Source organism: Streptomyces sp. NPDC001315, from assembly GCF_042896175.1.
Taxonomy (GTDB): Bacteria; Actinomycetota; Actinomycetes; order Streptomycetales; family Streptomycetaceae; genus Streptomyces.
The window spans coordinates 1-91,189 of sequence record NZ_JBIAWZ010000030.1; the positions used below are offsets into that span (position 1 = coordinate 1).

The following is a 91,189-nucleotide window of genomic DNA, read 5'->3' on the forward strand; positions in this document are numbered from 1 at the left end:
TGCACCCACCCCATACGACAACGTCGGCCTTCAAGACCACAACCGGGTCTTGAAGGCCGACGTCACGCGAGGCCCCGGATTAACCAACAGCATCCGCACCGGAACGGGGCCCCACGCACGTACCGTTACTCCGACTTGATCGCCGCCAGCATGTTCAGGCGGCCCGCCCGCCGGGCCGGCCACAGCGCCGCCAGCACGCCGACCGTCGCGGCCAGCAGCAGGAACACCGCCATCCTCGCCCACGGCAGGACCAGCTCGTACGTCGACATCTTCGTGCCGAGCAGCTCGCCGGCCGCCCAGCCGAAGAACACACCCAGACCGATGCCGAGCACGCCGCCGAAGAGGGAGATGACCAGGGACTCCAGACGGACCATCCGCTTGACGTTCTTGCGGTCGAGGCCGATCGCACGGAGCATCCCGATCTCCTGCGAGCGCTCGAAGACCGACATGGCCAGGGTGTTGATGACGCCGAGGACCGCGACGATCACCGCCATGGCGAGCAGGCCGTAGAGCATGTTCAGCATCAGTGTGAACATCTGCGCGATGTCGTTGGAGATGTCCTTCTTGCTCTGCACCTTGACGGCCGGGTTGGAGCCGAGGGCCTTCTCCAGCCTGTCCTTGGTGGCGCCGGACGTGCCGTCGGACGTCTTCACCATGACCTGCATGTCGGTCGCGTCCGACTGGTGCGGGGAGAGCGTGGCGTTGTCGAGCATGATGCCGCGCATCATCTCGTTGCCCTGGTAGACACCGGCGACGGTCAGCTGCTGCTTCTTGCCGTCCTCGTAGTTGACGGTGAAGTCCGAACCGGCCTTCCAACCGTGCGACGTGGCGGTGTCGTCGTCGACGACGACCCGCGTGCCGCCGACCTCGAACGCGCCGCTGTCCATCGTCAGCTCGGTCAGCCTGCCGATGGCGGAGCCGTCGACGCCGGTCAGGTACTCCGTCTGGCCGTCGACGCGCGAGGGCGCGTTGCGCAGCGGGCTGGTGGCGGTCACCCCGGCGGTGGCCTTCAGCTTCTTGTCGACGTCCGGGGAGAGGGAGTTGCCGTTCGCCATCGACACCACGTAGTCGGCCTTGATCGCGGACGACGCCATCTTGTCGATCGAGTGCTGGAGGCTGCCCGCCATCACCGTCATCCCGGTGATGAGGGTCAGCCCGATCATCAGCGCGGAGGCCGTGGCGGCCGTACGGCGCGGGTTGCGCACCGAGTTCTGGCGGGCCAGCTTGCCGGCCACACCGAACACGCGCAGCACCGGGGCCGCGGCCGCGATCAGCGGTCGGGACAGCAGCGGGGTCAGGATGAACACGCCGATGATGAGCAGCACCGCGCCGAGACCCATGGGGGCTTGGCCGTCCGAGCCGTCCATCGTCGTGGCCGCGAGGACCACCGCGACGCCCGCGGCCGAGAACAGGGCACCGATCGTGTTGCGCAGCACCAGCGACTTGGTGGTCGCCTTCGCGTGCACGCTGCTCATCGCGGCGACCGGCGGGATCTTCGCGGCCCGGCGGCCCGGCAGCCAGGCGGCGAGCATGGTGATGACGATGCCGACCACGAGGGCCGTGGCGACCGTGCCGGGGGAGACGACCAGCGGTCCGTCGGGGACGGTCGCGCCGAGCGTGCTCATCAGCGACCGCAGCCCGGCCCCGATGCCGATGCCCGCGACCAGACCGGTCACCCCGGCCACCGCGCCGACCACGAACGCCTCGATCAGCACGGACCGGGTCACCTGACGACGGGAGGCGCCGACCGCGCGCAGCAGGGCCAGCTCCTTGGTGCGCTGGGCGACCAGCATGGTGAAGGTGTTGGCGATGATGAACGTGCCGACGAACAGCGCGATGCCCGCGAAGACCAGCAGCCCCTGCTTCAGCCCGCTCATCGACGTGGAGATCATCTCGGCCTGGTCGTCGGCGAGCCGCTTACCGGTGGTGGTCTCCGTGATGTCCGCCGGCAGCGCCTTGTCCAGCTCGGCCTTCAGCGCCGACTGGCTGATGCCCGTCTTCGCCGTCACGTCGATCTCGTCGTACGTGCCGGACTTGCCGAACAACTGCTGGGCGGTCGCCGTGTCGAAGAGGGCGAGGCTGCCGCCGGCGGCGACGTTGCCGTCGTCGGTGGTGAAGATGCCGGTGACGGTCGGGGTCAGCACCGGGCCGTCGACCGAGAGGCGTACGGTGTCGCCGACCTCGTAGCCGGCGCGCCTCGCGGTCTCGGAGTCGATGAGGACCTCGCCCTCTCCCTTCGGGGCGTGGCCGCTGACGAGGGGGTACCGGGGATCCTTCGTCCCCCAGTAGTTCCCGCCCTGCGACTGGAAGCCGCCGCCGATGAGCTTGCCGTCCTTGTCGGCCAGGGCCGTGAAGCCGCCCACGACGCCGACGGCGGACGCGGCGCCCGGCACCCGCGCGCTCCGTTCGAGCAGCGCCTGCGTCAGCTCGGGCGTCCTGCCGACCGTGTCGCCCTTGTCCTCCTGGCTCTCGGGCTGCACGGCCACGTCGACCCGGTCGAAGCCCTTGGCGGAGCTCTTCTGGTACGCGTCCGAAATGGTGTTGGTGAAGACCAGGGTCCCCGACACGAACGCCACGCCGAGCATCACGGCGAGCACGGTCATCAGGAGCCGGGCCTTGTGCGCGAGTACGTTGCGCAAGGCGGTACGGAACATGGGTTGTCTCAGTCCAGGGGTACGAGGGTGAGGGGGCGTCAGGAGACGTCGCCCGACGTCAGCTGGTGCGGCCCTTGGCGTCGAATTGCTTCATGCGGTCCAGCACCGAGTCCGCCGTGGGCCCGTACACCTCGTCGACGATCCGTCCGTCCGCCAGGAACACCACCCGGTCCGCGTACGCCGCCGCCACCGGGTCGTGGGTCACCATCACCACCGTCTGCCCCAGCTCCCGCACCGAGTTGCGCAGGAAACCCAGCACCTCGGCGCCGGAACGCGAGTCGAGGTTTCCGGTCGGCTCGTCGCCGAAGACGATGTCCGGCCGGGAGGCCAGCGCGCGGGCGACGGCGACACGCTGCTGCTGGCCGCCGGAGAGCTGGGCGGGCCGGTGGCCGAGCCGGTCGGAGAGCCCCACCATCCGGATCACGGTGTCCAGCCACTGCTTCTCCGGCTTGCGGCCCGCGATGTCCATCGGGAGGGTGATGTTCTCCAGGGCCGTCAGCGTCGGCAGCAGGTTGAACGCCTGGAAGATGAAGCCGATCTTGTCCCGGCGCAGCTTGGTGAGCTGCTTGTCCTTCAAGGAGCCCAGTTCGGTCTCGCCGATGCGCACGGAGCCGCTGCTGAACGTGTCCAGTCCGGCCACGCAGTGCATCAGCGTGGACTTGCCGGAGCCGGAGGGGCCCATGATCGCGGTGAACTCGGCCTGCTGGAAGTCGACGGAGACCCGGTCGAGGGCGACCACCTGGGTTTCGCCCTGGCCGTAGATCTTCGACAGCTCCGTGGCGCGCGCGGCCACGGCGGTGGTCCGGCCGGCGACGGGTGTGGTGGTCACGGGAAGGTGCTCCTCGCGGGACGACGATGTTTCTCGGGGACGTGAACCATCGTCCCGTCCACCGGGCGCCGTGGAGTCAGCCGCTGTTCCGGTTCCGAAGGCAGACTTCGGGCGGACCACGCAGCGCCGTGTCATACCTGGGGATGACGGCCGCCCCTGACGACGCGTCCGTCGAGAACGGGTGGAGCACCCTCGTTCGGGCGGTGAAATTCCGTCATTCCGCATACGTGGTCACGCAGCTCACGCAAGGCTATTGGCAAGTGCGGATGGCTCGTTCCGTGGGCTGATGCTCCCTCAGACGTCAATAAAATAAGACAACATCGGTTCGCCCGTCCGCTGTTCGAGGGACGTGTCCCGATAGGCTCGGGAACTCGACGCGGAGCCCATGGCCTGCCCGGATGGTGGAATGCAGACACGGCGAGCTTAAACCTCGCTGCCCCTCGCGGGCGTACCGGTTCGAGTCCGGTTCCGGGCACCTCCGACGTCGGTCGGTTCCCTGCATCGTTCATTGAAGACTTCACCGCGCGACCGTTGACACCGGGTGGACGTGGGCGCAAACTCTCAGCAGCAAAGTGAAGAAAATTTCACCATGCGAACATCACAGTGCAGTGAAGCCCCACCCGAAGGGAACGCCCGATGCGCACCACCGTCGGCATCATCGGCGCCGGTCCGGCCGGCCTCCTCCTCGCCCGGCTGCTCCGCAACGCCGGCATCGACTCGGTCGTCCTGGAGAGCCGGGACCGGGCCTACGTCGAACAACGGCAGCGGGCCGGGATCCTGGAGCAGGGGACGGTGGACGTGCTGCGCGCGGCCGGCGCCGGGGAGCGCATGGACCGCGAGGGGCTGCGTCACGACGGCATCGAGCTGCGGTTCGCCAAGCGGCGCCACCGCGTCGACTTCCCCGCCCTCACCGGCGGCCGGTCGGTGATGGTCTACGCGCAGACCGAGGTCTGCAAGGACCTCATCGCCCTCCAGCTCAAGGAGGGCGGCCCGCTGCTGTTCGAGGCGGAGGCCCTGGCCGTCGAGGGGGCCGACACCGGCAGCCCGCGCGTGCGCTTCCGGCACGAGGGGAGCGAGGACGTCCTGGAGTGCGAGTACGTCGTCGGCTGCGACGGCTTCTGGGGGGTCGCCAGGAAGGCGATCCCGTCCGAACTGAGCCGGGTCTTCGAACGGACGTACCCCTTCGGCTGGCTCGGCATCCTCGCCGACGTCGCCCCCTCGCACGACGAACTCGTCTACGCCCGCCACGACCGCGGCTTCGCCCTGCTGTCCATGCGCTCCCCGTCCGTCTCCCGTCTCTACCTCCAGGTGCCCGAGGGCACGGACGCCGAGGCATGGAGCGACGACGAGATCTGGGCCGAGCTGGAGCGGCGCTTCGAGACCGACGACGACTGGACGCTCGAACGCGGGCCCATCACGCAGAAGTCGGTCACCCCCATGCGCTCCTACGTGCACGAGCCCATGCGGCACGGCCGCCTCTTCCTCGCCGGGGACGCCGCCCACATCGTGCCGCCGACCGGCGCCAAGGGGCTGAACCTCGCGGTCGGCGACGTGGTCACCTTCGCGCGGGCACTGACGCATGCGAAGGAGACCGGCTCCCCGGAACTCCTCGACGCCTACTCCGCCACCTGCCTGCGCCGCGTCTGGCAAGCCGAGCGGTTCTCCTACGACATGACCACGCTCCTGCACCGCGTCCCCGGCGCCACCCCCTTCGAGGAGCGCCTCCAGCTCGCCCGCCTGGAGCGGATCGCGGGGGCGCGCGCGGCGGAGACCGATCTGGCCGAGGCGTACACCGGGTTCCCGTTCGAGTGAGGCCCGTTCGGGTGAGATGAGCGGCCGATCTCCGACCGGTTCCGGACGTGTCGCAGGTTGGTCATGAATGAGCCCCTCCGCCGCAGGGAATCAGAGATCCACGTAGCGTGTTGCGCAGCACGACGAGGGAAAGATCCTCCCCAAGCAGTAGGGTCATTCCTTTGCCTACCTATTACTCTTGAGCCAAGGCCCACGCAGAGTGGCCATGGAGGAGTGAAATGAGGAGCAGAAACCCGGTCTTCTCGCGACGGGGGTTCAGCCGCGACAACGGCTACGCGGGCTTCAACACCGCGCCGCAGGCCGGGGGACCCGCTGTCGGCACGCAGGGCAACCCGTACGCGCAGGGCAATCCGTACGCCCAGCCGTCCGGCAACCCCTACGCGCAGAACCCTTACGCCCAGCAGGACCTTCAGTACGGCGCGCCGCAGGCCCCGGTCACCACCGCCGGCCGTATGACGATGGACGACGTCGTCCTGCGCACCGCGAGCACGCTCGGTCTGCTGATCGTCACGGCCGCGCTCTCCTGGGCGCTGCTCCCGGTCGACGACGCGAACATCAGCCGTTCGTACGGCATCGGGATCGGCGCCGCACTGGTGGCGATGGTGCTGGCGTTCGTGCAGTCCTTCAAGCGCAAGGCCTCGCCCGCCCTCATCCTGACCTACGCGGGTCTCGAGGGTGTCTTCCTCGGCGTCGTCTCCAGCATCGTCGACAACCGCATCGCCAGCGGTGCGGCCATGCAGGCCGTGCTCGGCACGATGGCGGTGTTCGCCGGTGTGCTGGTGGCGTACAAGGCGGGCTGGATCCGTGTCAACCGCCGCTTCGTCGGCTTCGTGATGGCGGCCGCGCTCGGCTTCATCCTGCTGATGACGGTGAACCTGCTGTTCGCGGTCTTCGGCGGCGGTGACGGCCTCGGCTTCCGCAGCGGCGGCCTCGGCATCGCCTTCGGTGTCATTGGCATCATCCTCGGCGCATGCTTCCTCGCCATCGACTTCAAGCAGGTCGAGGACGGCATCGCCTACGGCGCCCCGCGCGAGGAGGCCTGGCTGGCCGCCTTCGGTATGACGGTGACGCTGGTGTGGATCTACATGGAGTTCCTGCGGATCATCGCGATCCTCAACAGCAACGACTAGTCGTAGACCGACAGCGGAAGGGCCCCGGGTTCAACCCGGGGCCCTTCGTCGTGTCTCGTGTCCTACGAGTACTGCCTACGTGCGCGCCTAGAGCAGTTTGCGCGCGGCCCTCCTCAGGTCGTACTCGTGAACGATCGCCTTGGCGTGGCCGTACGCCAGGTCGTACTCGTGACGCAGCCAGCTGACCTTCTCCTCGAAGCGGAAGAGGGATGGGCCTTCGTCGACGGTGCGGAGCCAGTCGGAGACTTCACGACCGGTGCAGTGGGGGATGCGGGCGAGCATGTTGCGGTGGGTCTCCTCGGAGAGGACGTGGGACATCGGCGCCTCCGGACGCATCGGGTGTAAGCCGGTCCTTCACGTCACGGTGCCTGAGCGTTGGCGTGTTGGCAACAGTCCCGGTGCGGCGCGTAGGGCCTTTCCGTGGCGGATGTGCGTGCCGGACCCCGCATCGCTGGCATGATCGGCCGGAGAGGCCCTACTCTCGCGGCGTGGTTGATACGACGCCTCTGACCCGTGCGGTGGATCACTTCGCCGATCGTTTGCGGGCTGCGCCCCAGAGTCGGCTGCAGCGCAGTGCTGCGGCGGAGGCGTTGAGGCTGGCCAGAGAGATGGCACGGCGGGCCCAGCTCGTGGAGGAACCCGGCGCCGAGCCTCGTGAGATGCCGGACGCCGGGATGTTCGCCGCCGCTGACCAGATCACCGTCGCGGGGCACGATCTGGCGATCGTGCTGCGCAGCGAGGCCGAGGTGGCCGAAGCGGTGGAGCTGGTGGAGGAGGCGCAGAAGCGAGCGGGGGTGTGACGCGGTTCCCCGCGCCCCTGCCCGGGCCTCCCCCCGCCCCCTACAGCGACGCTATGACCCTGTCCGCCAGGATGTACACCGTCTCCTCACCGCAGGTGAACGTGAGCGTGTACGCGCCCGAGATGCCCGAGCCGCCGAGCAGGACCGGGGTCTCGCCCGCGCGCAGCGCGGTGGCCAGGCGTTCCGCGGTCTCCCGGTGGCCCGGGGTCATGCAGAGGGTCGTACCGTCGGCGAAGACGTAGACGTCGAGAGTGCCCAGCGGGCCCGGGCGGACGTCCGTCAGTTCGACGCCGGAGGAGGCCAGGTCCTCAAGGGTGGCGACCGTGCGCTCGTGGTCGTTCACGACCGGCGACTGGACCGGTACGAAGTCGGGGTGCGAGGGGTGGCGGCGGCGGGCCGCGGCCAGCTCGGGGGAGTCCCCGGCGAACTCGTCGGCGTCGGCGCCCGGCTCGGCCACCGGCTCGAGGGACTCCAGGCCCAGGAAATCGGCCTGGCGCGGCATGAACAGGTCGCTGTCCGTCAGGCCCAGCAGCGAGGGAGCGTCGGAGGCGTCACGCGCCTCCTGGGCGGCCCAGAACGCCCGCGCCTCGGCCAGCTCCCGCTCCCGTTCCTCGGCGAGCGCCTCGGCGACGGCCGCGCGTATCTCATCGGCGTCGGCGGAGTGGCGGGCGGCGGGGACGAGCCCCCGTGCCGCGGACGCGTTGTTCCGCGCGAGCTCAGCGTGCAGGGCCGCGACCTGTCGGCGCAGCACCATGAGGGTGCGCAGGACGGCGACGCCCACGGCGCCTGTGGCGGCCGTGGTGAGCAGCAAGGCGATCGGCATGGCGCTCACTGACGTACTCCCGGTTCAAAGTCGACCCCCGACTTCCTACATCAGCTTGAAGGGCGAACCATCCAGCTGTCAGTGCGTAACGTCACGAAACGGGCAGGACTTTGGTCTCGGGGTTTAGTGGTGGAACGGCGCTGACCTGCATCGATCCCTCCTTCGAAGGAGATAGGTCACATCCTGGGGGAGATTGGATCACAAAACGGCCCAGAACCGTGGTGGTTTCCGGGTTCTGGGCCGTCGGGTGACGCTGGGTCCATCGGTGGCTACTGACAGCTTTTCAGCAGCGGCGCACCGGGTTCAGCGGGCGCACCGGGTTCAGCTGAGGCGCTCGATGACCATGGCCATGCCCTGGCCGCCGCCGACGCACATCGTCTCCAGGCCGAACTGCTTGTCGTGGAACTGGAGGGAGTTGATGAGCGTGCCGGTGATGCGGGCGCCGGTCATGCCGAAGGGGTGGCCCACGGCGATGGCGCCGCCGTTGACGTTCAGCTTCTCGGGGTCGATGCCGAGGTCGCGGTAGGAGGGGATCACCTGGGCGGCGAACGCCTCGTTGATCTCGACCAGGTCGATGTCGTCGATGGTCAGGCCGGCGCGGCGCAGGGCCTGCCGGGAGGCCTCGACCGGGCCGAGGCCCATGATCTCGGGGGACAGGCCCGAGACGCCCGTGGACACGATGCGGGCGAGCGGGGTGAGGCCGAGCTCGCGGGCCTTGGTGTCGGACATGATGACGAGCGCGGCGGCGCCGTCGTTCAGGGGGCAGCAGTTGGCGGCGGTGACCATGCCGTCGGGGCGGAAGACCGGCTTGAGGCCCTGGACGCCTTCGAGGGTGACGCCGGCGCGCGGGCCGTCGTCCTTGCTGACGACCGTGCCGTCGGGGAGGGTCACCGGGGTGATCTCGCGCTCCCAGAAGCCGTTCTTGATGGCTTCCTCGGCGAGGTTCTGCGAGCGGACGCCGAACTCGTCCATGTCCTGGCGGGTGACGCCCTTCCAGCGGGCGAGGTTCTCCGCGGTCTGGCCCATCGCGATGTACGCGTCCGGGACGAGGCCGTCCTCACGCGGGTCGTGCCAGGTCGTGCCCTCCTGCTGGGCGACGGCCTCGGTGCGGGCCTCGGCCTCCGCGAAGAAGGGGTTGTGCGTGTCCGGGAGGCTGTCGGAGTTGCCCTTCACGAACCGGGAGACCATCTCGACGCCGGCCGAGATGAAGACGTCGCCCTCGCCGGCCTTGATGGCGTGCAGGGCCATGCGGCTCGTCTGGAGCGACGAGGAACAGTAACGGGTGATGGTGCAGCCGGGGAGGTGGTCCATGCCCATCTGTACGGCGACGATCCGGCCGAGGTTGTTGCCCTGCTCGCCGCCGGGGAGGCCACAGCCGAGCATCAGGTCGTCGATGTCCTTGGGATCCAGCTCCGGGACCTTGGCGAGGGCCGCCTGGATGATGGTGGCGGTGAGGTCGTCCGGGCGCAGGTCCTTCAGGGAGCCCTTGAAAGCGCGGCCGATGGGGGAGCGGGCGGTCGAGACGATGACGGCTTCGGGCATCACGGCTCCAGACAGGAAGGGGCGGCGCACAGCGCCTCGTTGAGGGGCGGTGGTCGGGCGGGAGTACGGGGATGAGGGTTTCTTCCAGCAAGACTGCTTGGGAAGTTACCCGCACGTATGGCCTGGGTCACGGGAACGGCGGTGTGACCCTGACCGCACTTTCTAAGCGCTTGCTTTTTCAGGGGCGGATCTTCGCGGACCGGGGTCTCAGCCCGGTGTCCGCACGGGCGCCGGGGCCGTCTCCCGGACGCGGCGGCGCCTGCGGCGCTTGAGCAGGGCCCATGGACCCCGCGGGCCCGTCGGCATCGCGGCCGTGACCTCCGTGCCCGCCTCGGCCGCCGCCTCGGCCGCGGCCCGGGCCACCGGCAGGAAGCCCTCGCGACGGAACACGTCCGGACGCTCCTCCTCCGCCGGCCACAGCCCCAGAGCGGCACAGACCGTCGGCAGGACGGCCATCGCGGCCGTGGCGTACCCCTCCGCGGAGGGGTGGTAGTGGTCGGGACCGAAGAGCTCGCGTGGGTTCGCCGCGAACTCGGGGCCCAGCAGATCGCCCAGCGACACCGTCCGGCCCCCCTGCTCGACCGCCCCGATCGTCTGCGCGGCCGCCAGCTGACGGGAGGCCCGCCGGGCCAGCCAGCGCAACGGCTGCTGCACCGGTTCGATCGTGCCCAGGTCGGGGCACGTGCCGACGACCACCTCCGCGCCGGCCGTGCGCAGGCGTCGTACCGCCGAGGACAGGTGGCGTACCGAGCGGGTCGGTGGCATCCGGTGGGTCACGTCGTTCGCGCCGATCATGATCACGCAGATGTCGGGGACATGGGACGGGTCGGAGAGGGCCAGGGTCACCTGGCGGTCCAGGTCGTCCGACTGCGCTCCGGTCACGGCCACGTTCCGCAGGACCACCGGGCGTTCCGCCACCGCCGACAGGCCGGACGCCAGCAGTGCGCCCGGCGTCTGGCCGGCCCGGTGGACGCCCTGGCCCGCGGCCGTGGAGTCACCCAGCATCGTCAGATGCAGGGGCGGGTCGCCGGGGATGTCATAGGCGTGGCCGTAGCGGCCCTCCGCGCTCGGCACGTGGTTCTGCGCGCCGTTGCCCACGTGGCGCCGAGCCAGCTCTGCCTCGGCCAGCAGCAGACCGACGGCCGCAGCACCGACCAGGCCGATGCCGCCACCGCCGTACGCGGCGCCCGCCGCGATACGCCGGGCCACCCGCGCCCTCGACATGCTCGTCATGCGTCACCGCCACCTCCTCGTAGCCGTACATCCACTCCTTGCCCCGTACGGACCGTCGCCCAATCTCAACCGGGAGTGAACGCCACCGCCGGGCCGTAGGCTGGCGGCGGAACCACTACGACCACATCTTTTGCAAGCAACCGGAGACAACGGTGCAATTCCACGACTCGATGATCAGTCTCGTCGGCAACACCCCGCTGGTGAGGCTCAACACCGTGACCGAGGGGATCCAGGCGACCGTCCTGGCCAAGGTGGAGTACTTCAACCCGGGCGGATCCGTGAAGGACCGCATCGCCCTGCGCATGATCGAGGCGGCCGAGCAGAGCGGCGAGCTGCGGCCCGGCGGCACCATCGTGGAGCCGACCAGCGGGAACACCGGTGTCGGGCTGGCGATCGTGGCGCAGCAGAAGGGGTACAAGTGCATCTTCGTGTGCCCCGACAAGGTGTCCACGGACAAGATCAACGTGCTGCGGGCGTACGGCGCCGAAGTGGTCGTGTGCCCGACGGCCGTGGACCCCGAGCACCCGGACTCCTACTACAACGTCTCCGACCGGCTCGTGCGTGAGACCCCCGGTGCCTGGAAGCCCGACCAGTACTCCAACCCCAACAACCCGCTCTCCCACTATCACTCGACCGGCCCCGAGCTGTGGGAGCAGACGGAGGGGAAGATCACCCACTTCGTGGCGGGTGTCGGCACCGGCGGCACCATCTCCGGCACCGGGCGCTACCTGAAGGACGCCAGCGACGGCAAGGTCCAGGTCATCGGCGCCGACCCCGAGGGGTCCGTCTACTCCGGCGGTTCCGGACGGCCGTACCTCGTCGAGGGCGTCGGCGAGGACTTCTGGCCGACCGCCTACGACCGGACCGTCGCCGACGAGATCGTCGCCGTGTCCGACAAGGACTCCTTCCAGATGACCCGCCGCCTCGCCAAGGAGGAGGGCCTGCTGGTGGGCGGCTCCTGCGGCATGGCCGTCGTCGCCGCGCTGCGGGTCGCCGAGCGGCTCGGGCCGGACGACGTCGTGGTCGTCCTCCTCCCGGACAGCGGGCGCGGCTACCTCAGCAAGATCTTCAACGACGAGTGGATGGCCGACTACGGCTTCCTCGAGGACGCCGGACCGAGCGCCCGCGTCGCCGACGTGCTCAGCTACAAGGCCGGCGGCACCATCCCCTCCCTCGTCCACATGCACCCCGACGAGAACGTCGGCCAGGCCATCGAGGTACTGCGCGAGTACGGCGTCTCGCAGATGCCGATCGTGAAGCCGGGCGCCGGTCACCCGGACGTCATGGCCGCCGAGGTCGTGGGGTCCGTGGTGGAGCGGGAGCTGCTCGACGCCCTGTTCACCCAGCGTGCCTCGCTCGACGACCCGCTGGAGAAGCACATGTCCGCCCCGCTGCCGCAGGTCGGCTCCGGCGAGCCGGTCGGGGACCTGATGTCCGTCCTGGGCGGCGCGGACGCGGCGATCGTGCTCGTCGAGGGCAAGCCGACCGGCGTGGTCAGCCGGCAGGACCTGCTGGCCTTCCTCGCCAAGGGCGGGAAGTAGCGGGAAACCTCCCGGTGAACCGCCCGTGTCCACGGCGAACTTCCGGTCACCCACCGAAATGGTGGACTTCGCAGAAGTGGTACGAGCGTGTCACGTCCACGCAGCACACGCTTAACACGGGTCCGGCACATTAGTGGATGTCGGCAGGGCGGGAGCGGCTCCCCGCCCCGGCCGGCACCAAAACGGCGTCACGGACCTCCGGAGCGGCTCCCGGACCTCCACCGACGCCCAGGACGCGTGAGCCCGGCCCTGACCCGGCCCGCGTCCCTCGCGGGGACCGCCGTCGTCCCGCCCCTCGGCAACGGGGGTGCGGCGGTCCCCGCGCACAGCTTTTTCCGGCCGGTTCCCGGTCCGGGTTCTCGGTCTGTTCTCCGGTTGCGCCCGCTGTCGGCGCCGGGTGAGAAACATGGACTTCGCCGACCGCGTGCCCGCTCGTCGTGCCGCGGGCCCGGCAGGCGTGACCCACACCGGGGCGGTCGGCCCGTCAGCCCTCCCAGTCGCTCTTCCGGGAGGACTTGCGGCTGCGGCCGAACAGGCCGGGGTTGGTGCGCGCGGCCTGGACCGCGTTGACGCCGACGATGCCGATCCAGGACGCGATCAGGCCGGGCGTGTGCGCGATGCCCCCGCCGATCGCCGACAGCGGGATCGCCAGCACCAGCGAGACGATGCCGAAGCCGAAGCGCTCGCCCCAGGAGTCGGTGGCCTTCGACGACCGGGAGTCCCGCGCCACCGTCATCTGCTGCTCGGCCAGCTGCCTTCGCACCCGGCGCTCGACCGCGCCGTCGATGCGCTGGTCGACCTTCTCCAGGAACGAGTCGACCAGCGCGGACTCGTACTCCTCGCCCAGTTCCCTGCGGGCGTGCAGAGTGGCGTCGAGTTCCTTCTTCAGGTCGGCGTCCCGCGCGTCCATCATGGTCTCCATTCCCGTCATGGGATCCCACGTTAGGGACCGGGCGCGCCCGCCGCACTGGGGATAGCCCCCGAGTTCCGCCTGGGGGCTGCCGGGAGGACGGGATCAGGGCAGCGGTTTCGTCGGAGCATCGCCCCGCGGCACCGCCTCTTGACCTCACGACACCTACTTCTTCGTCAGCCCGTGCTGCTTGGCGTACGCGTTCGCCACGTCCTCGGGGTCCTTCTTGTCCTTGTCCACCTGGCGGTTGAGCTCGGTGAGCTGGGCGGTGGTGAGGATGTTGCCGAGCTTGGCGAGGGCCTTGCGGACGGTGGAGTCGGCCTTGCGGTCGGCGATGAGGGGGACGATGTGCTGGCTGGGGACGAGGTTCTCGGGGTCGGCCAGGACCACCCAGTCGTTGGCCTCGATGTCGGTGTCGGTGGTGAAGAGGTTCGCCACGTCCACATCGCCCTTCTTCAGGGCGCCCTTGACCAGAGGGCCGTCGGAGTCCAAGGACTTGAACTCCTTGAACTCCACCCCGTAGACGTCCTTCAGGCCGACCGCGCCGACCTGACGCTTCTTCACCTCGGGCGCGGCGCCGATGACCAGCTTGCCGTTCTGCTTCTTCAGGTCGGCGAGGGAGGTCAGGCCGTACTTCCGCGCGGTCTCGCGGGTGACGACGAAGGCGTCGGAGTCCTCCGCCACGCCGTAGGGCAGGATCTGGAGGCCGGACGGGAGGGCGAGGGTGAGGGCGTTCTGCATCGCGCCCTCCTCCGCGGTCGTGGCCTTCGGGTCGAGGTAGTTGAGAAGGGCGCCCTGGTACTCGGGCAGGAGGTCGATGTCGCCGCTCTTGAGGGCGGGGATCACGATCTCCCGGGTGCCGAGGTTCGGACGGACCCTCGTCTTGACGCCGGCCGCCTCCAGAGCGGCCGCGTAGAGGTAGCCGAGCACCTGGTTCTCGGTGAAGTTGGCGGTGCCGATGGTGACTCCGCCCTTGCTGGAGCCGCCTCCACCGGAGGTGGAACCCCCGCCGTCGAGCGAGGTGACGCCGCTGCCGCAAGCGCTGAGGACGGGGACGGAGACGGCCGCTCCTGCGAGCGCGCCGAGGAGAGTACGACGGTTCATTTCGGTGGGTTCCCTAGGCGTTGCGGGTGGGGGTCTCCCCGCTCGAGCGGAGCCGAGAGCGGGGGAGGAAGAGGAAGCGCTGCAGGGCGGAGAGCACGAGGTCCAGGGCGATGGCGACCACGGCGACCAGGACCGCGCCGCCGAGCACCTGCACCAGGTCGCGCTGGGCCAGGCCGTCGAAGACGTAGCGGCCCAGGCCGCCGAAGGAGACGTACGCGGCGATCGTGGCCGTCGCGACCACCTGGATCAGCGCCAGGCGCAGGCCCGTCATGATCAGCGGGAGGGCGAGGGGGAGTTCCACCTGGAACAGGACCTGGTGGCCGCGCATGCCCTGACCGCGTGCCGCGTCCTTCACGTCCGGGTCGACGGCGGTCATGCCCGCGTAGGTGTTGGTGACGATCGCCGGGACCGCGAGGGCGACCAGGGCGATGTACACCGGCGTCATGGACAGGCCGCTGGCCAGGAAGACCAGGACGACCAGGCCGACGGTCGGGAGGGCGCGGCCGAAGGACGCGAGGTTGATCGCGAGGAACGCGCCCTTGCCGGTGTGGCCGATCAGCAGGCCCAGCGGGAGGCCGATCACGGCCGCGATGAGCGTGGCCAGCAGCGAGTACTGGAGGTGTTCGGCGAGGCGGTGGGCGATTCCGTCGGAGCCGGCCCACTGGTCGCCGCTGACCAGCCACTTGCCCAGGTTCTTGAAGAGTTCGTACATCTCAGGCTCGCCGCCTCTTCCACGGGGTGAGGACGTACTGGAGGGCGACCAGCAGTGCGTCCGCCACCACGGCCAGGAGCAGGGTCAGGACCACGCCGACGATCACCGGGGTCGGATAGTTGCGCTGGAAGCCGTCCGTGAACAGCTGGCCCAGGCCGCCGTCGCCGATGTAGGTCGCCACGGAGACCAGCGAGATCGACATGACCGTCGCGATCCGGACGCCCGCCATGATCACGGGGAGGGCGAGGGGGAGTTCGACGGTGAGCAGGATGCGCAGGGGGCGCGTGCCCATCGCCTTCGCGGCCTCCTTCGTCCTCGCGGGGACGGAGTCGAGGCCCTCGACGGTGTTCCGCAGCAGGACGACCAGCGTGTAGACCGTCAGCCCGATCACGGTCGTGGTGCGGGTCAGGCCGGAGACCGGCAGCAGGAGTACGAAGATCGCGATCGACGGGATCGTGAACAGGACGTTGGACAGGCCCAGGAGGAAGCCGCGCAGGGGGCGGATCCGGTGGGCGACCACGGCCAGCGGGAGGGAGATGAGCAGGCCGAGGAAGACGGCGGTCAGGGCCGCCTGGAGGTGGGAGACCGTGAGGGTGGTCAGGTCGTCGGTGTGGCCGGATATCCACGACCAGTCGATGGTCATGCGGCGACCCCTGCGGCTGCGTGCGCCCGGCCCGCGTGCTCGTGGATGTCGTCGCGGGACGAGACGCCGGTGAGGGTTCCGGCCGCGTCGACGCGGGCGATCAGGCCGGTGGGGGAGGCGATCGACTCGTTCAGCGCCGACAGGAGGGAGTCGGAGTCCTTCAGCGGGCGCACGGGGAGCTCTGTGCCCTTCGATCCCTTCGACGCGTTCGATGCCCAGTGCAGGGGCTTGTTCGCCGCGTCGAGTACGAGGGTCCAGGTGCCGCCCTCGGGGGCGGGGGCCTGCGGGACGTCCGCGAGGGTCTTCAGCGAGAGCAGCTTCAGGCCGCGCTCGGCGCCGAGGAAGTCGGCCACGAAGTCGTCGGCGGGGCGGGCCAGCAGCTCGGCCGGCGAGGCGCACTGCACCAGATGGCCGCCCGTGCGGAAGACCGCGATCTGGTCGCCCAGCCGGACCGCCTCGTCGATGTCGTGGGTGACGAAGACGATGGTCTTGCTCAACTCCTTCTGCAGGCGGAGCAGCTCGTCCTGGAGCTGGGTGCGCACCACCGGGTCGACCGCGCCGAACGGCTCGTCCATGAGCAGGACGGGCGGGTCGGCGGCGAGCGCGCGGGCGACGCCGACGCGTTGCTGCTGGCCGCCGGAGAGCTGGTGGGGGTAGCGCTTCCCGGCGTCGGCGGAGAGGCCGACGGTCTCGAGGAGCTCGGCCGCCCTCGCCCTCGCCTTCCGGCGACCCCAGCCCAGCAGCAGCGGCACGGTGGCGATGTTGTCGAGCACCGTACGGTGCGGGAAGAGGCCCGCTTGCTGGATGACGTACCCGATGGAGCGGCGCAGCTCGGCGGAGTCCTGCGCGGTGACGTCCTTGCCGCCGACCCGGATGGTGCCGGAGGTCGGTTCGACCATCCGGTTGATCATCCGCAGGGTGGTCGTCTTGCCGCAACCGGAGGATCCGACCAGAACGGTCACGCCGCCTTCCGGCATCTCCAGGGAGAGATCATGGACTGCTGTCGTGCCGTTCGGGAAACGCTTGTGGACCGCATCGAACTGGATCATGAGATGTCCCTTGCCCGGCTGTATAACGTCATGCAGAGTTCTTGGTGTCTGAATAGGTTGTCAATGCTCGGGCGTTAATCCGAGGTAACCGAATACCGACAGTCAAGATCGAGTGTCCGGATTGAGGGGAGTTTGGGGCTTTATGTCGTCTCGGATCGTGGACGCGCCGGATGCTGTGCGCACCGGGCCTGCCGGCCTCGTGGTCCTCGACGGGGTCGGTCTCGGCGTCGAGGACGTCGTACGCCTCGCCGACGGGACCGCCCGGCCGGTCCCCGGAAGCGAGGCGATGCGGCGGGCCGAGGCGTCCTGGGATGCCGCCCGGCAGATCGCGGCGACCGGCCGCGTCTACGGCCGCTCGACCGGCGTGGGCGCGAACCGGAACGTGGCCGTGCCCACCGAGGCGGCCGCCGAACACGGCCTGCGCCTGCTGCGCAGCCACGCCGGCGCCATAGGCGAGGAGCTGCCGGCCCGGCAGGTACGGGCGATGCTCGCCGTACGGGCCAACCAGCTGCTGGCGGGCGGCGCCGGGCTGCGGCCCAGCGTGATCACGGCCCTGTGCGAGGCGCTGGAGAGCGGCGCCTACCCGGTCGTCAACGAGTTCGGCTCGGTCGGCACCGGCGACATCGCGCCGCTGGCCCAGCTCGGGCTGGCCCTCGCGGGGGAGCACCCGTGGCGGGGAGCGGGCGCGCCGAAGGCCCAGGCCCTCGACAACAACGATGCGCTGGCCCTCATCAGCAGCAACGCCCTCACCCTCGGCCAGTCGGCGCTCGCCCTGCACGAGCTGCGCGGGCTGATCGAGGCCACCCAGGTCGTCGCCGGTCTCTCGCTGCTCGCGGTCGACGGCTCACACGAGGCGTACGCCGCCCCCGTACACGCGGCCCGCTCGCACCGCGGGTCCGGCGAGGTCGCGCGGCGGATGCGGGAGCTGATCGGCGCCGAGGACCGGCCGACGCCTCCGCTCGGCCGGATCCAGGACCCGTACGGCTTCCGCTGCCTGCCCCAGATCCACGGACCCGCGCAGGACGCGGCCGACGCGCTGGAGGAGGTGCTCGCCCTCGAGCTCAACGTGGCCGCCGAGAACCCCCTCATCTCCCCCGAGGGCATGTCCGCCTACCACCACGGCGGCTTCTACATGGCGCAACTTGCCCTCGCCCTGGACCACTTCCGGCTGGCGGTGACCCAGGTGGCCCGGCTGTCGACGTCACGGCTGTCCACGCTCAACGAGCCCGCCTTCACCCGCCTCCAGCCCTTCCTCGCCGACCACGAGCCCGCCTCGTCCGGCGTGATGATCCTGGAGTACTCCGCCGCGGCCGCCCTCGGTGAGCTGCGTGCCTGCTCGGCTCCCGCCTCGCTCGGCCACGCTGTACTCTCCCGAGGCGTCGAGGAACAGGCCAGCTTCGCCTCGCTCGCCGCCCGGCAGACGCTCCGTGCCTGCGGTGCGTACCGTCTCGTCGTCGGTTGCGAACTCGTCTCCGCCGTAAGGGCGTTGCGGCTGCGCGACCTCCGGCCCGATCCGGAGCTTCCGGTGGGCCGGGCGCTGGCGTTCGCCGAGTCGGTGCTCGACGAGGACATGGCCGACCGGCCGCTCACGAACGACGTGGCGGCGGCGGCCCGTCTGCTCGACCGGTTCACGGAGATCTGGAGGGGGAACGAGTGATGACCGCGGACACGGGCACGGACACGAGCGCCGAGACGAGCGCGGGCACGGGCACGGGCGCTGAGACGAGCGCGGACAGGGTTGCGGACGCGAGCGCCGACACGGGCGCGGTCAGGGGTGTGGACACGGGCGCGGACAAGGGTGCGGGTGTGCCGGACAGTCCTGCCGCACGGCTGCAGGCGCTCTTCGAGGGGCACCGGCTGACGCCGACCCAGCGGCGCATCGCGCACAGCATGGTGCGGCGGGCCGCCGATGTGCCGTTCCTGTCCAGCGTGGAGCTGGCCGAATTGGCCGGGGTCAGCCAGCCGTCCGTCACCCGCTTCGCCGTCGCCCTCGGCTTCGACGGCTACCCCGCCCTCCGCCGCTACCTGCGCGAGGTCGCGCCCGTCGAACAGACGGCGGACTCCCGGGCGTACAACGAGTACCAGCAGGCCGTCGAGGCCGAGATCGAGAACCTGAAACACCTCGCCGAGGTGCTCGCGGACCCGCGGCCCGTGCAGAAGGCCGGCCGGATCCTCGCCGCCTCGCGTCCGCTGCTCGTCCTCGGGCTGCGCGCCGCCGCCTCGCAGGCGTACGGCTTCGCGTACTTCGCCGCCAAGGTCCACCCGGACGTACGGCTGCTGCACGAGGGCGGCACGATGATCCACGACCGGATCGACGCCGCCGTACGGGCGGGCGCCTCGGCGCTGCTGTGCTTCGCGCTGCCGCGGCACCCGCGCGAGGTGGTGGACACCCTCGCCTACGCGAAGGAGGCCGGCCTGACCGTGGTGAGCGTCGCCGACTCCGCGTTCGCGCCCGTCGCCAAGGTGTCCGACCTGCTGCTGCCCGCCGCCGTCGGCACCGGGCTCGCGTTCGACACCGCGTGCGCGCCGATGCTGCTCGGGCGGGTGCTCCTGGAGGCGATGTGCGACGACCTGCCCGACGCGCAGGCCCGGCTGGAGGAGTTCGACGCGCGGGCGGCGGCACGGGGGCTGTTCGTGGAATGAGCCCGCCTGTTGAGCCGCCCGTCGGGTGCGGGCTGCTCTCAGATTCGTCTCACGTTCGCTCGTTAACGTGTCCGCACTACGGGACTGTGCCGGGTGACGAGGAGGCGGGACGTGGCGCGCGGAGGTCAGGGGCTGGCTCGGGTGGCCGTCGTCGTACGGGCCGGAGCGGCGCCGCTGTGGTGGGCCGGGGTGTTCGCGGCAGGTGTCGGTGTCCTGGTGCCGGGCTTCACCGGTCGCCGGATCGGGGTCATGGCGGGGGCGGCGCTGTTCATCGTCGCCGCCGCCGTCGTGTCGTACCGCCGCCGTAGGCGCTTCGCCGCCCTCGCCCACGGTGCCGCCCGGGCCGGCAAGCACGATGTGCTCCAGGACCGCGCGGTGACCGTGCGGAACTGGCGCCGCGCCCACCGCTGGTGGCTGCTGCTGGCCTGCGCGGTCGCGCTGGGCAGCTCCCTCGCGGTGCCCGCGGCCGGCGGGATGCTGCTGGCCGGCGCCGGTACCGGGCTGCGGCTGAAGGCCGCCTGGCTCGGTCGGCGCGAGCGGGCCGAGGACGCGCTGCTGTGGGTGCGGGTCGACTGGCTCGACGCACGCGGCGGGCGGCCGACGGGCAAGGCGGTCAAGGGCTACCGCGGCACCGGCATCGCGGCGGGCGACGCGGCCCCGGGCGGGGCCCGCCGCCGCACCGCGGCGCTGGTGTAACGGATACAGCGGATAGAGCGGGTGTAGCGGGTCTTTCAGGCGAGCCCGGGCACCCGGGCTCAGACTTCGAGGTCCTCCTCGATCTTCTTCAGCTGGTGGCGGGCCATCGCCAGGTTGGCCCGCTTGGCGTCGAGCACCAGGTAGAGGAACAGGCCGTTGCCGCCGCGCCCGCTGATCAGCCGGAGCAGGTGGTACTGGTCGGACAGGGTGATCAGGATGTCCTCGATCTGCCCCTTGAGCCCCAGGTGCTCCATCGTGCGCATCTTGGCGCGCACGACGTCGGTGTTGCCGGCGGCCGCGACATTCAGGTCGAAGCCTTTGCTGCCGCCCATCGTGCCCAGCGCCATCCCGCTGGTGTAGTCGACGAGCGCGACCCCGGTCGCACCCTCGATGGCGGCGAGCGCTTCTTTCAGTGCGGTCTCGGTGTTGGCCATGGCTGAGTCTCCTCGTTCTCTCAACTTTCGGTGGTGGTGCGCGCGTTGGTGGCAGTGGTGCGTGGCGCGCGAGGGGTCCTGGTACGTGCGGCCGTGGACTTGGTGGCCGGTGATTTGGGCTGCGGCTCGGGTTGCGGTTCGGTGGACTGCGGTTCGGAGGCCTGCGGTTCAGTCGGTGGTTCGGCGGGTGCGCCGGTAGGGGAAGCGGCCGTGGACGCGGCCGCCGCCTCCGCGTCGACGAGCTCGCCGATACGGGCACCGGCGCGGCGGCCCTCCAGGTGCAGCCGGCCGATGTTGACGCGGTCCTGGGCCAGCAGCGTCAGTACGGCGGTGCGGCCCGCCGCGTACGTGGCGACGTAGCCGTACACCCCGCGCACGAGCAGCTCGCGCAGGTCGCCCTGACCGGTCGCGTCCGTCAGTCGCGCCGCGACGCCGAGTGCCGTGGCGGTGAGCGCGGCCACGGTCTCCGGCGCGACGCCCGGGGTGTCCTGGGCGAGGACGACGCCGTCCACGCTCGCCGCGAGCGCGCCGGTCAGCTGGGGTACACGGGCCCTCAGCCGACCCAGCTCCTCGCGTATGTGGGGCTCGGCCGCCATCAGCTCTCTCCTCTCGGCGCGGGTTCGCTGCCGCGGGCTCTGCCGCTCAAAGGGCCTCCAGCGCATCCCTGAGCCTCTTCAGCAGCGTGATGTCGGGATCGGGGACGGAGGCGACGGAGGGAACTGCCGACGGCGACACCCGGGCGGGCGGCGGGTGCGGGGCCACGAGCCCGGCCGCCGCCAGCCGCCGTACGTCCACCAGCGTGTGGAACGCCTGCCTGCCCAGCTCCCGCGCGATGTCGGTCGCGTTGCGCACGCCGTCCACCCGGGCCAGTACGGCCGCCTGCCGAGCGGTGACCGCGGGCGCCGCGGCCGGGTCGGCCCGGACCAGCGGCGCGCTGTCGGTCAGCGGATCCGGCCAGACGCGCCGCAGCAGCTCGCGGCGGCGAAGCGTCTCGCGCTCCACGGCGGCCACGGCGACCGGGCGGACAGGGCTCGGCGGGTGCCCGCTCCCGTAGCGGAAGCGGCCCGGCGCGCTGCTCGGCGCCAGAGCGAAGTACGCGGCGTCGTACAGCGCCCCCAGCCGGCACAGCTCCAGCGCGCCCGCGCCGAGCCGGCCGCCGTCGACCACCGGTCGGCTCGCGCCGGGCCGGCTGTCGGTCCGGTTCAGTGGCCGACTGTCGGCCCGGTTCAGTGCTTCCTGCCGGGCGGCGGCGTCGAGGGTGCCGTGCGCCGTCAGGAGCACGTCGAGGCCGGGCGCGTACGGGCTCTCGGCGTGCACGACCTCGCCCTCGGCGAGGTGGAGCGTGCCGTGCTCGCGGACGAGGACGCCGGTGGCCCGCTCGGCGGCCAGCCGGGTCAGCATCGGGGAGAGGCCGCCCGTCCCCTCGCCGCTAGCCCTCTCGCGGGCCGCAGCCTTGTCCCGCACCGGCAGCCGGGGTGGCTCAGTGGTGCCGACCACGGTCATCCCAGCACCAGCCGTCCGGCCATCTCGCCCAGCCGGATGCGGGCCAGTGCGAGGTTGCCCTCCGCCCGGGCCAGCCACACGTGCAGGAAGACGCTGCTGTCGAAGGACGTGGGCACGAACCGCAACAGGTGGTAGCTGTCCCGGTTGCTGAGGATCAGATCCTCGACCGGCGGGGCCGTACCGTCGTCCGGCCCTCCACCCGTGCCGGCAGCGAGCGCGAACGTGCCGTGCTCGGCGGCCAGCCGGGCCAGCTCCGCGGCCTCGACGGCCGCCGCCTCGTGGTCACCGCCCGGTGACTCGCCGACCACCCCCAGGGCCAGTCCGCTCGTCCAGTCGACCAACGCGGCGCCCCGGGCACCGGGCAGCCGCATCGCTTCCAGTAAGCACTCGTCGATTCCGGGCACCGTCGCTCCCCTCCCGCCTCGGGTCCGGCTGAGTGACGCCGAAACTACGCACCGTGTGGGTGACGGGTGAGGGTTCTGGCATTTTCCGGTGGAACATGCGGCGGATGGCTAAGGTGGGTCGGCTGTGCTGGTTTTCATATCGGATGACCTGTGTGTCCGCCGGTGTGCGTCAACGGCGGTCGGGCGTGCGCAGGGCGGTGAGCGCCGACGCGTGCGCCCCTCCCGACTCGGCCACGATCTCCTCGACCGTCTGCGGCTCGCGCACCGTCGCGAAGACGGTACGGCCACCACCGCTCGAGGCGAAGACGGTACGGCCACCGCCGCCCGAGGCGAAGCCGTCCGGACCGTCGTCGCCCGGGACGAAGCCGTAAATCCCCGGCCGCGCCAGCGAGTTGTACGCGTAGTGGTGCGCGAAGTAGTACGCGCCCGTGTCCAGCGCCGCCGCGTAGTCCCCCTGCTCCAGCAGCGGCAGGGCGCGGCCCTCGGCCAGCAGGTCGCCCGCGAAGCAGGCGGGCCCGGCCACGTCCTGCACGACCGCCGGCCCCTCCTTGGGCCGCCCCTTCGCGTCGTACGCGGCGATCCGCAGCGGCCAGGACCCCGGCGCGTACACCGTCCGCGTAGCCACCTGCACGCCCGCGTGCGTGACCGCGACCGGCCGCCCGCCGGCGCTCTTGGTGTACTCCACCCGGGCCACCACCGTCCCGTGCTTGGCCAGCAGCGACCGCCCGAACTCGGTCACCAGTCCGTACCGCCCGTCGAACAGCCCCGGCACCGCCTCGCTCAGCAGCCGCGCGTACTGCGCGTACGTCGGAGCCGTCACGTCCGAGCCGAAGTTCACCGGCAGCCCGCCGCCGATGTCGATCGTGTCGACCTGCGACCGCCCGACCCGCCGGTTGATCTCCTCGGCGAGCGCGTACGTCTCCGCCACGCCCCGCACCATCAGCGACAGCGGGATGCCCTGCGACCCGGTGTGCGCGTGCAGCCGGCTCAGCCACGGACGGTCCAGATACGCCCGTACGACCCACTCGCGCGCCCCCTCGTCGCGCAGCGCCACCCCGAACTTCGAGGTCGCCGTGGCCGTGGACAGCGCCTCGATGGAGCCCGCCCCGACCTGCGGGTTCACCCGGATCCCGAGCGGGGATCGGCTGGTGGCCGACCGCACGAGACCGTCGATGCGGTCCAGTTCCTGCGGGTTGTCGGCGTTGACGGCGATGCCGAGTGCCAGCGCCTCGCGCAGCTCGGCCGGGGTCTTCGCCGGCGAGTCGAGCACGGTCCGGGCCGGCGGCAGACCGGCCGCCCGCGCCAGCGCCAGCTCGCCGGGGCTCGCCACCTCCGCGCCGATACCCTCCTCGCGCAGCAGCCGCAGCACCGGCACCAGTGGGGTCGCCTTCACCGCGAAGGCGTGCAGCACCGGCGTGCCGGGTGCCGTGACCGCGTCGAACGCCGCCCGCAGCTCCGCCGCCGACTCCCGGATGCCGATGACGTCGAGCAGCCCGACCATGGGAGCGCCGGGGCTGAGCAGCCCCTGCTCCACGGCGGCCCGGACCGCCTCGTCACGACGCGCGGCCCGCCCGGTGGTGCCGGAGTCGCTCCCGGACTCGCTGCCGTGGCTGTCGCCGCTGTCGATGCCGAAGGTCCGTTCCTCACCGTCGTTGCCGTTGTCCACAACATCCCCCGTCCTGTCGAGGTCCGCGCCCATACATCCAGCCAAACACCCACGACCTGCCCGTGCCGACGGACTCATGTATTGACTAGTTCTATTCAGATGGTCAGGATGTGAATAACGGCAGCAACAATCCGCTAGGAGGCAGACCATGTCAGGACCCCGCCCCGTACGAGCCCCGCGTGGTACGGAACTGAGCGCCCTGGGATGGCAGCAGGAAGCCGCCCTCCGGATGCTGCAGAACAACCTCGACCCCGAGGTCGCCGAGCACCCCGACAAGCTCGTCGTCTACGGCGGCACCGGCAAGGCAGCCCGTGACTGGCGCTCCTTCGACGCGATGGTGCGGACGCTGCGGACGCTGAAGCAGGACGAGACCATGCTCGTCCAGTCCGGCCGCCCGGTCGGCGTCATGCAGACCCACGAGTGGGCCCCGCGCGTCCTCATCGCCAACTCCAACCTCGTCGGCGACTGGGCCAACTGGGAGGAGTTCCGGCGGCTGGAGCAGCTCGGGCTGACCATGTACGGGCAGATGACCGCCGGGTCCTGGATCTACATCGGCACCCAGGGCATCCTCCAGGGCACCTACGAGACCTTCGCCGCCGTCGCCGCGAAGAAGTTCAACGGCACCCTCGCGGGGACGATCACCCTCACCGCCGGCCTCGGCGGCATGGGCGGCGCCCAGCCGCTCGCCGTCACCATGAACGACGGCGTCGCGATCTGCGTCGACTGCGACCCGCGCGCCATCGAACGCCGCATCGAGCACCGCTACCTCGACGTGAAGGCCGACTCCCTGGAGCACGCCCTCCAGCTCGCCGTCGAGGCCCGCGACCAGCGCAAGCCGCTCTCCATCGGCCTCCTGGGCAACGCCGCCGAGCTGCTGCCCCGCATGCTCGCCGAGGGCGCTCCCATCGACATCGTCACCGACCAGACCTCGGCGCACGACCCGCTGTCGTACCTGCCGGTGGGTGTGGACTTCGACGACATGGCGTCGTACGCAGCGAAGGACCCGGCCGGTTTCACGACCCGCGCGCGTGAGTCCATGGCCAGGCACGTCGAGGCCATGGTCGGCTTCATGGACGCCGGTGCCGAGGTCTTCGACTACGGCAACTCCATCCGCGGCGAGGCCCAGCTCGCCGGGTACGACCGGGCGTTCGCCTTCCCGGGCTTCGTCCCCGCCTACATCCGCCCGCTGTTCTGCGAGGGCAAGGGCCCCTTCCGCTGGGCGGCCCTGTCGGGTGAGGCCTCGGACATCGCGAAGACCGACAAGGCGATGCTGGAGCTCTTCCCGGAGAACGAGTCCCTCCACCGCTGGATCAAGATGGCCGGCGAGCGCGTCCACTTCCAGGGCCTGCCCGCCCGCATCTGCTGGCTCGGCTACGGCGAGCGCGACAAGGCCGGTGAGCGCTTCAACGACATGGTCGCGAGCGGCGAACTGGCGGCCCCCCTCGCCATCGGCCGCGACCACCTCGACTGCGGCTCCGTCGCCTCCCCCTACCGGGAGACCGAGGCCATGCTCGACGGCTCCGACGCGATCGCCGACTGGCCGCTGCTGAACGCCATGGTGAACGTCGCCTCCGGCGCGTCCTGGGTCTCCATCCACCACGGCGGCGGCGTCGGCATGGGCCGCTCCATCCACGCGGGCCAGGTCTCCGTCGCCGACGGCACCAAGCTCGCCGGCGAGAAGATCCGCCGCGTGCTCACCAACGACCCCGGCATGGGCGTCATCCGGCACGTCGACGCCGGGTACGACATCGCGGAGTCGGTGGCGGACGAGCGGGGCGTGCGGGTCCCCATGCGCGAGGGTGACGACGCGTGACGCAGCGAGCGGAGGCGGCGTCGGGCGGCGACTCCCTGATGGGGACCGGTGCTTCGGCGCCGACCGCGGGTCCGACCGCGGGTCCGACCGTGGTTCCGGACGCGGGTCCGACCGGGACCTCCTTCCACGACATGTGGCGCGAGCTGCTGCCCATCGGCCGGCACCCCGACTCCGGCGGCTACCGCCGCTTCGCCTGGACCGCCGCCGACGCCGAGTGCCGGGCCTGGTTCGAGGAGCAGGCCCGCTCCCGCGGGCTGGCCTACGAGGTCGACCGGAACGGCAACCAGTGGGCCTGGCTGGGGGACCCGGCCCAGGGGGACGCCGTGGTCAGCGGGTCGCATCTCGACTCCGTGCCCGACGGCGGGGCCTTCGACGGTCCCCTGGGTGTCGTGTCCTCCTTCGCCGCCCTCGACGTACTGCGGAGCAGGAACGCGCAGCTCAGCAGGCCCATCGCCATCGTCAACTTCGGTGACGAGGAGGGCGCCCGGTTCGGGCTCGCCTGCGTCGGCTCCCGGCTCACCGCCGGGCAGCTCACCGTGGAGCAGGCGCACCGTCTCACCGACGGCGACGGGATCACCCTGCCGCAGGCCATGGAGTCCGCCGGCTACGACCCCGACATCATCGGACCCGACCCGGAGCGGCTCGCCCGCATCGGTGCCTTCGTCGAGCTGCACGTCGAACAGGGGCGGGCGCTGGACCTGTCCGGCGACCGTGTCGGCATCGCCAGCGCCATCTGGCCGCACGGACGCTGGCGGTTCGACTTCCGCGGCGAGGCCAACCACGCGGGCACCACCCGCCTGGTGGACCGGCGCGACCCCATGCTGTCGTACGCCGAGACCGTTCTCGCCGCCCGCCGCGAGGCCGAACTCGCCGGAGCCGTGGCCACCTTCGGCAAGATCTCCGTCGAGCCGAACGGCGTCAACGCCATCCCCTCCCTGGTGCGCGGATGGCTCGACTCCCGCGCCGCCGGCCAGGAGACCCTCGACACCGTGGTCACCGGCATCGAGAAGGCGGCCCGCGAGTACGCGGCGGCCCACGGCGTCGACCTGGACGTGGTCCGCGAGTCGTTCACGCCGGTCGTCGAGTTCGACCACGCCCTGCGCGACGAACTCGCCCGCATCCTGGGCAACGACACCGACCTCAAGGTGCCCGTCCTCGGCACCGGGGCGGGACACGACGCCGGGATCCTCTCCGGGAGCATCCCGACCGCCATGCTGTTCGTGCGCAACCCCACGGGCGTCTCGCACTCCCCGGCCGAGTCCGCGGCCGAGGACGACTGCGTGGCCGGGGTGAGCGCACTCGCCGACGTACTGGAAGGGCTGGCCCGCAGGTGACACAGACCCACGCGCAGACCCACGCGCGGACGTACTGGCTGGAGCACGCCTGGCTCGACACCCATGTCGAGCCGGGCGTGGCCCTGGAGGTGTCCGAGGGCCGTATCGGCGCCGTCCGTACGGGCGTCGACTCCCCGCCCGCCGGCGCCGAGATCCTGCGCGGTCTCACCCTCCCCGGCCTCGCCAACGCCCACAGCCATGCCTTCCACCGCGCCCTGCGCGGCACGGTCCAGGTCGGCTCCGGCACCTTCTGGACCTGGCGCGAGGTCATGTACGCCTTCGCCGACCAACTGACCCCGGACACCTACCACGCACTCGCCCGCGCGGTGTACGCCGAGATGGCGCTGGCGGGCATCACCGCGGTCGGCGAGTTCCACTACGTGCACCACGCCCCGGGCGGCACCCCCTACGCCGACCCGAACGCGATGGGCGAGGCCCTGGTCGCGGCCGCCGCCGAAGCCGGTATCCGCATCACCCTCCTCGACACCGCCTACCTCTCCTCCGGCTTCGGACAGCCGCCCAACACCCACCAGCTCCGCTTCTCCGACGGCAGCGCGGACGCCTGGGCCGAACGCTGTTCAGTTCTCGAGGAACGGGATCACGCACGGATCGGGGCCGCGATCCACTCCGTACGGGCCGTGCCCGCGGACCAGTTGGCGACGGTGGCGCGGTGGGCGGAGGAGCGGCGGGCCCCGCTGCATGTGCACCTGTCCGAGCAGACCGCCGAGAACGACGCCTGCCAGGCCGCCCACGGACGCACCCCGGCCCAGCTCCTCGCCGACCACGGCGTGCTGGGTCCGCGCACCACCGGCGTGCACAACACGCACCTCACCGACACCGACATCACGCTGATCGGCGGCTCCGGCACCGGCACCTGCATGTGCCCGACGACGGAACGCGACCTGGCCGACGGCATCGGCCCCGCGGTCGCCCTCCAGCGCGCCGGCTCCCCGCTCTCCCTCGGCTCCGACAGCCACGCCGTCATCGACCTGCTCGAAGAGGCACGCGCGATGGAGCTGAACGAGCGCCTGCGCACCCGCACCCGCGGCCACTGGACGGCCGCGGCGCTGCTGCGGGCCGCCTCCGCGGACGGTCACGCGGCGCTCGGCTGGACCGACGCGGGTGCCCTCGAACCCGGCGCCCTCGCCGACTTCACGACGGTCGCGCTCGACTCGGTCAGGACAGCGGGACCCGTGCCGCGACTCGGCGCCGAGACGGCCGTATTCGCCGCGACGGCAGCGGACGTACGTCACACGATCGTCGGAGGGCGGCACGTCGTACGGGACGGGGCGCACACGCTCGTCCCCGATGTCCCGCAGGCGCTGGCGGCAGCGGTCGAAGCCCTGCGCACCTGACGGCCACCACCCCGGCCACCGCCCCCCACTCGGCCACCCACGAGGACACCATGAGCAGCAGCACCGTCATCACCAACATCGCCACGCTGGTCACCAACGACCCCTCCCTCGGTGACGAGTCTCCCCTCGGTCTGGTCCAGGACGCGGCCGTCGTCATCGACGGCGACCACGTCGTGTGGACCGGTGAATCAAGCAAAGCACCCGCCACTGACAACCGGGTCGACGCGGGCGGCCGCGCGGTCCTGCCCGGCTTCGTCGACTCCCACTCCCACCTGGTCTTCGCGGGCGACCGCACGCAGGAGTTCAACGCCCGCATGTCCGGCCGGGCCTACAGCGCGGGCGGCATCCGCACGACGGTCGCGGCGACGCGGGCGGCGAGCGACGAGGACCTCGAACGCAACCTCACCCACTACCTCGACGAGGCCCTCCGCCAGGGCACGACCACCTTCGAGACGAAGTCCGGCTACGGCCTCACGGTCGAGGACGAGGCCCGCGCGCTGCGCATCGCGTCCCGGCACACGGACGAGGTGACGTACCTGGGCGCGCACATCGTGTCGCCCGACCACGCCGACGACCCGGCCGCCTACGTCGCCCTCGTCACCGGCGAGATGCTCGACGCCTGCGCCCCGTACGCCCGGTGGATCGACGTCTTCTGCGAGAAGGGCGCCTTCGACGGCGACCAGGCCCGCGCGATCCTCACGGCGGGCAAGGCGAAGGGCCTGCACCCGCGCATCCACGCCAATCAGCTCTCCTACGGCCCCGGCGTGCAGCTCGCGGTCGAACTGGACGCGGCGAGCGCCGACCACTGCACCCACCTCACCGACGCCGACGTGGACGCCCTCGCGCACAGCAGCACGGTCGCCACCCTCCTCCCCGGCGCCGAGTTCTCCACCCGCGCCGAGTGGCCGAACGCCCGCCGCCTCCTCGACGCGGGCGTCACGGTCGCCCTGTCGACGGACTGCAACCCGGGCTCGTCCTTCACCTCATCGGTCCCGTTCTGCGTCGCGCTCGCCGTACGCGACATGGGGATGACGCCGGACGAGGCGGTCTGGTCGGCCACGGCGGGCGGCGCGGCGGCCCTCCGCCGCGACGACATCGGCCGCCTCTCGCCGGGTGCCCGCGCCGACCTGATCCTGCTCGACGCCCCGAGCCACGTCCACCTGGCGTACCGTCCGGGCGTACCGCTGGTGAGCGGGGTGTGGCGACGGGGCGTGCGCGTCCGCTGAGGGGCGGTCTCCGACGCGATCGCCGGGCGGGCGGATCACCCCGTCGTCGTCCACCGGCCCGGCCGGTGCCGGGCTTCCGTCACTCCTCGACCGTCAGCCCCTTCCGCAGCCGCACCAGCGTCCGTGACAGCAGCCGCGACACATGCATCTGCGAGATCCCGAGTTCCTCGCCGATCTCCGACTGGGTCATGTTGGCGACGAAGCGCAGGGAGAGGATCTGCCGGTCCCGGGACGGCAGATCGGCGATCAGCGGCTTCAACGACTCCACGTACTCGACGCCTTCGAGCTCGTGGTCCTCGTACCCGATGCGGTCCGCGAGCGCGCCCTCGGTGTCGTCCTCCTCGGGCTGCGCGTCCAGCGACGAGGCGGTGTACGCGTTCGACGCCGCCATGCCCTCCACGACCTCGTCGTTGGTGATGCCGAGGCGCTCGGCCAGTTCCGCCACCGTCGGGGCGCGGTCGAGCCGCTGGGCCAGTTCGTCGCCGGCCTTCGCCAGGTCGAGCCGGAGCTCCTGCAGCCGGCGCGGGACGCGCACGGACCACGAGGTGTCGCGGAAGAAGCGCTTGATCTCGCCGATGATGGTCGGCATCGCGAAGGTGGGGAACTCGACACCGCGGGTGAGTTCGAAGCGGTCGATCGCCTTGATCAGGCCGATGGTGCCGACCTGGATGATGTCCTCCATCGGCTCGCTGCGGGAGCGGAAGCGGGAGGCGGCGAACTTGACCAGGGCGAGGTTGAGTTCGACGAGGGTGTTGCGGACGTACGAGTATTCGTGCGTGCCTTCCTCGAGCGACTCCAGACGCTCGAAGAGGGTCTTGGACAGGGCCCGCGCGTCGACGGGGCCGACCTCTTCGTACGGAGGTATCTCCGGAAGCCCGGCGAGTACGTCCTCCTGTGGAGCGCGTACGTCGTTGTTCTGCTCGATGGGATCCAGATGTTCCGGAAGGGGTGTCGACGTCGCCTGCTGGGTATGCGAGGCGTCGAGCCGGGGTGACATGATGTCCTCCATCGTTCTCGGCATATGGCTGCCGAAGCCAGTTGCTGCACAACGGTGTGCGGCGCCTCCAAAGCCGGCCGTGTCGAGTACGTGTCCCTACTAGCCCTACCCGCTTTACGGAGCCCACCGCAAGTCCGTTTCAGTGGCAAATGTCCGTTTGTGGGTGGTTGTTCGGGTGTCAGAGTGTGTAGGGACGGCGTAGTGTTCGAGAGCATCTGTCAGCAGTCACGATCTCGGGAGTGAGAGACGCATGGACCGCGGGACGGTCGGCAGCGCACAGTCGGGCCGGCTTCTGGTGGAGGTGCGGGAAGAGGGCTCCAGTGCCGTCGTGACTCCGGCGGGTGAGCTCGATCACCACACCGCCGATCTGTTGCGTGGGCCACTCGAGGAGTACCTCGCCAGGGGCTTCAGCCGACTGGTCGTGGACTGCTCGCGTCTGGAGTTCTGCGACTCGACCGGGCTGAACGTGCTCCTGGGCGCGCGGCTGAAGGCGGAGGCCGCCGGCGGCGGAGTGCACCTCGCGGGGATGCTGCCCGTGGTGGCGCGCGTCTTCGAGATCACTGGGGCGGAGGCGGTCTTCACCGTCCATGACTCGGTCGAGGCGGCCTTGGCCGACGACGGCGCGGACGATGCGGATGACGCGGATGACGCGGATGACGCGGATGACGCGGATGACGCGGACGGCGCGAACGGCGGTGACGACGGTGGCGGTGTGGCGGGGGACACAGGCGGCGGCCGCGTGGCGGGGGAGGCCGGCGAGTCGGGCTGAACAGGCCCGCCGTCCGGTGGCCGTCGTGCCCCGGCCCTCGTGTCCCGGCCGTCCCTCCTGCGGTGCACCGCCCGCCCGTCCGTGCGCCGGCCCCCGCGTGACGTCGGCCCGCGCCAACAGGGGGGTGTTCCGTCGGTCCGGTCGGGCAGGAGACATCCAGAATGGGTCGGCGCCATGTCGACGGAACCCCGTCGATCTACGTACTGACTCTTGAATCGTGAACTGGTGAATCGGTGAGGTGAAGCGCTGATGAGCACCACCCGGCCCTGCTCGCCGGGCGACCGCGGCCCGGAGCCGAGCGGTGCTTCAGGGGCGTCCGAGGGGGGCGCGTCAGGGGCCGGCGCGTCCGGGGAGGACGCGGCCGCGTCGCCGACGGGTCGTCAGGTCCGCCGGCTGAGCCTGGACGGCCAGAGCGGTGTCGTTCCGCTCGCCCGCGACTTCGCCCGCCAGGCGCTGTACGCGTGGGGCTGGCTGCCGGCCGCCACCGCGGACCAGCGGGCGGCCGCCGAGGACGTGCTGCTCGTCGTGTCCGAGCTGGTCACCAACGCCTGTCTGCACGCCGAGGGCCCGGAGTCGCTCTGGCTCGCCTGCGACGACAAGGCCATCCGGGTCGAGGTCGCCGACCGGGGTGCGGGCCAGCCGGCCCCGCGTACTCCGCACCGCGCCGGCCGCCCCGGCGGGCACGGCATGTTCATCGTGCAGCGGCTGTGCCTGGACTGGGGGGTCGTCCGCAGGCCGGGCGTCGCGGGCAAGACCGTATGGGCGGAACTGGGGGCACCGGCGTGAGCCGGTGACGAACCGTCGGCGCGTTACCCGGGGCTACCCTCAGGTCCGCGCTTCCACCCGAAGCCCCGTCCGCGCACGCCGGATCGTCACAACTCCGGTGTGCGCCTTGTCTTCCCTCCTTGCGACCCCGGGCGTACCTTGACGGCCGATCTGATGTGCCGTCAGGAATGAGGGGACCGTGTCGTACCAGAAACGAACCGCCGTGTTCGCGACCGCCGCGGCCCTGGCCGGCTCGGCGGTCCTGCTCGCCGCCCCGGCGGCCCGGGCCGAGGTCGTGAACGTCAACTACCACTGCGAGACGCCCATCGGCGACAAGAGCGCCGTCTCGCCCATCGACATCAAGGGCGTCAAGAGCGGCAGCGGCTACAAGATCACCATGTCCTGGCAGAAGGGCGTCTCGTCCAGTCCGGTCGAACTGGGCAAGGGCTCGATGAACCCGAGCGCCACCGTCAAGGTGGGCGGCGCCGACAGTGGCACCTTCACCGTCACCGGCTCCGCCAACCAGGCCGCGATCCCGGCCAACACCCCCATCAAAATCAACGACTTGAGCGGCACGTACACCCCGAAGAAGACCGGCAAGGTCACCTTCACGGCGGGCGTGCTCACCATCAAGGCGCTCGGCACCACCACCACGTGCACGCCCACCAACAAGCCCGGACCGTCGCTCACCCTCGATGTGACGGCGGCGGGCGGCAGCACACAGAGCGGCAGTGACAGCGGCTCCGGGGCGGCACTCCCGCAGACCGGGCCCGAGGACTCGGCCATCGCCCTCGGCACGCTCGGCGGCACGGTGCTCCTCGCGGGCGCGGCGGGCGCGCTGTGGCTGACGCGGAGGAACCAGGCGGCGCGGGTACGCCGCTGACCGCACGCCGCGCCGCCCGCCCGTCGCCCGGCCGCCACCCCGCAACGAGGCGCTCCGCGCCGCCCCTGCCTGATGGAGCCGCCGATGTCGTACGCCGCTCGTCTCCTGCCCCTGTCCGTTCTCCTGCTGCTGGGCGCCGTCCCCTCCGCCGGTGGCTGGTCGGCCGCGCCCTCCGGCGTCGGCCGCCCGTCCTTCTACGCGGAGGGCGCGCCCGGGACTGTCCTGCAGGACACGGTGTCCCTGACCAACCGCGGCGGGCGGCCGGTCGCCGTACGGCTGCGCGGCACCGGCGTGCCGGTCACGTTCGCCGGGTCCGCGGTACGGATCCCCGCCCGCACCCGCGCCGACGTCCCCTTCACGGTGACCGTCCCGGCGGACGCGGCCCCCGGCGACCGCTCCGGCGCGATCGTCGTGCGGGACGCCGACGGCCGTACGGCGACCGTGCCGCTCCGACTGCGCGTCGGCGGACCGGAGTTGTCCGCGCTGACCGTCGAACACGTCGCCGTGCGCGGCGACCGCATCACGTACGAGCTGGTCAACCGCGGCACCACCGTCCTCGCCCCGCGGCTCGCCGTGCGCGCGGACGGCGTGTTCGGCCGCCGCCTCCTCGACCGGGCCCCGCGCGCCCTGTCCGTCGCACTGCCCCCGGGCCGCCGCCTGAAGCTCAGCGAACCCTGGCCAGGCCGGCCCGTCCTCGACGCGGTGGACGTACGGCTGACGGTGACGGCGGCGGGCGGGGCGCGGGACACCGCGAGCGCGTCGGCGCGGTTCGTGCCGTGGGACGCGGTCGCGGGGACGGGGGCCGCGGGAGCGGCTTGCGCCGGCTTCCTCGTCGGGTGGCGGCGCCGGCTTCGTACGGCGGATCGTCCCGCGGTGGGGGAGCCGCTCACGGACGTCGAGTTGACGGGAGCGGTGCGGTGAGCGGCAGGCTGCGGATTTCGGCGCTGGTGGCGGTGGCGGCGCTGCTCGTGCTGCCCCTGACGGGACCGGCGGCGGCCGACGGCCCCACCGTGGAGCTGTCCAAGTCGCAGGCCGGGACCGGAGGTTCGATCACCGTGAGCGGCAGCGGCTGGCGGTCGCGCGCGCTGCTGATGCTGTTGATCTGCGGGCAGTCCGTGCCGTCGCGGGGCGTGATCGGCGGCACCAACTCCTGTGCCAACGCCGACGGCCGCGCCGTCACCACCGACGCGAAGGGCGACTTCAGCCGGAAGCTGCCGGTGACCGAGCCGCCGGTGCCGTGCCCGTGCGTGGTGCACGTCGCCACCGTGACCGGCGCGAAGGCGCAGGCCGACGCCGTCTTCCAGGTGGCCGGGCACGCGGTGGAGCCGCTGCCCGCGCAGGCGGCCGAGGGACGGCTGTCCGTCCTCACCGACACCCGGCTCGACGGTTCGAGCGGGCCGCTGACCTGGTTCGGGGCCCCACCCTCACGCACCCTGGCCTTCACCGTCGGCAACGTCGGCTCCGAGCCGGTGAAGAACCCGGTCTTCCAGGTCGGCACCTCGCACGGCGTGTTCGCCCCGCAGTGGGACGACCAGCAGTGGCGCGGCAGCATCGCACCCGGCAAGAAGGCGCAGATCAGACTGCCGGTCGAGCTCACCGCCGGGGCACACGGCGACTACACCGTCTCCCTCAGGTACGGCGGCCGGGTCCTCGCCGAGCAGCCGTGGGGCGTGGGCCGGCCCTGGGGCGTGACCCTGTTCTGGATCCTGCTCTGCCTGGTCGTGCCGGCCGCGGTGTTCCGCGTCGGGATGGCCGTGGTGGACCGCCTCCGGCCGCGACGGGCGGGCCGGCCGGTCCGGGCCTTCCTGCCCCTGAGCCGGCGGCTCCCGAGGCTGCGCACCGGCGACCGTACGGCCACGCCGACTTCGACGACTTCGGCCCTGCCGTGGTTCACCCCGGACTCCGGTCCGGGCACGGCCGGTCGGCTCTCCGCACCGCACCACGACAGCCCGACGAGTCCTACGACTCCCACCAGGAAGGGACCCACGTGAGAACGCGAAGGAGAGTCACACCGGTTGCCGGCCGCGGATCGAGAGCGGGCGCCGCGGGCGCCGCCTTCCTGCTGGCCGGGGCGGGCGTCCTGCTCGGCGTGGCCGCCGGACCCGCGCAGGCCGCCGAGGTGTCGTACACCACCCACTGCGTGCCGCCCGCGGGCATCGACCCCGTCGACGGGACCACGAAGGTCGAGATCACCGCGCCGGCCACGGCGAAGGTGGGCGACACGGTCGACATCGTCTGGAAGTTCACGCAGCCCGCCTCGAAGAACCCCGACATCATCGACCTGCCCGCCGACTCGGTCCAGCCGTCCGGGGTCCTCAAGGCGGCCGGCGCCCAGACCGCCGACATCGCGATGGAGGGGCCGCGCAAGAACCCGGCGATCCCCAAGGGCGCCGCCATGGTGCTGTCCGACATGAAGGGCACCCTGAAACTGACGGCGGCCGGGCAGGTGACGCTGACGCCGGACGCGTACACCGTCAACGCGATGTCGACCGACACCAAGTGCACACCGACGCAGACGGTGCCGTCGGCGGCGACCATCGAGGTCGCGGCGGGGGGCGGGAATTCGAGCCCGGCGACTCCGCCGACCAGCACCTCACCGGATCCGACGGGCTCCGCCTCGCAGTCGGCGTCCCCGTCGAGCACGCCGAGCGCGTCCGCGAGCGAGAGCGACGGCACCGGGAGCGGCCAAACCGACTTCACCGGCAAGGAGGTCCAGGTCCCGTACGCGTGCAAGACGCCCATCGGCGACAAGAGCGCGACCTCGCCCGTGCAGATCAACGCCAAGAAGGACGGCGGGAACTTCGATCTGACGGTGCAGTTCAAGAAGTCCGTGATGGACAGCCCCGCCGACATCCCGAAGGGCTCGGTCAAGCCGTCGATGGAGGTCGCCCTGGGCGGCGCCGACAAGGGCACCGTGCACGTGGAGGGGCCGACCAACGCGAACGACATCAAGTCGGGCGACCCGATCGAGATCCCCGACCTGACCGGCACCTACAAGCCGGGCGCGAGCGGCGAGTCCACGCTGTCCCCGGGTGTTCTGACGATCGACGCCCTCGGTACGACCACGACGTGCACCCCGACCAAGTCCGAGGTCTCCCTGACCCTGGACACCACCGAGCAGGCGAGCGGAGCGTCCGGATCCACCACGTCCGGCGGTTCCACGTCCGCCGGCGGCGGTCTCGCGGCGACCGGCGCGGACGACCACGGCGCGCTGAAGGCCCTCGGGCTGGTGGCGGGGACGGCGATCCTGCTGGGCGCCGCGGTGTTCACGTTCATGCCCGGCCGACGGCTGCGGTAGGGCGGGCCCGCCCCGGCATACGCGAGGGCCGCCGCACCCAGCAGGGTGCGGCGGCCCTCGCGTTCAACAGCTGTTCAACAGCCGTGGAGGGACGTCAGTGGACGTCGCCCATGAGCTCCTTGACCTTCTTGCGGTACATCCACACCGCGACACCGGCGACCACGGCGAGCACGGCCTGGAAGGCCACGATGCCCGTCTTGTTGAGGTCGACGCCGGCGATGGAGAGCAGACCGGTCGTGGCGTCACCGGCGGTGACGGCCAGGAACCAGACACCCATCATCTGGGAGGCGTACTTCGCGGGCGCCATCTTCGTGGTGACGGAGAGGCCGACCGGGGAGACCGTCAGCTCACCGACGGTCTGGACGAAGTAGATCGCCACCAGCCACATCGCGGCCGCCTTGTGACCGCCATCGGCGATCGACAGCGGGGCGAGGAACAGGAAGAACGACGCGCCGATCAGGACCAGGCCCATGGCGAACTTCACCGCGGTGCTCGGCTCCTTGCCGCGCCGGGCGAGCGCCAGCCACGCCCAGGCGAAGACCGGGGCCAGCGCCATGATCATGACCGGGTTGACCGACTGGTACCAGGAGACCGGGAACTCCCAGCCGAAGATGGTGTTCTCCGCCGACGAGTCGGCGAACAGAGACACCGTGGAGCCACCCTGGTCGTAGATCATCCAGAACACGGCCGCGGCGACGAAGAACCAGATGTACGCGGACATCTTCGACTGCTCGACGCGGTCGAGGTCCTTGTCCCGCTTGATCCGGGCGATGACCATGACCGGGATGATCAGACCGGCGACGGTGATCGGAACCAGCAGCCAGTTCAGCGTGTAGTGGCCGGAGAAGCCGACGACCGCGTAGAAGACGACCGCGACGGCCGCCCACAGGGCCGACTTGCGCAGCGTGGCGGCCTTCTCCTCGGCGGACAGCGGGGTCGGGACGACGCTCGAGCTGGCGTGCAGGTGGCGGCTGCCGAGCAGGTACTGGGCGAGACCCAGCGCCATGCCGAGCGCGGCGAGCGCGAACCCGAAGTGCCAGTTGACGTTCTCACCGACGGTGCCGATGATCAGCGGCGCGGCGAAGGCACCCAGGTTGATGCCGATGTAGAAGAGCGTGAAGCCACCGTCGCGGCGCGGGTCGTCCGGGCCGTCGTAGAGGTGGCCGACCATCGTCGAGATGTTGGCCTTCAGCAGACCGGAACCGATCGCGACGAGGCCGAGGCCCGCGAAGAAGGTGCCGGACGAGGGCAGGGCCAGGGTGAGGTGGCCCAGCATGATGACGAGGCCCGCGACGGCGACGGTCTTGCGGGGGCCGAGGACCCGGTCCGCGAACCAGCCGCCGGGCAGGGCGAGCAGGTACACCAGGGACAGGTACACCGAGTAGATCGCGGTGGCGGTGGCCGCGTTCATGTGCAGGCCGCCCGGTGCCACCAGGTACAGCGGGAGCAGAGCCTTCATGCCGTAGTAGGAGAAGCGCTCCCACATCTCGGTCATGAAGAGAGTGGCCAGTCCCCGGGGGTGGCCGAAGAAGGTCTTCTCGGAGCCGGGGGTGCCCGGACGGACCGAGTCCTTCGTCAGGCTGGACGCCATGTCGTTCCTTGCTGCTCGGGACGCGCTGCTGGAGCGTTGCGCGCCCGGTGGGGGGCGGCCGGCACCGGCGGTTTCGTTACGTCCGCCCCACGCCCACGGGGATTCCGCTCCGGATCACGGAGCGGTGGACGGCGATCACCGGGATCCACGCCTCTACACGCGTCGATGCGTTCCGAGGCCCGGCCACAGGTCATTCCTTTCGAGGCTGGCGGCACCAGCCCGCACACAAAAGAGACCTTTAGCTTCTCAATGATCGCCAAAGGTCCCCGTGGTGCTACAGGCGTTGGTTCACCATACGGCAGGACACTGCCGGATATGGAAGGACTTGAGACGCGGATCACAGGCGATCATGGAACCGCGCACGCCTATTCGAAGGTTGATACCAGGATGACATCCCTCGACCACAGGTCCGTACCAAGATCGCGGGAGGATTCGGGGGACGTCCACAGGACGATTCACAGGAACTGTGTCCGGCATGTCCCTGGGTAAGAAACCGCAAGGGCGATCACACCTCGGCGCCCGCCCGGGGCGGTCTACCATCAGCTCATGACCCGTGTACTGCTCGCCGAGGACGACGCGTCCATCTCGGAGCCGCTGGCCCGCGCACTGCGCCGCGAAGGGTACGAGGTCGAGGTGCGTGAGGACGGCCCCACCGCGCTCGACGCAGGAATGCAGGGCGGTGTCGACCTGGTCGTGCTGGACCTGGGCCTGCCCGGCATGGACGGCCTCGAGGTCGCGCGCCGGCTGCGTGCCGAAGGCCACGCCGTGCCCATCCTCATCCTGACCGCGCGCGCCGACGAGGTGGACACCGTCGTCGGGCTCGACGCGGGTGCCGACGACTACGTCACCAAGCCCTTCCGGCTCGCCGAACTGCTGGCCCGCGTCCGCGCCCTGCTGCGGCGCGGCGCCGCCGAGCCGCAGCAGCCGCCCGCCACCCACGGCGTGCGCATCGACGTCGAGTCGCACCGCGCGTGGATGGGCGACGAGGAGCTCCAGCTCACCGCCAAGGAGTTCGACCTGCTGCGGGTGCTGGTCCGCGACGCGGGCCGGGTCGTCACTCGCGACCAGCTGATGCGCGAGGTCTGGGACACCACCTGGTGGTCGTCGACCAAGACCCTCGACATGCACATCTCCTGGCTGCGCAAGAAGCTCGGCGACGACGCGGCGAACCCCCGCTACATCGCCACGGTACGAGGAGTGGGCTTCCGCTTCGAGAAGAGCTGAGAGAGCTGTACCCCGTCTCCCGCTAGGCAAGAGGACATGCGTAAAAGGACATGCGCCGTCGACTGATCCAGTCCACGCTCGCCGTGGTGCTCGTCGTCATCGCCGTCTTCGGCGTGTCCCTGGTGATCGTCGAGACCCGGACGATCAGCAACAGCGCCCAGGAGCGCGTGGACTCCGAGGCCCTGCGGCTGGCCAGCATCGTGGACAGCCGGCTGCTCGGCGACGAGACCGTCAACGCGGAGATACTGCGCGGCCAGGTCGCGCAGGAACGCTACGCCCGGATCCTGATGCCGGGGGAGCGGGCCATCGAGGTCGGCACCAAGCCGACCGGTGAGGTGATCCGCTCCACCGCGAAGGGCGAGGAGGGCGAGACGGTCACGGTCGAGGAGCCGCGCTCGTCCGTGACCAGGGAGGTCGGCCGCACGCTGCTGATCATCGGGGCGGTGGCGCTGCTGGCCGTCGTGGCCGCGGTACTCCTCGCGGTCCGCCAGGCCAACCGCCTCGCCTCGCCCCTCACCGACCTCGCGGAGACCGCCGAACGCCTCGGCTCGGGCGACCCGCGCCCCCGGCACAAGCGGTACGGCGTCCCCGAGCTGGACCGGGTCGCGGACGTCCTCGACTCCTCCGCCGAGCGCATCGCCCGGATGCTCACCGCCGAGCGGCGCCTGGCCGCCGACGCCTCCCACCAGCTGCGTACGCCCCTCACCGCGCTCTCCATGCGGCTGGAGGAGATCACCCTCACCGACGACCCGGACACGGTGAAGGAGGAGGCGACCATCGCGCTGACGCAGGTGGAACGCCTGACGGACGTGGTGGAGCGGCTCCTGACGAACGCCCGCGACCCCCGCACCGGCTCCGCCGTCTCCTTCGACCTCGACGAGGTCATCCATCAGCAGCTCGCGGAGTGGCGCCCGGCGTACCGCGGCGTGGGCCGCGCCATCGTCAGCTCGGGCAAGCGTCATCTCCGGGCCGTCGGGACGCCCGGCGCGGTGGCCCAGGTGCTGGCGGCCCTGATCGAAAACTCGCTCATGCACGGCGGGGGCACGGTCGCCCTGCGTACGCGCGTCACCGGCAACCAGGCGGTCGTCGAGGTGACGGACGAGGGCCCCGGCGTCCCGGCCGACCTGGGGGCGCGCATCTTCGAGCGCACGATCAGCGGCCGCAACTCGACGGGCATCGGCCTCGCGGTCGCCCGGGACCTCGCGGAGGCGGACGGCGGCCGTCTGGAGATGCTCCAGGCACAGCCGCCGGTGTTCGGGCTGTTCCTGTCGCGTACGCCCCTGAAGAGGCCGGTGGTGGACGGGGACGAGCCGACGGTCCGCTGAGGAATCCGCGGCGGCCGGGCCCGGGGGGAGGTCAGCTCACCCGCTGCCTGGACCGAGTCAGCTCACCCGCTGCTTGGACCGAGTCAGCTCACCCGCTGCTTGGACCGAGGCTTCTTCGACTCCGCTTCCAACAGGGACTCCGCGTCCGCGACGGCCTCCCGCGCGGGCAGCGCCTTGAACACCCACGAGCGGTACGACCAGAACCGGAACAGCGTGGCGACGCCGATGCCGAAAAACTTGAAGACGTTGCTCTGCAGCGGGCTGTCCCAGCCGAACCCGTACGTCGCCGCGTACAGCACACCGTTCTCGATCACGAGCCCGACCACGCTGAACAGCAGGAACAGGGTCAGTTCCTTCGTACGGCCGCCCTTGTCACGGTCCCGGTACGTGAAGTACCGGAAGCCGATGTAGTTGAAGACGATGGCGACGACGGTGGCGATGACGCTGGCCCGCACGACGGGAAGGTCCGTCACATGCCGTACCAGGTTGAACACACCGAGATTGACCAGAAGCCCCGCGCCACCGACGGCGCCGAACTTCGCGACCTCGCGTCCGAGTCGTCGCAGCCCCGAGGAACCGTGTTCCATGGCTGTGCGTGCCCCCGTCCGGGTCGGTTTACGTCAACCCAGTCATGCTAACCGCCGCCCCTCGGGCTTTCCTGTGGACGGGCTCACAGGTCGGACACAGGACGGCAAGAAGCCGGGAAAGGCCGGGTATGGGGCGGGAAAGCGGTCGGTAAGAGGAGCGGAATCCGGCCGTCCCGCCGTGGCCGATACCCTAGGGGCGTGACGTTCCCGGTAGTCGGCATGGTCGGCGGCGGTCAGCTCGCTCGTATGACGCACGAGGCAGGCATCCCGCTCGGCATCAGGTTCAAGCTCCTCAGTGACACCCCTCAGGATTCCGCGGCACAGGTCGTGAGCGAAGTCGTCGTCGGCGACTACCGCGACCTGGAGACGCTGCGCGCATTCGCGCGTGGGTGCGACGTGATCACGTTCGATCACGAACATGTGCCCACCGAGCACCTCAGGGCCCTGGAGGCGGACGGCATCCCCGTCCGCCCGGGTCCCGACGCGCTCGTGCACGCCCAGGACAAGGGCGTGATGCGGGCGAAGCTCGACGCGATCGGTGTGCCGTGCCCGCGGCACCGCATCGTTTCTGATCCGCAGGACGTGGTGGCCTTCGCCGCCGAAGGTGGGGGAGGCTTCCCGGTCGTCCTCAAGACCGTCCGCGGCGGCTACGACGGCAAGGGCGTGTGGGTCGTGGACTCCGCAGAGGAGGCCGCCGCCCCCTTCCTGGCAGGCGTTCCGGTCCTCGCCGAGGAGAAGGTCGACTTCGTACGGGAGCTGGCGGCGAACGTCGTACGCTCCCCGCACGGCCAGGCGGTCGCCTACCCCGTGGTCGAGTCCCGCCAGGTGAACGGCGTCTGCGACACGGTCATCGCCCCCGCCCCCGGTCTCGACGCGGGCCTCGCCCTCCAGGCCGAGGAGATGGCACTGCGTATCGCCAAGGAACTCGGCGTCGTCGGCCACCTCGCCGTCGAGCTGTTCCAGACGGCGGACGGCCGCATACTCGTCAACGAACTCGCCATGCGCCCGCACAACTCGGGCCACTGGACCCAGGACGGCGCGATCACGTCCCAGTTCGCCAACCACGTCCGGGCCGTCCTCGACCTGCCCCTCGGCGACCCGCGCCCGCGCGCGCCGTGGACGGTCATGGTGAACGTCCTCGGTGGCGACTACCCGGACATGTACGGCGCGTATCTGCACTGCATGGCCCGCGACCCCCAGCTGAAGATCCACATGTACGGCAAGGACGTGAAGCCCGGCCGCAAGGTGGGCCACGTCAACACCTACGGCGACGACCTGGAAGACGTCCTTGAGCGTGCCCGTCACGCAGCCGGCTACCTGAGAGGCACGATCACCGAATGAGCCCTGTTGTAGGCATCGTCATGGGGTCGGACTCCGACTGGCCCGTCATGGAGGCCGCCGCCCAGGCCCTCGACGAGTTCGAGATCGCGTACGAGGTCGACGTCGTCTCCGCGCACCGCATGCCGCGCGAGATGATCACGTACGGCGAGCAGGCCTCGGACCGGGGCATCAAGGTGATCATCGCGGGCGCGGGCGGCGCCGCCCACCTGCCCGGCATGCTGGCCTCGGTCACCCCGCTGCCGGTCATCGGCGTTCCGGTGCCGCTGAAGTACCTGGACGGCATGGACTCGCTGCTGTCGATCGTGCAGATGCCGGCCGGCGTCCCCGTCGCGACCGTCTCCGTCGCCGGTGCCCGCAACGCGGGCCTGCTCGCGGCCCGCATCCTGGCCGCCCACGACGGGGACCTCCTCGCCCGGATGCGGGACTTCCAGCAGGAGCTGAACGACCAGGCCACCGAGAAGGGCAAGCGCCTGCGCGCCAAGGTCGACGGCGGGAACAACGGCTTCGGCTTCGGGAAGTGAGTGCGCGCATGACGTCCCTCGACGAAGCCCGCGCGCTCCTCGCCGAATTCCCCGTCGTCGACGGTCACAACGACCTCCCCTGGGCATTGCGCGAGCAGGTCCGCTACGACCTCGACGCCCGCGACATCGCCACCCACCAGAACGCCCACCTGCACACCGACATCCCCCGCCTGCGCGAGGGCGGGGTCGGCGCGCAGTACTGGTCGGTGTACGTCCGCTCGGACCTGCCCGACGCGGTGCCCTCGACGCTGGAACAGATCGACTGCGTACGGCAGCTGCTCGCCCGCCACCCGGCGGACCTGCGGCAGGCGCTGACGGCGGCGGACATGGAGGCCGCGCGCTCCGAGGGCCGTATCGCCTCCCTCATGGGCGCGGAGGGCGGCCACTCGATCGCCAACTCCCTCGGCACGCTGCGGGGGCTGTACGACCTCGGCGTCCGCTACCTGACCCTGACCCACAACGACAACGTGGCGTGGGCGGACTCGGCGACCGACAAGCCGGCGGTCGGCGGCCTGTCGGCCTTCGGCCGCGAGGTGGTCCGGGAGATGAACCGCCTCGGCATGCTCGTCGACCTCTCCCACGTGGCGGCGACGACCATGCGCGACGCGCTGGACACCACGTCCGCGCCGGTGATCTTCTCCCACTCCTCGTCCCGCGCCGTCTGCGACCACCCGCGCAACATCCCGGACGACGTCCTGGAGCGGCTGCCCGCCAACGGCGGCATCGCCATGGTGACGTTCGTGCCGAAGTTCGTGCTCCAGGCGGCGGTCGACTGGACGGCCGCGGCCGACGAGAACATGCGCGCGCACGGCTTCCACCACCTCGACACCACCGCCGAGGCGATGAAGGTCCACCGCGACTTCGAGGAGGCGCACCCGCGCCCGGTCGCCACGACCGCGACGGTGGCGGACCACCTGGACCACATGCGCGAGGTCGCCGGCATCGACCACCTCGGCATCGGCGGCGACTACGACGGCACGGCGTTCACCCCCGACGGCCTCAGCGACGTCTCCGGCTACCCGAACCTGATCGCCGAACTCCTCGACCGCGGCTGGTCCAGGCCCGACCTGGCCAAGCTGACCTGGCAGAACTCGGTACGGGTGCTGGGCGCGGCCGAGGACGTGGCACGGGACCTTCAGGCCACCCGCCCGCCGTCCAACGCGACGATCGAGTCACTCGACGGATGACCGTCCAGGGCGGGGCGGTCGGTGCAGCCGGCCGCCCCGCCCACGTACATCAGGTACCGGTCCGCTGACATCAGGGGCAGGTTCACGTGGCTTGGGGGACGGGATGCGGATCGGTGAACTGGCCCGGCGCACCAACGTCAGCGAGCGGTCGCTGCGCTACTACGAGACCCAGGGCCTGCTGACGGCCGCGCGGACGCCCGGCGGGCAGCGGGACTACCCGGAGGCGGCCGTCGACCGGGTCGTGCTGATCCAGGAGCTGTTCGCGGCGGGGCTGCACAGCTCGAAGATCGCGCAGCTGCTGCCGTGCATGCGGGACGCGGACGGCGGCCCCTCGGCGATCGCCACGCCGAAGCTGGTCGCCGACCTCGCCGCCGAGCGCGAGCGCATCGACCGGATGATCGCCGACCTGGTGCGCTCCCGGAACACGCTCGACGAGGTGATCGAGGCGGCCCGGGAGGGCTGACAGAGCCGGTCGTTCTTCTCGCTGTCCTCCAGGCCCAGCGGCCGCGCCCCGGCGTTCAGCCGGCGCACAGGCAGAACGGGTGCCCCGCCGGATCCGCGTAGACCCGGAAGCTGCGTGAGCGGTCCTCGGTGTCCAGGGGCCGCGCGCCGAGCGCCAGGACGCCCTTCTCGGCCGCGTCCAGATCGTCCACCGTCAGGTCCAGATGGAACTGCTGCGAGGCGTCGGGCGCGGGCCACCTCGGCGGTACGTACCCCGGAGCGGCCTGGAACGCCAGCGCCTGACCGTCGGCCAGCTTCAGGTCCACCCAGTCCTCGTTCTCCTCCACGGTGCCGCCCAGCACCTCGGCGTAGAAACCGGCCAGCGCAAGGGGGTCGGGACAGTCCAGGACGACGACGTCCAGCTTGGCGAGTGCCATGACTTCCTCCTCGATCGGTGTTGCCTGTCGGGGTACCCGCACAGGGGTTACCTGTAGAAGCGGGTAACCAGTTACCGTTACCGCATGCTCCCCCAATGGAGGTAACGTCGCAAGGGGGATTCGGTAGCGGGACGGGAGGTTGCGTGCGGCCATGAGTGAAAGATCGCCCGCGCCGGGCGGCCTGGCTCTGATCGAGTCCTTGGTGAACACGCTGGACATCGAGACGGGCGTCGACGCGCTCGACACGGCCGACGGCAGGGCCCGCTTCGGGCTCGCCCAGGACGAGCTGCCGGACGTCCGCGACCTGCGCGAATCACTGCGGGCGGCGCTGCTCGCCCACGCCGGCCATCCGCCGCACTGCGAGGTGACCCCGCTGGGCGAGCTGCTGGCGGCGGCACCGCTGTTCGTGGCGGTCGACACGCGGGACGGCTCCGCCCGGCTCGCCCCCGCCACCGAGGGCCCGCTGCTCTCCCGGATCGCGGCCGCCGTGGCCGAGTCCCTGGTCGCGGGTACCTGGACCCGGCTCAAGGCCTGCGAGGCCGTGACCTGCCACTGGGCGTACTACGACCGCAGCCCGGCCGGCCGGGGCCGCTGGTGCTCGATGTCGGTGTGCGGGGCACGCGCGAAGATGCGCCGGTACCGGGCCAAGAACCAGTAAGGGCCCGGCACGGAGCGGCGACGCGCAGAACGTTCATGCGTCGAGGCACGGCCGGGTGCGGCAGAATGCAGCAAGACGCCGGTTCGGCCGACTGAGCCTCGGCCGAACCGGCGTCACCTTGCTCCAGGCCGTCTCAGGCGGTCGGACGCCCCATCGCCCGGTACGTCCATCCGGCCTTCCGCCACAGCTCGGGGTCGAGGGCGTTGCGCCCGTCGAGGATGAGCCGGGTCGCCGCGACCTCGGCGAGCTCCGCCGGGTCCAGCTCACGGAACTCCCGCCACTCGGTCAGGTGCAGTACGACATCGGCGCCCCGCACGGCCTCCAACGCCGAGTCGGCGTAGCCGAGGGTCGGGAAGACCCGGCGGGCGTTGTCCATGCCCTTGGGGTCGTAGACGGTCACCTGGCCGCCCTGGAGGTGTATCTGACCGGCGACGTTCAGCGCGGGCGAGTCCCGTACGTCGTCCGAGTCGGGCTTGAAGGTGGCGCCGAGCACGGCGACCCGCTTGCCCAGGAAGGACCCGCCGCCCAGCGTCTGTCGCGTCAGCTCCACCATCTGCCCGCGCTGGCGCATGTTGATGGAGTCGATCTCGCGCAGGAAGGTCAGTGCCTGGTCGGCACCCAGCTCACCGGCGCGCGCCATGAAGGCGCGGATGTCCTTCGGCAGACAGCCGCCACCGAACCCGATCCCGGCCCGCAGGAACTTCTTGCCGATCCGGTCGTCGTACCCGATGGCCTCCGCCAGCTTGGCGACATCGCCGCCCGCGGCCTCGCACACCTCCGCCATCGCGTTGATGAAGGAGATCTTGGTGGCGAGGAAGGAGTTCGCGGCGGTCTTCACGAGCTCGGCGGTGGGGAAGTCGGTGACGACGAACGGCGACCCTTCCCCGACGGGGGTGGCGTACACCTCCCGCAGCAGCTTCTCCGCCCGCTCACTGCGCACACCCACCACGATCCGGTCGGGGTGCAGGGTGTCCTGGACGGCGAAGCCCTCGCGCAGGAACTCCGGGTTCCAGGCCAGCTCGGCGTCCTCGCCGGCCGGCGCGAGCCCGGCGACCATGCGGGCCAGGCGGTCGGCGGAGCCGACGGGCACGGTGGACTTGCCGACGACGAGGGCGGGGCGGGTCAGGTGCGGCGCCAGGGACGTGAGAGCGGACTCGACGTACGACATGTCGCAGGCGTACTCGCCGTGCTTCTGCGGAGTGTTCACACAGACGAAGTGGACGTCGCCGAACGCGCCGACCTCCGCCCAGTCCTGGGTGAAGCGCAGCCGCCCGGTGCTCCCCTCGAACCCGGCGACATGGCGACGCAGCAGCTCTTCCAGCCCCGGCTCGTACATCGGGGCCTCGCCCCGCTCGAGCTTCTCGATCTTCTCGGGCACGACATCGAGGGCGAGTACCTCGAAGCCGAGCTCGGCCATGGCCGCGGCGTGCGTGGCGCCGAGATAACCGGTGCCGATCACGGTGAGCTTGAGGGCGGCCATGCATGCTCCTGGGGTGGACGGCGTTGGATGCGCTGACCGAGCATAGTCGGGGCGTGCGGCGCCCCCTCACCGGGCAGATTCCTCGTTGTCTTCCCCTCTGTCGCCAAGCTCACGTACCTGTCCCGTGGGCAGGCCCCTAAAATTTGAGTTACTTAACGGTAATTAGCGCAGCGTCCTTGGAGCGTGAGAGACCTTGGCCGGATCGGCTGACTTCGACCTGTACCGCCCGTCCGAGGAGCACGACATGCTCCGCGACGCCGTCCGCTCGCTGGCCGAGGCGAAGATCGCGCCGTACGCCGCCGCGGTGGACGAGGAGGCCCGCTTCCCGCAGGAGGCGCTCGACGCCCTGGTGGCCAACGACCTGCACGCCGTGCACGTACCGGAGTCGTACGGCGGCGCGGGCGCGGACGCGCTGGCGACGGTGATCGTGATCGAGGAGGTGGCGCGCGTGTGCGCCTCGTCCTCCCTCATCCCCGCGGTGAACAAGCTCGGCTCCCTCCCCGTGATCCTTTCCGGTTCGGAGGACCTGAAGAAGAAGTACCTGACCCCGCTCGCCAAGGGCGACGGGATGTTCTCGTACTGCCTGTCCGAGCCCGACGCGGGCTCCGACGCGGCAGGCATGAAGACGAAGGCGGTCCGCGACGGCGACCACTACGTCCTCAACGGCGTGAAGCGCTGGATCACGAACGCGGGGGAGTCGGAGTACTACACGGTGATGGCCGTGACCGACCCCACGAAGCGCTCGAAGGGCATCTCGGCGTTCGTGGTCGAGAAGTCGGACGAGGGCGTCTCCTTCGGCGCCCCGGAGAAGAAGCTCGGCATCAAGGGCTCCCCGACCCGCGAGGTCTACCTCGACAACGTCCGTATACCGGCGGACCGCATGATCGGCGAGGAGGGCACGGGCTTCGCGACGGCGATGAAGACCCTGGACCACACCCGCATCACGATCGCGGCCCAGGCACTGGGTATCGCGCAAGGAGCACTGGACTACGCCAAGGGCTACGTCCAGGAGCGCAAGCAGTTCGGCAAGCCCATCGCCGACTTCCAGGGCATCCAGTTCATGCTCGCCGACATGGCCATGAAGATCGAGGCCGCCCGCCAGCTGACGTACGCGGCCGCCGCCAAGTCGGAGCGCGGCGACAAGGACCTCACCTTCCAGGGCGCGGCTGCCAAGTGCTTCGCCTCGGACGTGGCGATGGAGGTCACGACGGACGCGGTCCAGCTGCTCGGCGGCTACGGCTACACGCGGGACTACCCGGTGGAGCGGATGATGCGGGACGCGAAGATCACGCAGATCTACGAGGGCACGAACCAGGTCCAGCGGATCGTCATGGCGCGCAACCTGCCGTAAGGACGCCTTGCGCCGAGTTACCGTCGCCCTCCGCCCCCTCGGGCCGGAGGGCGACGTGCGTGCTGCCCCCTCCTCCCAGGTGCTCCCGTAGGGAGGCGGAGTCGGTCAAGTGCCCATCGAAACCGATGACTTGTGTCTACTTTGGTGCGTAAACCGATCAGCCCCGCCCGAAGGAGACCGACCCCTATGTCCGACCTCCGCAGCGACGTGTCCCACTCGGCCCGGGTCTGGAACTACTGGCTCGGCGGGACGGACCACTACCCCGTGGACAAGGAAGTCGGCGACCAGATCCTCTCCTTCGTGCCGGCGCTGCCCCGCTCCGCCGTCGCCGACCGGCGGTTCCTGGCGCGGGCGGTGCGGTATCTGGCCGGGGAGGCGGGGATACGGCAGTTCCTGGACGTGGGCTCCGGCCTGCCGACCGCCGACAACACCCACGAGGTCGCCCAGCGCGTGGCACCCGAGGCGCGGATCGTGTACGTCGACAACGACCCCCTCGTCCTGGCCCATGCCCACGCCCTGCTCACGAGTACGCCCGAGGGGGCCACCGCCTACGTCGAGGCCGACGTCCGCGACCCCGAGGCGATCCTGCGGGAGGCCGCCCGCACCCTCGACCTCGACCGTCCCGTCGCGATCAGCATGCTGGGCGTCCTGAACTTCGTGCTGGACACCGACGAGGCCGCCGCCATCGTGCGCCGGCTCCTGGACGCCGTACCCTCCGGCAGCCACCTGGTCGTCTCCCACCCGACCACGGAGGTCGACGGCGAGGCGATGGCGGCTGCCGTGGAGTACTGGAACGGCCAGGGCTCGGCCCCGATGACCCTGCGCGCCCGCGCCGACCTGATCCGCCTCCTCGACCCCGTGGAACTCCTCGAACCCGGCGTCGTCACCTGCTCACGCTGGCGCCCGGACGAGGCGGCGGCGGACATCGTCGACGTCACGCACTTCGCGGGGGTGGGCAGGAAGCCGTGAGCCGGGTGGGCCGGTCGTCGTAGGCCGTGCGGTCGTCCGATGGCGCGCGGCTCCCGGGAGGCGTACGACAGAAGTGCACAGGGCCCGCACCCGGGCCCCCTCGCCCCCAGGAGGAGCCATGACCCAGCCCGGAACCATGACGGCCATGAGCAAGGAGATGCAGGACTGCGTCGACGCCTGCATGACCTGCCACAGCATCTGCGAGGAGACCATGAGCTCCTGCATGCAGATGGGCGGCCAGGCCCAGATGCAGATCATGCGCGCGCTGATGGACTGCTCCGAGATGACCCGTATGTGCGCCGACATGATGATGCGCCGCTCGCCGATGTCGGCGGAGATGTGCGCCATGTGCGCCAAGGCCTGCGACATGTGCGCCGAGGCGTGTATGTCCATGCCGGACGACCGGCAGATGATGCGCTGCGCCGAGGCGTGTCGCCGCTGCGCCGAGATGTGCCGCTCGATGGCGGGCGTCAAGATGTGACGTCGGCCGGACCGTGTCCGAGGGCAACCGCCGTGCACCGACGGTGGGTGCCCTCGTTCCGTCGTGGCAGGCTGACCGCATGATCAGTGCGACGGAGGCCTTCGACGCGGCCGAGCGGAAGATGTGGGACGGACGGGCGGAGGCGTACGCGGCGAGCTTCGCCCGGCTGTGCGCGCACCCGGTCGGGGCGCTGCTGGACGCGGCGGGTGTGACCGAGGGGACGTACGTCCTGGACACCGGGACCGGGACGGGTACGGCGGCCGTGGCGGCGCGGGCACGCGGGGCGCGGGTGCGCGCCGTGGACGCCGACGCCGGGATGGTGGCGGCGGCACGCGGGCGCGGAATCGACGCACAGGTCGCCACACTGCCCGAACTCCCCTTCCCGGACGGTGAGTTCGACGCCGTCGTCGGGAACTTCGTACTCAACCACGTCGGCCGCCCGCGCACCGCGCTCACCGAGCTGCGGCGGGTGCTGCGGCCGGGCGGGCGGCTCGCGGTGACGCTGTGGGCCGGCGGAGGGCAGGCCGGGATGGAGCTGCTGGGGCGGGCCTGCGAGGCCGCCGGGTCCGTACCGCCCGCCTATCTGCCGCGCCTCGACCCGGCCGAGGACTTCGCCCGGACCCCGGAGGGCCTCGCCGGCCTGCTGACGGACGCCGGTTTCACGGCGGCCGAGGGCTCCGCACTGGGCTGGGAGCACCGCGCGACCGTCGAGGAGTGGTGGGGCGGCGCGGCCGCCGGCATCGCCAAGATCGGGCTCATCGTCACCTCGCAGACCCCGGAGACGGTCGTACGCATCAGGCAGGAGTACGACCGCCTCAGCGCCGAATTCGCCGACGAAGACGGCGGGTTGAGGCTGCCGCACGTGGCGCTGCTGGGGCGCGGGACGGCCTAGCCGGCCCCGCTCAGGCGAACAGCGGCTCCAGGGCCCGTGCCAGGTCCGGTGCCCCCCGGAAGTGCACGGTCCGCATGCCCAGTGCGGCCGCGGCCTCCACGTTCTCCTCGGTGTCGTCGACGAACAGGCACCGGTCGAGGCGTACGCCCGCCCGGGCCGCCGCGAGTTCGTAGATGCGGGGGTCGGGTTTGGCCAGGCCCACGCGGGCGCTGCTGACGACATGGTCGGCGAGGTCGGTCAGGCCGAGCGAGTCGAGGTCGGCCTCCAGGCCGAGGGTGGCGTTGGTGAGGAGGACCAGCGGCACCCGGGTGCGGGCCCGGCGCAGCAGGGACACCACCGTCTCGTCGGCGTGGAAGGGCGACTCCAGCAGGGCGGTGCCGAGCTCCCAGGCCGTCGTCTCGGGCACCAGCCCGGTCAGGCCGCGGGCGATGGACTCCACCCACTCCTGCTCGGTGGCCAGCCCCAGCAGCACCGGCAGGTCCACCTCCGGGGCGAAGGCCACCTTCATCGTCGTGCCCTCGGCCAGTCCGGCGGCGCGCTCCAGCGCCTCCAGGGCGGCCGGGTCGAAGTGCCGGATGACGTTGTCGACGTCACACAGCACCGCGTCGAACGGCGGTCTGTGCCCGGGCGGGGTGCTCGGGCCGGTCGGGTCAGTCACTCGACACCGTGACCTTCTCGTCGTTGTTCAGCTCGTTCACCAGTGTCTTCACCTTCGCCTTGTCCCAGACGAGGTTGCCGCCGGTCGAGCCCGAGATCGGCATGTTCATCGACGTGCCGTCGCCGCCGTTGACGCCCTTCATCGCGAAGAACATGGAGCCCAGGTCCCACAGACCCATGTCCTTGTCGACGATCAGGGAGTCCAGGCCCGCGCCCATGGTCGGGTAGAGCTTGAAGGGGTTCAGGACCGTCGACGGGGTGGCCACCTGGTGGGCCAGCGCGGCGAGGAACTTCTGCTGGTTCTTCGTGCGCTCCAGGTCGGACGCGGCGAAGGCGTGCCGGGTGCGGACGAAGGCCAGGGCCTCCTCACCGTTCAGGGTCTGCTTGCCGGCCTTGAAGTCGGCGCCCGAGTACTTGTCCTTGAACGCCTTGTCGATGGTGATGTCCACACCGCCGACCGCGTCCACGATGCTCGCGAAGCCGTTGAAGCCGATCTCGACGTAGTGGTCGATGTGCAGACCGGTGTTGTACTCGATGGTGCGCACCAGCAGCGTCGGCCCGTCCTCCGCGTACGCCGCGTTCAGCTTCACGTGCCGGCCCGTGCCCTGGAAGGTCTTGCCGGACTCGGAGCCCTTGTACGTCGGTATCTCCACGTCCGAGTCGCGGGGCAGCGAGATCAGCGTGTCGCCGTTGCTGCCGACGTGCAGGATCATCATCGAGTCGGTGCGCTTGCCCTCGGCGGAGCCCGTGTGCAGCTCTTTCTTGTCCGCGGCGGACATGCCCTCACGGCTGTCGGAGCCGACGATCAGGTAGTTCGTGCCGTCGCCGGCGTCGGGCCGGTCGATGACCGTCGACAGGTCGACCTCGCGGCGCAGCTTGCCGTCGGCCCAGAAGTACGTGCCGACGGTCGTCGCCACCAGCACGGTCACGACGGTGATCGCCGTCCACTTGATGCGGCGGCGCCAGTTCGGCCGGGGCCGGGGACCGCGCGCACCGGGCCCCTCCGGGCCGCCGGGACCGCCACCGGGCGAGCCGTAGACCTGGCCGGTGTTGTAGCCGCTGTCGTATGCGCCGTCGTAGCCCTGGCCGTCGGTGTACGACGGCTGCTGCGGGATGCCGTTGCCGTACGGCGGCGCGGACGGGCCGGGGCCGTAGCCGCCCCCCTGTCCGGGCGGAGTCGTCGGGCCGCGGCGGACCTGCCGCATCACGCGCGCACTCTCAGGCTGTGCGCTCGCGCTGCCACGTCCGTACTGGCGGCCGTCGTTTGCGTCGGACCATCCCTCGGGCCAATCGTTCATGGGCCCCAGTGTGCAGGGACCGACTGTGTGCCTTACAAGGGTCGTCGGAAAATCAGGGCCCCGCTGTTGCGAAGCTGACACAAATTCCCCGGATGTGACCTCGGCATAAGGTGGAGGCCATGACAGACCAGGCTCTCGCAGCGGAGTCGGAAACGCCGGACATCCCCGGCAGGCCGACCTCCGCCTCCCGCACCACCCTCAGCCACATCATGACCCACAACGACACCAATCTGCTGGGCACGGTGCACGGCGGGGTGATCATGAAGCTGGTCGACGACGCGGCGGGCGCGGTGGCCGGCCGGCACAGCGGCGGTCCCGCCGTCACCGCGTCCATGGACGAGATGGCGTTCCTCGAGCCGGTCCGCGTCGGCGACCTCGTGCATGTGAAGGCCCAGGTCAACTGGACCGGCCGGACCTCGATGGAGGTCGGTGTGCGGGTCCTGGCCGAGCGGTGGAACGAGTCCGCCCCCGCCACCCAGGTCGGCTCGGCGTACCTGGTCTTCGCCGCGGTGGACGCCGACGGCAAGCCGCGCCGGGTACCGCCGGTGCTCCCCGAGACGGAACGCGACAAGCGCCGCTACCAGGAGGCCCAGATCCGCCGCACCCACCGCCTGGCCCGCCGACGGGCGATCATGGAACTGCGGGAGAGGCGGGCTGCGGAGGGCATCGAGGACTGAGGGACGGGCATACCTCCGGTCGGCGAGGACCGGAGGGTCCTACGGGCCTGCCGCCGCCGCTACGAGCACCCCACCTCGTCCCCCCGTACCGCCCCGAACTGCCCTTGCCGCGGGTCCTCCGCCCGCACCTTCCGCACGTCGCGGAAGTCCGACCCGGCGATCACCTTCAGCACCGGCCCCTGGCCCTGCACGGCCCGCAGCTCGCTGCCCGGCAGGGCGGCCGCCAGGGACTTCGCCGAGCGGTCCCAGCGGGGGTCGTAGACGATGACGGTGCGCTCCACGGTGTGGTCGACGGCGTTGACGGGGCGGCGGGTGGTGCGGAAGCCGGTGGCGGCCAGCGCGGCGTCGACGCGCCTGCCGAGCCCCGGGGTGACCGTGCCGTTCTGCACCTGGACCTGGATCTGCTGCGGGGCCACGTCCACGCGCTCTGCCGTGCTGCGGGGGCGGTGCCCGGCCAGGGGTTTGTCGTCGCGCAGGGACTGAAAGAGGCGCTCGGACTTCGCGGGGTCCCACTTCAGCGTGGAGCCGATGCCCTTGACGGCGTATCCCATCCGGCCGATGGGCACGGTGGTGAACTCCGAGGAGGAGGGGGAGAAGCCGCGCATCGCCCGGCCGAGGTTCAGCAGCTCGTCCGCGCCGAAGCCCTTGTCCGCGCGTACCGAGCCCAGCACGGCCCGGGTGACGTCCCGGAACCGGATCGGGTTCAGCAGCACCCCGGAGGAGGTGGCCCGGTCCACCAGTGCCGCCAGGAAGCGCTGCTGGCGCTGCATCCGGCCCAGGTCGGAGGCGCCGTCGACGTGCCGGGAGCGGACGTACTGGAGGGCCTGCCCGCCCATGAGCATGTGGGTGCCGGCCGGGAGGTCGAGTCCGGTGTAGGAGTCCTTCATCGGCTGCGCGGTGCAGATCTTCACGCCGCCGAGTACGTCCACCGTCTTCATGAAGCTGGTGAAGTCGACCTCCAGATAGTGGTCGATCTTCACGTGGGTCATGTTCTCGATGGTGCGCACGGTCAGCTGGGGGCCGCCCTCCGCGTAGGCCGCGTTGAGCTTGATGGGGTGGCCCTGGTGCTGCCGGCCGGTGGTCTGGTCGGTGTGCGGGGGCACGTCGGCGTAGCTGTCGCGCGGCAGGCTCACCACGGTCGCCCGCTCCCGGTCCTCCGAGATGTGCACGATCATGATCGTGTCGGTGCAGTGGCAGGGGGCGCCGCCGAGCCGGTACCTCTGCCGCTCGACCTCGGTGATCTTGTCGCGGCCGTCGGTGCCGACCAGCAGGATGTTCATGCCGTGGCCCGCCCGGGGGCGGTTCTTCATGTCCTTGAAGGGGTCGACCCGCGCGATGTCCGCGTCCAGGCTCGCGATCACAGAGTGCCCGATTCCGGCGGAGGCGAGCACCACCACGGAGAGCGTGGTCACCGCCCGCATGGCCCAGCGCGGCTTCCTGCGCCGTACGGGGGGCCGCGGCACGCGACGGGACGGCTGCGGGCGGCGCTGTGGCCGGGCAGGGGACAGGGGCGGGCTGGACAAGGAGGACACCTCCGGACGACGGCCGTACGTGGGATCCGTGAGCACCGTAGGCCGATACGATCTGTCGCCCGGTGCAGTGCACCCGGCGGCGCGCACCGGTGTCCCCCGTTCGCGGTAACGTGAGCACCGATGAACGCCAAGTCCGACGTGCAGCTTCCCGCCGTGTCCGTGATCATGCCCGTCCTCAACGAGGAACGGCATCTGCGCGGAGCAGTCCAAGCGATCCTCGCGCAGGAGTACGCCGGCGAGATGGAGGTCGTGATCGCCATCGGTCCGTCCACGGACCGTACGGACGAGATCGCCGCCGAACTCGTCCGCGAAACCGCGCCCAACAAGAACAAGCGCGTGCACACCGTGCCGAACCCGACCGGTCGTACACCCGCCGCCCTGAACGCCGCGATCAAGGCCTCCCGCCACCCGATCGTCGTCCGCGTCGACGGCCACGGCATGCTCTCGCCGAACTACATCGCCACCGCCGTACGGCTCCTGGAGGAGACCGGCGCGCAGAACGTCGGCGGCATCATGCACGCCGAGGGCGAGAACGACTGGGAGCACGCGGTGGCCGCGGCCATGACCTCGAAGATCGGCGTCGGCAACGCCGCCTTCCACACGGGCGGGCAGGCCGGCCCGGCCGAGACGGTGTACCTGGGCGTCTTCCGGCGCGAGGCGCTGGAGCAGCAGGGCGGCTACAACGAGGAGTTCATCCGCGCCCAGGACTGGGAGCTGAACTTCCGGATCAGGGAGGCGGGCGGCCTCATCTGGTTCTCGCCCGAGCTGAGGGTGTCGTACCGGCCGCGCCCCAGCGTGAAGGCGCTCGCCAAGCAGTACAAGGACTACGGCCGCTGGCGGCACGTCGTCGCCCGCTACCACGAGGGCTCCATCAACCTGCGCTACCTCGCTGCGCCGGCCGCCGTGTGCGGGATCGCGGCGGGTGTCGTGGTGGGCGCTGTCCTGACCCCGTGGGGCTTCGTGATCCCCGGCGGTTACCTCGCGGCGATCGCCGCCGGGTCGCTGCCCGCGGGCAGGGGACTGCCGCTGAAGGCGCGGCTGCGGATCCCGGTCGCGCTGGCCACCATGCACATGTCGTGGGGGTGGGGCTTCCTCACCAGCCCCAAGTCGCTGGCCAAGAGGGTCATCGCGTCCCGGCGGCCCGCGGTGCTCAGCTCCCACCGAAGCTCCCACTGAGACGACGTCCACGGAACACGTTTCGGCCCGGACCGCGATCGCGGTCCGGGCCGAAACATGTCCGGTGGCGGGGTGTACCTACCAGGTGTAAGCCGGGTTGACCTTCATGCACTGCGAGGTGTCGGACGCGTTGATCGCCTCAGCGGTCTCCGGCGTCTTGTCGTCGTCCGCCGGCGCCTTGTACGTCGTCCCCGACCGCCAGTCCGCGCCCACCACGAGCGTCACGCCGGAGACGTCGGTGGACTTCTCCACCGCGCTCGTCGGGATGCCCAGCGCCTTCGCGACCCGCTCGGCGTCGCCCTGGAGGTCGGTGCTGGGGTAGCGGATCAGGGTGGTGTCCTCGGCCGTGGCCGCCGAGGTGTCCGCCGCGGACTGGGTGAAGCCCTTGCCGACCAGCAGCTGGGCCACCGCCGTAGCCCGTCCGCCGACCGGGCCGAGGGCGCTGGTGCGGGTGCCGTTCTGGACCTGGACCGCGATCTTGTCGTCCGCGGCGGCCGGGTCCTTGGTCGTCTGCGTGGTGGTGGTCTTCTTCTTGTCCTTGCCGTCGAGGGCGATGTCCTCGCGCACTATGCGGAACAGCTTCGTGGCGTCCGCCGTGGGCTTCACCCGGGCACCGACGTACACGTTCGGCATCGTCGTCATCGTGATGCGGTCCGTCGGGACCTTCTTGAGCTCGTTGGCCAGGTCGTACATCTTCGTGATGGTGCCCAGGCCGTTGTCGACGGTGATCGCCTTCGTGGCCGCCTCGGCGAGTTTGCGCAACTTGTTCGGGTTGGTCAGCTTCGCGTTGGCGCGCAGCTCGCGGACCATCGAGTTCATGTACATGTGCTGCGCCTTGGCGCGCGCGAGGTCGCTGCCGTCCTCGAAGCCGTACCGGGTGCGCAGCCACTGAAGGGCCTGCTTGCCCTTGATCGACGTCGTGCCCTCCCCCAGCTTCAGGCCGGAGCCGTGGCCGGTGGAGGTGTGCGAGTAGACGTTGGCGCTCACGCAGACCGGGACGCCGCCGATGGCGTCCGCCATGGACACCACACCCGAGAAGTCGATCATCATGAAGTGGTCGATGTGGATGTCGGTCAGCTTCTCCCACGTCGCCACCGTGCAGCCCGGACCGCCGCGGCCCAGCGACTGGTTCGTCATGGTGGGCAGGGTGCTCGCCGCATACACCTTGTCGGTGTCGGGGTCCGTGCACTTGGGGATGTCGACCAGGGTGTCGCGCGGCATGCTCACGACCGACATGTTGGTGCGGTCGGCGGAGATGTGCAGAAGCATCTGGACGTCGGCGAGCGGGGTGCCGTTGAAGGTCTCCTTGGCGCCGCCGAGCTTCTGGTTCTCCTCGGTGTCCCGTGCGTCCGAACCGATCAGCAGGATGTTCAGCGCGGTCTGACCCGCCGCGTTCGCCTTCGTCCTGGTCGCCCTGTCCTTCTCGTCACCGATGTTCAGGGCGTCCTTCTGGATGTTGTTGTTCAGATGCCGGTAGTACAGATAACCGGCACCCGCGGTGCCCAGTATGACCACCGCCATGACGGTCGCCGACCAGCGCAGCACGCGCCGTCTGCGCCCCGGTTTGCCGGTGCCGCGGCCCCTGCCCCGGCGGCCCCCACCGCCGTGCCGTCCGTGGCCCGCTGGTGCCTCGTCGCCCTGCGGTGTGAGCGACGTAGTGTCCTCCACCGCGGGCGCCTCCCCCCGCACACTGCTCTGCGTCAACTCCCAGCCCTCCCCACCCTGCGCCTGACACGGGTCCGCCCCGCGTCTTCCAAGACGCGTGGCGGACCCGTTAGGTCACTTGGCGCACTCAACCTTGTCCGCTGTGGACGTACCGACCGTGTCCGGCACCTTTGTCGCCGCCGTCATCGAAACGCCCGCACCCTTGAAGTCCTTGCCGAGAGTCAGCGTCATCGCGGGCAGACCTTGTGAGTTGGTCACGCTCTTGCCGGGCTTCAACGCGGATCCGGAGAGACCCATGAGCGCGGCGAGCTTGCGTGCCTGGTCGGCCTGGTCAGGCGCGTACTCGAGTGTTGTCTTGCTCAGAGTCGTCGACGCGTTGCCCGCGTTCTCCGACTTCGTCACGCCCTCATCATTCTGCAGCCAGTTAAGTGTTTCCTGTGCGCTGCCGGTCTCGGCCCCGCCGTTCAGGATCCGCACCCGCACCTCGGAAGCCGCGGACTTGGTGCCCTCGAGACGCTTGGCGGCCTCGGCGGCCTCCTTGCTCTTGGCTTCCTTCTTCTGCGCCGCCACCTCGGTGAAGGAGACGTCCTCCTTGATCATCTGGAAGACGGTGGGTGCCGTGTTCTGGTTGACGACGACTGTGACCGGGACCTTCTCGGCCGGGTTGTCGACCACCGGCACGGTGGTGAAGGTCAGGTTCTTGACGTTGAGCTTGCCCAGCTCCAGACCGAGGTCCTTCAGCTTGCCGATGCTGTTCAGCTTGGAGTCCACGGTCAGCGCCTTGGTGGCCGCCTCGGCCACCTTCACCATCTTCGTCGGGCTGGTGAGCGTGGAGTTGGACTTCAACTTGCGCATCAGCGCGCTGAGGAACTGCTGTTGGAGCGCGATCCGGCTCAGGTCACCGCCGAAGCCGACGGCGTGCCGGGTACGCACGAAGGCGAGTGCCGTCTCGCCCTCGATGTGCCGCGTGCCCTTCTTCAGGTTCAGGTGCGAGTCGGGGTCGTTGATGTCCTTGCCGAGACACACGTCGACCCCGCCGACGGCGGTCGTCAGCGTCTTGACCGCGTTGAAGTCGGCGACCATGAAGTTGTCCGGGGTGATCCCGGTCAGCTCGGTGACCGTGCGCATGGTGCAGCTCGGCGTACGGCCGTCCTGGCCGAGGCTGGTGTTGAACCGCACGTGGTCCGTGCCCGCGATGACCTTGGTGCTGCCGTCCTCCTGCGTGGTCGGGCAGTCCGGGACGTTCACGATCAGGTCGCGCGGGATGCTGAGCGCGGTCGCGTTCGTACGGTCCTTGGAGACGTGCAGCAGGATCGTGGTGTCGGCGTGACCGACGCTGCCGGAGTCGCCGTAGCCCTCGTTGCCCGAGCCGGTGCGCTTGTCGGTGCCGATCACCAGGACGTTGATCGCCTTGTCCTTGTTGAAGCCACCGGTGCTCGCGCCGTCGTCGGGGGAGGACTGGATGTTGCTGTTGAGGTGCTGGATGTAGAGGTATCCCGCTCCGGCTCCGGCGACCAGAACGAAGGCCATCGTGCCGCCGGTCCACAGCAGGATCTTCTTCGCCCGCGACTTCTTCTTCGCCGGCCGCCGGCCCCTCCGTCCGGGCGGCGGCTCCTCGGGCACGCCCCGGCGACGGCGCTGCGGCGGGACCTCGCGGCCCGGCACCTCCGTCTCCCGTCCGGGCGCGGCGGTACGACTGCGCACCGCACCCGCTCCCGCACCCACGGCCCCTGATCCGCGTGACGCGGATCTACGAGGCCCGGGGACCGCCGGTTGCGGTGCGGAAGGAGTCAGTCGCAGTTCGTATTCGCCGGTGTTCGGATTGAGCACCCACTGGTCTGCGGGATCGATATTGTCCGCCCGCCCACGGCCTTGCGCGTCCACGGTTGTCCGAATCCTCCGTCGGGGCCACGCGGCGCCTTCCCCCTCAAAGGCGCTCGGGTCTCGGTCACACAGTGCGCGACCCAAGGAAGGACCTCGCGGCCGGGTGCACCGGATCGCTCACACTATCCGCCCAGTTCAGCGTCAAGCGAGGGACGGTGACAAATTCCACGTCCCTACAACTGGGCAATACGCCCATTTCCTTGAACTGGGCTTCATCGGAGCCGCTGACTTGGCAAGCGCTTTACTCGCAGCCGTCGTCGGCGGCGGTGTTGCCGCGGAAGACGGGGGTCGGAGAGGCAGGCCCCTTTGTATCGGAATCACCGTAATTCTGTTGAGCGTTCCGTGAGACCTTCACCGGCGCGTCCTTGCGCAGCCGCTCGAACAGCAGCTGCGCCTCGGGCTCCACGAGCTGGTCGCGATTGGCGTTGTAGACGTACGACTCCCGCGGAACGGTCAGGAACTGCACGCGTTCGGTGGGAATGTCGCGCAGCCCGCGCACGAGTTCGTAGAGTCCGCGCAGACTCGCCAGATCCGGGTCGGTGGTGAGCGACGACGTCGCCGCGTCCAGTACGGGGTAGAGCTTGACGGGATTCAGCAGCACGTCGTTGCTCCGGACCTTGTTGACGAGCGCTCCGAGGAAGCGCTGCTGCCGGTCCATCCGGTCGGTGTCGCTGCCGTTGCCGAGGGACTTGCGGGCACGGACGTAGCCGAGCGCCTGCTCGCCGTCCAGCGTCACGCGGCCGGCCGGCAGCCGCAGCTTGGCGGCCTTGTCGTCGACCGGCTCCTTCAGGCACACCTCGACACCGTCGACGGCGTCCACCATCTCCTTGAACCCGCTGAAGTCGACGACGACGTAATGGTCGACGCGGACGTCGGTGAGCTTCTCGACGGTACGGACCGAGCAGGCCGAACCGCCCATCGCGAAGGCGTAGTTGAACATCGCGAACATCGGCTCGGTACGGCTGCCGTCCGGACGCAGGCACGAGGGCACGTCCACCATCAGGTCGCGGGGCAGGGAGACGGCGGTGGCGCTGCGCCGGCCCGCGGCCAGGTGCAGCAGGATGGTCGTGTCCGACCGCTCGGTCCCGGAGTCCCGCCCGTACTCGCTGTTCCCGTCCCCCGAGCGCGAGTCCGATCCGATCAGCAGGATGTTCTGCGCGTCGCGGACGAGCGAGGTGGGCCGCTCCTTCTCGTACCGGGCGAGCTCGGCGGCGGCCGCCTCGTCGGCCGTGATGTTGCCGTTCAGCTTCACGTACACGGCCCACCCGGCCCCGGTCGCACCGACGACGAGCAGGGCGACCCCGATCGCCGCCCCCAGCACCCACTGCTGCCGACGTCGCCGCATCAGCCCGTGCCCGGTGGCAGTGGCCCTCGCTCCCGGCCCGAGACGCCGTCCGGTGGACTCCGCACAGCCGACGCCCCGGCCCGGGACGACCCCCGCCGCGTCATCGCCGGTCGGCCCGGAGGGCGTGCCTGCCGTGTCGGTCACGTCTGGGTCCACCCCTCATGGCGTACGAGCATGTCGTGCGGGCCGGGCGTCTCGTGCTGCTCCTACGACCATGGCTCGGGTGGGGCGGGGGTGCGGGTGGGGGTGGGCCGAATGGGGGATGGGGCCGGCTTGGCTGTGCGTGGTCCGCGGGCATGCGTGCCGCCTGGGGCGATGGGGGTTCCCCGCTCGAACACGGCCGAGCGTGGGGGAGGGGGCGCGGGCGGAGCTCCGCAAGCGCCGGGCCGCGCGACTCACGCCCCGGCGGCAACCCCGGACGCCCGGTGAGCCCCGGTCCGGCAGCAGATGTGCCGCGCCGCCGGTGAGCCCCGTCCCGGCTGCAGGTGTGCCGCGCCGCCGGTGAGCCCCGTCCCGGCTGCAGGTGTATCGCGCCGCCGGTGAGCCCCGTTCCGGCAGCAGGTGTATCGCGCCGCCGGTGAGCCCCGTTCCGGCTGCAGGTGTATCGCGCCGCCGGTGAGCCCCGGTCCGGCAGCAGATGTGCCGCGCCGCCGGTGAGCCCCGGTCCGGCCACAGGCGTACCGCCGGCCGCGTGGCTACCGCGCCGTCGCCGTGACCCGCTCACTCTCGATCCGCTTCGCCAGCCCCTCGTCCCCCAGCTCCCCCAGATGCCGGCACAGCACCACGGACCCGCCGCTCGCCAACGGCGCGTACAACCCGGCGCTCAGCCCCTCCCACGTGTCGTACGGCAGGCCCGACAGCAGTCGCGCCCCGGGCCCCGTAAGCCCCAGCCCGGCCGCATCGCCCCGCGCCCGCTCCACGACCTCGGCCCCCGTGAGCTCCGCCCCGGCCACGATCAGCGCGGGCTCCTCCGGGTCCACGGGGGCGTACGGCGCGAACCGGTCGCCGTAACTCGGCACGTCCACCGCGTAGTCGGCGTAGCCCTCCGGCGGCCCCGGCAGGAACCGCCTCCCGAGCGGCGCCAGCGACAACGCGTACCGTTCCCCCCGGCACGCCAGCCCCGCCTCGAACTGTCCCGGCCCGGCCACCACGAAGTCCGCCCGCCCCGGGTCCCCCGCCACATCCGCGACGACACCCACCGACGAACACGCCAGCAGCCACACCGCCGTCTGCCAGTGCGCGGGCAGCAGCAGCGAGACCCGGTCGCCCGGTTCGGCGGACAGTCCGTCCTGGAGGAGGTTGGCGGTCTTGGCCACCCAATTGGCGAAGGTGGCCACGGACAATTCGACACGTTCGCCCGTGGCGTCGTCGTAGAAGGTCACCAGGGGGCGCGCGGGATCCGCGGCGAGCGCGGAACGCAGCAGGTCGGCAGGGGTGCGATCGGTGGCGTTCACCCGCGCAAGCGTACGCGGGCGCCGCCGCGCACACCTACCGGCGGGCCGCCCGCGGGCCACCGGTTCGGCGGAACGGCACCCGACGGTCCGTCAACTCACCGATGGACAGATATGTATGACTATGTCCAGGATCGTCGGCATGCGTGGACTGCTTACTTCCTCGATCGGTGTCACCTGTGCGGCTGCCCTCGCCCTGCCACTGACCCCGCCCGCCGCCGCGGCTGCGGGCGGGGCGTACGCGAGCCCGGCCCCGACCGCGGAGGCGGCGGCCCCCGCCACGGCCCGGGCCGCCGAGCCGGACCTGCCCGGCAGCACCCGGTCGCTGCCCCTCGCCCCCCTCACCAGCGACCGCGATGGCTCCGCCACGCGCCCCCCGGGCGTCGGCACCGCCGAACAGGGCCTACTGCGCCGCAACGTCAGCCACTTCTCCCTGGTCGGCGTCGTCTGGGACGACCCGGACACCGAACTGCACGGCCGCGTCGAGGTCCGCACCCGGGCCGTCGGCACCGGTGCCTGGTCCGGCTGGCAGGACGTCGAGACGCACAACGGCGACCACGGCGCCGACCCCGACACCCCCGAACGCACCTCGGGCCATGTGCGCGGAGCCACGGCGCCCCTGTGGGTGGGTGACTCGGACGGGGTCGAGGTACGGGTCCGCGCCGTGCCCGGCACGGACGGCCCGAGCCACGTCGAGGAGACGGCCCGCGGCCCGCGGACAGTGACTGAGCCCGGGTCCCCGCTGCCCTCCGGCCTGCGTCTCGAACTCGTCGACCCCGGACGCGCGGACTCCGGCCTGGCCGCCCCCGGCGCACGGCCGGGCCCGGCCCACGCGCCGGTGGCCGCCCCGCGCGCGGGCGGCACGGGCCCCCGTTTCCCGCGTCCGGGCGCCGAGGGTGAACTGACCGCCGAGGCAGCCGCCGTCTCCGCCACCAACACCGACCTCGTACCGCTCGGTGCCACCGAGGTCCCGGCGCTGACCCGGCAGCAGACCGAGCAGGAGCTGCGCACCCTGCCCACCGCCGACCCGGAGGAACGGCAGCGGACGAAGCCGTACATCGGCCCGCGCCCGCGCATCGTCACGCGGCGCGGCTGGGGCGCGAACGAGAACCTGCGGGAGAAGGGGTTCTCCTACACGAAGAAGGTCAAGGCGGCCTTCGTGCACCACACGGCCTCCGGCAACAAGTACCAGTGTTCGCAAGTGTCTTCAGTCATCCGCAGTATCTACCGCTACCACGTCAAGAGCATGGGCTGGCGTGACATCGGCTACAACTTCCTCGTCGACAAGTGCGGAAACATCTACGAGGGGCGCGCCGGGGGCGTGGCGAAGCCGGTCAAGGGTGCGCACACGCTCGGTTTCAACAGCGACAGCATGGGGATCGCCGTCATCGGCACCTTCGGCTCCACCAAACCGACCTCCGCGGCCGTGAAGGCCATCGCCCGGCTGACGGCCTGGAAGCTGGGCCTCTTCGGGGCCGATCCACGCGGAAAGACATATCTGACGTCCGGCGGTGGCAATCTCTACCGAAAAGGTAAGAAGGTACGACTGAATGTGATCTCCGGTCACCGGGACGGGTTCGCCACGGACTGCCCAGGGCAGCGGCTCTACGGCAAGCTCGGCTCGGCCCGCAAGACCGCGGCCCGCTACCAGGGGCGCTGACGGCCGGGAGCGCGTTCGGCGGGGCACACCGCCGTCGGGGGACAGCCGGGGAACAGTGGCGGACACCGTACGGCGAGCGAAGACGCCAACGAACGGTCTGCATACACTGACCGGCCGAAAGACAGTTCGGCCGGTCCCGGCAGGAAGCAGAGGCGACAGGTGGCAGAAGCGATTCTCTTGGTCGGTGGCAAGGGAACCAGGCTGCGCCCGCTCACGGTGCACACGCCCAAGCCCATGGTCCGGGCGGCCGGGGTGCCGTTCCTCACGCACCAGCTGGCGAGAGCGAGAGCCGCGGGCGTGGACCACATCGTCCTCGCCACGTCCTACCTGGCCGAGGTCTTCGAGCCGTACTTCGGTGACGGTTCGGCGCTGGGCCTCCACATCGAGTACGTCACCGAGGAGGAGCCCCTCGGCACGGGCGGCGCGATCCGCAACGTCGCCTCCCGCCTGCACTCCGGCCCCGACGACCCGGTACTGGTCTTCAACGGCGACATCCTCACGGGCCTGGACATCGGGGCCCTGGTGCGCACGCACGAGTCGACCGGCGCGGACGTCTCCCTCCACCTGACCAAGGTGACGGACCCGCGCGCGTACGGCCTGGTCCCCACGGACGAGACCGGCCGCGTCCTGGCGTTCCTGGAGAAGCCCCAGACGCCCGAGGAGATCGTCACCGACCAGATCAACGCGGGGGCGTACGTCTTCCGCCGCTCGGTCATCGACACGATCCCGCGGGGCCGCCCGGTCTCCGTCGAACGCGAGACCTTCCCGGACCTGCTCGCCGCGGGAGCCCACCTCCAGGGCCTGGTCGACTCCACGTACTGGCTCGATCTCGGCACCCCGGCGGCCTTCGTACGGGGCTCGGCGGACCTGGTCCTGGGCCGCGCCCCCTCTCCGGCCGTCCCCGGCCGCTGCGGCGACCGCCTCATCCTCCCGACGGCCACGGTCGCCCCCGACGCCAAGCTGACCGGCGGCACGGTGGTGGGGGAGGGCGCGTTCGTCGCGGAGGGCGCCCGCGTCTTCGGCAGCACGATCCTGCCCGGCGCCGTCATCGAACCCGGCGCCGTCATCACCGACTCCCTCATCGGCACCCGCGCCCGCGTCGGCCGACGCACCATCCTCACCGGCACGTTCATCGGCGACGGCGCGGTCATCGGCGCCGACAACGAACTCCGCGACGGCGTACGCGTGTGGTGCGACGCCCGGATCCCGGCGGGGTCGGTGCGGTTCTCCTCCGACCAGTAGCCGGTGCGGGCGGGCAGAGGGCGCGGCTCTCGGGGGCTGCGCCCACCCCCGTGGCTTGCCGCCAGCAGGCTCGTGTGCCGCCGGGGGCTGGGTAAGCGCCGGGCTTCGCGAACCACCCGACCCCTGCACCAGCGCAGGCGAGCACTGCACGTGGGGGCAGTGCACCCCGCTCCCGAGGCGCACCCCGGGCTCCGCGCCTCACAACTGACCGATGTCCCCGCGAGGCATCTTCGGCGCCCGCCGAGCCGGCACCCTCCCGCTCAGCAGAATCAACCGCGCCGCCCGATGCCGCTGCCCCGCATACGGCTCCAGCAGCTCCAGCATCACGGCGTCATCCGCATACCGGTCCCCGGCGAGGGCCCACCCCACGATCCCCGGCAGATGCAGATCCCCGACGGTCACCGCATCCGGCGCGCCATGACTGCGCTGCACGGTCTCCGCCGACGTCCACGGCCCGATCCCCGGCACGACCTCCAGCCGCGCTTGCGCATCCCCGGGCTCCATTCGCACCGCCTCCTCCAGTCGCGCGGCGACCCGCACGGCCCGCAGGATCGTCGACGCCCGCTTGTTGTCGACGCCGGCCCGATGCCACTCCCAGGACGGAATCAGCGCCCACGTCCGCGGCGCGGGCATCACCCACATTCGTCCGTCCACGGGCCCAGGCGCGGGCTCCCCGTACTTCCTCACCAGCAGCCGCCACGCCCGGTACGCCTCGTCGGTCGTGACCTTCTGCTCCAGAATCGACGGGATCAACGACTCCAGCACCAGCCCGGTCCGCATCAGCCGCAGCCCCGGCCGCCGATGCCGGGCAGCGGCGACCAGCCGGTGCCGGGGCTCGAAGGCAGCGGGGTCGTCCGCGGCACCGAGCATCTCCGGCAACCGCTCCAGCAGCCACTCCGCGCCCGGCCCCCACGCCTCCCCCCGCACCTCGGCGCCGCGCGCGGCGACCCGCAGCGTCCCGGGCCCGGCGGGCGTCAGGCTGGCCCGCCACACGGACCCGTCCGGCGTCGCCCGGAACGTGGGATCCGCCGGCCCGCGCCGCAGCGGCCCCAGCACCAGCCCCAGATCGAGCGGCCCGTCCGGCACCCACGTCCGCACCCGCCCCGGTGCCGGAGCCGGCCGCGGCACGCCCCCGGGCACGGCGACGTGCCCGCCGCGCACGGTCGTACGGGTGGGGCGCTGAACGAAACGTCCTGCCACGGATGAGATCCCAGGGATGCCGGAGGTGTTCTTCGAGAGTAGGGCTCTTACGCTTTCACGTCCGCGTCACCGCACCTCGATGAACGTTCCCGCATCCCGCTCGGGCCGAGGTCTCGGTTCCTCCGCCGGATGCCCGACCGCGACGGCCCCCATCGGGTCCCAGCCCTCCGGCAGCCCCAGCACCTCGCGCACCACGTCCCGGCAGAACATCGTCGACGACACCCACGCCGACCCCAGCCGCTCCCCGGCCAGCGCGACCAGGAAGTTCTGCACCCCGGCCCCGGCCGCGACCACGAACATCTCCCGCTCGGCGCCGTCCCGCCGGGCGTCCCCGTACGTGTGCGACCCGTCCATGACGAGACACGGCACGACGAGATACGGCGCGCCCCGCAGCACCTCACCGCGCCGCACCCGCTTCGCGATCGACTCCTCGCTCTTCCCGTCCCGCCGCAGGTCGGTGATCCAGGCGTCCCGCATGGCATCCAGCAGCCCGGTCCGCGACTCCGCGGACTCGAGCAGCACGAACCGCCACGGCGTCGTGTGGTGCGGTGCCGGCGCCGTCACCGCCGCGGCCACCGCCCGCCGTACGGCCCCCGGGTCGACGGGCTCGTCCGTGAAGGCCCGTACCGTACGCCGCTGGGTCACCGCCTCCCGTACCGCCTCCGAGGTCCCGAGCCGGAACATGTCGTCGCGTGCGTCGCGCACCATGGCCCGCGCCCCTTCCGTGTCGCCCTCGGCCACCACATGCGGCAGCCCGCGCACGACGGCGACCGGCAGCCCCGAGGCCTTGCCCTTCACCAGATCACCGGCGGCGGCCAGTTCGTCCGCCGTCGCCACGACGGTCGCGCTGAGCGGATTGCCGTGCCCGTCCGTGCCCCCGCGCAGATCGTCGAGCACGTGCACCCCGGCGGCGCCGATCGCGACGTCCGTGAGCCCCGCGCGCCAGGGCCGCCCGAAGGTGTCGGTGACGACGACCCCGATGTTGACGCCAAGGGCGTCCCGCAGCCCGTCCCGTATCGTCCGGGCGGACGCGTCCGGGTCCTCGGGCAGCAACAGCACCGTCCCCGAAGGGGTGTTGGAGGCGTCGACCCCCGCGGCCGCCATCACCAGCCCCTGCCGGTTCTCGACGATCCGCAGCGGACCGCGCCGCGCCACGACCCGTACGGTCTCGGCGTCGATCGCCGCCTCCCGGTCGGTCGCCTCGACGATGCGCCCCTCCGCCTTGGACACGATCTTCGAGGTGACGAGGAGCACGTCGCCGTCGACGAGTCCCGGTGCCGCGGCGGCGATCAGCTTGGCGAGGTCGTCGCCCGCGGTCACCTCGGGGATCCCGGGCACGGCCCAGACCCTGAAGCCGTCGGCGGACACGCCGCGGCCCTCGGCGGAAACGTCGCTCACGCCCCCCGCACCTCCTCCGCCAGCGTCAGCGCCTCCCGGGCCATCCGCGCGGTCGCGTCGAGGTCGGTCATCATCAGCGGTACCGCCCGGCAGCGGATCCCGGCCGCCTCGACCCGCTCCACCACGCCCACGTCCACGGTGTCGACGAGCCAGCCGTCGAGGAGCCCCGAGCCGTAGTGCTCGGCCACCGCCGCGGCCGTGGACTCCACGCCGACCGCCGCGAGCACCTTGTCGGCCATGCCGCGCACGGGCGCGTCCCCGACGATGGGCGACAGGCCCACCACCGGCACCCCGGCGTCGGCGATCGCCTCCCGGATGCCGGGCACGGCGAGGATCGTGCCGACGGAGACGACCGGGTTGGACGGAGGGAAGAGAACGACGTCCGCCTCCGCGATCGCCTCCAGCACCCCCGGCGCCGGCTTCGACTGCTCCGCGCCGACGGGCACGACCGCCTCCGCCGGCACCGACGCCCGCAGCCGCACCCAGTACTCCTGGAAGTGGACCGCCTTGCGCTCGCCGTCCACCTCGACCGCCACGTGCGTCTCCACACGGTCGTCCGTCATCGGGATCAGCCGTACGCCAGGCTTCCAGCGGTCGCAGAGCGCCTGCGTGACCGCGCTGAGCGGATACCCGGCGCCGATCATCTGCGTCCGGACGATGTGCGTGGCGAAGTCCCGGTCGCCCAGCCCGAACCACTCGGGCCCGACGCCGTACGCCGCGAGTTCCTCCTTCAGATGGAAGGTCTCGTCGGCCCGCCCCCAGCCCTGCTCCTCGTTGATGCCGCCGCCGAGCGTGTACATCACCGTGTCGAGGTCCGGACAGACCTTGAGCCCGAAGAGGTGGATGTCGTCCCCGGTGTTGCCGATGACCGTGATGTCCGCGTCCGGCGCGGCCCGCTTCAGACCGCGCAGGAATCGGGCACCACCGATGCCGCCTGCCAGAACCACAATGCGCATGAGGGCAAGTCTCGCAGGCGGCCACGACAACGCGGTATGCGGTTGTGGACAACCCTCACGCGCTCACGACGTCCACCGAGTCGTACGTCGCCGGCGCCGAGCACTGCGGCGCGTGCATCGGCATCTCGGTCAGACCCGGGAAGTAGACGTGCAGGCTGACCGCGGGCTCCAGCGCGTCGTTCACCACCTCGTGCACGTACCCCGGTGCGAAAACCCGCTGCGCGCCGGCATCCAACGCGCGCGTGCCTCGCTCGGTGCGCTCGGTGAGCGCGCCGTCCAGGACGGTCAGCACACCGGAGGAGCGGCCGTGGTCGTGCAGTCCGCTGCCCTGCCCGGGCACCCAGGACAGCAGCCACACCTCGTAGCCGGGGCCGGTGCGCAGCCGGTGGTACCAGCGCGTGGTGGCGTCGTACCGGACGAGGTGCGCCCACTGGGCGCGGTCGGCGGCGATGGAACGGGCGAGGCCGACGAAGTCGGCCACGGTGGCCGGGTGCTCGCGCGGCGGCTGGAGGAGGTGCGGGACTTCGAGGATGTCGCCCGCGATCTGGAGGTCGCTGTCGCTGTTCATGGGGGTGCGGTGGTTCCTCGGCGGAAGAGTGGGGGGCTGGCGGGGTGGCGCGTGCCGTCCGCCCGGATCACGGGCGAGACGGGTGCCCTGGTGCGGGCCTGGGGAACAAGCAGCCGAGTCGCGGTGGACTCAGTGGCAGCCGGAGCGCGTTGGGCTCAACAGCTGGAACAGCAACAGCAACAGCACGCGCGGGCAGCACCGTGGGACCCGGCGACGCGGGTCGGGGTGAGTGCCAAGTTCGCGAGCATGCCCACAAGGACATCGGTTCACACCTTCGCTGTCAACCCGACGCCCGGTATGTGGGACATGTTTCACCTCTTCCGGTTCATCTCCCAGGTGAAAGGTTTGCTCACGCGCCCGCCCGGACACATGGCGCACAACCGGGCGCGCAGGCCTCGTTGCGCGCGTCGGAACGAGATCGAACATCTTGACGTCCTTCTCCGTACAGGGTCTGTGCCGGGCCGCGAGGCCCGTTCGGGGGCCCTCGCATGTGTGCCAAGGTTTATGCCGATTTGAACACTTTCCGCGTGACCTTGGTTCCGCAGAGTGAATAAGGGGCTCAATAGCAGATCTCGGCTTGACTCGCCCGGAGCAGCACACTTGTAATTTCACTCGTGTCGTTCAGCCGAAATCGGTAACGGGCACGGCACGGGGACGCGAAAGACAGACGAGGGGCGCACATGACCGAGCTGGTGCAGCAACTGCTGGTCGACGACGCGGACGAGGAACTCGGCTGGCAGGAGCGCGCGCTGTGCGCCCAGACCGACCCCGAGTCCTTTTTTCCCGAGAAGGGCGGTTCCACTCGCGAGGCCAAGAAGGTCTGCCTCGCCTGTGAGGTCCGCTCCGAGTGCCTCGAGTACGCCCTCGCCAACGACGAGCGCTTCGGCATCTGGGGCGGCCTGTCCGAGCGTGAGCGCCGCCGACTGAAAAAGGCCGCCGTCTGACCGGACGGCACGGAGGCACGCACAGCGGACCATCACGTACATACGTCACGAACGGCCCGTCGCGGGTGGGTTATCCACAGGCGGCGGGCCGCTGTGCTGCCCAGCCGATAGTGTGGTCGCTCGTCCGAGACGCCCCGCTGCCCCTGTGGGCACAGGTGTCCACCACAGTCCACCGAACCGGGGCCCGTACCTCGATGTCCGTGCACAGCCACATGGCAGCCCAACAAGACGCTGCCACCGCGGGGTTCGACCCGACCCGCCCACCCGAGTTTCCGCGCCACGTGGTGACGGCGGTCCTCGTCGCCCACGACGGCGCCCGCTGGCTGCCCGACGCGCTCGCCGGGCTGCTCGGCCAGGAGCGCCCCGTTCAGTACGTCATGGCGGCCGACACCGGCAGCGCGGACGACTCCGCCCAGCTGGTCACCGACGCCCTCGGCGCCGACCGCGTACTGCACCTCGCCCGGCGCACCGGTTTCGGCCAGGCCGTCGAGGAGGCCAACCGCTCGGCCCCGGTCCTCACCCCGGACGAGCTGCCGTACCTCAAGCGCCCGAGCGGCTGGGACCCCGTCGCGCGCACCTGGCGCGACGACGCCTACGACCTGCCGGAGCTCCCCCACGGAGAGCCGGTCCAGTGGCTGTGGCTGCTGCACGACGACTGCGCCCCCGAACCCGACGCCCTGGCCCAGCTGCTGCGGGTCGTGGAGAACGAACTCGAACTGGGGCGCGACGACGTGGCCGTCGTCGGCCCCAAACTGCGCGGCTGGTACGACCGCCGGCAGCTGCTGGAGGTCGGCGTCTCCATCGCCCACTCCGGCCGCCGCTGGACCGGCCTGGACCGCCGCGAACAGGACCAGGGCCAGCACGACCACATCCGGCCCGTGCTGTCCGTCTCCACCGCCGGCATGCTGATCCGGCGCGACGTCTTCGAGCAACTCGGCGGCTTCGACCGCCGACTGCCCCTGATGCGCGACGACGTCGACCTGTGCTGGCGGGCCAACGCCGCCGGCCACCGCGTCCTCGTCGCCCCGGAGGCGGTCGTACGGCACGCCGAGGCCGCCTCCCGCGAGCGCCGCGCCGTCGACTGCGCGGGCCGCACCACGGCCTCCCCGCACAAGGTCGACAAGGCGGGCGCCGTCTACGCCCTGCTCGTCAACACGCGTACGGCCGTCCTGCCCTGGGTCCTGCTGCGCCTCGTCCTCGGCACGCTCCTGCGGACCGTCGCCTACCTCGTCGGCAAGGTCCCCGGCCAGGCCCTTGACGAGATCCGCGGTCTCCTGGGCACCCTGCTGCGGCCCGAGCGGATCATCGCCGGGCGACGCGGGCGGGGCAGCCCACAGGTCGACAAGGACGAGCTGCGGGCGCTGTTCCCGCCACCCGGCGCGACCGTGCGGGCCACCGTGGAACAGGCCGCAGGCAGCTTCTTCGGCAGCTCCGACCCCGAGGCCACCGCGGGCGCGGGACGGCACGGCGGGGCCATCGAGTCCGGGCCCGGCGGCGACGACGCCGACTTCCTGGAGATCGAGCAGTTCGCCCGCCTCAAGCGCATCGCCCGCAAGCCCGGCCCGGTGCTCTTCCTGGTGCTGCTGCTCGTCTCCCTGGTCGCCTGCCGTGGACTCCTCGGCTCCGGCGCGCTCGCGGGCGGCGCCCTGCTGCCCGCCCCGGCCGACGCCGGCGAGCTGTGGTCGCGCTACCTGGACGCCTGGCATCCGGTGGGTGCGGGCGGCACCCCGTCCGCACCGCCGTACCTGGCGATCGTGGCGACGCTCGCCTCGCTCCTGGCCGGCTCGACCGGACTCGCCGTCACCGTCCTGCTGGTCTGCTCGGTGCCGCTGGCCGGCTTCACCGCGTACTTCGCCTCCCGCCCGCTCGTCGAGTCGCGCCTCCTGCGCGCGTGGGCCGCCGTCGTCTACGCCTTCCTGCCCGCCGCCACCGGCGCACTCGCCGGCGGCCGGATCGGCACCGCCGTCCTGGCCGTGCTGCTGCCGCTCATGGCGCGCGCGGGCATCGCGGCCGCCGGCCTGGCGAACGTCTCCGACGCGCGCGGCAGTTGGCGCGCGACCTGGGCGTACGCGCTGCTGCTGACCATCACCACCGCGTTCACGCCGATCGTGTGGCCGATCGCGCTGGTCCTCGGCATCGGGGTGCTGGTGGTGCGCCGCGGCGACCTCGTCGCTCACGGCCTGCGCGTCCTGGCCCAGTTGGGCACCCCCCTGCTGGTCCTCGCCCCCTGGTCGCTGTCCCTGCTGCCGTTCGGCTTCTTCAAGGAGGCCGGTCTCGAGTACGGCTCCTCGGCCGCGTCCGCCCTCGATCTGCTCGGTGTCAGTCCGGGCGGCTCCGGCACGGTCAACGGGCTGATGCTCATCGGTATCGTGCTGGCGGCGCTGGCCGCCCTGATGCGCTCCGAGCGTCAGTCCGGCATCTGGAAGGCCTGGGCGGTCGCCCTGGTGGGCCTCGTCTTCGCGGTCCTGTCCAACAGCTCCACCTGGGCCGGCCCCGCGACTCTCGTCTACGGCCTCGCCCTTCTGTCCGCCGCGGCGCTCGGCGCGGACGGGGCACGCGCGCGTGTGGCCGAGCAGAGCTTCGGCTGGCGCCAGCCGGTGGCCGCGCTGATCGCCTTCGCCTCGGCCGCGGGCCCGCTGCTCGTCGCCGCCGGCTGGATGATCGGCGGCGCCGACGGGCCGCTGGAGCGGCGCGACCCGGTGCAGGTCCCCGCGTTCGTCGCCGAGGAGGGCAGCACCCGCGACCAGGCCCGCACCCTGGTCCTCGACAGCGACTCCACGTCCCGCGTCGGCTACATGCTGGTGCGCGGCTCCGGCGCCCGCCTCGGCGACGCCGAACTCGCCGCGGCCGACGGCGAGAACGGCAAGCTCGACAAGGTCGTCGCCAACCTCGTCGCCGGCTCCGGCGCCGACCAGGCCGACCAGCTCGGCGCCTTCGCCGTGCGCTACGTCCTCGTCCACAAGGGCGCGCCCCGGGACGTCACCCGCGTCCTGGACGCCACCCCCGGCCTGTCCCGGCTCAGCCAGCAGGACGGCAGCGCCCTGTGGCGGGTCGACCAGGAGGTGTCACGCGCCGCCATCGTCTCCGCGTCCGGCTCGGGCACCCCCAAGCCGATCGCCGCCGGCCCGGTCGAGATCCACACCACGATCCCCGCCGGCTCCGACGGCCGCGTCCTGCGCCTGGCCGACTCCGCCGCCGACGGCTGGACCGCCACCCTGGACGGCAAGCCGCTCACCCGTACCACCGTCGACGGCTGGGCCCAGGGCTTCGAGCTCCCCGCCTCCGGCGGGAAACTGGACGTCACCTACGACGACCCGATCGGCCACACCGCCTGGCTGTGGGCCCAGGGCGCCCTCGCCGTCGTCCTCGTCGTGCTCGCCCTGCCCGGCCGGCGCCGGGACATCGACGACGACCTCCCCGAGGAGCCGTCCGTCCCCGCCGAGGCAGTCGCCGGCGAGGGCCGCCGTGCCCGCCGGCTGCGGGCCCAGGCCGAGGCCGAGGAGAACGCCCAGGACGCCGAGTTCCCGTCTCCTCCGCAGGAGGAGACGCCCGTCGCGGTACCCCAGCAGCAGTCGTACGGCGACTGGGACGCGGCGAGCTACCAGGGCGCCGAGTACGGCACCTACGGCGACGCGCAGCAGTACCAGGGCGCCCAGCAGTACCCGCCGGGCGCGTACGACCAGGCGTACCAGGCCGACCCCTACCAGGCGGACCCGTACCAGGGCGGCCAGTACGACCCGTACGCCTACGGCGGCCAGGCCCAGCCGGCGTCGTACGACCAGGCCTACGACCCGTCGTACCCGCAGGGGTACGACGCGACGTACGACCCGGCGCAGCCGAACGGCACCGGCAGTGAGCGCCCCGACGGGAGTCAGCAGTGAACCGCACCACCCTGTCCCTGATCGCCGGTACGGCCGCGCTCGCCGCCGTCACCGGATTCGCCGCGCTCACCACGCCGGACGCCGCCGGCTCGGACACCGCCGAGGCGGCCGCCCAGCAGCCCGTGGAGCGCACGAGCCTGCTCTGCCCGGCGCCCAGCACCTCCGACCTCGCCGAGACGTCGTACACGTCCTTCACGCCCGTCACCAAGGGCACGGGGAGCAGCGGCTCCGCCGAACTCCAGTCCGCCACGCAGGAGTCGGCCGACGGCACGAGCAGCGGGAAGAGCGGCAAGAAGAAGGCCGCCAAGCCCGTACTGACGCCCAAGGAGCCCGGCACACCGGCCACCGGAGACACCTCCGGCGGTGACGCGCCCGCGCTCGTCGGCACCGCGGAGGGGAAGTCCGCCCCCGGCTGGACGGTTCAGGAGACCACGGAGGTCGTCGCCGGCATCGGCCGCGGCCTGCAGGGCGTCAACTGCACCGCCCCGGAAACGGAGTTCTGGTTCCCCGGCGTCAGCACCACCGCCGACCGCACGGACTACGTCCACATGACCAACCCCGACGACTCCGCCGCGGTCGTCGACATCGAGCTCTACGGCAAGGACGGCGCCCTGGAGTCGACGGTGGGGGAGGGCATCACCGTCCAGCCGCACTCCAGCGAGCCGATCCTGCTGTCCACGCTCACCGGCGAGAAGCAGGACGGGCTCACCGTGCACGTGAACGTCCGCAGCGGGCGGGTCGGCGCCGCCGTACAGGCCCTGGACGACAAGGTCGGCGGCGACTGGCTGGCCGCGTCCACCGACCCGGCGGGCAGCCTCGTCCTGCCGGGCATCCCGAAGGACGCCACGGACGTGAGCCTGATCGCCTTCACACCCGGGGACACCGACGCCGACCTGAAGGTGCGCCTGGCCTCCCCCTCCGGTCTGATCACCCCCGCCGGACACGAGACGCTGCACGTGAAGTCGGGCATGTCGACCGCCGTCGACCTCGGCGACGTCACGCGCGGGGAGGCGGGCTCCTTGGTCCTGACGCCGACGGACCAGTCCGTGCCCGTCGTCGCCGCCCTGCGCGTGATCCGCGGCAAGGGAACCAAGCAGGAGACGGCGTTCATCCCCGCCACGAGCTCCGTCGGCGCGCGCGCGACGGTCGCCGACAACAGCGCCAAGGGCACCACGCTGTCCCTGACCGCCCCCAACGGCACCGCGAAGGTCAAGGTCACGGCGTCCGCGGGCAGCGAGGGCGGCACCACGGCCACGCAGACGTTCACCATCAAGAGCGGCACGACCCAGGACGTCGAGGCCCCGGTCCCGAGCGGCCTGAAGGGCACCTACGCCCTGACCGTCGAGCCGCTGTCGGGCGGCCCGGTGTACGCCGCCCGCACCCTCGCGGCGACGGAGGACGGCATCCCGGGCTTCACCGTCCAGACCCTGCCGGACGACCGGGGGACGGTGGCGGTGCCCAAGGCCGACGAGGACCTGTCGGTGCTGCAGAAGTAGGCATCGCAGCAGAAGCAGCGTCCGCAGAAGTGGCGCGGCTGTCGAAGCAGGGCGGATGCCGCATCAGCGCGCTGTCGAAGCAGGGCGCTCGGCGCGGCGGTCGGTCCGCGGGCGGCTCAGTCCTCCCCGTACCGCGGATCCACCGTCTCCGGAGTCAGCCCCAGCAGCTCGGCGACCTGCTCGACGACGATCTCGTGCACCAGCGCCGCCCGCTCGTCGCGGCCCTTCGTGCGGATCTCGACCGGCCGCCGGTACACGACGACCCGCGCCCGCCGCCCCTCGCGCGCGGGAATCGTCCCGCCGAGCGGCACCGCCTCGTCGTTCCAGGGCTCGGCCGGCCCGTCCAGCCGAGGCACCTCCAGCACGAGGAAGTCGATGTCCGCGAGCTGTGGCCAGCGCCGCTCCAGGCGGTCCACGGAGTCCTGCACCAGATCCGCGAAGGCGTCGGCGCGGCTCGCGGCGAGCGGCACCTGTGGCGGCGCGATCGGGCCGCGCATGCCGCGCCCGTGGCGATCACGACGGCGGGGCCCGGGGCCGACGGCCGGGGGCGGTACGGGGTTGTCCATCACCGGTGAAGCCTAGTCCCCGCCGGGGCCGCCCGCCCGGTCCCCACGCGGCATCCGGCCCACCTGTGCGGCATGTCGCAGGATGACCATTCCGGCCAAGGTTGGGCTCGTTTCCGTATCCCTTCGGGACCGTAGATCTCAAGGCAATTGACGGTGTTTGTGCCGAGTCGTGACTGTATTCCGGACCGTCCGAAGGTTCGAAAAAGGGTGTCGGCGCAGGTCGGCGGGGTGTGCCCGGAGGGGCGTGTGGGGCACTTCACAACACGACACGGTGGAGTGACCTGGGGGAGAGTCGTCGCGGCCCGCTCAAGAGTGCGGTACCGTCCAACGTCGTGAGCCCTGTACGTCGCTGTTCGCGCACCGCCTGCGGCCGACCTGCCGTTGCGACGCTGACGTACGTCTACGCCGACTCGACCGCGGTCCTCGGCCCCCTCGCCACCTACGCCGAACCCCACTGCTACGACCTGTGCGCCGAGCACTCCGAGCGCCTCACCGCCCCGCGCGGCTGGGAGGTCGTCCGGCTCCTGGACGCTTCGGCTCCCGCGCGGCCCAGCGGTGACGACCTGGAAGCGCTTGCCAACGCCGTACGCGAGGCGGCCCGCCCCCAGGAGCGGGCGGCCGGAGCCGGTGGCGGCGGGGCGCGCACGGCGGACCCGATGGAGGTCGCACGCCGCGGCCATCTGCGGGTGCTGCGCTCGCCGGACAACTGATCCCGCCGGCCCTCGGCCGAACGCCGCCCTGACCTGAGGTTACGGCCGAAGGTCCATGCTGCGTCCACGCACTGCGCCGTCAGCCGGTACGGGTAGTTTGGGGCGACCGACAGGACTTTCAGGAGGGGTGGCCGTGGCTGCTGATCTGTCACAGATCGTGAAGGCGTACGACGTACGCGGAGTGGTGCCGGACCAGTGGGACGAGTCGCTGGCCGAGCTCTTCGGGGCGGCCTTCGTCCAGGTGACCGGCGCGGACGCGATCGTGATCGGCCACGACATGCGGCCGTCGTCGCCCGGCCTGTCCCGCGCCTTCGCGCGGGGTGCGGCGGCACGCGGCGTGGACGTCACCGAGATCGGCCTCTGCTCGACGGACCAGCTGTACTACGCGTCGGGCGCGTTCGGCCTGCCGGGCGCGATGTTCACGGCCTCGCACAACCCCGCCCAGTACAACGGCATCAAGCTGTGCCGCGCGGGTGCGGCCCCGGTCGGTCAGGACACGGGCCTGGCGCAGATTCGCGAACTGGCCGAGCGGTGGACGGAGTCGGGTGCCCCCGAGCCGGCGGCGACACGGGGAACCATCACCCGGCGCGACACGTTGGACGACTACGCGGCGTACCTCCGCTCTCTCGTCGACCTGACCTCCATCCGCCCCCTGAAGGTCGTCGTCGACGCGGGCAACGGCATGGGCGGTCACACGGTCCCCACGGTCTTCGGAGGCCTGCCGCTGACCGTCGTCCCCATGTACTTCGAACTGGACGGGACGTTCCCCAACCACGAGGCGAACCCGCTGGACCCGGCGAACATCGTGGACCTGCAGAAGCGGGTCGCCGATGAGGGCGCCGACCTCGGCATCGCCTTCGACGGCGACGCCGACCGCTGCTTCGTGGTCGACGAGCACGGCGACCCCGTCTCGCCGTCCGCGATCACCGCCCTGGTTGCCGCGCGAGAACTCGCCAGGAACGGCGGCAGCGGCACGGTCATCCACAACCTCATCACCTCCTCGACGGTCCCCGAAGTGGTGAAGGAGAACGGCGGCACCCCGGTCCGCACCCGCGTCGGTCACTCCTTCATCAAGGCCGAGATGGCGAAGTCGGGCGCGATCTTCGGCGGCGAGCACTCCGCCCACTACTACTTCAAGGACTTCTGGAACGCCGACACGGGCATGCTGGCCGCCCTGCACGTCCTGGCGGCCCTCGGTGGCCAGGAGGGCCCCCTGTCGGACCTGGTGGCGCAGTACGACCGCTACGCCGGCTCCGGTGAGATCAACTCCACCGTCGCCGACCAGGCCGACCGCCTCGCCGCGATCAGGGCGGCGTACGAGAACCGCCCGGACGTCACCCTGGACGAACTGGACGGCCTGACCATCACCACCCCCGACTGGTGGTTCAACGTCCGCCCCTCCAACACGGAACCGCTGCTCCGCCTCAACGCGGAGGCACGGGACGAGACGATGATGGCGAAGGTACGGGACGAGGTCCTGTCGATCATCCGAGCCTGACGCCGCACCGTCGTCGTGCCCCGTGGAGCGGAGGGGCGCGGGCAGGAGCGGGCGGAACGGATCGGGGCGGCGGGACGCGGCGGGGGTGGAACCCCGCAACGGAAGACACCAGCGCCGTCCACCGGATCACCCCGCGTCGTCCAACCCCCCGCAACCCACTGCCACCGGCGGTACCCTGACCAGGCACATCCGCACGCGCGCGTACACGCAGCACGCACGCGCAAACACGCACCCGCCGAAGGGACCCCCCAATGCCGCTCGAAGCCGGCCTCCTGGAGATCCTCGCCTGCCCGGCCTGCCACGCTCCCCTCAAGGAGCAGGACTCCGAGTTGATCTGCACCGGCCAGGACTGCGGCCTGGCATACCCCGTCCGCGACGGTATCCCCGTCCTCCTCGTCGACGAGGCCCGCCGCCCCGCCTGACGACGACCGGCGATCGGAGACTGCCGCCCATGCTCGACGAATCGCTGCTCGACACGCCGGAGGCCCTCGCCGAGGCCGACCACCGCGCCCTCCTGCGCGGCGCCGCCGAGGCCGGGGCCCGCGTGCGCACCGCCGCCCGGCACGCCACCGAGGCCGGCGTCCACGACCTGAAGCCCGACGGCCGCCCCCGCGCCGTCCTCATCGCGGGCCCCGGCGCCGCCGCCGCCGGCGCCGCCGACCTGCTCGGCACCCTCGCCGGCCCCGGTAGCCCCGTCACCCGTCTGGCCCCCACCGGCGTCGCCCCGGCCGCAGGCGCCCTGCGCTGGGAACTCCCCGGCTGGGCAGGCTCGGTCGACCTGCTCCTGATCGCCACCCCCGACGGCACCGAACCGTCCCTCTCCCTCCTCGCCGACCAGGCCTACCGCCGAGGCTGCTCCGTCGTCGCCGTGGCCCCCGCCCGCACCCCGCTCGCCGAAGCGGTGGAAGGCGCCCACGGCCTCTTCGTACCGATGGCGACCGCCCCGTACGACGATCAGGACGAGCAACCCCCCCTCACCGCGTCCGCCCCCGGCATCTTCTGGGCGCTGCTGACCCCGCTGCTCGCCCTTCTGGACCGCGTCGGCCTGCTCACCGCCCCACCCGACGCCATCGAGAAGGTCGCCGACCGCCTCGACCACATCGCCGAACGCTGCGGCCCCGCCATCGCGACGTACAGCAACCCCGCCAAGACCCTGGCCGCCGAACTCGCCGACGCACTCCCGGTGATCTGGACCGAGGGCATCTCGGCCGGCCCGGCGGGCCGCCGCTTCTCCGCGGCCCTCGCCGAACTCGCCGGCCGCCCCGCCCTCGTCGCCGAACTGCCCGAGGCGCTCTCCGCGCACAACGCCCTGCTGGCCGGCCCGCTCGCCGCCAGCGCCGACCCCGACGACTTCTTCCGCGACCGAGTGGAGGAGCCGCCCGCCTTCCACGCGCGCGTGGTGCTGCTTCGCGACCGCCCGATCGGCGGCCTGACCGCCGCCCCGTCCGCCCGTGACCTGGCCCTCAGCCACGACACGGCGATCAGCGAACTGGAACCGGAACCCGGCGGCGAACTGGAGACCCTCGCGGAACTGATCGCCATCACGGATTTCGCCGCCGTTTACCTGGCGCTCGCCTCGGGCGCCTGATCCTGGGTCCGCACCTTCTGACCAGCGCTCGCCGAGCGGCGTACGTACGGAGACCAAGACACAGCATGGACCGCCTCGACAACACCGTCCGTCCCTACGCCTGGGGTTCCACCACCGCCATTCCGACGCTGCTCGGCGTCGAACCGACCGGCGAGCCGCAGGCGGAGATGTGGATGGGCGCCCATCCCGGCGCCCCCTCGCGGACGGCGCGCGGGACGCTCGTCGAGGTCGTCGACGCGGACCCGGAGAAGGAACTCGGCCCGGCGGCCGTGGCCAAATTCGGCCCCCGCCTCCCCTTCCTGCTCAAGATCCTCGCGGCCGGCGCCCCGCTCTCCCTCCAGGTGCACCCCGACCTGGAGCAGGCGAAGGAGGGGTACGCGGACGAGGAGCGCCGCAGCATCCCCGTCGACGCCCCGCACCGCAACTACAAGGACGCCAACCACAAGCCCGAACTGATCTGCGCGCTCACCGAGTTCGACGGTCTGTGCGGCTTCCGCGACCCGCTCCGGGCCGCCGACCTGCTCGACGGCCTCGGCGTCGACTCCCTCAAGCCGTACGCCGACGTGCTGCACGCCCACCCCGAGGACGCGGCCCTGCGCGAGGTCCTCACCGCGATCCTCACCGCAGACCGCGAGGAGATGGCCCACACCGTCGTCGAGGCCGCGGCCGCCTGCGACCGCCTCGGCGGCGACTACGCCCCCTACGCCGGCATCGCCCACCACTACCCGGGCGACCCCGGCGTCATCGCCGCCATGCTCCTCAACCACGTCCGGCTTCAGCCCGGCGAGGCCCTCTTCCTCGGCGCCGGCATACCGCACGCCTACCTCAGCGGCCTCGGCGTCGAGATCATGGCCAACTCCGACAACGTCCTGCGCTGCGGCCTCACCCCCAAGCACGTCGACGTCCCCGAACTCCTGCGCATCGTCCGCTTCGAGGCCGGCGACCCCGGCGTACTGCGCCCGGAGGCGTCCCCCGACGGCGAGGAGGTCTACGAGACCCCCATCGACGAGTTCCGGCTGTCCCGGTACGTCCTTCCGGAGGGCGGCTCCGCCCACGACCTCACCAGCGCCACCCCGCAGATCCTGCTCTGCACGGCCGGTACCGTGCGGGCGGACGAACACGAGCTGGGCCCCGGCCAGTCGGTTTTCGTACCGGCGGGCGAAAAGACCGAGATATCCGGAGCCGGCACGGTCTTCCGGGCCACTGTGATCGTATGACCGGGGTTGTGGACACCTGACGCGCCGCTGCCGGACAGGGCTGCAACAATGGCCCACCGGCAAAGGGCGGGCAAAGCCGCGACGAGGCGGGACCCCGTACGGCGTACGCACGAAGGCGAAGGGACAACGCGAACACATGAGCGCGTCAGGCGGCAACAAGGCGATCGTGGCGGCACTCGGTGCCAACCTCGCGATCGCGGCATCGAAGTTCGTGGCGTTCGCGTTCAGCGGTTCGTCGTCGATGCTCGCCGAAGGCGTGCACTCGCTCGCCGACTCCGGCAACCAGTTCCTGCTGCTGGTCGGCGGCAAGAAGGCGCAGCGCGAGGCGACCCCGCAGCACCCCTTCGGCTACGGCCGCGAGCGCTACATCTACGCCTTCCTCGTCTCGATCGTCCTGTTCTCGGTCGGCGGCATGTTCGCCATCTACGAGGGCTACGAGAAGATCAAGCACCCGCACGAGGTGGAGCACTGGTACTGGCCGGTCGGCGTCCTGGTCTTCGCGATCATCGCCGAGGGCTTCTCCTTCCGCACGGCCATCAAGGAGTCGAACGCACTGCGCGGGGGGCTGTCCTGGTCGCAGTTCGTCCGCCGCGCCAAGGCGCCCGAGCTGCCGGTCGTCCTGCTGGAGGACTTCGGCGCGCTGATCGGTCTGGTCCTCGCCCTCGGCGGCGTCGGCATCGCCCTGCTCACCGGCGACGGGATCTGGGACGGCATCGGCACCGTCTGCATCGGTGTCCTGCTCGTCCTGATCGCCCTCGTGCTCGCCGCCGAGACCAAGTCCCTGCTCCTCGGCGAGGCCGCCGGCACGGAAGAGGTCGAGAAGATCGAGGGCGCGATCGTCGACGGCGACACGGTCACCGGCATCATCCACATGCGCACCCTCCACCTCGGCCCCGAGGAGCTGCTGGTCGCCGCCAAGATCGCCGTCCAGCACGACGACACGGCCACCGAGGTCGCGAACGCCATCAACGCCGCCGAGGCCCGTATCCGCGAGGCCGTCCCGATCGCCCGCGTGATCTACCTCGAGCCGGACATCTACAGCGAGGCCGAGGCCGCCAAGGGTCCGGACCGCGAGGCGACGCCGGGCGGCCCCACCCCGAACGCCACCGGTCACTGACCGTCAGACCTGCAGGGGCCACGGCGGCGGTACCGACACCGCCGCCCGCCGCCGTACGACGAAGGCGGCGATACCCAGCCCACCGCCGGTCAGGACGAGAACGACCCCGACGATCACTCCGACCCCGATGACCCCGAGGGCGGTGTAGCCGTCGGTGACCCGGCCCCGGACGGCGGCCGTGGACACCGTCCCGTCGTGGTCGGACTCGAAGAACCGTGAGTCCCTCGCGTTCCCGCGGTAGTCGCCCAGCAGGAACAGCCGCCCCTTCGGGACCTTCACGTCGTACGGCTTGTGCAGGCCGCCGTCGGCGTCGCCACCCTTCACATACGGTTCCGCGAGCGGCTTGCCGTTCACGGTGATCCGCGCGTCGGCGCTCTCACCCGTGCAGCACACCACATGGTCACCGCCCACCCCGATGACCCGCTGCATCACGGGCTGGTCGAAGCCGTAACGGTCCGGCGCCGAGTACAGGACGACATCGCCCCGCCGCACCTCGCTCCCGTCGACCCGCTCGTACGCGATCCGGTCGCCCGGCTCGTACGTGGGGGCCATGCTCGCACTCGACACGATCGAGGCCCCGTACGCCTCCCGCCCGTACGCGAACGAGCCGATCGCCAACACCAGCCCCAACAGCCCCACCACGGCGGCCGCGACTCCCAGTCCCCTGCCCCTGCCCGACATCGCACCCCTCCCCATGCGGCACATCCGCGGGCGCGACGCTAGCGGGTGACTGTGAGCGGGCTGTACGCGGGCCCGCGCCCCGGCGGACGCGGGCCCCTCGGCTACCCGACCTCGCGCAGCACGCCGAGTACGGCCCGCTCGTCCGGCGCGGCCAGCAACCGCTCCCGGAACCCGGCATCCATCAGCTTCCGCGACAGCAGCGCCAGGATCCGCAGATGCTCGTCGCCCGCGGCCTCCTCCGGTACGGCGATCATGAACACCAGCCGGGCCCTCGTACCGTCCAGGGAGCCCCACTCGACGCCCTCCGCGGACCGGGCGAATCCGACGACGGGCTCGGTGACCACATCCGTCTTGGCATGGGGGATCGCGATCTCCTCCCCGAGCCCGGTCGTGCCCTGCTCCTCACGCCGCAACGCCGTGCGCACGAGCTCGTCCACATCCGCGACCCGCCCGGTCCGCGCCAGCAGCCCCGCCATCTCCCGGATCGCGTCCTCCTTACCGGCGGCATCGAGCCGGCCCTTCACGGTCCGCTCGGTGAGGTAACCGGAAAGGACGTCGACACGGCCCGCCTCCGCCCGGTCGTCATCCAGTGCGGCGGCCGGACTCGGGCCGGCCTGCGCGCTCTCGTGCGCGGCCTGTTCCGGTACGACGACTGTGGCCGGCGGTACGACGGCGGCGACGGCATCGGTGTCCGGCACGGCGTCGGCTGCCGGTGCTCCCTGACCCTCACCCGCGCCGACAGACGCCTGCGGGGCGGACACCCTCGGCTCGGCGTGCGCGCCCCTGAGCGTGGCCTGTTCCGGTGCTACTGCTACGACGGCACCGACGCCCGGCGCAGCCGCTCCGGCCCCTACCAGCGCGGGCTCGGACGCGTTCGCGATCCCGCTCGCGACGGGCTCCCCGCGCCGCTTCCGCTCACTGATGTCGATCAGGGCGACCGTCGTCAGCGCCGTGACCGCCGTGCCGATCGCCACGGCCACGAAGAACATCGGCACCCCGCTCACCGCGCCCAGCACGGCCACGATCGGCCCGCCGTGCGGCACCGCGTCCTCGACCCCGGCGAGCCCGGCTGTCGCACCGGCCACCGCGCCGCCCAGCATGTTGGCGGGGATGACCTGCGCCGGTCGGGCCGCCGCGAACGGGATCGCACCCTCGGAGATCCCGAAGCAACCCATGAACAGCGAGGCCAGACCGGTCTCCCGCTCCTGCTCGGTATAGAGCCGCTTGCGGATCAGCGTGGCCAGTCCCTGGCCCAGCGGCATGACCGGGATCGCGGCCGCGCACATGCCCATGACGGTCTGGTTGCCGGTCGCGATGAGCCCCGCGCCGAACAGGAACGCCGTCTTGTTGACCGGCCCGCCCATGTCGAACGCGATCATGATCCCGAGTATCGCCCCGAGCAGGATCGCGCTCGTTCCCGTCATCCCGCTCAGCCAGCTGGTCAGGTGCTCGAAGACCCAGGAGATCGGCTTGCCGATCACGTAGATGAAGAACAGCCCCAGCGCCGTGGTCGCCACGATGGGGATCACGATGATCGGCATGATCGGCTGGACGAACTTCGGAACCCTGACCTTCTTGATCCACAGCACCAGGTACCCGGCGAGAAACCCGGTCACGATCGCCCCGATGAAGCCCGCGCCCGCCTTGGAGTCGTACAGCGACCCGGTGTTCGCGATCCAGCCACCGATCATGCCCGGCACGAGCGCGGGCCGATCGCCGATGGCGTACGCGATGTACCCGGACAGAATCGGCACCATCAGCGTGAAGCCGATGACGCCGATGTTGTTCACGTCCATCCAGAAGGAGTCCTTCGGGATGACCAGACCACCGGAGGGGTCGGTGTGCCCGCCGAGCGAGAGCGAGATCGCGATCAGCAAGCCGCCGACCACCACGAACGGGATCATGTAGCTGACCCCGTTCATCAGGGCCTTGTACGCGACGCCGCGCTCCTTGCCGCCCGCAGGGGCAGGGGCGCCCGTGCCGTCCGCCATGTGCACGGGCGCCGACCGCACCTGGTCGATCAGCCGTTCGGGGTGTCGTATCCCCTCGGCGACCCCGACCGTCAGGACCCGCTTGCCGGCGAAACGGCTCAGGTCCACATCCTTGTCGGCGGCGACGATGATGCCGTCGGCCGTTCTGACATCGTTGTCATCGAGGATGTTTTCGGCCCCGATGGAACCCTGGGTTTCCACCTTCATGTCGATGCCGCGGCTCTCCGCGGCCTGCGCGAGCTTTTCCGCCGCCATGTATGTGTGCGCGATGCCGGTCGGGCACGCGGTCACGGCGAGCAGTTTCAGCCGCTTCTGCTCGCCACCGTCGCTGCCCGTGGGGGGAGGGTCGGCCGGACTTGTCACGTCGATCTCCTAACGCCTTTGTCACGCGGGCCGCCGTCCCGGACGCCCCGCAAGATCGATCAGATGCCAGTGTTCCGATCGCCTCGCATCCTGCCAACATCCGCGGCCCGACTCAAAGGTGCGAAATCTCCCTGTTCAACGGGCTTATTGCCCTCTGTCCCCCGCTCCGAGGGGTGACCTGATGCCGTCCCCGCGACGGCCCGCCCCGCTCGTCCCCGCCCGCCCTTCGCCTGTCGTGATCGGCGTGATGCGTTCGGAGGTGGACTGGGGGCGGCCGGGCCCGCCGGTGTAGCTTGGGGTGGAGTCAGACGTCGCTGCTGATGGCGGTCGGGCGGTCCCAGCGCGGACCGGCCGAGGGAGAGAGGGCCTCCGACGGACTGCGCTGCGCGCACGTGGCATGCCTGTGTCCCCTTTCGGGCACTCCTGTGTCCGCCGCCGCGCAGACCAGCCCTACCCAACCTCGCCCCAACCCGAGGAGCAGCTCGCAATGACGACTGTCGACAACCGACAGGACTTCAAGGTCGCCGACCTCTCCCTGGCCGAGTTCGGCCGCAAGGAGATCACCCTCGCCGAGCACGAGATGCCCGGCCTGATGTCGATCCGCAAGGAGTACGCCGAGACGCAGCCCCTCGCGGGCGCCCGCGTCACCGGCTCCCTGCACATGACGGTGCAGACCGCCGTCCTCATCGAGACCCTGGTCGCCCTCGGCGCCGATGTCCGGTGGGCGTCCTGCAACATCTTCTCCACCCAGGACCACGCGGCCGCCGCCATCGCCGTCGGCCCGAACGGCACGCCCGAGAACCCGCAGGGCGTCCCGGTCTTCGCCTGGAAGGGCGAGACCCTGGAGGAGTACTGGTGGTGCACGGAGCAGGCGCTGACCTGGCCGAACAGCCCCACCGGCGGCCCGAACATGATCCTGGACGACGGCGGTGACGCCACCCTCCTCGTCCACAAGGGCGTCGAGTACGAGAAGGACGGCAAGGTCCCCTCGCCCGACACCGCCGAGTCCGACGAGCACCGCGTCATCCTCGAGCTGCTGAACCGCACCATCACCGATGGCTCGCAGAAGTGGACCCAGCTCGCCTCGGAGATCCGCGGCGTGACCGAGGAGACCACGACCGGCGTCCACCGCCTGTACGAGATGCAGCGCGACGGCGTCCTCCTGTTCCCGGCGATCAACGTGAACGACGCCGTGACGAAGTCGAAGTTCGACAACAAGTACGGCTGCCGCCACTCCCTGATCGACGGCATCAACCGCGCCACCGACGTCCTCATCGGCGGCAAGACCGCGGTCGTCTGCGGCTACGGCGACGTGGGCAAGGGCTGCGCGGAGTCCCTGCGCGGGCAGGGCGCCCGCGTCATCGTCACCGAGATCGACCCGATCTGCGCGCTGCAGGCGGCGATGGACGGCTACCAGGTCACGACCCTCGACGAGGTCATCGACAAGGCGGACATCTTCGTCACCACGACCGGCAACAAGGACATCATCATGGCCTCGGACATGGCCAAGATGAAGCACCAGGCGATCGTGGGCAACATCGGTCACTTCGACAACGAGATCGACATGGCCGGCCTGGCGAAGATTCCGGGCATCGTCAAGGACGAGGTCAAGCCGCAGGTTCACACCTGGAAGTTCCCCGACGGCAAGGTGATCATCGTGCTGTCCGAGGGCCGTCTGCTGAACCTGGGCAACGCCACCGGTCACCCCTCCTTCGTGATGTCCAACTCCTTCGCGGACCAGACGCTGGCCCAGATCGAGCTGTTCACCAAGCAGTCGGAGTACCCGATCGGTGTGTACACGCTGCCCAAGCACCTCGACGAGAAGGTCGCCCGACTTCACCTGGACGCACTCGGCGTGAAGCTGACGACGCTGCGTCCGGAGCAGGCGGCGTACATCGGTGTCGAGGTCGACGGCCCGTACAAGTCCGACCACTACCGCTACTGAGTCCGCAGCCCCGCCCGCTGTGAGCGCGTCCGTGCACTGACGCGCTCCTCAGCAGCAGGCCGCAGCACCTCCGAGGCAGGCCCCCGCACCCCCGTGTCGGGGGCCTGCCCCGTTGGCGCCCTCACGGCCGGCCCCGCTCGTCGCGGTGTTCCGACCAGCCCGTCAAGACCCAGGACCCCCATGCCCCGCGGCCGTTATTCGCTCCACGATCCGCACGATCACACCCCCCTCGCGGAAGAGCACTTCCACTGCGCCCCCGGCCCCTCCGGCTGGCGCTACGTCTCTCAGCTGACCTCCCCCTCGGGCGACCACACCGGCTCGGTCGACCTCGCCCTCGATGAGCTGGGCCGCCCCATCCGCCTCGAACTCCACGCGGGCGGCTGGCAGGTCCGAGGCGCCGCTCTCGACGGCGTCACCTGGGTCCGTACGGACCCCACCGGCACTCATGCCACCGAAGGCAACGTCCACGCGCACGCCTTCGCCGGCACGTCCCCCGCGTTCCTCGTCGCCACCACCCGTCTCCTGCGCCTCACCCCCTCCACCTCCGCGACCCGCGTACGTCTCGTCGCCTTCACGGACCCGGTCCTCGCCCCGCGCACCGTGGACCAGTCCTGGGCCTTGGTGAAGAGAGAAACACACGGCACTGACAACGGCCCGCTGACCGTGGACACATACCAGGTCACAGCACTGGACACGGGCGAACAGCACGCGGTGCACATCGCCGGCGACGTGGTGCTCGCGGCCCCTGGAATCGAGCTGGAGGACTTGGAGTCGCCGCCGTCGGTGTTCGGATGAGACGACGCGGAGCGGACCGACTGGAGGGCGCGGACCGGCTGGAGGGCCAGGGAGGGCAGGGCGGAGCAGAGCAGGGCGGAGCAGAGGAGCCGGGTGGACCGCCGGAAGATCAGGCGGGGGGCATGAACCCGGTGGAGGGCCGGTCGGCCGTCGTCGCGTCCTGCGCCGCAGAGGGCCCTGTCGCCTGCGGCGAAGGTGCCGAAGCGGGTTGCGCGGGCGACGCCTGCGGACCGTACGTGACCGGCACACCGGTCGAGGGCACCCCGCCGACATCAGGGCGCCCGGCAACGGGGCCGGCGGCAACGGGACCGCCGACAGCAGGGCCGGGGGCACCGACCACGCCGGGTGACCCGCCGGCCGTCCCGTTACCGAAAGCCCGCCGGACCTCCCGCACCTGCCGTTCCTGCACCACCGCTGCCAGATAGGCGGCCGGCGGCACCCCGTGCGGTACAGGAGCCCCCGTACGATCCGCGAGATCGACGGCAAGCCGTGCCGCCATGGCCCAGCCGACCTGGGGGTCCAACTGCTGCATCCGGGTCAGGTACTGCCGGATCGCAAGCCACAGACCATCGGGAACCGAGGACAGGTCAAGCCCGGAGAACCGCCCGGCGAGCCAGGGCGGAGGCGGCGGCACAAAACTCGTCCGTGCCACGGGGACCCGCTCCCGTACGACCAGAGTTCCCGCGAACACGTCACCGAGCCGCCGCCCCCGCTCCGAAACGAGCGAGGCGATGACGGCCACGACCCCGAACGTCATCAGAATCTCGACCACGCCGATCGCGCCCCGCACCAGCGCGTGCCGGAACCGGATCGGTCCGCCGTCGTCGCGCACCACCCGCAGCCCGACCGCCATCTTGCCCAGGGAACGCCCGTGACTGAGCGTCTCCACCGCGATCGGCCCGCCCACCAGCACAAGCAGGAACGTCGCGATCGACACCGCGATCTGCGCGGCCTCGTCCAAGGAAGCCGTGGACAAAACCAAGGCCACCGTCACGACCAGGTAGGCGACCATGGCAACGGCCAGATCGAGCAGAATGGCCAACGCCCTGCTGGGCAGCCTCGCGGGGCGCAACTCCAGCGCCACCGCCTCGCCCGTCACCAGCTCACTCACGTCCGCCGTCCCTTCCCTGGCCTGCCCCGAGACCGGTCAGTCTGCCAAGCTGAGGGCGCATCGCGCCGCAGTACGACAAGCCGACACAACGACGAGCCGCCGACGAACAGCCCAGGAGCAGGCAAAACCGATGGATCTCGACGTCTTCGTCTCCGCCCACCGAGCCGAGTGGGACCGCCTGGACGCCCTGCTGGGACGCCAGCGCCGCCTGACCGGAGCCGAGGCCGACGAACTTGTCGTCCTTTACCAGCGCACCGCCACCCACCTCTCCCTGATCCAGTCCAGCGCCCCGGATCCCCAGCTGACCGGCAGGCTCAGCCAACTGGTGGCACGCGCGCGTAGTGCGGTCACCGGCACCAGGCGCGCCTCGTGGCGCGACGTCACCCGCTTCCTTTCCCACGGTTTCCCCGCCGCGGTCTACCGGTCCCGCCACTGGTGGGTACCCACCGCGCTGCTGTCCACCGTCGTGGCGGTCCTGCTCGGCTGGTGGATCGGCACCCACCCCGAAGTGCAGTCCTCCATAGCGGCGCCCAGCGAACTGCGTCAGCTCACCCGCCCAGGCGGCGAGTACGAGACGTACTACTCGAGCCATCCCGCGGCCGCCTTCGCGGCACAGGTCTGGACGAACAACGCCCAGGCCGCCGCGCTGTGCCTGGTCCTCGGAGTCTTCCTGGGCCTCCCGGTCCTGTGGATCCTCTTCGAGAACATGCTCAATCTCGGGGTCGGCATCGGCCTGATGTCCTCCGCCGGCCGCCTCGACACGTTCCTGGGCCTCGTCCTCCCGCACGGCCTGCTGGAACTGACCGCGGTCTTCGTAGCCGCCGGCACCGGTCTCCGCCTCGGCTGGACCCTCATCGACCCCGGCCCGCGCAGCAGGCGGGCCGCCCTCGCCGAGGAGGGCCGCGCCGCGGTGGGCATGGCGATCGGTCTCGCCCTGGTCCTCTTCGTCTCCGGTGCCATCGAAGGCTTCGTTACGCCCTCGGGCCTCCCCACCTGGGCCCGGATAGGCATCGGAGTCGGGGCGGAACTGGCCTTCCTCACGTACGTCTTTGTCCTGGGGGGCCGCGCCGCCAGGGCCGGGGAGACGGGCGACGTGGAGGAGGCCGAGCGCAGCGCCTCGGTGCCGACGGCCGCCTGATGTGCGGACTGCCTTCCCGAGCTGTTAATCTCTCCTTCGCCCCACAAGAGCTGTTGACACGGCCTGCGTGGGGAGGTAGATTCAAACAGTTGCCTGGAACTGGATCTAGTCCGGTCGGTGACAGTGAGTGTCTTCCCGCTTCTCGGAACATTGATTCCGGAGAAGCCATCCCGGTCATTCGGAAATGGGCGGCCGATCAAACGGCTCGAAACTTCTGATAAAGTCGGGACCGCCGGAAAGGGAAACGCGAGAGCGGGAACCTGGAAAGCACCGAGGAAATCGGATCGGAAAGATCTGATAGAGTCGGAAACGCAAGACCGAAGGGAAGCGCCCGGAGGAAAGCCCGAGAGGGTGAGTACAAAGGAAGCGTCCGTTCCTTGAGAACT

The 91,189-nt window shown here is 71.2% G+C and carries 79 protein-coding genes, 1 tRNA gene and 1 pseudogene; 45 read left to right on the forward strand and 36 right to left on the reverse strand.

Features of this window, described 5'->3' with window-relative positions; genetic code table 11:
- Positions 1-125 precede the first annotated feature (125 nt).
- Both ACFY16_RS39535 and ACFY16_RS39540 read right to left on the reverse strand, forming a co-directional pair.
- Positions 126-2,654 (reverse strand): ABC transporter permease, encoded by a 2,529-nt coding sequence (locus ACFY16_RS39535; protein ID WP_390652073.1) that lies wholly within the window; start codon positions 2,652-2,654, stop codon positions 126-128.
- A 58-nt stretch (positions 2,655-2,712) separates the two neighbouring features.
- On the reverse strand, positions 2,713-3,483 hold the full coding sequence (locus ACFY16_RS39540) for an ABC transporter ATP-binding protein (protein ID WP_390652074.1): 771 nt from the start codon (positions 3,481-3,483) through the stop codon (positions 2,713-2,715).
- Positions 3,484-3,875: 392 nt separating this feature from the next.
- On the opposite strand from ACFY16_RS39540, the gene ACFY16_RS39545 reads away from it, so the two are divergent.
- From ACFY16_RS39545 to ACFY16_RS39555, 3 genes are all read left to right on the forward strand, one after another.
- A tRNA-Leu gene (locus ACFY16_RS39545) sits at positions 3,876-3,958 on the forward strand.
- Positions 3,959-4,119: 161 nt separating this feature from the next.
- Positions 4,120-5,295, forward strand: a complete 1,176-nt coding sequence (locus tag ACFY16_RS39550; protein WP_390652075.1) for a 4-hydroxybenzoate 3-monooxygenase — start codon at positions 4,120-4,122, stop codon at positions 5,293-5,295.
- Between the two features lie 218 nt (positions 5,296-5,513).
- The gene (locus ACFY16_RS39555) at positions 5,514-6,425 is read left to right on the forward strand and encodes a Bax inhibitor-1/YccA family protein (protein ID WP_390652076.1); all 912 of its coding nucleotides are present in this window, start codon (positions 5,514-5,516) and stop codon (positions 6,423-6,425) included.
- An 87-nt stretch (positions 6,426-6,512) separates the two neighbouring features.
- Here the strand turns inward: ACFY16_RS39555 and ACFY16_RS39560 are convergent, their stop codons facing one another.
- On the reverse strand, positions 6,513-6,743 hold the full coding sequence (locus ACFY16_RS39560) for a DUF4287 domain-containing protein (protein WP_152890507.1): 231 nt from the start codon (positions 6,741-6,743) through the stop codon (positions 6,513-6,515).
- Between the two features lie 170 nt (positions 6,744-6,913).
- Here ACFY16_RS39560 and ACFY16_RS39565 point away from each other — a divergent pair, with 170 nt between their 5' ends.
- Complete coding sequence (locus tag ACFY16_RS39565; RefSeq protein WP_390652077.1) at positions 6,914-7,225, forward strand: hypothetical protein; 312 nt, start codon at positions 6,914-6,916, stop codon at positions 7,223-7,225.
- Between the two features lie 40 nt (positions 7,226-7,265).
- On the opposite strand, the gene ACFY16_RS39570 is transcribed toward ACFY16_RS39565, so the two are convergent.
- The 3 genes from ACFY16_RS39570 to ACFY16_RS39580 form a co-directional block, all read right to left on the reverse strand.
- Positions 7,266-8,057, reverse strand: a complete 792-nt coding sequence (locus tag ACFY16_RS39570; RefSeq protein ID WP_390652078.1) for a hypothetical protein — start codon at positions 8,055-8,057, stop codon at positions 7,266-7,268.
- Between the two features lie 312 nt (positions 8,058-8,369).
- Entirely contained in the window at positions 8,370-9,590 is a 1,221-nt protein-coding gene (locus tag ACFY16_RS39575; RefSeq protein ID WP_390652079.1) for an acetyl-CoA C-acetyltransferase, read from the reverse strand.
- A 207-nt stretch (positions 9,591-9,797) separates the two neighbouring features.
- Positions 9,798-10,823, reverse strand: coding sequence for an SGNH/GDSL hydrolase family protein (locus ACFY16_RS39580; protein ID WP_390652080.1), 1,026 nt, complete (start codon positions 10,821-10,823; stop codon positions 9,798-9,800).
- A gap of 152 nt (positions 10,824-10,975) precedes the next feature.
- On the opposite strand from ACFY16_RS39580, the gene ACFY16_RS39585 reads away from it, so the two are divergent.
- Complete coding sequence (locus ACFY16_RS39585) at positions 10,976-12,364, forward strand: cystathionine beta-synthase (RefSeq protein WP_390652081.1); 1,389 nt, start codon at positions 10,976-10,978, stop codon at positions 12,362-12,364.
- Positions 12,365-12,848: 484 nt separating this feature from the next.
- Here the strand turns inward: ACFY16_RS39585 and ACFY16_RS39590 are convergent, their stop codons facing one another.
- The 5 genes from ACFY16_RS39590 to ACFY16_RS39610 form a co-directional block, all read right to left on the reverse strand.
- Complete coding sequence (locus tag ACFY16_RS39590) at positions 12,849-13,274, reverse strand: hypothetical protein (protein ID WP_390652141.1); 426 nt, start codon at positions 13,272-13,274, stop codon at positions 12,849-12,851.
- Positions 13,275-13,439: 165 nt separating this feature from the next.
- A complete protein-coding gene (locus ACFY16_RS39595; protein ID WP_390652082.1) occupies positions 13,440-14,378 on the reverse strand; it encodes an ABC transporter substrate-binding protein in 939 nt (312 codons plus the stop codon).
- Between the two features lie 13 nt (positions 14,379-14,391).
- Positions 14,392-15,090: an ABC transporter permease gene (locus tag ACFY16_RS39600; RefSeq protein ID WP_390652083.1), complete on the reverse strand. Its 699-nt coding sequence runs from the start codon at positions 15,088-15,090 to the stop codon at positions 14,392-14,394.
- A gap of 1 nt (position 15,091) precedes the next feature.
- Positions 15,092-15,733 (reverse strand): ABC transporter permease, encoded by a 642-nt coding sequence (locus tag ACFY16_RS39605; protein ID WP_390652084.1) that lies wholly within the window; start codon positions 15,731-15,733, stop codon positions 15,092-15,094.
- Complete coding sequence (locus ACFY16_RS39610) at positions 15,730-16,782, reverse strand: ABC transporter ATP-binding protein (RefSeq protein WP_390652085.1); 1,053 nt, start codon at positions 16,780-16,782, stop codon at positions 15,730-15,732. The genes ACFY16_RS39605 and ACFY16_RS39610 overlap by 4 nt, the downstream gene beginning before the upstream one ends.
- A 142-nt stretch (positions 16,783-16,924) precedes the next feature.
- Here ACFY16_RS39610 and ACFY16_RS39615 point away from each other — a divergent pair, with 142 nt between their 5' ends.
- From ACFY16_RS39615 to ACFY16_RS39625, 3 genes are all read left to right on the forward strand, one after another.
- Positions 16,925-18,439: an aromatic amino acid ammonia-lyase gene (locus tag ACFY16_RS39615; RefSeq protein ID WP_390652086.1), complete on the forward strand. Its 1,515-nt coding sequence runs from the start codon at positions 16,925-16,927 to the stop codon at positions 18,437-18,439.
- Positions 18,439-19,425: a MurR/RpiR family transcriptional regulator gene (locus tag ACFY16_RS39620; RefSeq protein WP_390652087.1), complete on the forward strand. Its 987-nt coding sequence runs from the start codon at positions 18,439-18,441 to the stop codon at positions 19,423-19,425. The genes ACFY16_RS39615 and ACFY16_RS39620 overlap by 1 nt, the downstream gene beginning before the upstream one ends.
- Positions 19,426-19,536: 111 nt before the next feature.
- Positions 19,537-20,121, forward strand: coding sequence for a hypothetical protein (locus tag ACFY16_RS39625; protein ID WP_390652088.1), 585 nt, complete (start codon positions 19,537-19,539; stop codon positions 20,119-20,121).
- A 59-nt stretch (positions 20,122-20,180) separates the two neighbouring features.
- Here the strand turns inward: ACFY16_RS39625 and ACFY16_RS39630 are convergent, their stop codons facing one another.
- From ACFY16_RS39630 to ACFY16_RS39650, 5 genes are all read right to left on the reverse strand, one after another.
- Positions 20,181-20,555 (reverse strand): hypothetical protein, encoded by a 375-nt coding sequence (locus ACFY16_RS39630; protein ID WP_390652089.1) that lies wholly within the window; start codon positions 20,553-20,555, stop codon positions 20,181-20,183.
- Between the two features lie 20 nt (positions 20,556-20,575).
- Entirely contained in the window at positions 20,576-21,151 is a 576-nt protein-coding gene (locus tag ACFY16_RS39635) for a roadblock/LC7 domain-containing protein (RefSeq protein WP_390652090.1), read from the reverse strand.
- Positions 21,152-21,197: 46 nt separating this feature from the next.
- Positions 21,198-22,058 carry a transcriptional regulator gene (locus ACFY16_RS39640; protein ID WP_390652091.1) on the reverse strand — a complete coding sequence of 287 codons (861 nt, stop codon included), beginning with the start codon at positions 22,056-22,058 and terminating at the stop codon, positions 21,198-21,200.
- Complete coding sequence (locus ACFY16_RS39645) at positions 22,055-22,462, reverse strand: hypothetical protein (protein WP_390652093.1); 408 nt, start codon at positions 22,460-22,462, stop codon at positions 22,055-22,057. The genes ACFY16_RS39640 and ACFY16_RS39645 overlap by 4 nt, the downstream gene beginning before the upstream one ends.
- 169 nt (positions 22,463-22,631) lie before the next feature.
- Complete coding sequence (locus tag ACFY16_RS39650; RefSeq protein WP_390652094.1) at positions 22,632-24,161, reverse strand: diaminopimelate decarboxylase; 1,530 nt, start codon at positions 24,159-24,161, stop codon at positions 22,632-22,634.
- 115 nt (positions 24,162-24,276) lie between these two features.
- Between ACFY16_RS39650 and hutU the strand changes: the two genes are divergently transcribed.
- Genes hutU through hutI form a run of 4 tightly spaced genes read left to right on the forward strand, consistent with a single transcriptional unit; the run spans position 24,277 to position 29,856 of the window.
- Complete coding sequence (gene hutU / locus ACFY16_RS39655) at positions 24,277-25,941, forward strand: urocanate hydratase (RefSeq protein ID WP_390652095.1); 1,665 nt, start codon at positions 24,277-24,279, stop codon at positions 25,939-25,941.
- Between the two features lie 38 nt (positions 25,942-25,979).
- Positions 25,980-27,275, forward strand: a complete 1,296-nt coding sequence (locus ACFY16_RS39660) for an allantoate amidohydrolase (protein ID WP_390652142.1) — start codon at positions 25,980-25,982, stop codon at positions 27,273-27,275.
- Complete coding sequence (locus tag ACFY16_RS39665; protein WP_390652096.1) at positions 27,272-28,630, forward strand: formimidoylglutamate deiminase; 1,359 nt, start codon at positions 27,272-27,274, stop codon at positions 28,628-28,630. The genes ACFY16_RS39660 and ACFY16_RS39665 overlap by 4 nt, the downstream gene beginning before the upstream one ends.
- A gap of 50 nt (positions 28,631-28,680) precedes the next feature.
- Positions 28,681-29,856 (forward strand): imidazolonepropionase, encoded by a 1,176-nt coding sequence (gene hutI / locus ACFY16_RS39670; RefSeq protein WP_390652097.1) that lies wholly within the window; start codon positions 28,681-28,683, stop codon positions 29,854-29,856.
- A gap of 79 nt (positions 29,857-29,935) precedes the next feature.
- Here hutI and ACFY16_RS39675 read toward each other — a convergent pair whose 3' ends face one another.
- Positions 29,936-30,865 carry an RNA polymerase sigma factor SigF gene (locus ACFY16_RS39675; protein ID WP_390652098.1) on the reverse strand — a complete coding sequence of 310 codons (930 nt, stop codon included), beginning with the start codon at positions 30,863-30,865 and terminating at the stop codon, positions 29,936-29,938.
- A 238-nt stretch (positions 30,866-31,103) separates the two neighbouring features.
- Between ACFY16_RS39675 and ACFY16_RS39680 the strand changes: the two are divergent.
- From ACFY16_RS39680 to ACFY16_RS39705, 6 genes and pseudogenes are all read left to right on the forward strand, one after another.
- Positions 31,104-31,472, forward strand: a pseudogene (locus ACFY16_RS39680) (STAS domain-containing protein); the annotation flags it as partial.
- A gap of 399 nt (positions 31,473-31,871) precedes the next feature.
- Positions 31,872-32,408 (forward strand): ATP-binding protein, encoded by a 537-nt coding sequence (locus ACFY16_RS39685; RefSeq protein ID WP_390652099.1) that lies wholly within the window; start codon positions 31,872-31,874, stop codon positions 32,406-32,408.
- Positions 32,409-32,586: 178 nt separating this feature from the next.
- Positions 32,587-33,270: an LPXTG cell wall anchor domain-containing protein gene (locus ACFY16_RS39690; RefSeq protein WP_390652100.1), complete on the forward strand. Its 684-nt coding sequence runs from the start codon at positions 32,587-32,589 to the stop codon at positions 33,268-33,270.
- Between the two features lie 84 nt (positions 33,271-33,354).
- A complete protein-coding gene (locus tag ACFY16_RS39695; RefSeq protein WP_390652101.1) occupies positions 33,355-34,191 on the forward strand; it encodes a hypothetical protein in 837 nt (278 codons plus the stop codon).
- Positions 34,188-35,261, forward strand: a complete 1,074-nt coding sequence (locus tag ACFY16_RS39700; protein WP_390652102.1) for a hypothetical protein — start codon at positions 34,188-34,190, stop codon at positions 35,259-35,261. The genes ACFY16_RS39695 and ACFY16_RS39700 overlap by 4 nt, the downstream gene beginning before the upstream one ends.
- Positions 35,262-35,329: 68 nt before the next feature.
- Positions 35,330-36,568, forward strand: a complete 1,239-nt coding sequence (locus ACFY16_RS39705; RefSeq protein ID WP_390652143.1) for a hypothetical protein — start codon at positions 35,330-35,332, stop codon at positions 36,566-36,568.
- Between the two features lie 94 nt (positions 36,569-36,662).
- Here the strand turns inward: ACFY16_RS39705 and ACFY16_RS39710 are convergent, their stop codons facing one another.
- On the reverse strand, positions 36,663-38,159 hold the full coding sequence (locus ACFY16_RS39710; RefSeq protein ID WP_390652103.1) for an oligopeptide:H+ symporter: 1,497 nt from the start codon (positions 38,157-38,159) through the stop codon (positions 36,663-36,665).
- A gap of 546 nt (positions 38,160-38,705) precedes the next feature.
- Here ACFY16_RS39710 and ACFY16_RS39715 point away from each other — a divergent pair.
- A complete protein-coding gene (locus ACFY16_RS39715) occupies positions 38,706-39,383 on the forward strand; it encodes a response regulator transcription factor (protein WP_064533465.1) in 678 nt (225 codons plus the stop codon).
- Positions 39,384-39,433: 50 nt separating this feature from the next.
- Positions 39,434-40,708, forward strand: a complete 1,275-nt coding sequence (locus tag ACFY16_RS39720; RefSeq protein ID WP_390652104.1) for an ATP-binding protein — start codon at positions 39,434-39,436, stop codon at positions 40,706-40,708.
- An 83-nt stretch (positions 40,709-40,791) separates the two neighbouring features.
- Here ACFY16_RS39720 and ACFY16_RS39725 read toward each other — a convergent pair whose 3' ends face one another.
- Positions 40,792-41,295: a GtrA family protein gene (locus ACFY16_RS39725; protein ID WP_390652105.1), complete on the reverse strand. Its 504-nt coding sequence runs from the start codon at positions 41,293-41,295 to the stop codon at positions 40,792-40,794.
- 198 nt (positions 41,296-41,493) lie between these two features.
- Between ACFY16_RS39725 and ACFY16_RS39730 the strand changes: the two genes are divergently transcribed.
- The 4 genes from ACFY16_RS39730 (at position 41,494) to ACFY16_RS39745 (ending at position 44,807) form a co-directional block, all read left to right on the forward strand.
- On the forward strand, positions 41,494-42,636 hold the full coding sequence (locus ACFY16_RS39730) for a 5-(carboxyamino)imidazole ribonucleotide synthase (RefSeq protein ID WP_390652106.1): 1,143 nt from the start codon (positions 41,494-41,496) through the stop codon (positions 42,634-42,636).
- On the forward strand, positions 42,633-43,157 hold the full coding sequence (gene purE, locus ACFY16_RS39735) for a 5-(carboxyamino)imidazole ribonucleotide mutase (protein WP_390652107.1): 525 nt from the start codon (positions 42,633-42,635) through the stop codon (positions 43,155-43,157). The genes ACFY16_RS39730 and purE overlap by 4 nt, the downstream gene beginning before the upstream one ends.
- 8 nt (positions 43,158-43,165) lie before the next feature.
- Complete coding sequence (locus tag ACFY16_RS39740; RefSeq protein WP_390652108.1) at positions 43,166-44,344, forward strand: dipeptidase; 1,179 nt, start codon at positions 43,166-43,168, stop codon at positions 44,342-44,344.
- Positions 44,345-44,447: 103 nt separating this feature from the next.
- Positions 44,448-44,807, forward strand: coding sequence for a MerR family transcriptional regulator (locus ACFY16_RS39745; protein WP_390652144.1), 360 nt, complete (start codon positions 44,448-44,450; stop codon positions 44,805-44,807).
- A 55-nt stretch (positions 44,808-44,862) separates the two neighbouring features.
- On the opposite strand, the gene ACFY16_RS39750 is transcribed toward ACFY16_RS39745, so the two are convergent.
- Positions 44,863-45,222, reverse strand: coding sequence for a VOC family protein (locus ACFY16_RS39750; protein ID WP_390652109.1), 360 nt, complete (start codon positions 45,220-45,222; stop codon positions 44,863-44,865).
- 151 nt (positions 45,223-45,373) lie between these two features.
- On the opposite strand from ACFY16_RS39750, the gene ACFY16_RS39755 reads away from it, so the two are divergent.
- A complete protein-coding gene (locus tag ACFY16_RS39755; RefSeq protein ID WP_390652110.1) occupies positions 45,374-45,880 on the forward strand; it encodes a CGNR zinc finger domain-containing protein in 507 nt (168 codons plus the stop codon).
- 133 nt (positions 45,881-46,013) lie between these two features.
- On the opposite strand, the gene ACFY16_RS39760 is transcribed toward ACFY16_RS39755, so the two are convergent.
- Complete coding sequence (locus ACFY16_RS39760) at positions 46,014-47,360, reverse strand: UDP-glucose dehydrogenase family protein (protein ID WP_390652111.1); 1,347 nt, start codon at positions 47,358-47,360, stop codon at positions 46,014-46,016.
- A gap of 193 nt (positions 47,361-47,553) precedes the next feature.
- Here ACFY16_RS39760 and ACFY16_RS39765 point away from each other — a divergent pair, with 193 nt between their 5' ends.
- The 4 genes from ACFY16_RS39765 (at position 47,554) to ACFY16_RS39780 (ending at position 51,053) form a co-directional block, all read left to right on the forward strand.
- Positions 47,554-48,711 carry an acyl-CoA dehydrogenase gene (locus ACFY16_RS39765; RefSeq protein WP_390652112.1) on the forward strand — a complete coding sequence of 386 codons (1,158 nt, stop codon included), beginning with the start codon at positions 47,554-47,556 and terminating at the stop codon, positions 48,709-48,711.
- 186 nt (positions 48,712-48,897) lie between these two features.
- Positions 48,898-49,680 carry an SAM-dependent methyltransferase gene (locus tag ACFY16_RS39770; RefSeq protein WP_390652113.1) on the forward strand — a complete coding sequence of 261 codons (783 nt, stop codon included), beginning with the start codon at positions 48,898-48,900 and terminating at the stop codon, positions 49,678-49,680.
- 118 nt (positions 49,681-49,798) lie between these two features.
- Positions 49,799-50,161 carry a four-helix bundle copper-binding protein gene (locus ACFY16_RS39775; protein WP_390652114.1) on the forward strand — a complete coding sequence of 121 codons (363 nt, stop codon included), beginning with the start codon at positions 49,799-49,801 and terminating at the stop codon, positions 50,159-50,161.
- A gap of 79 nt (positions 50,162-50,240) precedes the next feature.
- Entirely contained in the window at positions 50,241-51,053 is an 813-nt protein-coding gene (locus ACFY16_RS39780) for a class I SAM-dependent methyltransferase (protein WP_390652115.1), read from the forward strand.
- Positions 51,054-51,063: 10 nt separating this feature from the next.
- Here ACFY16_RS39780 and ACFY16_RS39785 read toward each other — a convergent pair whose 3' ends face one another.
- Entirely contained in the window at positions 51,064-51,711 is a 648-nt protein-coding gene (locus ACFY16_RS39785) for an HAD family hydrolase (RefSeq protein ID WP_390652116.1), read from the reverse strand.
- Positions 51,704-53,008, reverse strand: coding sequence for an LCP family protein (locus ACFY16_RS39790; RefSeq protein WP_390652117.1), 1,305 nt, complete (start codon positions 53,006-53,008; stop codon positions 51,704-51,706). Before ACFY16_RS39790 ends, ACFY16_RS39785 begins: the two co-directional genes overlap by 8 nt.
- A gap of 119 nt (positions 53,009-53,127) precedes the next feature.
- Here ACFY16_RS39790 and ACFY16_RS39795 point away from each other — a divergent pair, with 119 nt between their 5' ends.
- Positions 53,128-53,685 (forward strand): acyl-CoA thioesterase, encoded by a 558-nt coding sequence (locus ACFY16_RS39795; protein ID WP_390652118.1) that lies wholly within the window; start codon positions 53,128-53,130, stop codon positions 53,683-53,685.
- Positions 53,686-53,744: 59 nt separating this feature from the next.
- Here the strand turns inward: ACFY16_RS39795 and ACFY16_RS39800 are convergent, their stop codons facing one another.
- Positions 53,745-55,106 carry an LCP family protein gene (locus ACFY16_RS39800; protein WP_390652145.1) on the reverse strand — a complete coding sequence of 454 codons (1,362 nt, stop codon included), beginning with the start codon at positions 55,104-55,106 and terminating at the stop codon, positions 53,745-53,747.
- 231 nt (positions 55,107-55,337) lie between these two features.
- On the opposite strand from ACFY16_RS39800, the gene ACFY16_RS39805 reads away from it, so the two are divergent.
- The gene (locus tag ACFY16_RS39805; protein WP_390652119.1) at positions 55,338-56,393 is read left to right on the forward strand and encodes a glycosyltransferase family 2 protein; all 1,056 of its coding nucleotides are present in this window, start codon (positions 55,338-55,340) and stop codon (positions 56,391-56,393) included.
- Between the two features lie 78 nt (positions 56,394-56,471).
- Here ACFY16_RS39805 and ACFY16_RS39810 read toward each other — a convergent pair whose 3' ends face one another.
- The 4 genes from ACFY16_RS39810 to ACFY16_RS39825 all read right to left on the reverse strand — a co-directional run bounded on the left by ACFY16_RS39810 (position 56,472) and on the right by ACFY16_RS39825 (position 62,741).
- A complete protein-coding gene (locus tag ACFY16_RS39810) occupies positions 56,472-58,061 on the reverse strand; it encodes an LCP family protein (RefSeq protein WP_390652120.1) in 1,590 nt (529 codons plus the stop codon).
- Between the two features lie 111 nt (positions 58,062-58,172).
- Positions 58,173-59,942, reverse strand: a complete 1,770-nt coding sequence (locus tag ACFY16_RS39815; protein ID WP_390652121.1) for an LCP family protein — start codon at positions 59,940-59,942, stop codon at positions 58,173-58,175.
- 241 nt (positions 59,943-60,183) lie between these two features.
- The gene (locus ACFY16_RS39820; RefSeq protein WP_390652122.1) at positions 60,184-61,431 is read right to left on the reverse strand and encodes an LCP family protein; all 1,248 of its coding nucleotides are present in this window, start codon (positions 61,429-61,431) and stop codon (positions 60,184-60,186) included.
- 551 nt (positions 61,432-61,982) lie between these two features.
- Entirely contained in the window at positions 61,983-62,741 is a 759-nt protein-coding gene (locus ACFY16_RS39825; RefSeq protein ID WP_390652123.1) for a TIGR03089 family protein, read from the reverse strand.
- Positions 62,742-62,862: 121 nt separating this feature from the next.
- On the opposite strand from ACFY16_RS39825, the gene ACFY16_RS39830 reads away from it, so the two are divergent.
- Together ACFY16_RS39830 and ACFY16_RS39835 are read left to right on the forward strand one after the other, a co-directional pair.
- On the forward strand, positions 62,863-64,398 hold the full coding sequence (locus ACFY16_RS39830) for an N-acetylmuramoyl-L-alanine amidase (protein WP_390652146.1): 1,536 nt from the start codon (positions 62,863-62,865) through the stop codon (positions 64,396-64,398).
- Between the two features lie 159 nt (positions 64,399-64,557).
- Entirely contained in the window at positions 64,558-65,640 is a 1,083-nt protein-coding gene (locus ACFY16_RS39835; protein ID WP_390652124.1) for a sugar phosphate nucleotidyltransferase, read from the forward strand.
- Positions 65,641-65,838: 198 nt separating this feature from the next.
- On the opposite strand, the gene ACFY16_RS39840 is transcribed toward ACFY16_RS39835, so the two are convergent.
- The 4 genes from ACFY16_RS39840 to ACFY16_RS39855 form a co-directional block, all read right to left on the reverse strand.
- Positions 65,839-66,840 (reverse strand): DNA-3-methyladenine glycosylase family protein, encoded by a 1,002-nt coding sequence (locus ACFY16_RS39840; RefSeq protein WP_390652125.1) that lies wholly within the window; start codon positions 66,838-66,840, stop codon positions 65,839-65,841.
- A 66-nt stretch (positions 66,841-66,906) separates the two neighbouring features.
- Positions 66,907-68,238 (reverse strand): coenzyme F420-0:L-glutamate ligase, encoded by a 1,332-nt coding sequence (locus ACFY16_RS39845; RefSeq protein ID WP_390652126.1) that lies wholly within the window; start codon positions 68,236-68,238, stop codon positions 66,907-66,909.
- Positions 68,235-69,194: a 2-phospho-L-lactate transferase gene (cofD, locus tag ACFY16_RS39850; protein ID WP_390652127.1), complete on the reverse strand. Its 960-nt coding sequence runs from the start codon at positions 69,192-69,194 to the stop codon at positions 68,235-68,237. The genes ACFY16_RS39845 and cofD overlap by 4 nt, the downstream gene beginning before the upstream one ends.
- A 55-nt stretch (positions 69,195-69,249) precedes the next feature.
- A complete protein-coding gene (locus tag ACFY16_RS39855) occupies positions 69,250-69,762 on the reverse strand; it encodes a cysteine dioxygenase (protein ID WP_390652128.1) in 513 nt (170 codons plus the stop codon).
- Positions 69,763-70,442: 680 nt separating this feature from the next.
- Between ACFY16_RS39855 and ACFY16_RS39860 the strand changes: the two genes are divergently transcribed.
- From ACFY16_RS39860 to ACFY16_RS39870, 3 genes are all read left to right on the forward strand, one after another.
- The gene (locus tag ACFY16_RS39860; RefSeq protein ID WP_003975777.1) at positions 70,443-70,706 is read left to right on the forward strand and encodes a WhiB family transcriptional regulator; all 264 of its coding nucleotides are present in this window, start codon (positions 70,443-70,445) and stop codon (positions 70,704-70,706) included.
- A 194-nt stretch (positions 70,707-70,900) separates the two neighbouring features.
- Positions 70,901-74,587: a glycosyltransferase gene (locus ACFY16_RS39865; protein WP_390652129.1), complete on the forward strand. Its 3,687-nt coding sequence runs from the start codon at positions 70,901-70,903 to the stop codon at positions 74,585-74,587.
- Positions 74,584-76,083: a DUF5719 family protein gene (locus ACFY16_RS39870; RefSeq protein WP_390652130.1), complete on the forward strand. Its 1,500-nt coding sequence runs from the start codon at positions 74,584-74,586 to the stop codon at positions 76,081-76,083. Before ACFY16_RS39865 ends, ACFY16_RS39870 begins: the two co-directional genes overlap by 4 nt.
- A gap of 116 nt (positions 76,084-76,199) precedes the next feature.
- Here the strand turns inward: ACFY16_RS39870 and ACFY16_RS39875 are convergent, their stop codons facing one another.
- Entirely contained in the window at positions 76,200-76,649 is a 450-nt protein-coding gene (locus ACFY16_RS39875; RefSeq protein ID WP_390652147.1) for a metallopeptidase family protein, read from the reverse strand.
- Between the two features lie 332 nt (positions 76,650-76,981).
- Here ACFY16_RS39875 and ACFY16_RS39880 point away from each other — a divergent pair, with 332 nt between their 5' ends.
- From ACFY16_RS39880 to ACFY16_RS39905, 6 genes are all read left to right on the forward strand, one after another.
- Entirely contained in the window at positions 76,982-77,359 is a 378-nt protein-coding gene (locus ACFY16_RS39880; RefSeq protein ID WP_351144247.1) for a DUF3499 domain-containing protein, read from the forward strand.
- Positions 77,360-77,492: 133 nt separating this feature from the next.
- Positions 77,493-78,857 carry a phosphomannomutase/phosphoglucomutase gene (locus ACFY16_RS39885; RefSeq protein ID WP_390652131.1) on the forward strand — a complete coding sequence of 455 codons (1,365 nt, stop codon included), beginning with the start codon at positions 77,493-77,495 and terminating at the stop codon, positions 78,855-78,857.
- Between the two features lie 251 nt (positions 78,858-79,108).
- On the forward strand, positions 79,109-79,279 hold the full coding sequence (locus ACFY16_RS39890) for a Trm112 family protein (RefSeq protein ID WP_109005418.1): 171 nt from the start codon (positions 79,109-79,111) through the stop codon (positions 79,277-79,279).
- A 29-nt stretch (positions 79,280-79,308) separates the two neighbouring features.
- On the forward strand, positions 79,309-80,445 hold the full coding sequence (locus ACFY16_RS39895; RefSeq protein WP_390652132.1) for an SIS domain-containing protein: 1,137 nt from the start codon (positions 79,309-79,311) through the stop codon (positions 80,443-80,445).
- A 65-nt stretch (positions 80,446-80,510) separates the two neighbouring features.
- Positions 80,511-81,662 (forward strand): mannose-6-phosphate isomerase, class I, encoded by a 1,152-nt coding sequence (manA, locus tag ACFY16_RS39900; RefSeq protein ID WP_390652133.1) that lies wholly within the window; start codon positions 80,511-80,513, stop codon positions 81,660-81,662.
- A gap of 136 nt (positions 81,663-81,798) precedes the next feature.
- A complete protein-coding gene (locus ACFY16_RS39905; RefSeq protein ID WP_390652134.1) occupies positions 81,799-82,779 on the forward strand; it encodes a cation diffusion facilitator family transporter in 981 nt (326 codons plus the stop codon).
- 3 nt (positions 82,780-82,782) lie between these two features.
- Here the strand turns inward: ACFY16_RS39905 and lepB are convergent, their stop codons facing one another.
- Both lepB and ACFY16_RS39915 read right to left on the reverse strand, forming a co-directional pair.
- Positions 82,783-83,460 carry a signal peptidase I gene (lepB, locus tag ACFY16_RS39910; RefSeq protein WP_390652135.1) on the reverse strand — a complete coding sequence of 226 codons (678 nt, stop codon included), beginning with the start codon at positions 83,458-83,460 and terminating at the stop codon, positions 82,783-82,785.
- A 101-nt stretch (positions 83,461-83,561) separates the two neighbouring features.
- A complete protein-coding gene (locus ACFY16_RS39915) occupies positions 83,562-85,814 on the reverse strand; it encodes a fructose-specific PTS transporter subunit EIIC (protein ID WP_390652136.1) in 2,253 nt (750 codons plus the stop codon).
- Between the two features lie 487 nt (positions 85,815-86,301).
- Here ACFY16_RS39915 and ahcY point away from each other — a divergent pair, with 487 nt between their 5' ends.
- Both ahcY and ACFY16_RS39925 read left to right on the forward strand, forming a co-directional pair.
- Positions 86,302-87,759 (forward strand): adenosylhomocysteinase, encoded by a 1,458-nt coding sequence (gene ahcY, locus ACFY16_RS39920; protein ID WP_390652137.1) that lies wholly within the window; start codon positions 86,302-86,304, stop codon positions 87,757-87,759.
- A gap of 180 nt (positions 87,760-87,939) precedes the next feature.
- Complete coding sequence (locus tag ACFY16_RS39925; protein ID WP_390652138.1) at positions 87,940-88,554, forward strand: hypothetical protein; 615 nt, start codon at positions 87,940-87,942, stop codon at positions 88,552-88,554.
- A 109-nt stretch (positions 88,555-88,663) separates the two neighbouring features.
- Here the strand turns inward: ACFY16_RS39925 and ACFY16_RS39930 are convergent, their stop codons facing one another.
- The gene (locus ACFY16_RS39930) at positions 88,664-89,665 is read right to left on the reverse strand and encodes an RDD family protein (RefSeq protein WP_390652139.1); all 1,002 of its coding nucleotides are present in this window, start codon (positions 89,663-89,665) and stop codon (positions 88,664-88,666) included.
- Positions 89,666-89,795: 130 nt separating this feature from the next.
- Here ACFY16_RS39930 and ACFY16_RS39935 point away from each other — a divergent pair, with 130 nt between their 5' ends.
- Complete coding sequence (locus ACFY16_RS39935; RefSeq protein WP_390652140.1) at positions 89,796-90,803, forward strand: stage II sporulation protein M; 1,008 nt, start codon at positions 89,796-89,798, stop codon at positions 90,801-90,803.
- Positions 90,804-91,189: the final 386 nt, after the last annotated feature.

Coding starts and splice junctions, on each gene's coding strand:
- ACFY16_RS39535 (WP_390652073.1), bottom strand. CDS start 2,654: ATGTTCCGTACCGCCTTGCGCAACGTACTCGCGCACAAGGCCCGGCTC.
- ACFY16_RS39750 (WP_390652109.1), bottom strand. CDS start 45,222: ATGGCACTCGCCAAGCTGGACGTCGTCGTCCTGGACTGTCCCGACCCC.
- ACFY16_RS39715 (WP_064533465.1), top strand. CDS start 38,706: ATGACCCGTGTACTGCTCGCCGAGGACGACGCGTCCATCTCGGAGCCG.
- ACFY16_RS39630 (WP_390652089.1), bottom strand. CDS start 20,555: ATGGCCAACACCGAGACCGCACTGAAAGAAGCGCTCGCCGCCATCGAG.
- ACFY16_RS39805 (WP_390652119.1), top strand. CDS start 55,338: ATGAACGCCAAGTCCGACGTGCAGCTTCCCGCCGTGTCCGTGATCATG.
- ACFY16_RS39660 (WP_390652142.1), top strand. CDS start 25,980: ATGGGGACCGGTGCTTCGGCGCCGACCGCGGGTCCGACCGCGGGTCCG.
- ACFY16_RS39605 (WP_390652084.1), bottom strand. CDS start 15,733: ATGACCATCGACTGGTCGTGGATATCCGGCCACACCGACGACCTGACC.
- ACFY16_RS39875 (WP_390652147.1), bottom strand. CDS start 76,649: ATGGACAACCCCGTACCGCCCCCGGCCGTCGGCCCCGGGCCCCGCCGT.
- ACFY16_RS39830 (WP_390652146.1), top strand. CDS start 62,863: ATGTCCAGGATCGTCGGCATGCGTGGACTGCTTACTTCCTCGATCGGT.
- hutU (WP_390652095.1), top strand. CDS start 24,277: ATGTCAGGACCCCGCCCCGTACGAGCCCCGCGTGGTACGGAACTGAGC.
- ACFY16_RS39555 (WP_390652076.1), top strand. CDS start 5,514: ATGAGGAGCAGAAACCCGGTCTTCTCGCGACGGGGGTTCAGCCGCGAC.
- ACFY16_RS39575 (WP_390652079.1), bottom strand. CDS start 9,590: ATGCCCGAAGCCGTCATCGTCTCGACCGCCCGCTCCCCCATCGGCCGC.
- ACFY16_RS39635 (WP_390652090.1), bottom strand. CDS start 21,151: ATGGCGGCCGAGCCCCACATACGCGAGGAGCTGGGTCGGCTGAGGGCC.
- ACFY16_RS39895 (WP_390652132.1), top strand. CDS start 79,309: ATGCTCGACGAATCGCTGCTCGACACGCCGGAGGCCCTCGCCGAGGCC.
- ACFY16_RS39725 (WP_390652105.1), bottom strand. CDS start 41,295: ATGGAACACGGTTCCTCGGGGCTGCGACGACTCGGACGCGAGGTCGCG.
- ACFY16_RS39740 (WP_390652108.1), top strand. CDS start 43,166: ATGACGTCCCTCGACGAAGCCCGCGCGCTCCTCGCCGAATTCCCCGTC.
- ACFY16_RS39710 (WP_390652103.1), bottom strand. CDS start 38,159: ATGGCGTCCAGCCTGACGAAGGACTCGGTCCGTCCGGGCACCCCCGGC.
- manA (WP_390652133.1), top strand. CDS start 80,511: ATGGACCGCCTCGACAACACCGTCCGTCCCTACGCCTGGGGTTCCACC.
- ACFY16_RS39580 (WP_390652080.1), bottom strand. CDS start 10,823: ATGACGAGCATGTCGAGGGCGCGGGTGGCCCGGCGTATCGCGGCGGGC.
- ACFY16_RS39775 (WP_390652114.1), top strand. CDS start 49,799: ATGACCCAGCCCGGAACCATGACGGCCATGAGCAAGGAGATGCAGGAC.
- ACFY16_RS39760 (WP_390652111.1), bottom strand. CDS start 47,360: ATGGCCGCCCTCAAGCTCACCGTGATCGGCACCGGTTATCTCGGCGCC.
- ACFY16_RS39650 (WP_390652094.1), bottom strand. CDS start 24,161: ATGGGCGCGGACCTCGACAGGACGGGGGATGTTGTGGACAACGGCAAC.
- ACFY16_RS39800 (WP_390652145.1), bottom strand. CDS start 55,106: ATGCGGGCGGTGACCACGCTCTCCGTGGTGGTGCTCGCCTCCGCCGGA.
- ACFY16_RS39590 (WP_390652141.1), bottom strand. CDS start 13,274: ATGGACGCGCGGGACGCCGACCTGAAGAAGGAACTCGACGCCACTCTG.
- ACFY16_RS39935 (WP_390652140.1), top strand. CDS start 89,796: ATGGATCTCGACGTCTTCGTCTCCGCCCACCGAGCCGAGTGGGACCGC.
- cofD (WP_390652127.1), bottom strand. CDS start 69,194: ATGCGCATTGTGGTTCTGGCAGGCGGCATCGGTGGTGCCCGATTCCTG.
- hutI (WP_390652097.1), top strand. CDS start 28,681: ATGAGCAGCAGCACCGTCATCACCAACATCGCCACGCTGGTCACCAAC.
- ACFY16_RS39685 (WP_390652099.1), top strand. CDS start 31,872: ATGAGCACCACCCGGCCCTGCTCGCCGGGCGACCGCGGCCCGGAGCCG.
- ACFY16_RS39595 (WP_390652082.1), bottom strand. CDS start 14,378: ATGAACCGTCGTACTCTCCTCGGCGCGCTCGCAGGAGCGGCCGTCTCC.
- ACFY16_RS39770 (WP_390652113.1), top strand. CDS start 48,898: ATGTCCGACCTCCGCAGCGACGTGTCCCACTCGGCCCGGGTCTGGAAC.
- ACFY16_RS39615 (WP_390652086.1), top strand. CDS start 16,925: ATGTCGTCTCGGATCGTGGACGCGCCGGATGCTGTGCGCACCGGGCCT.
- lepB (WP_390652135.1), bottom strand. CDS start 83,460: ATGTCGGGCAGGGGCAGGGGACTGGGAGTCGCGGCCGCCGTGGTGGGG.
- ACFY16_RS39925 (WP_390652138.1), top strand. CDS start 87,940: ATGCCCCGCGGCCGTTATTCGCTCCACGATCCGCACGATCACACCCCC.
- ACFY16_RS39610 (WP_390652085.1), bottom strand. CDS start 16,782: ATGATCCAGTTCGATGCGGTCCACAAGCGTTTCCCGAACGGCACGACA.
- ACFY16_RS39640 (WP_390652091.1), bottom strand. CDS start 22,058: ATGACCGTGGTCGGCACCACTGAGCCACCCCGGCTGCCGGTGCGGGAC.
- ACFY16_RS39905 (WP_390652134.1), top strand. CDS start 81,799: ATGAGCGCGTCAGGCGGCAACAAGGCGATCGTGGCGGCACTCGGTGCC.
- ACFY16_RS39855 (WP_390652128.1), bottom strand. CDS start 69,762: ATGAACAGCGACAGCGACCTCCAGATCGCGGGCGACATCCTCGAAGTC.
- ACFY16_RS39780 (WP_390652115.1), top strand. CDS start 50,241: ATGATCAGTGCGACGGAGGCCTTCGACGCGGCCGAGCGGAAGATGTGG.
- ahcY (WP_390652137.1), top strand. CDS start 86,302: ATGACGACTGTCGACAACCGACAGGACTTCAAGGTCGCCGACCTCTCC.
- ACFY16_RS39755 (WP_390652110.1), top strand. CDS start 45,374: ATGAGTGAAAGATCGCCCGCGCCGGGCGGCCTGGCTCTGATCGAGTCC.
- ACFY16_RS39745 (WP_390652144.1), top strand. CDS start 44,448: ATGCGGATCGGTGAACTGGCCCGGCGCACCAACGTCAGCGAGCGGTCG.
- ACFY16_RS39860 (WP_003975777.1), top strand. CDS start 70,443: ATGACCGAGCTGGTGCAGCAACTGCTGGTCGACGACGCGGACGAGGAA.
- ACFY16_RS39890 (WP_109005418.1), top strand. CDS start 79,109: ATGCCGCTCGAAGCCGGCCTCCTGGAGATCCTCGCCTGCCCGGCCTGC.
- ACFY16_RS39795 (WP_390652118.1), top strand. CDS start 53,128: ATGACAGACCAGGCTCTCGCAGCGGAGTCGGAAACGCCGGACATCCCC.
- ACFY16_RS39620 (WP_390652087.1), top strand. CDS start 18,439: ATGACCGCGGACACGGGCACGGACACGAGCGCCGAGACGAGCGCGGGC.
- ACFY16_RS39720 (WP_390652104.1), top strand. CDS start 39,434: ATGCGCCGTCGACTGATCCAGTCCACGCTCGCCGTGGTGCTCGTCGTC.
- ACFY16_RS39675 (WP_390652098.1), bottom strand. CDS start 30,865: ATGGAGGACATCATGTCACCCCGGCTCGACGCCTCGCATACCCAGCAG.
- ACFY16_RS39560 (WP_152890507.1), bottom strand. CDS start 6,743: ATGTCCCACGTCCTCTCCGAGGAGACCCACCGCAACATGCTCGCCCGC.
- purE (WP_390652107.1), top strand. CDS start 42,633: ATGAGCCCTGTTGTAGGCATCGTCATGGGGTCGGACTCCGACTGGCCC.
- ACFY16_RS39695 (WP_390652101.1), top strand. CDS start 33,355: ATGTCGTACGCCGCTCGTCTCCTGCCCCTGTCCGTTCTCCTGCTGCTG.
- ACFY16_RS39790 (WP_390652117.1), bottom strand. CDS start 53,008: ATGAACGATTGGCCCGAGGGATGGTCCGACGCAAACGACGGCCGCCAG.
- ACFY16_RS39600 (WP_390652083.1), bottom strand. CDS start 15,090: ATGTACGAACTCTTCAAGAACCTGGGCAAGTGGCTGGTCAGCGGCGAC.
- ACFY16_RS39865 (WP_390652129.1), top strand. CDS start 70,901: ATGTCCGTGCACAGCCACATGGCAGCCCAACAAGACGCTGCCACCGCG.
- ACFY16_RS39550 (WP_390652075.1), top strand. CDS start 4,120: ATGCGCACCACCGTCGGCATCATCGGCGCCGGTCCGGCCGGCCTCCTC.